The 115,343-nt window shown below is 55.1% G+C and carries 102 protein-coding genes and 2 pseudogenes (2 of these 104 running past the window's edge); 60 read left to right on the forward strand and 44 right to left on the reverse strand.

Annotation, left to right across the window (positions count from 1 at the left end; all coding sequences use genetic code 11):
* A protein-coding gene (locus tag HII27_RS01390) for a hypothetical protein (protein WP_185666181.1) crosses the window boundary here: on the forward strand, positions 1-199 show its final stretch. The gene continues 251 nt to the left of window position 1, outside the view; the window shows 199 of its 450 coding nt (coding positions 252-450); its start codon lies beyond the left edge, outside the window; the stop codon is at positions 197-199.
* 18 nt (positions 200-217) lie between these two features.
* Here the strand turns inward: HII27_RS01390 and HII27_RS01395 are convergent, their stop codons facing one another.
* Positions 218-1,591: an aminotransferase-like domain-containing protein gene (locus HII27_RS01395; protein WP_185666182.1), complete on the reverse strand. Its 1,374-nt coding sequence runs from the start codon at positions 1,589-1,591 to the stop codon at positions 218-220.
* Positions 1,592-1,692: 101 nt separating this feature from the next.
* Here HII27_RS01395 and HII27_RS01400 point away from each other — a divergent pair, with 101 nt between their 5' ends.
* The gene (locus HII27_RS01400) at positions 1,693-2,445 is read left to right on the forward strand and encodes an AzlC family ABC transporter permease (protein ID WP_185666183.1); all 753 of its coding nucleotides are present in this window, start codon (positions 1,693-1,695) and stop codon (positions 2,443-2,445) included.
* Positions 2,445-2,747 carry an AzlD family protein gene (locus HII27_RS01405; protein ID WP_185666184.1) on the forward strand — a complete coding sequence of 101 codons (303 nt, stop codon included), beginning with the start codon at positions 2,445-2,447 and terminating at the stop codon, positions 2,745-2,747. Before HII27_RS01400 ends, HII27_RS01405 begins: the two co-directional genes overlap by 1 nt.
* 167 nt (positions 2,748-2,914) lie before the next feature.
* Here the strand turns inward: HII27_RS01405 and HII27_RS01410 are convergent, their stop codons facing one another.
* On the reverse strand, positions 2,915-3,385 hold the full coding sequence (locus tag HII27_RS01410) for a nuclear transport factor 2 family protein (protein WP_185666185.1): 471 nt from the start codon (positions 3,383-3,385) through the stop codon (positions 2,915-2,917).
* 89 nt (positions 3,386-3,474) lie between these two features.
* Here HII27_RS01410 and HII27_RS01415 point away from each other — a divergent pair, with 89 nt between their 5' ends.
* On the forward strand, positions 3,475-4,053 hold the full coding sequence (locus HII27_RS01415) for a TetR/AcrR family transcriptional regulator (RefSeq protein WP_185666186.1): 579 nt from the start codon (positions 3,475-3,477) through the stop codon (positions 4,051-4,053).
* On the opposite strand, the gene HII27_RS01420 is transcribed toward HII27_RS01415, so the two are convergent.
* The 6 genes from HII27_RS01420 to malX all read right to left on the reverse strand — a co-directional run bounded on the left by HII27_RS01420 (position 4,037) and on the right by malX (position 11,538).
* Positions 4,037-4,987, reverse strand: a complete 951-nt coding sequence (locus HII27_RS01420) for a spore coat protein U domain-containing protein (protein WP_185666187.1) — start codon at positions 4,985-4,987, stop codon at positions 4,037-4,039. The two genes, HII27_RS01415 and HII27_RS01420, sit on opposite strands and share 17 nt — an antisense overlap.
* A complete protein-coding gene (locus tag HII27_RS01425; protein WP_185666188.1) occupies positions 4,966-7,320 on the reverse strand; it encodes a fimbria/pilus outer membrane usher protein in 2,355 nt (784 codons plus the stop codon). Before HII27_RS01425 ends, HII27_RS01420 begins: the two co-directional genes overlap by 22 nt.
* Positions 7,286-8,002, reverse strand: a complete 717-nt coding sequence (locus HII27_RS01430) for a fimbrial biogenesis chaperone (protein ID WP_185666189.1) — start codon at positions 8,000-8,002, stop codon at positions 7,286-7,288. The genes HII27_RS01425 and HII27_RS01430 overlap by 35 nt, the downstream gene beginning before the upstream one ends.
* Before the next feature lie 22 nt (positions 8,003-8,024).
* Positions 8,025-8,516, reverse strand: a complete 492-nt coding sequence (locus HII27_RS01435; RefSeq protein WP_185666190.1) for a Csu type fimbrial protein — start codon at positions 8,514-8,516, stop codon at positions 8,025-8,027.
* Between the two features lie 191 nt (positions 8,517-8,707).
* A complete protein-coding gene (locus HII27_RS01440) occupies positions 8,708-9,880 on the reverse strand; it encodes a MalY/PatB family protein (RefSeq protein ID WP_185666191.1) in 1,173 nt (390 codons plus the stop codon).
* 65 nt (positions 9,881-9,945) lie between these two features.
* Positions 9,946-11,538, reverse strand: a complete 1,593-nt coding sequence (gene malX, locus HII27_RS01445) for a maltose/glucose-specific PTS transporter subunit IIBC (protein WP_185666192.1) — start codon at positions 11,536-11,538, stop codon at positions 9,946-9,948.
* Positions 11,539-11,715: 177 nt separating this feature from the next.
* Here malX and HII27_RS01450 point away from each other — a divergent pair, with 177 nt between their 5' ends.
* Positions 11,716-12,744, forward strand: a complete 1,029-nt coding sequence (locus tag HII27_RS01450) for a Mal regulon transcriptional regulator MalI (protein WP_185666193.1) — start codon at positions 11,716-11,718, stop codon at positions 12,742-12,744.
* An 87-nt stretch (positions 12,745-12,831) separates the two neighbouring features.
* On the opposite strand, the gene HII27_RS01455 is transcribed toward HII27_RS01450, so the two are convergent.
* The 3 genes from HII27_RS01455 to manA form a co-directional block, all read right to left on the reverse strand.
* Positions 12,832-14,343 carry a YdgA family protein gene (locus tag HII27_RS01455; protein ID WP_185666194.1) on the reverse strand — a complete coding sequence of 504 codons (1,512 nt, stop codon included), beginning with the start codon at positions 14,341-14,343 and terminating at the stop codon, positions 12,832-12,834.
* Positions 14,344-14,528: 185 nt separating this feature from the next.
* Positions 14,529-15,950 carry a YdgA family protein gene (locus HII27_RS01460; protein ID WP_185666195.1) on the reverse strand — a complete coding sequence of 474 codons (1,422 nt, stop codon included), beginning with the start codon at positions 15,948-15,950 and terminating at the stop codon, positions 14,529-14,531.
* Positions 15,951-16,043: 93 nt separating this feature from the next.
* Positions 16,044-17,222 carry a mannose-6-phosphate isomerase gene (manA, locus tag HII27_RS01465; RefSeq protein ID WP_185666196.1) on the reverse strand — a complete coding sequence of 393 codons (1,179 nt, stop codon included), beginning with the start codon at positions 17,220-17,222 and terminating at the stop codon, positions 16,044-16,046.
* 199 nt (positions 17,223-17,421) lie between these two features.
* Here manA and fumA point away from each other — a divergent pair, with 199 nt between their 5' ends.
* Complete coding sequence (fumA, locus tag HII27_RS01470; protein WP_185666197.1) at positions 17,422-19,068, forward strand: class I fumarate hydratase FumA; 1,647 nt, start codon at positions 17,422-17,424, stop codon at positions 19,066-19,068.
* Positions 19,069-19,173: 105 nt separating this feature from the next.
* Complete coding sequence (gene fumC, locus HII27_RS01475) at positions 19,174-20,577, forward strand: class II fumarate hydratase (protein ID WP_185666198.1); 1,404 nt, start codon at positions 19,174-19,176, stop codon at positions 20,575-20,577.
* Here fumC and tus read toward each other — a convergent pair.
* A complete protein-coding gene (tus, locus tag HII27_RS01480) occupies positions 20,574-21,506 on the reverse strand; it encodes a DNA replication terminus site-binding protein (protein WP_185666199.1) in 933 nt (310 codons plus the stop codon). The genes fumC and tus overlap by 4 nt on opposite strands.
* A gap of 86 nt (positions 21,507-21,592) precedes the next feature.
* A complete protein-coding gene (gene rstB / locus HII27_RS01485; protein WP_185666200.1) occupies positions 21,593-22,894 on the reverse strand; it encodes a two-component system sensor histidine kinase RstB in 1,302 nt (433 codons plus the stop codon).
* 269 nt (positions 22,895-23,163) lie between these two features.
* Between rstB and HII27_RS01490 the strand changes: the two genes are divergently transcribed.
* The 3 genes from HII27_RS01490 to HII27_RS01500 all read left to right on the forward strand — a co-directional run bounded on the left by HII27_RS01490 (position 23,164) and on the right by HII27_RS01500 (position 25,657).
* Complete coding sequence (locus HII27_RS01490) at positions 23,164-24,027, forward strand: arginase family protein (RefSeq protein ID WP_185666201.1); 864 nt, start codon at positions 23,164-23,166, stop codon at positions 24,025-24,027.
* A 93-nt stretch (positions 24,028-24,120) separates the two neighbouring features.
* A complete protein-coding gene (locus HII27_RS01495) occupies positions 24,121-24,693 on the forward strand; it encodes a TetR/AcrR family transcriptional regulator (protein WP_185666202.1) in 573 nt (190 codons plus the stop codon).
* 172 nt (positions 24,694-24,865) lie between these two features.
* Complete coding sequence (locus HII27_RS01500) at positions 24,866-25,657, forward strand: PhzF family phenazine biosynthesis protein (protein WP_185666203.1); 792 nt, start codon at positions 24,866-24,868, stop codon at positions 25,655-25,657.
* 63 nt (positions 25,658-25,720) lie between these two features.
* Here HII27_RS01500 and HII27_RS01505 read toward each other — a convergent pair whose 3' ends face one another.
* Positions 25,721-27,064: a cation:dicarboxylate symporter family transporter gene (locus HII27_RS01505; protein ID WP_185666204.1), complete on the reverse strand. Its 1,344-nt coding sequence runs from the start codon at positions 27,062-27,064 to the stop codon at positions 25,721-25,723.
* Between the two features lie 244 nt (positions 27,065-27,308).
* Between HII27_RS01505 and HII27_RS01510 the strand changes: the two genes are divergently transcribed.
* Positions 27,309-27,839: an isochorismatase family protein gene (locus HII27_RS01510; protein WP_185666205.1), complete on the forward strand. Its 531-nt coding sequence runs from the start codon at positions 27,309-27,311 to the stop codon at positions 27,837-27,839.
* A 142-nt stretch (positions 27,840-27,981) separates the two neighbouring features.
* Here HII27_RS01510 and rstA read toward each other — a convergent pair whose 3' ends face one another.
* The gene (gene rstA, locus HII27_RS01515) at positions 27,982-28,701 is read right to left on the reverse strand and encodes a two-component system response regulator RstA (RefSeq protein WP_185666206.1); all 720 of its coding nucleotides are present in this window, start codon (positions 28,699-28,701) and stop codon (positions 27,982-27,984) included.
* A 154-nt stretch (positions 28,702-28,855) separates the two neighbouring features.
* Here rstA and HII27_RS01520 point away from each other — a divergent pair, with 154 nt between their 5' ends.
* A complete protein-coding gene (locus tag HII27_RS01520; protein WP_185666207.1) occupies positions 28,856-29,191 on the forward strand; it encodes a GlpM family protein in 336 nt (111 codons plus the stop codon).
* A gap of 3 nt (positions 29,192-29,194) precedes the next feature.
* Here HII27_RS01520 and folM read toward each other — a convergent pair whose 3' ends face one another.
* The 3 genes from folM to ydgH form a co-directional block, all read right to left on the reverse strand.
* Entirely contained in the window at positions 29,195-29,917 is a 723-nt protein-coding gene (folM, locus tag HII27_RS01525) for a dihydromonapterin reductase (protein ID WP_185666208.1), read from the reverse strand.
* Positions 29,918-29,955: 38 nt separating this feature from the next.
* Positions 29,956-31,338: an amino acid permease gene (locus tag HII27_RS01530; RefSeq protein WP_185666209.1), complete on the reverse strand. Its 1,383-nt coding sequence runs from the start codon at positions 31,336-31,338 to the stop codon at positions 29,956-29,958.
* Positions 31,339-31,601: 263 nt separating this feature from the next.
* Complete coding sequence (ydgH, locus tag HII27_RS01535; protein WP_185666210.1) at positions 31,602-32,552, reverse strand: DUF1471 family protein YdgH; 951 nt, start codon at positions 32,550-32,552, stop codon at positions 31,602-31,604.
* A gap of 525 nt (positions 32,553-33,077) precedes the next feature.
* Between ydgH and pntA the strand changes: the two genes are divergently transcribed.
* The 3 genes from pntA (at position 33,078) to HII27_RS01550 (ending at position 36,331) form a co-directional block, all read left to right on the forward strand.
* Positions 33,078-34,607 (forward strand): Re/Si-specific NAD(P)(+) transhydrogenase subunit alpha, encoded by a 1,530-nt coding sequence (gene pntA, locus HII27_RS01540; protein ID WP_185666211.1) that lies wholly within the window; start codon positions 33,078-33,080, stop codon positions 34,605-34,607.
* A gap of 11 nt (positions 34,608-34,618) precedes the next feature.
* Entirely contained in the window at positions 34,619-36,007 is a 1,389-nt protein-coding gene (pntB, locus tag HII27_RS01545; protein ID WP_035895466.1) for a Re/Si-specific NAD(P)(+) transhydrogenase subunit beta, read from the forward strand.
* A gap of 135 nt (positions 36,008-36,142) precedes the next feature.
* Positions 36,143-36,331 (forward strand): YdiH family protein, encoded by a 189-nt coding sequence (locus HII27_RS01550; RefSeq protein WP_035895467.1) that lies wholly within the window; start codon positions 36,143-36,145, stop codon positions 36,329-36,331.
* A gap of 107 nt (positions 36,332-36,438) precedes the next feature.
* On the opposite strand, the gene uspE is transcribed toward HII27_RS01550, so the two are convergent.
* The 3 genes from uspE to ogt form a co-directional block, all read right to left on the reverse strand.
* Positions 36,439-37,389 (reverse strand): universal stress protein UspE, encoded by a 951-nt coding sequence (uspE, locus tag HII27_RS01555; RefSeq protein ID WP_185666212.1) that lies wholly within the window; start codon positions 37,387-37,389, stop codon positions 36,439-36,441.
* Between the two features lie 230 nt (positions 37,390-37,619).
* A complete protein-coding gene (fnr, locus tag HII27_RS01560; RefSeq protein WP_015964308.1) occupies positions 37,620-38,372 on the reverse strand; it encodes a fumarate/nitrate reduction transcriptional regulator Fnr in 753 nt (250 codons plus the stop codon).
* A gap of 196 nt (positions 38,373-38,568) precedes the next feature.
* A complete protein-coding gene (gene ogt / locus HII27_RS01565) occupies positions 38,569-39,084 on the reverse strand; it encodes a methylated-DNA--[protein]-cysteine S-methyltransferase (RefSeq protein ID WP_185666213.1) in 516 nt (171 codons plus the stop codon).
* Between the two features lie 591 nt (positions 39,085-39,675).
* On the opposite strand from ogt, the gene smrA reads away from it, so the two are divergent.
* A complete protein-coding gene (gene smrA, locus HII27_RS01570; protein ID WP_185666214.1) occupies positions 39,676-40,239 on the forward strand; it encodes a DNA endonuclease SmrA in 564 nt (187 codons plus the stop codon).
* Here smrA and HII27_RS01575 read toward each other — a convergent pair.
* Positions 40,236-41,042 (reverse strand): IclR family transcriptional regulator domain-containing protein, encoded by an 807-nt coding sequence (locus HII27_RS01575; RefSeq protein WP_185666215.1) that lies wholly within the window; start codon positions 41,040-41,042, stop codon positions 40,236-40,238. The two genes, smrA and HII27_RS01575, sit on opposite strands and share 4 nt — an antisense overlap.
* A gap of 168 nt (positions 41,043-41,210) precedes the next feature.
* Between HII27_RS01575 and HII27_RS01580 the strand changes: the two genes are divergently transcribed.
* The 7 genes from HII27_RS01580 (at position 41,211) to HII27_RS01610 (ending at position 47,600) form a co-directional block, all read left to right on the forward strand.
* The gene (locus HII27_RS01580) at positions 41,211-41,900 is read left to right on the forward strand and encodes a 3-oxoacid CoA-transferase subunit A (RefSeq protein ID WP_185666216.1); all 690 of its coding nucleotides are present in this window, start codon (positions 41,211-41,213) and stop codon (positions 41,898-41,900) included.
* Between the two features lie 10 nt (positions 41,901-41,910).
* Complete coding sequence (locus HII27_RS01585; RefSeq protein WP_185666368.1) at positions 41,911-42,567, forward strand: 3-oxoacid CoA-transferase subunit B; 657 nt, start codon at positions 41,911-41,913, stop codon at positions 42,565-42,567.
* Between the two features lie 9 nt (positions 42,568-42,576).
* Positions 42,577-43,779 (forward strand): 3-oxoadipyl-CoA thiolase, encoded by a 1,203-nt coding sequence (gene pcaF, locus HII27_RS01590; protein ID WP_185666369.1) that lies wholly within the window; start codon positions 42,577-42,579, stop codon positions 43,777-43,779.
* 9 nt (positions 43,780-43,788) lie between these two features.
* Positions 43,789-45,135, forward strand: a complete 1,347-nt coding sequence (locus tag HII27_RS01595) for a 3-carboxy-cis,cis-muconate cycloisomerase (protein WP_185666217.1) — start codon at positions 43,789-43,791, stop codon at positions 45,133-45,135.
* A complete protein-coding gene (gene pcaD, locus HII27_RS01600) occupies positions 45,132-45,896 on the forward strand; it encodes a 3-oxoadipate enol-lactonase (RefSeq protein WP_185666218.1) in 765 nt (254 codons plus the stop codon). Before HII27_RS01595 ends, pcaD begins: the two co-directional genes overlap by 4 nt.
* Positions 45,886-46,275, forward strand: a complete 390-nt coding sequence (pcaC, locus tag HII27_RS01605; protein ID WP_185666219.1) for a 4-carboxymuconolactone decarboxylase — start codon at positions 45,886-45,888, stop codon at positions 46,273-46,275. The genes pcaD and pcaC overlap by 11 nt, the downstream gene beginning before the upstream one ends.
* Before the next feature lie 77 nt (positions 46,276-46,352).
* Positions 46,353-47,600 (forward strand): putative acyl-CoA thioester hydrolase, encoded by a 1,248-nt coding sequence (locus HII27_RS01610; protein WP_185666220.1) that lies wholly within the window; start codon positions 46,353-46,355, stop codon positions 47,598-47,600.
* A 94-nt stretch (positions 47,601-47,694) separates the two neighbouring features.
* Here HII27_RS01610 and HII27_RS01615 read toward each other — a convergent pair whose 3' ends face one another.
* From HII27_RS01615 to HII27_RS01630, 4 genes are all read right to left on the reverse strand, one after another.
* Positions 47,695-49,128, reverse strand: coding sequence for an aldehyde dehydrogenase (locus HII27_RS01615; RefSeq protein WP_185666221.1), 1,434 nt, complete (start codon positions 49,126-49,128; stop codon positions 47,695-47,697).
* Positions 49,129-49,259: 131 nt separating this feature from the next.
* Positions 49,260-51,383, reverse strand: coding sequence for a virulence factor SrfC family protein (locus HII27_RS01620; RefSeq protein WP_185666222.1), 2,124 nt, complete (start codon positions 51,381-51,383; stop codon positions 49,260-49,262).
* Complete coding sequence (locus HII27_RS01625; protein WP_185666223.1) at positions 51,380-54,361, reverse strand: virulence factor SrfB; 2,982 nt, start codon at positions 54,359-54,361, stop codon at positions 51,380-51,382. Before HII27_RS01625 ends, HII27_RS01620 begins: the two co-directional genes overlap by 4 nt.
* Before the next feature lie 3 nt (positions 54,362-54,364).
* Positions 54,365-55,702: an SrfA family protein gene (locus HII27_RS01630; RefSeq protein ID WP_185666224.1), complete on the reverse strand. Its 1,338-nt coding sequence runs from the start codon at positions 55,700-55,702 to the stop codon at positions 54,365-54,367.
* A 257-nt stretch (positions 55,703-55,959) separates the two neighbouring features.
* On the opposite strand from HII27_RS01630, the gene HII27_RS01635 reads away from it, so the two are divergent.
* Together HII27_RS01635 and HII27_RS01640 are read left to right on the forward strand one after the other, a co-directional pair.
* Complete coding sequence (locus tag HII27_RS01635) at positions 55,960-57,567, forward strand: ABC transporter substrate-binding protein (RefSeq protein WP_185666225.1); 1,608 nt, start codon at positions 55,960-55,962, stop codon at positions 57,565-57,567.
* 9 nt (positions 57,568-57,576) lie between these two features.
* The gene (locus HII27_RS01640) at positions 57,577-57,810 is read left to right on the forward strand and encodes a DUF2526 family protein (protein ID WP_185666226.1); all 234 of its coding nucleotides are present in this window, start codon (positions 57,577-57,579) and stop codon (positions 57,808-57,810) included.
* 101 nt (positions 57,811-57,911) lie between these two features.
* Here the strand turns inward: HII27_RS01640 and HII27_RS01645 are convergent, their stop codons facing one another.
* Together HII27_RS01645 and HII27_RS01650 are read right to left on the reverse strand one after the other, a co-directional pair.
* The gene (locus HII27_RS01645) at positions 57,912-58,361 is read right to left on the reverse strand and encodes a DMT family transporter (protein ID WP_185666227.1); all 450 of its coding nucleotides are present in this window, start codon (positions 58,359-58,361) and stop codon (positions 57,912-57,914) included.
* Positions 58,358-58,876, reverse strand: a complete 519-nt coding sequence (locus tag HII27_RS01650; protein WP_185666228.1) for a GNAT family N-acetyltransferase — start codon at positions 58,874-58,876, stop codon at positions 58,358-58,360. The genes HII27_RS01645 and HII27_RS01650 overlap by 4 nt, the downstream gene beginning before the upstream one ends.
* A gap of 40 nt (positions 58,877-58,916) precedes the next feature.
* Between HII27_RS01650 and HII27_RS01655 the strand changes: the two genes are divergently transcribed.
* Together HII27_RS01655 and HII27_RS01660 are read left to right on the forward strand one after the other, a co-directional pair.
* A complete protein-coding gene (locus HII27_RS01655; RefSeq protein ID WP_185666229.1) occupies positions 58,917-59,489 on the forward strand; it encodes a helix-turn-helix domain-containing protein in 573 nt (190 codons plus the stop codon).
* A gap of 171 nt (positions 59,490-59,660) precedes the next feature.
* Positions 59,661-60,320 carry a GntR family transcriptional regulator gene (locus HII27_RS01660; protein WP_185666230.1) on the forward strand — a complete coding sequence of 220 codons (660 nt, stop codon included), beginning with the start codon at positions 59,661-59,663 and terminating at the stop codon, positions 60,318-60,320.
* A gap of 50 nt (positions 60,321-60,370) precedes the next feature.
* On the opposite strand, the gene pqqU is transcribed toward HII27_RS01660, so the two are convergent.
* A complete protein-coding gene (pqqU, locus tag HII27_RS01665) occupies positions 60,371-62,482 on the reverse strand; it encodes a TonB-dependent receptor PqqU (protein ID WP_185666231.1) in 2,112 nt (703 codons plus the stop codon).
* A gap of 257 nt (positions 62,483-62,739) precedes the next feature.
* Here pqqU and yncE point away from each other — a divergent pair, with 257 nt between their 5' ends.
* On the forward strand, positions 62,740-63,804 hold the full coding sequence (yncE, locus tag HII27_RS01670; protein ID WP_185666232.1) for a 7-bladed beta-propeller protein YncE: 1,065 nt from the start codon (positions 62,740-62,742) through the stop codon (positions 63,802-63,804).
* Between the two features lie 144 nt (positions 63,805-63,948).
* A complete protein-coding gene (locus HII27_RS01675) occupies positions 63,949-64,170 on the forward strand; it encodes a YgdI/YgdR family lipoprotein (protein WP_185666233.1) in 222 nt (73 codons plus the stop codon).
* 12 nt (positions 64,171-64,182) lie between these two features.
* Here HII27_RS01675 and feaR read toward each other — a convergent pair whose 3' ends face one another.
* The gene (gene feaR, locus HII27_RS01680) at positions 64,183-65,091 is read right to left on the reverse strand and encodes a transcriptional regulator FeaR (protein ID WP_185666234.1); all 909 of its coding nucleotides are present in this window, start codon (positions 65,089-65,091) and stop codon (positions 64,183-64,185) included.
* Positions 65,092-65,324: 233 nt separating this feature from the next.
* On the opposite strand from feaR, the gene HII27_RS01685 reads away from it, so the two are divergent.
* Positions 65,325-66,824 (forward strand): aldehyde dehydrogenase family protein, encoded by a 1,500-nt coding sequence (locus HII27_RS01685; RefSeq protein ID WP_185666235.1) that lies wholly within the window; start codon positions 65,325-65,327, stop codon positions 66,822-66,824.
* A 243-nt stretch (positions 66,825-67,067) separates the two neighbouring features.
* Positions 67,068-67,478, forward strand: coding sequence for an ASCH domain-containing protein (locus tag HII27_RS01690; RefSeq protein ID WP_185666236.1), 411 nt, complete (start codon positions 67,068-67,070; stop codon positions 67,476-67,478).
* A 208-nt stretch (positions 67,479-67,686) separates the two neighbouring features.
* On the opposite strand, the gene HII27_RS01695 is transcribed toward HII27_RS01690, so the two are convergent.
* Entirely contained in the window at positions 67,687-68,004 is a 318-nt protein-coding gene (locus HII27_RS01695) for a YebG family protein (RefSeq protein ID WP_185666237.1), read from the reverse strand.
* 210 nt (positions 68,005-68,214) lie between these two features.
* Between HII27_RS01695 and HII27_RS01700 the strand changes: the two genes are divergently transcribed.
* From HII27_RS01700 to HII27_RS01730, 7 genes and pseudogenes are all read left to right on the forward strand, one after another.
* The gene (locus HII27_RS01700) at positions 68,215-69,108 is read left to right on the forward strand and encodes a dihydrodipicolinate synthase family protein (RefSeq protein WP_185666238.1); all 894 of its coding nucleotides are present in this window, start codon (positions 68,215-68,217) and stop codon (positions 69,106-69,108) included.
* A gap of 531 nt (positions 69,109-69,639) precedes the next feature.
* Positions 69,640-70,545, forward strand: coding sequence for an alpha/beta hydrolase (locus tag HII27_RS01705; RefSeq protein WP_396401247.1), 906 nt, complete (start codon positions 69,640-69,642; stop codon positions 70,543-70,545).
* 142 nt (positions 70,546-70,687) lie between these two features.
* Positions 70,688-71,251, forward strand: a complete 564-nt coding sequence (locus HII27_RS01710) for a TetR/AcrR family transcriptional regulator (protein ID WP_185666239.1) — start codon at positions 70,688-70,690, stop codon at positions 71,249-71,251.
* Between the two features lie 309 nt (positions 71,252-71,560).
* Positions 71,561-72,772, forward strand: coding sequence for an efflux RND transporter periplasmic adaptor subunit (locus tag HII27_RS01715; protein WP_185666240.1), 1,212 nt, complete (start codon positions 71,561-71,563; stop codon positions 72,770-72,772).
* A 41-nt stretch (positions 72,773-72,813) separates the two neighbouring features.
* Complete coding sequence (locus tag HII27_RS01720) at positions 72,814-75,951, forward strand: efflux RND transporter permease subunit (RefSeq protein WP_185666241.1); 3,138 nt, start codon at positions 72,814-72,816, stop codon at positions 75,949-75,951.
* Positions 75,951-77,402 carry an efflux transporter outer membrane subunit gene (locus HII27_RS01725; protein WP_185666242.1) on the forward strand — a complete coding sequence of 484 codons (1,452 nt, stop codon included), beginning with the start codon at positions 75,951-75,953 and terminating at the stop codon, positions 77,400-77,402. Before HII27_RS01720 ends, HII27_RS01725 begins: the two co-directional genes overlap by 1 nt.
* Positions 77,403-77,533: 131 nt before the next feature.
* Positions 77,534-77,686, forward strand: a pseudogene (locus HII27_RS01730) (class I SAM-dependent methyltransferase); the annotation flags it as partial.
* Between the two features lie 67 nt (positions 77,687-77,753).
* Here the strand turns inward: HII27_RS01730 and HII27_RS01735 are convergent.
* The 7 genes and pseudogenes from HII27_RS01735 to HII27_RS01765 form a co-directional block, all read right to left on the reverse strand.
* Positions 77,754-78,977, reverse strand: coding sequence for an aldo/keto reductase (locus HII27_RS01735; protein WP_185666243.1), 1,224 nt, complete (start codon positions 78,975-78,977; stop codon positions 77,754-77,756).
* A gap of 269 nt (positions 78,978-79,246) precedes the next feature.
* Positions 79,247-80,398 carry an MBL fold metallo-hydrolase gene (locus HII27_RS01740; RefSeq protein ID WP_185666244.1) on the reverse strand — a complete coding sequence of 384 codons (1,152 nt, stop codon included), beginning with the start codon at positions 80,396-80,398 and terminating at the stop codon, positions 79,247-79,249.
* A gap of 223 nt (positions 80,399-80,621) precedes the next feature.
* A pseudogene (locus HII27_RS01745) lies at positions 80,622-81,602 on the reverse strand (aldo/keto reductase).
* 495 nt (positions 81,603-82,097) lie between these two features.
* On the reverse strand, positions 82,098-82,829 hold the full coding sequence (locus tag HII27_RS01750; RefSeq protein WP_185666245.1) for a class II aldolase and adducin N-terminal domain-containing protein: 732 nt from the start codon (positions 82,827-82,829) through the stop codon (positions 82,098-82,100).
* A gap of 5 nt (positions 82,830-82,834) precedes the next feature.
* Positions 82,835-83,665, reverse strand: a complete 831-nt coding sequence (locus tag HII27_RS01755; protein WP_185666246.1) for an ABC transporter substrate-binding protein — start codon at positions 83,663-83,665, stop codon at positions 82,835-82,837.
* Between the two features lie 24 nt (positions 83,666-83,689).
* Complete coding sequence (locus HII27_RS01760; protein ID WP_185666247.1) at positions 83,690-84,562, reverse strand: phytanoyl-CoA dioxygenase family protein; 873 nt, start codon at positions 84,560-84,562, stop codon at positions 83,690-83,692.
* 26 nt (positions 84,563-84,588) lie between these two features.
* A complete protein-coding gene (locus tag HII27_RS01765; RefSeq protein ID WP_185666248.1) occupies positions 84,589-86,109 on the reverse strand; it encodes an amino acid ABC transporter permease/ATP-binding protein in 1,521 nt (506 codons plus the stop codon).
* 486 nt (positions 86,110-86,595) lie between these two features.
* Here HII27_RS01765 and HII27_RS01770 point away from each other — a divergent pair, with 486 nt between their 5' ends.
* The 6 genes from HII27_RS01770 (at position 86,596) to HII27_RS01795 (ending at position 92,068) form a co-directional block, all read left to right on the forward strand.
* On the forward strand, positions 86,596-87,510 hold the full coding sequence (locus tag HII27_RS01770; protein ID WP_185666249.1) for a LysR substrate-binding domain-containing protein: 915 nt from the start codon (positions 86,596-86,598) through the stop codon (positions 87,508-87,510).
* Positions 87,511-87,679: 169 nt separating this feature from the next.
* Positions 87,680-88,936, forward strand: a complete 1,257-nt coding sequence (locus HII27_RS01775; RefSeq protein ID WP_185666250.1) for a flavin-containing monooxygenase — start codon at positions 87,680-87,682, stop codon at positions 88,934-88,936.
* Positions 88,937-88,962: 26 nt separating this feature from the next.
* Positions 88,963-89,394 (forward strand): RidA family protein, encoded by a 432-nt coding sequence (locus tag HII27_RS01780; RefSeq protein ID WP_185666251.1) that lies wholly within the window; start codon positions 88,963-88,965, stop codon positions 89,392-89,394.
* The gene (locus tag HII27_RS01785) at positions 89,394-90,068 is read left to right on the forward strand and encodes a DUF1028 domain-containing protein (RefSeq protein ID WP_185666252.1); all 675 of its coding nucleotides are present in this window, start codon (positions 89,394-89,396) and stop codon (positions 90,066-90,068) included. The genes HII27_RS01780 and HII27_RS01785 overlap by 1 nt, the downstream gene beginning before the upstream one ends.
* The gene (gene argE / locus HII27_RS01790) at positions 90,061-91,206 is read left to right on the forward strand and encodes an acetylornithine deacetylase (protein ID WP_185666371.1); all 1,146 of its coding nucleotides are present in this window, start codon (positions 90,061-90,063) and stop codon (positions 91,204-91,206) included. The genes HII27_RS01785 and argE overlap by 8 nt, the downstream gene beginning before the upstream one ends.
* A gap of 43 nt (positions 91,207-91,249) precedes the next feature.
* Entirely contained in the window at positions 91,250-92,068 is an 819-nt protein-coding gene (locus HII27_RS01795; protein WP_185666253.1) for a phytanoyl-CoA dioxygenase family protein, read from the forward strand.
* Between the two features lie 195 nt (positions 92,069-92,263).
* Here HII27_RS01795 and HII27_RS27500 read toward each other — a convergent pair whose 3' ends face one another.
* A complete protein-coding gene (locus tag HII27_RS27500) occupies positions 92,264-92,710 on the reverse strand; it encodes a SymE family type I addiction module toxin (protein ID WP_185666254.1) in 447 nt (148 codons plus the stop codon).
* Between the two features lie 323 nt (positions 92,711-93,033).
* Here HII27_RS27500 and HII27_RS01805 point away from each other — a divergent pair, with 323 nt between their 5' ends.
* The 3 genes from HII27_RS01805 (at position 93,034) to HII27_RS01815 (ending at position 96,800) form a co-directional block, all read left to right on the forward strand.
* Positions 93,034-94,119: a PDDEXK family nuclease gene (locus HII27_RS01805; protein WP_185666255.1), complete on the forward strand. Its 1,086-nt coding sequence runs from the start codon at positions 93,034-93,036 to the stop codon at positions 94,117-94,119.
* A gap of 208 nt (positions 94,120-94,327) precedes the next feature.
* Positions 94,328-95,482 carry a hypothetical protein gene (locus HII27_RS01810; RefSeq protein WP_223883120.1) on the forward strand — a complete coding sequence of 385 codons (1,155 nt, stop codon included), beginning with the start codon at positions 94,328-94,330 and terminating at the stop codon, positions 95,480-95,482.
* Positions 95,483-95,652: 170 nt separating this feature from the next.
* A protein-coding gene (locus tag HII27_RS01815) for an IS3 family transposase (protein WP_185666256.1) occupies positions 95,653-96,800 on the forward strand; the annotation gives its coding sequence in 2 pieces (ribosomal slippage) (positions 95,653-95,890 and positions 95,890-96,800; 1,149 coding nt in all).
* 250 nt (positions 96,801-97,050) lie between these two features.
* Here HII27_RS01815 and HII27_RS01820 read toward each other — a convergent pair.
* The 4 genes from HII27_RS01820 to paaZ form a co-directional block, all read right to left on the reverse strand.
* Positions 97,051-97,974 carry a hypothetical protein gene (locus HII27_RS01820; RefSeq protein WP_185666257.1) on the reverse strand — a complete coding sequence of 308 codons (924 nt, stop codon included), beginning with the start codon at positions 97,972-97,974 and terminating at the stop codon, positions 97,051-97,053.
* A 388-nt stretch (positions 97,975-98,362) separates the two neighbouring features.
* The gene (locus HII27_RS01825) at positions 98,363-98,734 is read right to left on the reverse strand and encodes a glyoxalase superfamily protein (RefSeq protein WP_185666258.1); all 372 of its coding nucleotides are present in this window, start codon (positions 98,732-98,734) and stop codon (positions 98,363-98,365) included.
* Between the two features lie 251 nt (positions 98,735-98,985).
* Positions 98,986-101,253, reverse strand: a complete 2,268-nt coding sequence (gene tynA / locus HII27_RS01830; protein WP_185666259.1) for a primary-amine oxidase — start codon at positions 101,251-101,253, stop codon at positions 98,986-98,988.
* Between the two features lie 217 nt (positions 101,254-101,470).
* A complete protein-coding gene (paaZ, locus tag HII27_RS01835; protein ID WP_185666260.1) occupies positions 101,471-103,516 on the reverse strand; it encodes a phenylacetic acid degradation bifunctional protein PaaZ in 2,046 nt (681 codons plus the stop codon).
* Positions 103,517-103,801: 285 nt separating this feature from the next.
* On the opposite strand from paaZ, the gene paaA reads away from it, so the two are divergent.
* The 13 genes from paaA to paaY all read left to right on the forward strand — a co-directional run bounded on the left by paaA (position 103,802) and on the right by paaY (position 115,020).
* Positions 103,802-104,734, forward strand: coding sequence for a 1,2-phenylacetyl-CoA epoxidase subunit PaaA (gene paaA, locus HII27_RS01840; protein WP_185666261.1), 933 nt, complete (start codon positions 103,802-103,804; stop codon positions 104,732-104,734).
* Positions 104,735-104,745: 11 nt separating this feature from the next.
* The gene (gene paaB, locus HII27_RS01845; RefSeq protein WP_032943000.1) at positions 104,746-105,033 is read left to right on the forward strand and encodes a 1,2-phenylacetyl-CoA epoxidase subunit PaaB; all 288 of its coding nucleotides are present in this window, start codon (positions 104,746-104,748) and stop codon (positions 105,031-105,033) included.
* Between the two features lie 7 nt (positions 105,034-105,040).
* Positions 105,041-105,796, forward strand: coding sequence for a 1,2-phenylacetyl-CoA epoxidase subunit PaaC (paaC, locus tag HII27_RS01850; RefSeq protein WP_185666262.1), 756 nt, complete (start codon positions 105,041-105,043; stop codon positions 105,794-105,796).
* A gap of 12 nt (positions 105,797-105,808) precedes the next feature.
* On the forward strand, positions 105,809-106,309 hold the full coding sequence (gene paaD / locus HII27_RS01855; protein WP_185666263.1) for a 1,2-phenylacetyl-CoA epoxidase subunit PaaD: 501 nt from the start codon (positions 105,809-105,811) through the stop codon (positions 106,307-106,309).
* Positions 106,310-106,316: 7 nt separating this feature from the next.
* Complete coding sequence (paaE, locus tag HII27_RS01860; RefSeq protein WP_185666264.1) at positions 106,317-107,387, forward strand: 1,2-phenylacetyl-CoA epoxidase subunit PaaE; 1,071 nt, start codon at positions 106,317-106,319, stop codon at positions 107,385-107,387.
* On the forward strand, positions 107,384-108,151 hold the full coding sequence (gene paaF / locus HII27_RS01865) for a 2,3-dehydroadipyl-CoA hydratase PaaF (RefSeq protein ID WP_185666265.1): 768 nt from the start codon (positions 107,384-107,386) through the stop codon (positions 108,149-108,151). Before paaE ends, paaF begins: the two co-directional genes overlap by 4 nt.
* A gap of 2 nt (positions 108,152-108,153) precedes the next feature.
* The gene (paaG, locus tag HII27_RS01870) at positions 108,154-108,942 is read left to right on the forward strand and encodes a 2-(1,2-epoxy-1,2-dihydrophenyl)acetyl-CoA isomerase PaaG (RefSeq protein ID WP_185666266.1); all 789 of its coding nucleotides are present in this window, start codon (positions 108,154-108,156) and stop codon (positions 108,940-108,942) included.
* A gap of 3 nt (positions 108,943-108,945) precedes the next feature.
* Positions 108,946-110,364 (forward strand): 3-hydroxyacyl-CoA dehydrogenase, encoded by a 1,419-nt coding sequence (locus HII27_RS01875; protein ID WP_185666267.1) that lies wholly within the window; start codon positions 108,946-108,948, stop codon positions 110,362-110,364.
* Positions 110,357-110,779 carry a hydroxyphenylacetyl-CoA thioesterase PaaI gene (gene paaI, locus HII27_RS01880; RefSeq protein WP_185666268.1) on the forward strand — a complete coding sequence of 141 codons (423 nt, stop codon included), beginning with the start codon at positions 110,357-110,359 and terminating at the stop codon, positions 110,777-110,779. The genes HII27_RS01875 and paaI overlap by 8 nt, the downstream gene beginning before the upstream one ends.
* Entirely contained in the window at positions 110,779-111,984 is a 1,206-nt protein-coding gene (gene pcaF, locus HII27_RS01885; RefSeq protein WP_185666269.1) for a 3-oxoadipyl-CoA thiolase, read from the forward strand. Before paaI ends, pcaF (HII27_RS01885) begins: the two co-directional genes overlap by 1 nt.
* A 28-nt stretch (positions 111,985-112,012) precedes the next feature.
* On the forward strand, positions 112,013-113,329 hold the full coding sequence (gene paaK, locus HII27_RS01890) for a phenylacetate--CoA ligase PaaK (protein WP_185666270.1): 1,317 nt from the start codon (positions 112,013-112,015) through the stop codon (positions 113,327-113,329).
* Between the two features lie 156 nt (positions 113,330-113,485).
* The gene (gene paaX, locus HII27_RS01895; protein ID WP_185666271.1) at positions 113,486-114,412 is read left to right on the forward strand and encodes a phenylacetic acid degradation operon negative regulatory protein PaaX; all 927 of its coding nucleotides are present in this window, start codon (positions 113,486-113,488) and stop codon (positions 114,410-114,412) included.
* Positions 114,413-114,423: 11 nt separating this feature from the next.
* Positions 114,424-115,020: a phenylacetic acid degradation protein PaaY gene (paaY, locus tag HII27_RS01900; RefSeq protein WP_185666272.1), complete on the forward strand. Its 597-nt coding sequence runs from the start codon at positions 114,424-114,426 to the stop codon at positions 115,018-115,020.
* Positions 115,021-115,108: 88 nt separating this feature from the next.
* Here the strand turns inward: paaY and HII27_RS01905 are convergent, their stop codons facing one another.
* Positions 115,109-115,343: the 3' portion of a LysR family transcriptional regulator gene (locus tag HII27_RS01905; protein WP_185666273.1), read on the reverse strand. 653 nt of this gene lie beyond the right edge of the window; 235 of the gene's 888 nt are visible here — the last part of the coding sequence; its start codon lies off the right edge, out of view; the stop codon is at positions 115,109-115,111.

The raw sequence follows: 115,343 nt of genomic DNA on the forward strand, positions 1-115,343 counted from the left end.
CAAAGATATTCCAGCCAAATACAGCTGCGTGCCGGTAGGCAAGGACCGGATCGAACATTACGCCCTTAACGATTCACAGCAAATCAATGAGATGGTGAATCACCTCGAGTCTGATTTCACCTTGTTGTTGCAGAATAATATCAAGGTATGGGCAGCCAATATCAAATCGCCGAAGTATGGTATGGCGCCGAGGTTTTGATATTCGCCCTAAGCGTGCTCAGACCGGATAATTCAGCATCGCAGGTCGTTTAAGCTGGGTGATAATCCGCTTAATTATCAACAGCGCCTGAGTCAGCTTTTCCATATCCGGCCCGCCAATACACAATCGAATTCCCGCCTGATCGGCGAACGGTGTCACCTCCGTTGAGGCGGGCGACGTCACTTTAATACCGGCGGCAAGCGCTGCCTCGTAGAAAGGGTGTACGTTTTCCCGGGGTAGTGGCAGCCAGAGGTGGAAGCTGGGCAGCCCTGAGTGGTACAGGTTTTCGCCCAGAATATCGCGTGCCAGCGCGTATCGGCGTGTAGTCTCTTGCTCAATGGCGAGGGTGACGGTTTCGGCAGTGCCGTCCAGCAGCCACTGCTCCATAATGGCACAGCTCAGCGGTGAAACCATGATAGCCGTTGTTCTGAGCATCGATTCTCCCTGCGCGTAGAGCGCCTTGGGCAGCAGAAGCCCGCCAATTCGAAGCGCTGGATTAAGGATCTTCGACAGGCTATTTACATACAGGGTGATTTCCGGTGCCAAACGGGTGATTTGCGGTATGTCGATATTGCGGGTCAGCCGATAAACATCATCTTCAATGATAAACAGCTTCCGTTCCCGGCAAATGCGCACCAGTTCATGACGACGCGTCAGACTCATCACCCGCGTTGAAGGGCTTTGCAGCAGCGGGGTCACATACACCGCCGCGTTGTGTTCACCGCGGGCGTCGAGCGCTGCTTCTAACGCTTTCACATCCATACCGTCATCATCCATTGGGATGCCGACCAGCGTCAGATTGAGCAGTCGCGAAAGTTGAATCAGTCCGGAATAGGTCTGCGCCTCAACGTACAGCGTACTGAACGGCTTGCAGACGGTGGAGAGCGCCACCGACAGCGCATGCTGCGCGCCGCTGGTGATAATGAGCTGTTCAGCATTGGCCTCAACGCCAAGCTGGGTAAACCAGCGCGCCAGCAGTCGTCGGTGCTCATCATGACCAGCGGGAGGGGCATAAAAGTTAAACATATCCATATCCGGCCGACGTGCGATGGCGGTGAGCGTCGCGCCGAGTGAACGCGCCGTCAGGGCGGCAGGCGGCGTGTTCTGCGAAAGGTCGATAACTTCTGCGCTACGCGCGTTTGCTAGCGCGACAAACATTCCGCTGCCCTTAACGCTGCGGACCAGGCCACGTTTTTCGAGTATCCCGTAGGCTTTGGTCACCGTGCCAAGGCCAATACTCAGGGTATCCGCGAGATCCCGATGCGCCGGTAAGCGTGCGCCGTAGGGCAGTAGGCCGGAAAGAATATCTTCCGATAAAGCCAGTACCAGCCGTTCGGTGGGGGATGTTGTCTGTTCGGCAAGCCGTGGCTGCCAGGGGGAGCGTTCGCGCATCTGATCACTTAAGTGTAATGTGACACTATATATGTTTACTAATAGTGTCACGCATTCTATGCTAATGCCAGCTAAAGCAGCATCCGAAACAGGCATTCAATATGAGCATAAAAGATATTTCCGTTATTGCGGACGGACCAGACACGTCTGCGCAAAGTGATTCCGTGGGCGCTGAATTTCGTCGTGGGATTAAAGAAGGGCTGCCGGTATTACTTGGCGTTATTCCATTTGCGCTGGTGCTTGGCGCACAGGCGAGCCATAAAGGATTAAGTCATTTTGAAGTGCCGCTAATGACCGGGCTTAATTTTGCCGGTGGCTCTGAGTTTGCGGCAATACAAATCTGGACCAATCCGCCGCATATTTTATTAATTATGGCCGTGACCTTTCTGGTGAATAGCCGACATATTTTGATGGGGGCGACGTTGGTGCCACTGCTGGCGCGTTTCCCGAAACGTAAGGTGCTCCCGGCGTTGTTTTTGATGACTGACGAGAGTTGGGCATTGAGTTACAGCGATGCGCAAAAGCGAGCTGGTCGTGGAATGCTCAGTTTTAGTCTGCCTTATTATCTGGGGGCATCGCTGTCGTTTTATGCCATGTGGGTGGGTTTCACTGCCCTTGGCGCACTGGCGGGACCGGTGCTGGGCGATGTTCACCGTTATGGTTTTGATATGGCGTTCCCGGCGGTATTTCTGGTGCTGGTCCGGGGTATGTGGCGCGGAGTTCGCAAAGCGCTGCCGTGGCTGACCAGTTTGCTGGTGGCCGTGGCGGTGTATCACTTTATACCCGGCGTCTGGTACGTTATCGCCGGGCCGCTGGCCGGGTTAGCGGTGGCCTGGCGGTGGGGGGATAAATAATGCCGGATCAGCAAACGCTGTTTGCCATCGTGTTGATGGCGGCAACCACCTATTTAACCCGCATCTCTGCGTGGCTCATTTTACGAAATCGTACGCTGACGCCGGGTGCTATGGCGGTACTGCGTTCATCGCCGGGGTGCGTCATGCTGGCGTTTATTGCCCCGTATTTTGCTTCAGGTAACTTTATTGATTTAATTGGCCTGGGCGTGACGTTTATTGCGGCTATCCGTTTTTCTATGCCAGTAACCGTTATTATCGGCGTGCTCGCTACGGCGCTGTTACGCCACTATTTTTCTTTGTGAGGATATTCGCAATGACCCGAACTTTGCGCAACGCCCGTTTAGCGGTAATTATCATGAGTGTCGTGATGATTGCTATTTTTCTGCTGAGCGCGGCATCTGTACTGATGCAAAAATAATATTGCGGTGGGATAATCACTCCCCGCGCGACTGCGCGGAGAGTGCTGCTGTTACAGTCCTAATTCGCTAAGCCCCGGATGATCGTCCGGGCGTCGGCCCTGGGGCCAGTGGAACAGGCGTTCATCTTCGCGAATCGGCAGGTCGTTCAGGCAGGCAAAGCGGCGCTGCATCAGCCCATCCTCGTTAAATTCCCAGTTTTCATTGCCGTAGGAACGAAACCAGTTGCCGGAATCGTCATGCCATTCGTAGGCATAGCGCACGGCAATACGGTTGCCTTCAAAAGCCCATAGCTCTTTGATAAGGCGATATTCCTGCTCTTTTTTCCATTTTCTCTCGAGAAAGGCCTGCGCCTCGGCGCGTCCGTGGATAAACTCGGCGCGATTTCGCCACTGGGTATCGGTAGTGTAGGCCATCGCGACTTTCACCGGGTCGCGACTGTTCCAGCCATCTTCAGCAAGGCGAACTTTTTCAATCGCACTTTCGCGAGTGAAAGGCGGGAGTGGCGGGCGACTGATGCTCATAAAAACCTCCAGAGTGACAATGTAGACAGATCTGTCTACTTGGTGCTAACGTATTCCCGTCTCCAGAGTTTGTCAACGGTGAAAAAACGATGAATAACGCGGTAAAAAACGGTTCAAAGGCCATCAGCGCCAGGGAAAAAATTCTCACCACGGCGCATGCGCTATTTTACTTACACGGTATTCGTGCCACCGGTATTGATAAAATTATCGAGCAGGCCGGGGTGACCAAAGTCACGTTCTATCGTCACTTTCCCAGCAAGAATCAGCTGATTTTCGCCTATCTGGATTATCGCCACACGCTGTGGATGACGTGGTTTAGCGATACGCTACAGCAGCAAAGTGAAGCCGGGCAGGCGCCTGCTACGGCGCTGGTCGCCACGATGCGGCAGTGGTGGGAGCAGCCTGACTTTCGCGGCTGCGCTTTTCTGAATGCGACGGCGGAGATAGGCGATGCGCTGCCCGAGGTTGAGCAGTTGACTCGCGAACATAAAGCCGCCGTTGCCGCCGAACTGGCAGGGCGCTGGCCGGGCCATGAGACCGCAGCGGTAGTGGTGGCGCTGGACGGCGCGATTATGCACGCGCAGATGGGGCTGCCCGTTGAGGCAGTGGCGGCGCAACTGGCTCAACTTCTGAACGCGCTGCTGCCAGCGGTTAATAGGTCAGCGTAATCACCACCGTGTCGGAATAGTCCCCCGCCGACGGCCACTTCTGTGAGGGTACGTCGCCGTAGACCACCAGATTCTGCGGCTGACCGTCGCCGGAATACTGTTTCTCCGGGTTGTCAGGCGACCATTCGACGGCATGGGCAGCATCCTGATACAGACCATAGCTGACGCATTCGCCGTCGTGGCAAAGCTGTCGGGCGTTACCGTCCGCGTGCAGGCCGCGGCCGATGCCAACGGCATAGGTGGTGCCCGTCGGGCACTGAATGCTGATGCCGGCAGTTGAGCTTGCCTGCAACGTGTCAGCTTCGGCAGGTGATTTACTGCCAAATTCCATGCTATCGACGCTGACGATTTCGCAGCCATTTTTCACCGTGGCGGTAGCGCTGATTTGATCGGTGATAAGCGTGCCAGACTCTTCGCTGCATGATGGCAGCGATTGCATCGACGACGCTGAGGCATAGCGTATCTGAACGCCGGTGGCGTAATCGTAATAACTCCCGGCGCTGATGTTGCTCTGGCCGGGGTTGATTTTGCCGATGAGCGGAATGTCATGCTCAACGTTACCCTGACCGGACGCCAGCGACATATCAATCTGCGCGTAGACGTCACTGTTCTGACTCAGCGGGTGTCTCAGGTCGTACAGTGAGTACAGCGAAAAATAGAGCGGCGTGGTGGACGGCTCATTCTGGCTCATCGGAATCGGGTCGTTTGCCATTAGCTTCAGACAGGCGCGAACGTATTCCGGCTGCCCGTCGTAGTTGTTGCAGGTAAAGGTCAGCCTGGTGCTGGTCGCGCTGCTAACGCCCGGCGTAACGGTACCAAAACTCAGCCCCGGCGGGCTACCGTTCCAGCAGTTTGCCGCCTGCGCGGCGGGGTTAAAGGTGAACATCAGCAGTATAAACAGGCCGATAAATCCTATTGAGCGAGTGACTGGCATAGCGCGTTGATTGTCTCCACGGAATGGGTAGGGTGAAGCCGCTGGGGCAGTATTACCTGACAGGATGAAGCGGCCCATTTAACTTCTACATGGCCGCCGGTCGGGGGATCTTCCAGATATATCTTTCCTTCATAGCCCGCAATGGTGTGCTGTGTGCCGTGTGTGGGTGGTTCACCGGCTGCGGTCAGTACGTTAACCTGCGCCGAAAACGGTACCGCTTTTCCATCGACCGTTTTCACCGTCATCAGCAGCGCCTGGGTTTTGTAGATCGTGAACTTAGCCAGCGCGCCGCTGGCGGCTTTCGGGATCAGCACTTCGCCGGTGTAGGGCGCACGATAGGCTTCGTCGAGTTGCAGCACATCGATATCCAACCGGTTTTCCTGATACGCATTGAGGTTGTTGAGAAACAGCATACCGTTCTTATCGGTATGGCCAACGGGCCGATGTTCCAGATAAACCGGTACGTCAGGCACGTTTGAAGTATCGACAATGGCGAACGCGCTGCCCAACATGCGGGTGGCGTACAGATGGCCCATAAACAGCCCCAATGCCCCAGACATTGAACCGTAGTAATCGCTGTTATTGTCCTGGCGGTTAAGGCCCAGCCCCATATCGCTCCAGTGGCTACGGTGCTGAACGGTCGCGTGCAGAGCGGCGTTATCGCCGCTTTGAGCCGACATATTCCATCCCCAGCCGGGTTTGTTGGCATCAAGAGAGTGGGCCAGGCTGGCCTGCATTGCATTGCCGGCGTTATCGTGGCTGTCCTGCAGTGAAAGGTAATCTTTATTCTGATTCAACGGCATACTGAAGTTCAGATACACCGTCGTATTGCGCTCATCGCCAAGTTCCTGGGTGAGGCTGGTGGCTAAGGTTATCTGGTGGGTAAAGCTTCTTGACCAGGAGAGACCAACGTACTGCGATGAGGCGTCCGGGTAAGTTTGATTTACCCAGCTTATGCCGAAGGTACCGACCGCATCCACGGTGACGCTGGTAAATGCCGAATCCTCCCGTGTGGTCAGGGTATTGTCCGCCAGGGATGAAACATCCCGATAGCCCCGGCTCGCCTGCGAATGGTTCAACGCCACGTTAAAACGGCGATTGTTCCACTGCCAGCCTGACCCCCACTGCGTTCCGCTCTCTTGCCCATAGCGGCTGTTCGACGCGTTGGCGTGAAGCACCCCTAGCGTGGGCGATAGCAGGTAATCCCAGCCCGCACCCTGATTGTGCAGGCTGGCGCTTTGCTCGGTATGTAGCCCGAGGGTGGATTTGTTGCTGACCCCGTAGCGCCAGTCTCCCACGCCGACAAATTCACTGTCATAGCTAAACGATGCGTAGGTGTAATCCTTTCGCACCCAGCCTGCGCTAATGCCCCAGGTATTCAGCCCGGCTGACAGTAACTGCGTGGCGCCGTAGAGATCCAGATTTACCACCCGCTGTTGGCCGTTAATATCGGTAATCACCACCTGCGCACCTTCATTACCGGTGAAGATCGGCGCGGTATTGAGCGTAAATTGCCCCGGGTCCACCCGCTGTGAAGAGGTTTTCACCCCGCGAACGTAGAGGTCAACGGTGGATGGCAGGGTGACGCTATCGGTCAGAATATCCTGCGATGAGGTGCTGAAGTTTGGCTGTGTCGAATAGTTATGGGCGATATTGATACCGCCAAAACGCACGCTGTTGTTCCAGCTTTGGCTGCTGGTAAAGCTGTCGCCAAGCGTCATGGAGAACAGTTTATCGACGTTCTGGTAGACCCAACTGCTCATCAGACGATGGGTACCGCGCTCACTGTCAGCGGCGTTAGTGGAGTCCTGGCTATTAAACGAGGTGCTAAAAAAACCGGGCCCCAGGCCGAACGTGCGCAACTCGCTGAACAGTGAAGCCTCCTGCTCGCCGTTTTCGTGACTGGTGAACGCATTGTAGTTCAGCGCCAACCCGCGCACTTCCGGCGAAAGCTGAGAGGCGTGGATCAGATGGGAGCCGTTGCGATTGGACAGACGGCTATCGCGCCCTAACCACGCTTTGCTGGCGACGATGTTGATATTCTGACTCAGACTATCGAACGTTACGTCCAGACCGTCCTGTGCGCTTAAGTCGAAGAACCCTTGACGCTCTGGTAGCGAGGCGGTTTTGATGTCCAGTTTTTTGGCGTCATTGGCCGAGATATACAGCTTATTATCAATATTTTTGGCTTTCACAAAGCCTTTAATCGGCTGACCGTTAACGCTGACGGTCAGGTAGAGCGTTTCATCATTGGCGGCGTAGGCGCAGTGACAGAGCAGAAACCAAAGCGGTATGGCGTTACGGAGTAATATCGATGGTCTGTTTTTGCTCATTATCATTCAAATTAAGTGACAAAGATGACGCCGTATTGATTCCTTTTGGCAGGGGCCATTCCTTTTCACTGTTCGGTAGTACGTAGCCGAGTAACCCTTTACTCATCGGTACGCGATGGCTACCGGCTAACAGGGCAATGTTGCTCAACTTAATGTGCTGCGTGCCGTTGTTGCGGATTCTGAGCATCGCCGGGTGGGTGAGATGATCAATTGATGCGCTCACGGTTTTCAGGTCCATCGGCTGGTCGTGACAGTTCACAAACACCGGGATGGAGTAACGCAGCAGAAAGCGCACGCCATCTTTTTCCGCCATGTTACTGCTGCCGGGCAGTTCATCGACGACCAGACGGTAGGCGTGTTCGGTATCACCGCTGGGCGGCACGGGAAGAATGACGCGAATAAGTTGCTGGCGGGCTGCTGGAATAGTGGTCATTGGCGGGCTGACCAGTAAATCCTCCGTCTCACTTAGCGCGTCTGTATTGTTTTGCTGATGCCAGGCGTATACCCGGATTTGTGCGCCAATGGCGGCGCTACCGACGTTTTTAACGTAGATTGCCTGCGCCGTTTCACCCGCGCAAAAGCCAACGTTAACCGGGTAAACCTGGAGGGTTGCAGCATAGGAAGAAAGGGCAAATAACGAGCCCAATGTCGCGAGCAGGATGCCAGCCAGTGTGCGTTTCATATGCTACTCCCCGGGAGCTGAATCAGTAGGAGACGGTCAGGGTCACGGTATCGGCATACACACCAGCGGGCGCCTGTGAAAGTGCGTCCGCAGTGACTTTGCCGTAGATAGGAATAACCTGCGCCGTGCCGGTACCGGTTTGTGGAATGCCGGTGGTGGACAGTTCGTTGGTATCATCAGCATCGCTATAGAGGGCGTAGGCCACCTTATCGGTGCCGTTGTTATTCGACATGTTGTAGTCGTGGCTTTTTTCGCTGCTGAGGTTATAGCTTGTGCCGGTAGTACAGGTCACGGTTGCATTTGCGGAAGCAGTCGCATCGCCGGAGTCGCTCGCACGCGAGCCAAAGTTCATATCGTCCACGCTGATCTGACAGGATTTCTCAACGGTCAGATTGACATGCATGTCGGCGCCGCGAACCTGGTCTGTTCTTGCTGCGTTATCCGCAAAGGCGGCAGATGAAAATAAAATGCTAATCGCAGTCAGAGTTAATGCAGTGGCTTGACGGTTAATCATTTTAAAACTCACTAATTTTTCAATTGTTTTGGGGTGGGGTGTTAACGGGGGCGGAGAATAAAGATTAAGAAATGTCTTAGATTGAGCAATCGTGCTATGTCTAAGAGATGTGAATGGCAGGATCTGATATTAACAATCGATAGCTAAGGCTTAAAGCTTGCGCAATGCCTGGCAGCATTGCGCAATGGCGATTAACGCAGGGTGCGAATCGCCGCAATCAGACGTTCGACGCCTTGTTCCAGCTTCACGCGCGGGCATCCGGCGTTCAGACGAATAAAACCGTTACCTTCTTCGCCGTAGGTGTAGCCCGGCATAATGGCGACCTTCTGCTGTTTAATTAACACTTCCTGCAGTTTACGATCGTCAATATTCAGCGGGCGCAAATCAACCCATGCCAGATAGGTTGCCTGTGGCATCGACCATTGCAGTTCCGGGAAGGCGGCGTTCAGCGTTTTCTCGATATAACGCATATTATCCTGCAAATATTCGCGTAGCGCATCCAGCCAGGATTCACCCTGTTCGTAAGCGGCAATATGGGCGACCAGCGCGGGAACGGAAGGGGAAGAGAGACCGTCGCGGTTTTTCAGCGCGGTGAGATAGGCTTCGCGCGCGGCATCATCAACAATCATGCCGTATGCGCCGGTAAATGCCGGGATATTGAAGCTTTTCGACCCTGAAGTGAACAGTGCCCACTCGCCGCGAGCCACTTCGCTCCACGGAATATGCTTATGCCCTTGCCAGGTCATATCCATATGAATCTCATCGCTTATCACCCGCACGTTATGTTTTTCGCACAGGGCCGCCATGGTTTCGAGCTCTTCACGTGTCCAGACTTTACCCGTCGGGTTTTGCGGGCTACACAGCAACAGCACGCTGTTGTGTGGTTCAGCGAGCACGGTTTCGAGTTTGTCCATATCGCAGAACCACTGCCCATCGTGCTTATCCATCGGCACGCCAACCACGTGGCGTTGATTTCCTTCGATGGTTTTAAAGAACGCGTCGTAGGCAGGGGTATGTACTACGATGCCGTCGCCAGGCTTCGACCACTGGCGGATCATCTCAGCCACCATATAGATGACAGAAGGGCCGTAGACGAGCGTGTTGGTATCAATCACCGCATGAAAACGGTGCGCGTACCAGTGGGCGATAGCGGGAAGAAACTCATCGTTTTTCCAGCGGCTATAGCCGAATACACCGTGAGAAAGACGTTTGCTCAGTGCGTCCAGAATGCAGGGCGCGGTGGCAAAATCCATATCAGAAATGGTAAACGGCAGCAGGTCAGCGTCGCCAAAGCGGTCGGCAACATAGTCCCATTGGGTGCACCAGGTGCCGTGTCGGTCAATCACCGTTGAAAAATCAAACATGTGGAGATCCTAACGAAGGGAAGATTGGGCTATTTTGCCCCTGTTAGGCACAGGGGCAAAGGGCTTTACGCTTGAACGGAGTTCATCAGTATCGACATTTCGTCTTTCACCGACTGTACCTGCGGGCCAATGACCACCTGCAGGTTGTGCTGGTTCAGTTTCACCACGCCAATGGCACGGTTGGCTTTCAGCGTATCAACGTCGACCTTGTCCATGTCGTTTACCGACAGACGCAGACGGGTGATGCAGTTGTCGAGCGAGATGATATTTTCAGCTCCGCCCAGCGCCTGAAGGATAACCGGCACGTTGTAGCCGGATTTCCCGGTTACGCCGCTGGAGGTGTGCTCTGCTGCAGGAGTGGTATCCACATCGCGACCCGGCGTTTTGATGTTAAAGCGCACGATAGCGAAGCGGAAAATTGCATAGTAAACCGCGAACCAGATAGCTGCGACGACCGGCACCAGGTACCATTTGGTCGACAGACCGTGCAGGATACCGAACACCACGAAGTCGATGATATTGCCGTCGGTGTTACCGATGGTCACGCCCAGTACCGCCATGATGGTGAAGCCCAGACCGGTCAGCAGTGCGTGGATAACGTACAGCACCGGTGCAACGAACAGGAACAGGAATTCCAGTGGTTCAGTGGTGCCGCCCACGACGCAGGCGATGACGCCGGAAATCAGCAGGCCTTTAATTTTATGACGGTTTTCCGGGCGTGCGCAGTGGTACATCGCCAGTGCAGCACCTGGCAGGCCGCCGAGGAACGCAGGCATTTTACCCTGAGACAGGAAGCGGGTAGCGCTTTCGGAGAAGCCGTGAGTGGTCGGGCAGCTCAGCTGTGCCTGGAAGATGGTCAGTGCGCCGCTGACGTCGTGGCCGCAGACGTCCATAGTACCGCCCGCTTCGGTAAAGCGAATCAGCGCCACCAGAATGTGGTGCAGGCCGAACGGCAGCAGCAGGCGTTCACCGGTACCGAAGATCATCGGGCCAAAATCACCGGCGCTATTGATCACATGACCCAGCGCGTTGATGCCCATCGCAAATACCGGCCATACCAGCGGGATCACCAGGCCAACCAGACCCAGCACGATGGTGGTGATAATCGGCACAAAACGGGTGCCGCCGAAGAAGGCCAGCGCATCCGGCAGACGGATGGTGTGGAAGCGCTCATGCAGCATCCAGACGATAATCCCGCAGATAACCGCGCCGAGAATGCCGGTGTCGATGGATTGAATACCGATAATGTTCTGAATGTTATTCGCTTTCAGAATTGCAGCATCGGTGGTTGGCAGAATACCTTTGGCGGTCAGCCAGAAGTTTACCGCCAGGTTCATCACCGCGTAGCCGACGAAACCCGCGAAAGCGGCGACGCCTTTGTTATCACGCGCCAGCCCCAGCGGAATGGCGATACAGAACATCACCGGCAGGAAGCTAAAGGCGAAAGAGCCAACTTTACTCATCCAGATAAAGACGGCCTGCAGGAACGGCGTATCAAGCCACGGCAGCAGCGTGGTGACGTCATGGCTGCTAAGCGAGCTGCCGATCCCAAGCATGATCCCGCAGAAGGAAAGCAGGGCAACCGGCAGCATAAAGGTTTTGCCAAGCTGCTGGAAAAACTCCCAGAGGGTAACTTTTGGTGCGGTATTCGCCGTCATGAAACGACTCCTTAATCCTGAAAAAAGGGTTTCTAACAATCACGGGACAGGAAGATAAAACGTTTTACCATTTTTTAGTGAGAAACAAATCACAAAAGCAAGTGATAATAAGGTTTATAAAGTGAGTCTGTTGATAAAACGTTTTATCTCTTGAGCAAAAGGAGCCTCGCTGGAACCATGGCGATTGCAAAGAAAGTCACCATTAACGATGTTGCACTGGCGGCCGGTGTGTCCGTCAGTACCGTTTCGCTGGTTCTCAGCGGTAAAGGGCGAATATCTTCCGCGACGGGTGAGCGCGTCTACCAGGCGATTGACCAGTTAGGCTTTGTGCGTAACCGCCAGGCCGTCTCGCTGCGCGGGGGGCAAACGGGGGTGATTGGGCTGATTGTTGGCGATCTTTCGTCGCCGTTTTATGCTGAACTGACCGCGGGGATGACCGCGGCCTTCGAATCGCAGGGCAAAATGGTGTTTTTGACCCAGGGCGGGAAGCGGGGCGAGCAGATGCTGCAGCGTTTCGACGCGCTGGTGTCGCAGGGCGTTGACGGCGTGGTGATCGCCGGTTCGGTGGACCAGGCCTCGGAACTGCGGGCAAAAGCGGCAGAAACCGAAACGCCATTGGTGTTCGCTTCACGCGCCAGCTACCTCGATGAAGTCGACATTATTCGTCCGGACAATATGCAGGCGGCGCAACTGGTGACCGAACATCTGATCCGCCGGGGCCATCAGCGCATTGCCTGGCTCGGTGGGCAGAGCTCATCGTTGACTCGCGCTGAGCGGGTCGGCGGCTACTGCGCCACGCTGATTAAATACGGGCTGCCGTTCCACAGCGATTGGGTGCTGGAGTGTGAGACCAGCCAGAAGCAGGCGTCGGAAGCGATCACCAGACTGTTGCGCCATAACCCGACGATTAGCGCCGTGCTGTGCTACAACAGCGTGATTGCGATGGGCGCGTGGTTTGGTCTGATGCGGGCGGGTAAGCAGAGCGGTGAAGACAGTGTCGAAAGCTATTTTGAGCAGCGCGTGGCGCTGGCGGCATTTGCCGACGTGCCGGAAAAGGCGCTTGATGACGTGCCATTGACCTGGGTGACCACACCGGCACGCGAAATGGGGCAAAGCGTTGCCGAGCGAATTTTGCAGCGCATTGATACCGGGCAAGGGGCGGCGAGAAACGTGATTATGCCGCCGCGACTGGTGGCGAGAAAATAGGGCGCGGGAGAGGTTCCCGGCGTCGCGTTGCTCGGCCGGGCTACTGCGTTACGGTCATAAAAAAGCGCCTTTAAGGCGCTTTTTTAGTTATGGTGCTGGGATGGTGGCGGGTTCATCCGGCTGGGCCAGGCCCGGCATACCGAACATGCCAACAAAGTCTTCCAGCGGCATTTTCTGGCCGTTCAGCGTGACCTGACCTTCACCGTACTGCAGGCTGCTGCTAATCGCGTTATCCTGCGTGGTGGTCAGACGGAACATTTGCCCCATTGCTGCCAGACCCTGCACCTGCTGCCCAGCCAGCTTGGCAGCATCTTCCTGCTGATAGCCTTCCAGGCGTGCGACCTGCGTCATCAGCTCGGTTGCCATCTCCATTGGGATCACCAGCTTGGCATCCAGCGATTTCACGCCGCGATCGACCTGCTGCGCCAGCGTGGTGGCTTCACCGGTCGCCTGTGCGGGGTCTTTCAGCGCCAGGGAGAGGTTCAGCGAACTTTCGCCTTTGGCGTTTTTCCAGCTCAGTGGTGACAGTGTCACGACCGGGTCACCTTTCAACAAAATCGGCAGGGTGTTGAACAGCGCATCAACCGCTTTTTGCTGATACAGCTCTGGGTTCTGCGCCAGGTCCGGCTGTGCCATCAGTGCCTGAGTCTGCGCCTGATACTGCTGGCTGAACTGATGCATCGCCACGCCGTCAATGCCGTCCACTTTCAGCGTCAGCTGGCCGCTGCCGAAATCCTGATTCTGCAGCTTGAGACTATTCAGCGTGTAGTCGAGCTGGCTGTTAATTTTTTTGCCATCAGGCGTCAGGGACGACTTCCCGGCAATGGTCATACCGGTTAATTCGGCCAGATCTTTTCCTTCAACGGAGACCGCCAGGCGCTCCAGGGAGAGGGTCTGGTCACCGATGCGCTCCTCAAACGAGGTCAGCTTGCTGGAGCCGTCGGTTTTCAGGTTGTTGAAGGTGAACTGTACCTTCTGATCGTATTCGTTAACCGCGTTGACCTGGCCGCTTTTCGCTTCACCGGTCAGCGACACCAGGCTGCCCTGGCTATCCGCAGAGAGTACAAAATCGCCGCCGCTGAAGGTGACCTTCTCGGCATCTTTTTCGTAATCCAGCGGTTTGAGCGCGATGGCGGATTCGGTATCGCCGTTGTAGCTGATGCGGGTGTTGATATCGAACGGCGAGGTACCTTTGGCGATGTCGAACAGCGGTTTGGTCACCTCATTGTTGACCAGCACGGTATTTACGCTTGCCATCGCAGGGGCAAGATTGAAGGACTTCAGCGACGCCAGTGGGATTGGACCGTGGCTGACGGACTCATCCAGAATCACGCTCTGACCCGGTTTTAACCATGAGTTTTCCGCGCCAGCCAGCGGTTTCACCACCATTTTTAGCTGGCTGCTGAAGACACCGCGCTGGTAGTCCTGATAGCTAATCTCAAGACCGGCTTCCGGCGCGCTCAGCTTCAACTGGGCGTTCGCCTGAGAGACCATTTCCGCAATATGTGATTCCAGTTGTTTGCCTGTATACCAGGCTCCGCCTGTCCAGACCACCCCTAAAGCGACGATAATACCTGCGGCTACCAGCGTTTTTTTCATAGTATTTGTCCATAAAAATGAAACCAGGCGGGAAAGCCGCCTGGTTGAGTCATAAGGCTATGCAAAAGAGTAGCAAGCTTGTACTGAAACTTCAGTATTAACTTCAACTTATTACAAATACGCGTTAAACGAAGTGGTAAGAACCCGGCATCAATGACGTTTTGCCGAGGGAAAAGAGGATAAATCTATAACCGTGTCCGGCTGAGAAATTTTTCCAGCGACATTTTCTGCTCGTTCAGCGTGACCTGGCCATCAGCATAGTGAAGGTCGCTGCTGATGGTGTTGTTCTGCATTGTCGTCAGTTTGAACATTTTGCTGAGCATTATCATTTGCTGAACCTGCTGATTCGCTTGTTTAGCCGCGTCCTCAGGAGAAAAGTGCATGGTCTGCGCAATCTGCGTCATCAATTCGGTCGCCATGTCGATTGGGATCGCCAGTTTCATACTCAACGATTTCACTTTGCTATCGAAAACCTGCGCTGTCGAGCCCGCTGCGCCTGTAACCTCCGCAGGATCCCGTACGCTCACGGAGAGATCCAGCGAACTCTCACCCTTAACATTTTTCCAGCGAAGCGGTGACAACGTGACCGTTGGGCCGCCTTTCAGCAGGGTAGGTAAGGTGGCGAGGATATTTTCCTGCGCGCTCTTATCCTGCGCATGCAGCGTGCGCAAACGCGCCATAAACTGGTGCATAGCCTCCCCGTCAACGCCTTCCGTTTTCAGCGTTAACTGGCCGCTCCCGATGGGGCGATTCACGACTTTCAGGTTTTCCAGCGCGAAATCTAACTGAGAGTTGATCTTTTTGCCGCCTTCGGCCAGCGCCGTTTTGCCGCCGATGCGGATATTATTCAACTCCGCCAGGTGGATGCCGTCGCGGGTGATAGCCGCCTGTTCCAGGGTTATCAATTGTTCGCCCAGTCGTCCAAAATTGCTGACCCAACTGCTGCTGTCGGTTTTCAACTGACGAAGGGTGAACTCTATTTTTTTATTATCCCGGTCAGTAGTAGCGATTTGGGCGCTTTCTATTTGGCCGTTCAGCGACATCACATCGTGCTGGGCGTCGAGCGAATAGATAGCGTTGCCGCCGCTAAAAGCAAGCTTTGAGCGATCGGTTTCGGAGTGTAATGGCCTAAGCGAAATAGCTGACACGGTAGCGCCGTCGTAGCTGAAGCGGGTTTCCACTTCAAAAGGCGAAATCCCCTTAGAAAGCAGGAAAACATCTTTTGTGGCGGCATTATTTTCGAGCGTGGTGTGGACGGACGCCAGTGCGGGAATGAGGTTAAAGGATTTAAGCGATGCTGCCGGGAAAGGGCCATGGTCGATGGTCTGATTGAGAATCACGCTTTGACCGGGCTCTAACCATGATGCTTTGGCATCCGGGGTGGCGGTTAACACCATTTTAAGCTGTGTGCTAAAAATGCCTCGCTGATAATCCTGATAGCTGATTTTAACCCCTGGGCTGGTGGGATTTTGCTGTAGCCACCCATTCGCCTCTGCCACCTTGCTGGCCATCCGTGATTCCAATTGCTGGCCGGTATACCACGCGCTGCCAACCCAGACAGCGCCTAAAGCCACAATAACCCCTATTGCCACGCGCGTTTTTTTCATCTTTTCATCCTTAAAAAAAACCAGGTGGACAGGCCACCTGGTTTACGTTTTACGGGTTGCCTATCAGGCAAGCCGCTCCATTAACTTCGGCGTTTACTGCAGTTTGTTATACACCCGTGCTAAACGGCCGCTGCCGCTGACCTGAACCGGGGATTCATTCGCCGCGACGAACGCGGATTCGCCCGGCTTCAGTACCAGACGCTGGTCGTTCTTGCTCAGTACGGATTCACCGTCCACACAGAACAGAATGGCGGCGCCATCCTGAGTCAGCGTGGCTTCACTCGCGCTGAGGGCGTGAAGAGAGAAGGCGAAATCCTCAACTGGAATCGGGAACTCCAGCGCCTCGCCGTGCTGTGCTGGCTGAGTCAGCAGTTCGTTCGCCGGTTTGGCGGTGAATTTGACGTTCGCTACCAGTTCCGGGATATCAATATACTTCGGTGTGAGTCCAGCACGAAGTACGTTATCGGAGTTTGCCATCACCTCAAGCCCGGTGCCGCGCAGGTAGGCGTGCGGGGTTTCAGCGTAGAGGAACATTGCTTCGCCCGGGTTAAGCTGAACGATGTTCAGCAGCAACGGGGAGAAGAGGCCGCTGTCGTCCGGGTAGAACTCTGCAATCAGGCGAATTGCATCCCAGGCTGGACCTTGCTGATTTTCCAACGCCGCGCGCAGCACATTCAGCGCGTGGGCTTTCTCATCACCCTGCATATTGAGCAGGCCAGCGAACAGGGCACTCAGGCGCTCGCTGGTCGGCTGGGCGATAAACTCACCGATAGCCGGGTTGGCGTCGGCAACCGGCTGCAGCAGTGAGGCGATTTCTGCAAACTCACGGAAGGCATTCATCGCCAGGAATGGCGTCAGCGCAAAGACCAGCTCCGGCTTGTGGTTTGGATCTTTGTAGTTACGCTCGGCGGCGTCCAGTGGGATCCCGGCGGCGTTTTCTTTGGCAAAACCAACTTCCGCTGCTTTTTTGCTCGGATGGACCTGAATAGAGAGCGGTTGTGCGGCGCAAAGTACTTTAAACAGGTAAGGTAACTCGCCAAAGCGAGTGGCAACGTTGGCTCCCAGCAGCGTGGTTTTATCGGCATCAATCACGTCGCGCAGCGACTGCACGACGCCGTGGCTGTCGGTAATCTTTGAGCTGCTCTTTGGGTGCGCGCCCATCCACAGTTCTGCCATCGGCAGACCTTCAGGATTTGCCATACCGTAGAGTTCCGTTAACGCAGTTTTGCTGCCCCAGGCATAGTTTTGCACTGAGTTGATGAGTTTTTGCATTATCAAGCCCTGTTTCAATGTGGATTCTTTGGGCTGTATTAAAGCAAAAAAATGCGCTGTCGTATGCCGCAGAAATAAAAAGTCGTACTTGTCTCAGTTTTTGTTAAAAAATTGTGTACGATAGGGTAACTCGCTTTTAACCTGGGCAAATGGAAAGCCTGCCCTTCATAACATCATCAAAGCAGTAAGTGAGAGCACAATGTCGAATAAACCTTTCTACTATCAGGATCCTTTTCCGTTAGAAAAGGATGAGACCGAATACTACCTGTTAAGCAACGACTACGTTTCCGTCGCAGAATTTGAAGGGCAGGAAGTCCTCAAAGTTGCCCCGCAAGCGTTGACGCTTCTTGCCAAACACGCCTTCCACGATGCTTCCTTTATGCTTCGCCCCGCGCACCAGCAGCAGGTGGCCGATATCCTGAATGACCCGGAAGCCAGCGAAAACGATAAGTACGTGGCGCTGCAGTTCCTGCGTAACTCGGATATCGCGGCAAAAGGTATCCTGCCGACCTGTCAGGACACCGGCACGGCAATCATCATGGGTAAAAAAGGCCAGCGCGTCTGGACCGGCGGCGGCGATGAAGCGGCGCTGGCTCGCGGCGTGTACGACACCTTTATCGAAGACAACCTGCGCTATTCGCAAAATGCGCCGCTGGATATGTACAAAGAGGTCAACACTGGCACTAACCTGCCAGCGCAGATTGATCTCTACAGCGTGGACGGTGACGAATATAAGTTCCTGTGCATCGCCAAAGGCGGCGGTTCGGCGAACAAAACCTACCTCTACCAGGAAACCAAAGCGCTGATCACCCCAGCGAAGCTGAAAACTTACCTGGTTGAGAAGATGCGTACCCTCGGCACTGCGGCTTGCCCGCCGTACCATATCGCCTTTGTGATTGGCGGTACGTCTGCCGAAGCCACGCTGAAAACCGTGAAGCTGGCGTCGACCAAGTATTACGACGGTCTGCCAACCGAAGGTAACGAGCACGGCCAGGCGTTCCGCGACGTTGAGCTTGAAAAAGAGCTGCTGGTTGAAGCGCAGAATCTGGGCTTCGGGGCGCAGTTCGGCGGTAAATACTTCGCGCACGATATCCGCGTGGTGCGTCTGCCGCGCCACGGCGCGTCCTGCCCGGTCGGGATGGGCGTTTCCTGCTCCGCTGACCGTAACATCAAAGCCAAAATCAACCGCCACGGCATCTGGATTGAGAAACTGGAAAATAACCCAGGTAAGTACATCCCAGAATCGCTGCGTAAAGCGGGCGAGGGTGAAGCGGTGAAGGTCGACCTGAACCGTCCGATGAGCGATATCCTCAAGCAGCTGTCCCAGTACCCGGTCTCTACGCGCCTGTCGCTGAGCGGCACTATCATCGTGGGGCGCGACATTGCGCACGCCAAGCTGAAAGAGCGTATGGATAAAGGCGAAGGGCTGCCGCAGTACATTAAGGATCACCCGATCTACTACGCGGGCCCGGCGAAAACCCCTGAAGGTTATGCCTCTGGCTCGCTGGGGCCAACCACCGCGGGGCGTATGGACTCCTACGTTGACCAGTTGCAGGCGGAAGGCGGCAGTATGATCATGCTGGCAAAAGGCAACCGTAGCCAGCAGGTGACCGACGCCTGCCATAAGCACGGCGGCTTCTACCTCGGCAGCATCGGCGGCCCGGCAGCGGTGCTGGCGCAAAGCAGCATCAAGAGTCTGGAATGCGTGGAGTACCCGGAGCTGGGTATGGAAGCTATCTGGAAAATTGAAGTGGAAGACTTCCCGGCGTTTATCCTGGTGGATGACAAAGGCAACGACTTCTTCCAGCAGATTCAGGCGTCGCAGTGCGCCCGCTGCGTGAAATAATCTCTTTTACCGCCCTTCGGGGCGGTTTTTGTTTCTCCGTTCATACTTATCTTTTTCGCAAGAGCAATGTCACTTCACAATCACTTTGAATTCAAGGAGAAGGTAATGACAACGTCACGCCGCGAAAGCGATTCTATGGGGCCAATTGAGGTTCCTGCCGACAAACTGTGGGGCGCGCAAACCCAGCGCTCACTGGAGCATTTCCGGATCTCCACCGAGAAAATGCCGCTTTCGCTGATTTATGCCCTGGCGCTGACCAAGCGCGCTGCGGCGAAGGTTAATCTGGATTTAGGCTTATTAGCGGCAGAGAAAGCCGAAGCCATTATGGCGGCCGCCGATGAAGTCCTGAAGGATCAGCATCCCGATGAGTTCCCGCTGGCTATCTGGCAGACCGGCTCCGGCACCCAAAGCAATATGAACATGAACGAGGTGCTGGCTAACCGCGCCAGCGAACTGCTGGGCGGCGAGCGCGGCATGACGCGCAAAGTGCATCCGAATGATGACGTGAACAAAAGCCAAAGCTCGAACGACGTTTTCCCAACGGCGATGCATGTGGCGGCGGTGATTGCGCTGCGCCAACATCTGCTGCCGCAGTTGGCGGTATTGCAGGAGACGCTGCGCCAGAAATCGGAAAGCTTCCGCGATATCGTCAAGATTGGCCGTACGCATCTGCAGGACGCTACGCCGTTGACGCTCGGCCAGGAGTTCTCCGGCTGGGTGGCGATGCTGGAGCACAATCGTCGCCATCTGGAACAGAGTCTGCCGCACCTGAGCGAACTGGCTCTGGGCGGCACCGCCGTCGGCACCGGGTTGAACACCCATCCAGAATACGCCGTCCGTGTAGCAAAAGAGTTGGCATCGTTGACCGGGCAGCCATTTATCACGGCGCCGAATAAATTCGAAGCGTTAGCGACCTGCGATGCGCTGGTTCATGCCCACGGGGCGCTAAAAGGGCTGGCGGCATCGTTGATGAAAATCGCCAACGACGTTCGATGGCTGGCCTCCGGCCCGCGCTGCGGCATTGGCGAACTTGCTATTCCGGAAAACGAACCGGGTTCCTCCATCATGCCGGGTAAAGTCAACCCGACCCAATGCGAAGCGATGACCATGCTGTGCTGCCAGGTGATGGGCAACGATGTGGCGGTCAATATGGGCGGCGCATCCGGTAATTTCGAGCTTAACGTTTATCGCCCGATGATCATCCACAACGTGCTGCAATCCGTGCGTCTGCTGGCCGACGGGATGGAGAGCTTTAACGAGCACTGTGCGGTAGGGATTGAGCCTAACCGCGAGCGTATTAATCAGTTGCTTAACGAGTCGTTAATGCTGGTGACGGCGCTGAATACCCACATCGGCTATGACAAAGCGGCGGAGATTGCCAAGAAAGCGCACAAAGAGGGGCTGACGTTGAAGAACGCGGCGCTGGCGTTAGGCTATCTCAGCGCCGAGGAGTTTGACCGCTGGGTGCGGCCTGAAGAGATGGTCGGCAGCCAAATCAGCGGCGCTTAATCCGGCGCTAACCACAGGTGCAGCCGCTCAATCATCAGCTTAAGCGGCTGCGCTTCCGGCTTGTGTCGATGCTGGACGTTATCGGCATCGTAGTTCAGCAGTTCACCAAGGTCAGGCACGCTGACGCCGTTACGCCCGGAAATCACCGCAATTAGTGGGCCAGGGCAGGCGTACTGCACCTGCTTCTGCTCGCCGGCGTACCACACGCGGGCTATCGGCTGTACCTTTACCGGGCGTTTGATTTTCAACTTCGCCTGCTGTGGCAGCGCCGCAATATCCTGATATTCCCGCTCCAGTCTTGATTGCCATTGTTCACGGGTCCACGGTGGCACCGCTCGCGGTGACTTCAGGCTTTTTTCAAGCTGCGCCAGTACTTCATCGCGGGTCAGATTCTTGATGATATGTTTATTCGCCCAGCCGAAGCGGATGGTGCTTGGGTCGGAGAGGAGGGTGAGCGAGCGGTAGGCGTTGAGGGTGATCAAACCGGGAATATAGCGGTGAACCCATTCAAAACGCGCCACCGACGGCAGGCCCGAATCGACGGTGATTATCTGCTCCAGCGCGGCCTTTAACGCGTTAATGTGCTGCACACGTGCGGCGAGCGCTTCATGCTGCTCGCTGGTTGCCTGCAGGCAGATAGCACCGGGAAGACGTACCGCCGCCTTGCTGCTGAGATTCTCCGACTGCTGCTGAATAAACAGATGGTTAAAGTGTTTCAGTGCCATCTCAAAGGCGGTTTGCCCCAGATGCTGGACAACCTGAATCTGGGATAGCGGCGCGTGCTCTGACGTTTTCGTCACTTCCGGCAGCTCAAAAATACGCGCGGTAAGCAGGCGACAGGCGGAGAGTTCATCGCGCAGGTCCAGCAGATTACGCTCTATCTGGCGAAACGTGTCGGTTAACCGTTCTACGAGGTCGTAGCTGGCCATGATGAGCTCTCCGTTATGTGGTTAGTTACAACATACTGACTGCACCGTTTACTATAAGCCAGAATCTGGCACCGTGCAAACCGCGGTCAGCTAGCCGCGGGCAGGGAGATATGGTGGTAGATAGGCCAGGTCAGGCTGAACCGTGCGCCGCCCAGCGGGCTGACGTCACAGTGCGCCTGTCCGCCCATCGCCACGGCGATAGAGTGGACAATAGCCAGCCCTAAACCGCAGCCACCGGTGGCCCGGTCACGACTTGGATCGAGGCGGACAAACGGCTCAAACACGCGCTCACGTTCGCCTTCTGCAATACCGGGGCCGTCGTCATCGACCTGCAGGCAGGCCATGCTGCCATGCAGCATCAGGCTAACCTGAATGCGCGACTGGCTGTAGCGCATGGCGTTGTTGATTAGGTTGTCGAGCACGCGCTCCATCAGGCGCATATCCAGCGCGCCGTAATCGCCCGGCGTAATCTGGTCAATGGTCACTTCGCGCTGTGGATTGACTGCCTGCACATCTTCAACATGTGTGGCGATCCACTGTGGCAGGTCTGGCGTGGTCAGAGAAAGTTCGGTCTGCGGGCGGTCGAGGCGAGCGTAGGTCAGCAGCTCTTCAATCAGCGCTTCCAGTTGCCCAATATCGCGATTGAGCGCCAATGATTCGGCTTCGGTCAGGTTTTCACTCATCTCCAGCCGATAGCGCAGGCGCACTAGCGGCGTGCGCAGTTCATGGGCAATACCGTCAATCAACTGTTTCTTACTGGCAATCAGCGCATTGATGTTATCGGCCATCTGGTTAAAGGCGACGCCAAGACGCTCGAAGCTCGACATGCTGTCAAAGTGAATACGTTCGGTCAGATGCCCCTCGCCGAAGCGCTGTGCGGCGCTCTCGAGGCGGAGCATGTCCTGCCAGTGCGGTCGCATCCAGATAAACACCGGGAAGGCGAGCGAGATGGCGATAAACGCCATTAGCGCAATATCCAGCAGTCGCATCTCATGCATAAAGTAGAGATAGGGAATCGGCCCGACGGCCAGTACGTAGTGGCTGCGTGGAATGCGCTGAATAAAGGTGTACTGATCATCAAGTGCGACGATATCGCCTTCGCGCAGGTGCTGCATCGATCTTTCGCCCAGCTGGAATTTGCTCAGCGGCTCAATTCGCAGGTCAAACGACAGGTTAAGATCGAGCTCGTTGAGCGTCTTACTCCAGTTGCGTGGTGGAATTTCACGTAGCTCGCTACGCATAAGATACAGAGAGCTTTTCATCAGGTCGTCAAGCGACTGACGACCAGCCCGTTCGGCGGTGAACTTATAGACCAGCCCGACCAGCATGGTCATGACCAGAAAGCAGACGAACAGCAGAAGGTAAAACTGCACAAACAGCTTTTTCATGAAAAATCACCGAACATTCAATGTGTTAGCTAATACGTTTTCCCCAGATATTTTCAGGGGTGGTCAGCGCTTTGCCGATTCGCAGGGGATGAGAGGGTCATCAAGCCTGCTTATCCTGGCAGAGTACACTGTATAACGCGGTTCTGCATGCCATGACGTTGATGAGCGACGATAAATGTGGGGTTCTACCATCCTTGCTTGCATCATTTTTATCTCAGATAGATAATGAATGAACGTTCATTCATTATTGTATTTACGGTAGAGACATCATGAGTAAAAAGACGCTTCGACTCGATTTCCCTCAATGGCAGGGCGGCAATAACCCGCCTTATTACCTTGGTTCGCGGCTGCTCTCCTTTCTCGCTCCTGCAGCGAAGGGGCCGGTGGAAGAGGTTCCGGTCGCGTTACCTGACGCGGACACTCTCACTCAGGTCGATGGCATCACCGGCAAACCGCAAATTATTCAACAGCTGCGTGACGCGGCAGCGCTTATCGAGAAACACGACCCTGATGCGATGGTCGTTTTGGGTGGAGACTGTCTGGTGTCGCTGGCACCGTTTGCCCATCTGCTGAATAAATACGGCGATAAGCTGGGCGTGTTATGGATTGATTCCCATCCTGACGTCCAGACCGCCGCGCAGTATCCAAATGCACATGCTCACGTCCTCGGGGCGCTAATGGGGACGGGCGATAAAGATCTGGTGGCGAGTGTTGCCACTCCGCTTTCGCCGGCCAAAGTCATGATTGCTGGCATCCACAAACCGCTGGCTTATGAACAGGAATACCTCGAGGCGCATCGCATCGCCACGTCGAGCCCTGAGGAGATCAAAAATGGTGCGAATGAGGTGCTGGCCTGGATTGCCCGAGAGGATATCGCTTATCTGGCCATTCATATCGATCTCGACGTTCTGGACCCCACGTTTTTCCGTGCGGTGCTGTTCGCGCAACCGGGCAGAGGGGAGCATGATTTCGGTGATGTCGCGGAAGGTAAGCTGACGATGGCGGAAGTGCTCAGATTGGTTCATCAGGCCACCTCACAGGCTGAGGCCGTCGGGATCACCCTCGCAGAACATTTACCGTGGGATATGCTGAACCTCAAGAATATGCTGAGCGAGTTACCGCTGCTGAAATAAGAATCAAGCCGGTAGTCACAGGGGGCATCATATCTGGCTACCGGCGTAAAAGGACGGTAAAGTTTGGGGGTAGAGACAAAGCAAAGGGCGAATATGTCAAAGGATACTGAAACTTACCATAAGCTGATTACCGCAGCCGCAGCCTGTTTCGCGGAAAAAGGCTTCAGCGCGACGAGCGTGCGCGAGATCGCTACGCGTGCCGGAATTAGTCAGGGGGCGATGTACACCTATTTTAAGGGTAAGGATGAGCTTATTCGGGCGATTGTACTGGAAGAGCAAAACTCAGCATTGAACTCGCATGAACAACTTTCCGGCGACACTTATTTTGAACGCCTTTGCCATCAGGTCATCTCTTGCATCAGCGATGTCGGCTATCCCGTTACGCACCGCTTGTGGGTTGAAATTATGGCGGAATCCTCGCGTAATCCTGAGCTACAGGAAACCTTTATTTCCAGCGACCGCATTATGCGAAAAAGCATTGCTGGAATCATTGAACAAGGGATAACGGCGGGGGAATTTCGCCAGGATATTAACCCGGAAGAAATGACCATTATTCTGTTCGCGTTTATTGATGGGTTGATTGCGCGCAAGGCGATAAACCCAGCTTTTTCGCTGAGTAAAGATGTGCCGATGTTTAACCAGATGATGATAACGCTACTGAAATAATACGTTCTCTCTATTTCTTCACTCTCCACTGCCATAGTGTCCCCGACGCAAGAAAATCTGTCGCGGCGGGGATAAGACCTGTTATGGTGTAAGTGCATAAAAAAAATCTAAATTGTGTCATTCCGCTATGGAAAAGATGCGGATTCTCCTGCGCTTGATGAGAGGTTAGGCTATGCAACAGATCGATTTTTATATGGTAGATGCTTTCACCACCACCACGTTTGGTGGCAATGCCGCTGCCGTTTGCCCGCTCACCGAATGGCTGCCAGATGCGACATTACTGAAAATGGCGAAACAGCATAACCAGTCGGAAACGGCGTTTTTTGTCACCACGGATAACGGCTTTGAACTCCGCTGGTTCACCACCCAGGGGGAAATCAACCTCTGCGGGCACGCGACGCTGGCGGCCGCACACGTCATCTTTGAATACCTGAATTTCCCTGATGCAACGATCCACTTCGATACCCGTTTTGTCGGGCCACTTACCGTGACCCGCAATGGGGAGTGGTTAACGCTTGATTTCCCGGCCTGGAAGACCGAACCGGCTGCGCCGCCCGCTTTGCTGCTGGAAGCGCTGGGCATCACCGAATACAAAGACGTGCGCGTAGCGCGCGATTACCTTGTGGTGCTGGAAAATCAGCAGCAGGTTGAGGCACTGCGGCCGAATATTAACGCCATGGTGCCGCTGGGGAAAATGGTCTGCGTCACCGCACCAGGGACGGGCGAGTACGATTTTGTCAGCCGCTTCTTCTGCCCAGGTGAAGCCGTGGCTGAGGATCCGGTAACCGGTTCGGCGCATAGCATGCTCATCCCTTACTGGGCTGAAAAGCTGAGCAAAACGGAGATGATGGCGCATCAGGGCGCGGATCGCGGTGGGGAACTGCGCTGCCGCCATCTGGGTGACCGCGTTCATATTGGCGGGCAAGCGACGACCTATCTGATAGGCAAAATTGTGCTGCGTTAATATTTTCTCAGTGATACCGCTATTTAACGCGCCTCGGCGTTCAGGGCACCGAGGCGCGTGCTATCAGTTAAGCGACGCTTCTGTTTCTTGCGTCGTCTCGTCCTTAGTCAATATCCGGCTGGCAATCACGCCGGACATCATCGAGCCATTCACGTTCAGCGCGGTACGCGCCATATCCACAATGGGCTCAATCGCAATAAAGATCCCGACCAGCGCCACCGGAAAATTCAAGGTGGAGAGCACAATCAGCGCGGCAAAGGTACCGCCGCCGCCTACACCCGCCACGCCGATGGAGCCCAGCGCGATGGCAGGCAACAGCGTCACCAGGAAATGCACGGAGAACGGGTCGATGCCCATCGTTGGCGCAATCATCGCCACCATAATGGCCGGATAAATCCCGGCGCAGCCGTTTTGTCCCATGCTGGAGCCAAACGAGGCAGCGATATTGGCAATGGTGCTCGGTACACCAAATTTCTCCTGCGCGGTAATCGCCAGCGGAATAGCCGCCGCGCTGCTGCGGGAAACAAAGGCAAAGGTCAGGACAGGCCACACGGTTTTGTAATAGCGCAGCGGGTTATGTCCGCTCAGTACCAGCAAAATGGCGTGCACGACAAACATCATCGCCACCGCCAGGTAGCAGGCGACAATAAAGCCGAGCAGGCTGGTAAATTGCGCGAGCTGATAGGTGGAAAAGACTTTCGCCATTAATGCCAGTACCCCATAGGGGGTGAGGGTAATAACGATGCGTACCATCTTCATGACCCAAATTTGAATGGCGTTAATGCCAGCGCTTAATTTCGCGCCTTCTTCCGGCGCCTCTTTTTTCACTTTCAGCAGCGCGATACCTGCCAGCAGCGTAAATATCACAATCCCGATCACCGAAACGCTTCTGGCACCGGTCAGGTCGAGGAACAGATTGGTGGGAATCAACGAGGTGATGAGCTGCGGCAGTGAAACGGCGGCGGTTTTGGACACATCGTCAGCGGTTAGCGTGGACTGCATCTGACCAAAGGTGCTGGCGCTCAGCCCCAGGGTATGCGCCATCGTCAGGCCAACAAACCCGGCGATCATCACCAGAATCAGCATACAGGCGACGATGGTCAGCGACATTTTGCCGATCCCCGCATTATTTTCGAGCTTATTAATCGCTGAGAGAATGGAAATAAAGATTAGCGGAATGGCGACCAGTTTTAATAAATTAACGTAGCCGTTACCAATGACGCTGTACCAATCAATAACGGTGGTTCTGCTATCGCTGGCGATAAAGTGGAGAGAAAGCCCGATGAGCGCGCCGATAAAAATAGCCGCGAAGACAGAGCGGGAAAGCGATGAACTGCGCTTATCTATTTCGAAAATGCCCCATGAGCAGATCAAAAAAAGCGCAATATACGCGAGTGTAATGAACATCTTTAAGCCTCTTGCCCCATTCAGCACCTGAAATGCCGGAAAGAGTTGTTTTCAATTAATTAACCTATTATCCCGGATGGATAATAGTGCCGTAGCGCATTATAGAGAGAAAGATTCTGATATGGCATGCAAAAAGTGTGACTTTATGCGTTTGGCCGATGGGGAGCGCTGAACAATATTTAGCGGCTTGTTTTCGCACCATGATTCTCGTAATTTGTCTTTTTACTGAACTGTCGGGGGCGTTATGCAGGCTTTACTGGTTATTGATATGCAACGGTTTGTCAGCGATAGAATCGCGCGTGGCATGGAGTATTTTCCCGCCGCGAGCATCGAGAATATGAAAACGATTCTGGCTTCTTTCAGGGCTGCCGGGAAAACCGTGCTTCATGTACGCCATGAAACAATCGAACCCGGTTCCGACTTGCAAAAAAATTCCCCGCATTTTCCACCGGTCGAAGGATTTGAGGAGCAGGGCGAAGAAGAGGTCTTTATCAAACGAACCTCGTCGGCGTTTAGTTCGACCGATCTCTACCAGTGGCTACAGCGCGAGAATATTAACGAATTAACGGTGATTGGCGCAGTGGCCGGTTTCTGCGTTAACTCAACGATTCGATCCGGGGCCGATCTGGGACTGAACATGACGATCGTTCGCGATGCGGTACTGAGTTTTCCGCTGGGCGAGGGGTTGAGCGCTGAAGCGATCTTCAACGTGACGTTGGGGTTGCTTGAAGCGGGCTTTGCACGAGGCGTGACGACGGCCGAGTTGACGCAATAGCGAACAGAATTATAGATAATATTGCCAGCAGCGTGTTTAGTGCGCAACTGGCAGCATAAACACGCTGTTTTTGAGAGGGATGGTGCGCCGCCTCTCGAGGGTTATAGTTTTATAGTCAGCATATTATGCTGTTGGGGTGGTATTATTCCCAGGCGTGCGGCGCAAACAGATAGCCTTTATTACGCACGGTTTTAATGCGGTAAGGCTCGGTGGCGCTATCGAGCAGTTTTTTACGCAGGCGCGAAATCGCCACGTCTACACTGCGGTCCATACCGTCGTAGGTTACGCCGCGCAGGTTTTTCAGCAGAGCATCGCGATCCATAATTTGCCCGGCGTGCGTCGCCAGTTCCCACAGCAGATCGAAATCCGCCGTCGACAGCGCGATATTCTCGCCGCTCAGCAGCACCTGACGGTTGACCGGGTCGATGGAAAGGGTACCGAAGCGAATCGCTTTGTGCGGTGTTAGCGTTGGCTGGGCTGGCGCGATACTGTTACTGGCGGCTGGGCGCTGGCGTAAATGCAGGCGCAGACGCGCAAGCAGCACGGCGGGTGGGGTGGTTTTGAGAATATAATCGTTGGCACCCATTTCCAGGGACAGGATATGGTTCATATCGCTATCGAGCGAGGTCAGTAGCACAATCGGCCCGGTCCATTGGCCACGCAGGTCACGACACAGCGTCATGCCATCTTTACCCGGCAGCATAATGTCCAGCAGCACCAGGTCCGGGTTCTCGCGGGCGATCGTCGCTTCGGCGTTATCGCCACGCGGCTCGACCACCACATCCATATCATGCTTTCCGAGATAAGCGGCGATCAGCGCCCCAACATCCGGATCATCCTCAACATAAACGATCTTATTCATTACTCTACGCACTGACGGAAAAAACGCTACGATACACTGAGCGCCCATCGCCTGCCACCTCTGCTTTCTCAATTCCCGTGCTGTATTAACCTTTTATCTATGAGCAGACTTCCGTTATGCTCAGGCAACATGTTGTTTATCGGTAAATAATGCAATGGGATTGTTAATTAAGGCGCTGCTTGGGGCGCTGGTGGTTGTCCTGATCGGGATTTTAGCGAAAACTAAAAACTATGCGATTGCGGGGCTGATCCCGCTGTTTCCCACTTTTGCGCTGATCGCACATTATATTGTTGCCAGCGAGCGAGGCACTGAAGCACTGCGAACGACCATCGTGTTCGGTATGTGGTCGATTATCCCGTACTTTCTCTACCTGTTGTCGCTATGGTATCTCACCGGCATGATGCGCCTGCCGCTGGCGCTAGCAGGCGCGGTGGCCTGCTGGGGCGTCAGCGCCTGGTTGCTCATCTTTCTGTGGGGACGTTTTCACTAAGCGCTAGACCAGCGGGCGACCGCCGTCGACGGCAAAGGTACGCCCGGTGACGTAGCAACTGCCGAGGATATACTCGACGAGATCGATAATCTCTTTCTCCCCGGCGGCAATCTTCATCAGCGATTTGTTAAGCGCTTTCTGGCGATACTCTGCGTCATCGTCTTCATTAAATAAGACCAGTGCAGGTGCAATCGCGTTCACCTTAACTTCCGGTGCTAGCTTGCGGGCGAAAGAACGGGTCATGTTATCCAGCGCCGCTTTACTGGCGGCATAGGCGATGTGCTTATCGCTGCCGCGCTCCACCACATAATCAGTAAAGTGAATAATATCGCCTTCGGCATGACCGTGGCCGCGCAGCATATCTTCCAGCGCATGGTTAAGCAGATAGGGCGCGTGGACGTGAATTTGCATCATCGCGTTCAATACATTGCTGAGGGATGCGCCAGGGCTCTCCGCCAGCCAGCCGCTGGCATTATGGATAACCGCGCGCAGGCTGGAGCAGTGGGTTCTCACCGCATCCGCGAAGGTATAAATTCCCTCGTCGGCGGAGAAATCCGCCTGAATGCAGACCGCGCCAGCCCGCTGCATTACGTTGATAGCCGGGTAGTGAGTACGGTAGCTTAGGATAACCGGCTGCTGCTGGGTGAGAAAATGGTGGGCAAGGGCGAGGCCAATGCGGCGGCCTCCACCGGTAATCAGAATCGGGCGTGACAGCATGTTTCCCATCGTACTCTCCTTATATTAAAGACGATGGGGCAAGTGCGTCACCCCACCAACATCCACGTTGCCGGTACGGCGGCAACCAGAAGCAAACCAATTAAAGCCAACTCGCGACGCTTCAGCATGACGTTATCGACATGGGTGCGGCGCGCATAAATAAAGACCAGTAGCCCTGGCGCATAGAGTACGACCGACAGCAGCAGGTGCATGGGGCCAGAAGCATACAATAACCATAAGCCATAAACACAGGCGCCGACACCAATAAGCTTATGTAACGGACGATTCGCAATTTTAAGCAGGAACGCGCCGACCAGGAAGTAAGGCACGAGGATCATTTCGGATGCGATGGTCAGCAGCGTATTGTAGTCTGAGCCGGTCAGCCAGATCAGCACCAGGCTTGCCTGCACGCTGAGGTTGGTCAGCCAAAGCGAAGCGGACGGCGCATTATTGGCGTTCTGACGAGCAAAAATACGCGGAAACGCCTTGTGCGTAGCGGCCAGCAGCGGCACTTCCGCTGCCATAATCGTCCAGCTCAGGTAAGCCCCGCAGACTGAAACAATCAGCCCAGAAGCAATCACCACTTCGCCCCACGAGCCCATCATGCGCACCATCAGGCCCGCCATCGACGGGTTACGCATTTCAGCAAGCTCAGGGCGTGCAACGACGCCCATCGACAGCAGCGTCACCAGCAGATAAACGCCCAGCGCAGAGATAACGGCCAGTAACGTAGCGCGCCCGACGTCCTTTTTATTACGCGCACGAGCAGAAACCACCACTGCGCCTTCCACGCCGATAAACACCCACAGGGTAATCAGCATGGTATTTTTCACCTGTTCCCAGACCGGCACGCCTAAATCGATGCCGTGGAAATCAAGAGTAAACAGGTCGCTGTTGAAGGCAAGAGCGGCCAGCACGATAAACAGCCCGAGCGGCACCAGCTTTGCCAGCGTTGCCACCAGGTTGATGCTGGCGGCTGTCTGCACACCGCGCAGGACCAGAAAATGGACGATCCACAGCAGTACCGACGCGCCGACGACCGAGTGCCAGGTATTGCCGTCGCCAAACAGGCGCATCTCGGGCGTATCGGTAAAGAAACTCAGCGCCGAGAAGACGATAACCAGATAGGAGACGTTGGCGATGACCGCGCACAGCCAGTAGCCCCAGGCGGAGCAGAAGCCAACCAGCTCGCCGAAACCTTCGCGGGCGTAGGTAAAGATACCGCCGTCGAGGTCCGGACGAATGCGGGTCAACACCAGCATCGCTACGGCAAGAAACAGGATGCCGACACCGGTGATCGCCCAACCGATCAACAGCGCAGCGGGGCTGGCGACTTCCGCCATATTTTGCGGCAGACTAAAAACGCCCGCTCCAAGCATTGAGCTCAGTACCAGCGCTGTCAGGGCACTAAGCCCTAATTTCTTTTCCATGTGAATCCTGTCGTGGAAGAAGAAGAACAAGAATATTTATTTGGCGAAATCGCATAAAAATGGAGGATTGCGCTGAGGCGGCGATTTTACGGAGTGCGGTGCATACATGCAACAATGTATGTCCTAAAAAGTCAGAGCATCGGGCGCAGAAAGATAAAAACGTATGGCGTGATGGGCCGGTGGGTTTAAAAAAGGGGGGAATACGAGAAGAAAGGATCGTGATGAGAAAAAAGCCGGTGATAAATTCACCGGCTTTTATGAGATTACTTGTACAGGTCGGCGCTGATGGTGACGTTGCCGCCACGCTCTTGCCACTGACGTGTAATGTGATAGTACTTCGCGCCTTTCTTCGCGGCGCGCTTCGCAACCTGGTAGGAAACCTCGGTCATGTTGCCGTAGTTACCGGTGAACTTAACGCTGTCGAACGGAACCATCTGCGCGGCAGCCACTTTGTTCAGCTCTTCAACTTTAGTGCCGTCCGGCAGCGTGACACTGTAACGCCCGCCTTTAGAGGACTGCGTTTCGAAGAAGCGGCCTACGCCGGTGCCTGCGCCCACGGCTGCAGTAGTTGCAACGCCTGGGATTTCAACCTGTTTGGCAGCCTCGCCACCTTCCGCCAGCGCCTTACGGCCAGCGTCGGAATCGGCTGGAATCGCATCAGGGCTCTGCAGAACGCGTTTTTCCGCATCGGCTTTATAGATGTACGCGGTGACGCGCTGGTTACCGCCGTCGTTGGCATCAACCTGACGCACGATGAAGAATGATACCGCACCTTTAGCCTTCGCCGCTTTGGTGATGGCGTCGTTGACTTCAGGCTGGCTGCGGTAGAAGCCTTGTACGGTCACCGTGTCGTAAGGCACCAGTGCAACGGCCTGATCTTTAGGCAGTTCAACGATACCGTTGATCACGCGGTTTTTTGGGGTTTCTGATTTTGCTGCATCGGCTTTGTAGAAATCAGCCGTTACGCGCCAGTTCCCGCTGTTGCCGAAATCAGAGGTATCGACAACGTAAAAGGAGGCTGCGCCATCTTTGTCCGCTTTACGGGAGACTGCCTGAACGGCATCGCCAATGGCGTTAAAACGGCCGGTAATCACGACACGATCATAGGGCTTCAGTGCGGACGCTTGCTCCGGGGTCAGCTCGGTAGCTGCCTGAGCGGACATGGCCGCGGCAGTCAGCATGGCGGACACGAGGAGGGTGTTCTTAAGCTTCATAAAAATAATCCTTCGCCTTGCGCAAACCAAATTCGGGAAATGTTGTAAACGGGAAACGCCTGATTATGGCATTGAAATGACTCCACTGTCTGCGTCATTTTTAACTTCAGATGCGAACCCGATGACGGTTTTGGATAACTTTTCCTGATATGTTGAAAAAACGGGCTCTTGACCAGAAAAACCGGTCAACCTTATGACTTTTTTAAGTTAATGGAATGTTAATTGGCATATCCTGCCCGCAAATAATCATGTTTTCACTCGCTGATGAAGCAATTTATGAGGCTCGCTAATCAAATCGGGGGTAAATATCGCTGTTTGTAACCGTCACCACTCGGTATTTGGCATTTAATGCAAAAATAGTGTTTTTCGGAGCTAGATCACAATCGGGATTTTCAGTAGGTTATAGACAGTTTGTTACTGTTTTATTTATTCAGGTTGCTCGCCTGTTTGTTCGCTGACGGGTCATCCGCAACATACTGACAAAATGGCAAACCATCAAATTAGAACCGATGTAAGGGAATAGTTATGCGTATTGGTGTACCAAAAGAGAGGTGGGCCCAGGAAACGCGAGTCGCAGCAACGCCGAAGACGGTGGAGCAGCTGCTTAAGCTCGGTTTCAGCGTGGCAATTGAAAGTGGTGCAGGAAAACTGGCAAGTTTTGATGATGACGCGTTTGTTCAGGCTGGAGCCGAAATAGTCTCTGGCGATGCGGTCTGGCAGTCCGACGTTATCCTCAAGGTTAACGCGCCGCTGGACGAAGAGATTGCGCTGCTGAATCCAGGCACCACGTTGATTAGCTTTATCTGGCCCGCGCAAAACGCCGAGCTGATGGCGAAACTGGCCGCCCGCAATATCAACGTGATGGCGATGGACTCCGTGCCGCGCATCTCCCGCGCGCAGTCGCTTGATGCCTTAAGTTCGATGGCCAACATCGCCGGTTACCGTGCGATTGTTGAAGCGGCTCACGAGTTTGGTCGCTTCTTTACTGGCCAAATCACTGCGGCAGGGAAAGTGCCTCCGGCAAAAGTGATGGTGATTGGTGCCGGCGTCGCAGGTCTTGCGGCGATCGGTGCAGCCAACAGCCTTGGCGCAATTGTGCGTGCCTTCGATACGCGTCCAGAAGTGAAAGAACAGGTGCAGAGTATGGGCGCCGAGTTCCTTGAACTGGACTTTAAAGAAGAAGCCGGCAGTGGTGATGGCTACGCGAAAGTGATGTCCGAAGCGTTTATCGCAGCGGAAATGGCGCTGTTTGCCGCGCAGGCAAAAGAGGTCGACATCATTGTGACTACGGCGCTCATTCCAGGTAAACCGGCGCCGAAGCTGATCACCCGCGAAATGGTTGATTCCATGACCCCAGGCAGCGTGATTGTTGACCTGGCGGCGCAAAACGGTGGTAACTGCGAATACACCGTGGCAAACCAAATCGTCACCACGCCAAACGGTGTGAAGGTGATTGGCTACACCGACCTTGCGGGTCGTCTGCCGACCCAATCCTCTCAGCTGTACGGCACTAACCTCGTTAACCTGCTGAAGCTGCTGTGCAAAGAGAAAGACGGCAACGTCACTATCGACTTTGACGACGTCGTGATTCGCGGTGTGACCGTGATCCGCGAAGGCGAAGTCACCTGGCCGGCGCCGCCGATTCAGGTTTCTGCTCAGCCTCAGGCGGCGAAGAAAACGGTTGAAGAGCCGAAAGAAGCGCCGAAACCGGCTTCGCCGTGGCGCAAGTATGCGCTGATGGCGCTGGTGATTATTCTGTTCGGTTGGCTGGCGAACGTCGCGCCGAAAGAGTTCCTCGGTCACTTTACGGTGTTTGCGCTGTCATGCGTAGTGGGTTACTACGTCGTGTGGAACGTCTCTCATGCCTTGCACACGCCGCTGATGTCGGTCACGAATGCCATTTCCGGCATCATCGTGGTGGGCGCGCTCCTGCAGATTGGCCATGGTGGCTGGGTCAGCTTCCTGAGTTTTATCGCGGTATTGATCGCCAGCATTAATATTTTTGGTGGTTTCACCGTCACTCAGCGCATGCTGAAAATGTTCCGCAAAGGATAAGGGGTTAACAAATGTCTGGAGGATTAGTTACAGCTGCATACATTGTTGCCGCGATCCTGTTTATTTTTAGCCTGGCAGGGCTGTCAAAACACGAAACGTCCCAGCAGGGCAACTACTACGGTATTGCCGGGATGGCTATCGCCCTGATTGCGACCATCTTCGGGCCGGATACCAGCAACGTAGCGTGGATCCTGTTGGCGATGATTATCGGCGGCGCGATTGGTATTCGCCTGGCGAAGAAAGTTGAAATGACCGAAATGCCGGAGCTGGTGGCGGTTCTGCACAGCTTCGTTGGTCTGGCGGCGGTGCTGGTTGGCTTTAACAGCTATCTGCAGCACGAAACCGGCATGGAGCAGATTCTGGTCAATATTCACCTGACCGAAGTGTTCCTCGGCATCTTCATCGGTGCAGTAACCTTTACCGGTTCTATCGTGGCGTTCGGCAAGCTGTGCGGCAAAATGTCTTCTAAGCCGCTGATGCTGCCAAACCGTCATAAGCTGAACCTGGCGGCGCTGGTGGTATCCTTCCTGCTGCTGGTGGCCTTCGTGCGTACCGATAGCGTCGGCACCCAGGTGCTGTGCCTGCTGGTGATGACCGTTATCGCGCTGGCCTTCGGCTGGCATCTGGTGGCATCCATCGGCGGTGCGGATATGCCGGTAGTGGTCTCTATGCTGAACTCCTACTCCGGTTGGGCGGCGGCGGCGGCGGGCTTTATGCTCAGCAACGACCTGCTGATCGTCACCGGCGCGCTGGTGGGTTCTTCTGGTGCCATCCTGTCGTACATCATGTGTAAAGCGATGAACCGTTCGTTCTTCAGCGTTATCGCCGGTGGTTTTGGTACCGATGGTTCCTCTACCGGTAGCGACGAAGAAGTGGGCGAGCACCGCGAAATCACCGCGGAAGAGACGGCTGAAATGCTGAAAAACTCCCATACGGTGATCATCACCCCAGGCTACGGCATGGCGGTGGCGCAGGCGCAGTACCCGGTGGCTGAAATTACCGATAAGCTGCGCGCGCGCGGCATTAAGGTGCGTTTCGGTATTCACCCGGTTGCCGGGCGTCTGCCGGGTCACATGAATGTGCTGCTGGCGGAAGCGAAGGTGCCTTACGACATCGTGCTGGAAATGGACGAGATTAACGACGACTTCTCCGATACCGATACCGTGCTGGTTATCGGCGCGAACGATACCGTTAACCCGGCTGCGCAGGACGATCCGAAGAGCCCAATCGCTGGGATGCCGGTTCTGGAAGTGTGGAAGGCGCAGAACGTTATCGTCTTCAAACGCTCAATGAACACCGGCTACGCAGGCGTGCAGAACCCGCTGTTCTTTAAAGAGAATACCTCTATGCTGTTTGGCGATGCCAAAGCCAGCGTGGACGCGATTCTGAAAGCGCTCTGATAGATAATGTGAATGATAAGCCGCCGCGTCAGCCTGACCGGCGGTTTTTTATTTGTGGCTTGATTGCTTTTGGTCAAAAATTGCGCGCTCATCGGTGTTATACTACTCAACGTCGTCCACACCTATGAGGAAATTATGGATACCTTGTTATCGCCTGCACAACTGGCCATCGAATATCTCCGCCGTGAAACCACGCCGTTAACCCCCGCACAATATCTGAAACGCGTTAAGCAGCTTGAGCTGGAATTTGCCGACCTGATGTCGCTTTCCGCGATTGAGCTTAAAGAAGAGATCGATTTTGCCTGGCGACTAGGGCTCCACTGATAGGTGTGTCGTTTGTAGCCTGGCCGAGCAACGTGACGCCGGGGAATCTACTCCAGACAGAAAAAAACCGGCTTGCGCCGGTTTTTTTATTACCATCATCAGGAGCGTTAATCGTCCTCTTCGTCATCCATCTCGACCGGCGTCTGGTAATCGTTCGGCTTAATCGCCAGCAGATCGCAGCGTAGATGGTCAATGACCTGTTCCGCGGTATTACCGAGGAATGCCGCCGAAATACCGGTACGGCCAACCGTGCCCAGCACCACGATACCGGCATCCAGATGCGCGGCTAAGTCTGGGATAACCTCTTCAGGCAACCCTTTCTCTACGTGGGTGAACTTCTCATCAATGCCGAATTTCTGACGCAGTGATTTCATCGCCAGCAGGTGCTGCCCGCGAATGGCATCGTTATATACGCTTGGGTCAAAATCAGGCAGTTCGATGGCAATATTGATAGGGGTAACAGGGTAGGCGCCAATCAGGTGAACTTCGGTATGGTTGACCTGCTCTGCCAGTTCTATTGTCTCTTTTACCAGTTTCTCGTTCAGCGCGTTGTGATACTCCTCTTCGCTGGCGAGGTTGACGGCCACCAGCGCTTTACCGCCTTCCGGCCAGGGCTGATCTTTCACCATCCAGACCGGGCAAGGGCATTTACGCAGCAGGTGCCAGTCGGTAGGGGTAAAAATAACCGACTCAAGCTTGTCGTGCTGGTGCGCCATTTTCAGCAGCAGGTCGTGACCGCCGCTGATGACCTCCTGGATAATCGCCTCAAATGGACGATTGTGCCACACCACTTTAATCTCCAGCGGAACGCCTGCTTCCAGGTAGAATTTCGCCTGCTCGCGGATCCATGCGGTTCGCTGGCTAATTACGCCCTGGCGCATTGCGGTGCGCTCGTCAGGAGACAAAAGGGTGGTCATTTCATAAGAGAAATCATAGATAGGCAAAAAGGCTTTGATGCGACCGCCAATCCGTTGATGCAGATAAACGGCACGGCGCAGCGCAGGCTGATCGTCCTGGTTAGGATCGATAGCAACGAGCATATTTTGATACTTGGCCATACAGGTCTCCTTACAGCTGTAACCACAGTTTGTCAGTAAAAGATAACTCATATATGGAGAATGAAACAGGGGATAACCTTTGCCAGATCAATAAACAGGATAAATTTGATATGCAGAAAGGCTAGCGCTAAGCGTGACCAGGCGGAGGGAAAACGGGTCAGTTTTGTCTATGAGATAAAATAAAAAACCCCGAAGATTCGGGGTTTTCAGGCAGGGAAGTGCAGAACCTATCAGGCAACGTTACGAGTATGACCCGCCAGCACCGCCAGCGCGTCGCTGTTTTCGATGGTGATGTATTTGCCTTTTACCGCCAGCATGCCGCTTTTCTGGAAACGACCCAGCAAACGGCTGATGGTTTCTACCGTCAGACCGAGGTAGTTACCGATATCGCCTCGGGTCATGGTCAGGCGGAACTCACGAGGAGAGAAACCGCGCTGCGCGAAACGGCGTGACAGGTTGTAGATAAAGGCAGCCAGACGCTCTTCCGCGTTTTTCTTCGACAGCAGCAGGATCATGTCCTGATCGCCTTTGATCTCACCGCTCATCAGACGCATCATCTGCTGGCGCAGGTTCGGCATCTTACCGGACAAATCATCCAGCGTTTCGAACGGGATCTCACAAACCATTGAGGTTTCCAGCGCCTGAGCAAAGCTAGGGTGATGACCTGTCCCGATGGCATCAAAGCCTACTAAATCACCGGCCAGATGGAAGCCCGTAATCTGCTCATCACCCTGTTCGGTGATGGTATAGCTCTTGATAGTACCGGAGCGAATGGCGTACAGAGACTTCAGTTCATCACCGGCCTTGAAGAGGGTTTGCCCTTTCTGGATGGGCTTTTTGCGCTCGATAATATTATCCAGCTGATCAAGCTCATGCTCATTAAGAGTGAACGGGATGCAAAGCTGGCTGATGCTGCAATCCTGACAATGGATAGCGCAACCGCCAGACTGAATGCGTCGTATAATTCTCTTTTCCGGGATCATAGGTCTGCTCAAGCCGTAATTGATATTAGTCAATTTTAACATCTTTTTATGGAGCAGGTAAGTCTCGGCGTAGGGATTCACCCAATATTAAAAAGGGATAGTTCCTGTAGTGGTTTATATTATTGATATACATCAATAATTTTTCGGTGCGATTGTGAAAGGGGAGGCAAACATCCCGGCTATAAGGCACAGAAAATCAAAGTAGCAGGTAACCTTCATGGCGCAGAAGCCACTCTTTGCGCTGTACGCCGCCCGCATAGCCGGTCATGGTGCCGTTGCGGCCAATCACCCGATGGCAGGGCACGACAATGCTGACGGGGTTAGAACCATTGGCGGCGCCCACCGCCCGTGCTGCACCGGGGCGACCGAGCTGTTCGGCAAGCTGACCGTAGTGCATGACCTGCCCGCAGGGGATGGTGCGTAAGGTCTGCCACACTTCACGCTGGAAATCCGTGCCACCAGTGGCCGTTGGTAATGTGTCAATAATGGCAAGATTACCCTCAAAATAGTCTGCAAGTTTCTGGCTGAGCCCGCCTGGGTTACGTGAAGCCACTCTGGTATAGCCCTGTTGACGGTAGTGAATGTCCAGCAACTGCTCCATGCGATCGCTATGTTCTTCCCACTCAATCGCCCGCAGGTGAAAATTTTCGTCACAAAGGATCCACAACGGCCCAACCGGTGTAGCAATTTTATCTTCGAGCAAAGTCAGCATCAGTACGCTCTCATTGAAGTGAATTATTCCTATACTCCACCATACCATGTGAATGCGAACCTTCTCTATACCTCAGATGTGTAACCCCATAAATTAAGAGGATTGTTTATTTTCTAGCGGGAGAGCGTGGATAAATAGAGAGATAAATAAAAATGGGAGTGCGCGATAATATAACATTATGACCGAGGGTTATAAGTAATACATTGATAATCATAGCTAATGGTGGTTTTTATACGTGTCGCAGAATAAAAATCGGGGCCTGTCGACATCGCCAGACCCCGCAGCAACCACACAATTGTATCCGTACTGTCGCCCACTTTTGCTCCGAACAGCGGGTATTACTATTTATAACGGGTTCGCGTTAATTTTCCAGATAATTCTTGGTGATTTATTTCACGTATTGGCAATGCGCCGCAAAAATTAATTTTCAATATACAATGTTTAAGCACGCATTAATTTATTCAAATAAATAATGGGTTGCGAATGAAAATATTTGAGTGATGAGAAAGCAGGCAATGTGCCGACAACGCATTGAGCCTGCCCGACGACACCGCTATAGTATGCGCCAGACGTAATGAAGGGGGACGACTCATGAATCTTGACGACAAATCGCTGTTTCTTGACGCCATGGAGGATGTCCAGCCGCTGAAGCAGTGCCATGATGTTCACTGGCAGCCGGCCCGTAATACGCGCGCTCGACAGCAGATAGACACGCTGCAGCTGGATAATTTTCTCACTACCGGTTTTCTGGATATCGTCCCGCTTGCCACGCCGCTGGAGTTTAAACGCGAAGGGCTGCAAACCGGCGTACTGGATAAGCTTCGGCTAGGCAAATATAGCCAACAGGCCAGTCTGAATCTGCTGCATCAGCCGGTCGAAAAATGTCGGCAGAGCCTGTTTGCCTTTATCCACCAGGCGCAAAAAGAGAATCTGCGCAACGTGCTGATTATTCATGGCAAAGGCAAAGAAGATAACTCCCACGCCAATATCATTCGCAGCTACCTGGCCCGTTGGTTGACCGAATTCGACGAGGTACAGGCGTTTTGCAGCGCGCTACCGCATCATGGCGGCAGCGGGGCGTGCTACGTTGCACTGCGAAAGTCGGAAGCGGCAAAACAGGAAAACTGGGAGCGCCACGCCAAACGCAGCCGCTAGCGCAGCAGCAAACTCAGCTCAGAAGCCGCTTTTTGCAACTCCGGCAACACCCGCTCTAACAGCTCAGCGGCGGAAACCTGCCCGGCATGTACGCCGACGTTCAGCGCCGCTTCCACGTGCCCTTGCGGATTAAACAGCGGCACCGCCAGCGAACGCAGGCCCATTTCTAACTCCTGGTCGTTTAACGCATATCCTTGCTGACGAACGGCTTTCAGCTCGCTACGCAGTTTGGCAACGGATGAAATGGTCTGCGGGGTATAGCGAATCATGGTGATGCGCGCCAGCATATCGTTAAGTTTCTCTTCCGGCTGGTAGCTCAGCAGCATGCGCCCCATCGAGGTTGACCACGCGGGCAGGCGGCTACCGATGTCGAGATCGATAGTCATAATGCGTGAGCTGGAGGCACGCGCGATATACAGAATATCATCGCCGTCAAGGGTCGCTATCGAACAGGACTCATTGAGCATTTCACTTAAATGCCGCAGCACCGGCTGTGCCGAACGCGCCAGCGGCGTTGAGGCTAACCACGCGTGGCCGAGGGACAAAATCCGCGGGCGCAGCTGAAAGTTTTTGCCGTCTTCCGCATAGACAAACCCGAGCTTGCCCAGCGTATACAGGCAGCGGCGTACCGCTGCACGCGGAATACCCGTCTTCTGGCTAATTTGTGAAATCGACAGCACCCGACGCTGTGGCGTGAAGGCCTGAATCACCTCCAGCCCGCGCGCCAGCGAAGCCATAAAGTTCGGGTCACCTTTAAACGGGTCGCTGTCGCCCGTCAAAATATCGTCTGGATGTTTCTCCACTTTTTCTCTCCGTATATGCCGCCGATCACATTCTTCAGCTAAACATACACGATGTTCGATAATCGCACCATATTTCGATTATCGCCCTTGACCGGCATCGTTAAGCGGGTCACATTTTGTGCGAACAGCGAATATAAGTGCGATAACCGCACATCAAGGAGCAACCTGATGATCGATAAAAGTGTGTCGACGCTGACTGATGCCGTTGCGGGTATCCACGACGGGGCGACGATAATGATTGGCGGCTTTGGGCCTGCCGGGCAGCCGACGCAGTTGATTGATGCGCTGATTGAACAGGGCGCACGTGACCTGACCATCATCAACAATAACGCCGGTAACGGCGAAATTGGCCTCGCGGCGCTGCTGAAAGCCGGGCGCGTTCGCAAGATGATCTGTTCATTCCCACGCCAGGTCGATTCACAGATTTTTGATGACCTCTATCGTCGCGGCAAAGTGGAGCTTGAGCTGGTGCCGCAGGGCAACCTGGCGGCGCGCATTCAGGCCGCTGGGGCCGGACTTGGGGCAATTTTCACCCCGACGGGATACGGCACACCGCTAGCGGAAGGCAAAGAGACGCGGGAAATCGACGGTCGCCACTATGTGTTGGAGTACCCGATTAAAGCGGATTTTGCGCTGATTAAAGCCCATCAGGGCGACCGCTGGGGCAACCTGGTGTATCGCAAAGCGGCGCGTAACTTTGGGCCGATCATGGCGACTGCGGCAAAAACAACGATTGCCGAAGTGACTAATTTAGTGGCGCTGGGAGAACTGGACCCGGAAAACGTCGTCACGCCAGGTATTTTTGTGCAGCGCGTTTTCTCGCTGGAAAATCTCAACGTCCAGGCACTGCGCGCCTAAGGAGCCCATGATGCAAAAACTCTCTCGTGACGATATGGCTAAACGTGTGGCGCAGGATATCCCGGAAGGGGCCTACGTCAATTTAGGTATCGGTCTGCCGACGCGCATCGCCAACTACCTGCCGACGGATAAAGAAGTCTTCCTGCACAGCGAAAACGGCCTGCTGGGCATGGGGCCGAAGCCCGCACCGGGGGAAGAAGACCCGGAATTGATTAACGCGGGTAAAGAGTTCGTCACCTTACTGCAGGGCGGCTGCTACTTCCATCACGGCGACTCGTTCGCCATGATGCGCGGCGGCCACCTCGATATCTGCGTACTGGGGGCCTATCAGGTTTCCGCCTCCGGCGACCTCGCCAACTGGAGCACCGGCGCGCCGGACTCGATTCCTGCAGTCGGCGGCGCGATGGACTTAGCCGTTGGCGCGCGTCAGGTCTTCGTGATGATGGACCACCTCACGCGCGACGGCGAGTGCAAGTTGGTTGAACACTGCACCTATCCGCTGACCGGCGTAGGCTGCGTTAGCCGTATCTATACCGACCTGGCAGTGATCGACATTACCGCCAGCGGTCCGGTGGTGCGTGAAATCTTTAACGGTCTCTCTTTTGAAGAACTGCAGCGAATGACCCCGGTAACGCTTTCCTATAATGCCGTAGCGGAAATCGCTTAAGGAACAATGATGAATCAAGCATTTATCTGCGACGCGGTCCGCACTCCGTTCGGTCGTTTTGGTGGTACTCTGGCAAGCGTCCGCGCAGACGACCTGGCGGCGCTGCCGTTGAAGGCCCTCATCGAACGAAACCCGGGGCTTGATCCGGCTCGTATCGACGACGTGATTTATGGCTGCGCCAACCAGGCGGGTGAGGATAATCGTAATGTCGCGCGTATGGCGCTGCTGTTGGCCGGGCTGCCGGAAACGGTGCCGGGCACCACCATTAACCGTCTTTGCGGCTCCAGCCTGGACGCCATCGGCGTGGCGGCGCGGGCGATTAAAAGCGGCGAAACGCAGTTGATGATCGCAGGCGGCGTAGAGAGCATGTCGCGCGCGCCGTTTGTGATGGGTAAAGCGGAAAGTGCCTACAGCCGCAGCATGAAAATGGAAGATACCACCATCGGCTGGCGCTTTATTAATAGCCAGATGAAAGCGCGCTACGGCGTGGACTCAATGCCGGAAACGGCGGAGAACGTGGCGACCGATTTTGCCATTGCGCGCACGGATCAGGACGCGTTTGCCCTGCGCAGCCAGCAGCGTACCGCGCTGGCACAGGCCAACGGCGTGTTTAACGATGAATTAATCCCGGTGCACATCCCGCAGCGCAAAGGCGAGCCGCTAATTTTCACTCAGGATGAGCACCCGCGCAGCACCTCGCTTGAGGCGCTGGCAAAATTGAGAGGCGTGGTGCGCCCGGATGCCACCGTTACGGCGGGCAATGCCTCCGGCGTTAACGACGGTGCCTGCGCACTGCTGCTGGCCAGTGAACTGGCGATGACGCAGAACGATCTTCAACCGCTGGCGCGTGTGGTGGGTATCGCCACCGCCGGGGTGGCACCGCGCATCATGGGCTTTGGCCCGGCACCGGCGGTGCGTAAAGTCCTGGCGCAAACCGGGTTAACGCTGGCGCAAATGGATGTTATCGAGTTGAATGAAGCCTTCGCGGCGCAGGCGCTGGCGGTGCTGCGTGATTTAGGGCTGCCGGACGATGCCGCGCACGTCAACCCGCACGGTGGGGCGATTGCGCTGGGCCATCCGCTGGGGGCGTCGGGCGGGCGACTGGCGATGACAGCCGCCTACCAGCTGCGTCGTACCGGCGGGCGCTATGCGCTCTGCACCATGTGTATCGGCGTAGGCCAGGGGATCGCGCTGATTATTGAACGCGTATAAGGAGCTGGAATGAGTGTGTTGACCCCGCTATTGCGCACTGAAGCATTAACGGACATGTTCGGCGATGAACGCCTCGTTCAGGGGATGCTGGATTTTGAAGCCGCGCTGGCGACGGCGCAGGCGCGCTGCGGCGTGATCCCGAATGCGGCGGTGGAGCCAATTTCCGCCGCCTGCCGGGCATCGATCATCGACCTGACCACGCTGGCAACAGCGGCGGCAAGCGCGGGCAATCTGGCGATCCCGCTGGTTAAACAGCTTACCCAGCGGGTGAAAAATACCGATCCGGAGGCCGCGCGCTACGTCCATTGGGGCGCGACCAGCCAGGATGCCATTGATACGGGGTTGATGCTCCAGCTCCAGCAGGCGCTTGGCGAAACGGAAACGCGGCTTGCGCGGCTTATTAGCGTGCTGGCTGAACAGGTAATGCGTCATCAGCATACGCTACTGCCGGGTCGCACCTGGATGCAGCATGCGCTGCCCATCACCTACGGGTTGAAACTGGCGGGCACGCTCGATGCGCTGCTGCGCTGGCAGGAACGGCTGGCGCAAATGCGGCCGCGCGTGCTGGCGCTGCAGTTTGGTGGCGCGGCGGGCACGCTGGCATCGCTAAAAGAGAAGGGGCCGGAAGTCGCACAGGCGCTGGCCGCTGAGCTGAACCTGACGCTTCCCGATACGCCGTGGCATAGCCAACGCGACAGGCTGATTGAACTGGCAAGCTGGTACGCCGGACTGTGCGGGACGCTGGGCAAATTTGCCAACGACTTTGCTTTAATGATGCAAACGGAAGTGGCGGAAGTGAGCGAACCGATAGCCGAAGGGCGCGGTGGTTCTTCCGCGATGCCGCATAAACGTAACCCGGTGAGCTGCGCCGCGATTCTGGCGGCGGTGACCAGAGTGCCGGGGCTGATGGCAACGCTGTATGCTAGCCAGATTCAACAGCACGAACGCGCGCTGGGCGGCTGGCAGGCGGAGTGGGAAACGCTGCCGCAGCTGGTGATGCTGGCGGGCGGGGTGCTGGAAAACAGCGAATACCTGGTAAAAGGGATGCAGGTGAATACGCATAAAATGCGCGATAACCTGGATATTACCCACGGTCTGGTGATGGCGGAATCGGTCACCCAGGCGCTGGCGGCGCATCTCGGTAAAGCCGATGCTCACCATCTGATTGAAACGATTTGCCACCGGGCGATTGCGCTTGATTGCCCGCTACGACCGCTGCTGGAAAACGATCCGCTGGTGAGCCAGCATCTTTCTCCAGAGCAACTGACGCAGCTACTGGACCCGGCAAACGCTGTCGGTAGCGCGGACCACTTTGTGCGCCAGGTATTGGCGCGCTTTCAGGAGTTAGGGACATGAATATCCATTATCGCCTCGACGGACCGGAAAAGGCACCGGTACTGGTGTTATCAAACTCACTGGGCACCACGCTCTCCATGTGGGACGCGCAAATGCCCGCGCTGACCGAATACTTCCGCGTACTGCGCTACGATACGCACGGTCACGGGCAAACAACCAAACGCGGAAAAGTGACGCTGTCACAGCTTGGGGAAGACGTTATTTCGCTGCTCGATCACCTGAATATCGACCGCGCCAGCTTCTGCGGCATTTCGATGGGCGGCCTGACCGGGCTTTGGCTGGCGCGCTTCGCGCCGGAGCGTTTTGACGCTGTTGCGGTGGCGAACACCGCCGCGAAGATTGGTGAACAAGCAGGCTGGCTCTCCCGTGCGCGCACCGTGCGCAGTGAAGGCATGGGCGTAGTGGCTGCCGGTTCCGCCGACCGCTGGTTTACCCCGGCGTTTCGTCAGCATCAACCGGCAATAGTTGAACAGCTTTGCCATCAACTGGCGGAGTCCGAAGCCGAAGGTTATGCCGAGTGCTGCGATGCGCTGGCGGCGGCGGATCTGCGGGCAGAAGTGGCGGCAATTACCGTGCCGATGCTGATCATCGCCGGTGAGTATGACCCGGTCACCACCGTGGACGATGCCGACTATCTGCATCAGCAAATAGACGGCGCGTTCCAGGTTGAACTCCCGGCTTCGCATCTCTCAAATATTGAAGCCAGCGACGAATTTAACGCCGCGCTGGTATCGTTTTTACGGAGGAATCATGGCGGATAACGAACGTTATCAGCAGGGAATGGTGGTACGACGCAAAGTGCTGGGCGATGCCCACGTTGACCGCACCGTGGCGAAACTCTCACCGCTGAACGAAGAGTTTCAGGACTTTATCACGCGCTACGCCTGGGGTGAAACCTGGACCCGTCCGGGGCTGGATCACCACACGCGCAGTATGATAACCATCGCCATGTTGATTGCGCTGAACCGCGAAGCCGAACTGAAAATGCATCTGCGCGCGTCGTTTAATAACGGCGTCACCCGCGATGAGCTGAAAGAGTTGATTATGCACTCGGCGCTTTACTGCGGTCTGCCAGCAGCAAATGCCACCATGCACCTGGCTCAGCAGGTGTTTGATGAGGTCGACGCGGAGAAAGCGTGATCGCGCAGTGAAAAATAAAACGTAGTTCCATTATTATCGGTAATCCTTTTCTGTTTAACATTGTTAATGGAGAACCGATGACAAGACTACGTTACCCAGGAATGGCGACGCTGCTCTGTATGCCGCTGGTGCTACAGGGCTGCGTCGCTTCCTCGTCAACCGGCACGGCCAGTCGGCCGCAGTTGACGGCGCGAGAAGCCTCCGGCTATACCGCCGAAAACTACTTTGCTCGTGGCGGAATGCTCAACCATCTTCAGGGCGCCTGGCAGCCCAAGCCCATCGTTCCCGATAACGATACTCCGTGGCGGGTAGCAAAGTCCGGTGCGCCGTTTAGCGATATTCAGCAGGCGATTAACGCCGCTATTACCCAACACAAAGGCCACGACCGTCTCTATATCAGAATCGATCCTGGTGTTTATAGCGGCACGGTTTATATTCCTGACGATGCGCCGCCCATCACCCTTTTTGGTACCGGTAAACAGGCAGAAGCGGTGCGCATTGAGTTCGCGCTGGACTCGCAGTTTAGCCCGGCAAAATACCGCGAAGCCGTCAACGCCAACCGCTATCCGCCGGGCTCCCCGGCCTATTATCAGTATGCCCTGTGCGCTGGCAGAACCAGCGCGCTGATAGGCACCAACTGCGCCGCCGTATTCTGGGCGCAAAGCCATGATTTGCAGCTCTATAACCTGACTATCGCTAACAGTTTGCTGGATACGGTTGACGGCGGCACCCATCAGGGTGTGGCGCTGCGTACCGATGGCGATCGCATTCAGCTCCAGCGCGTCCGTCTGCTGGGGCGTCAGGATACGCTGTATCTCAATATCAGCGACCGTAAAAATGATGCGCTGACCGATCGTCTTTATCGCGTCCTGGTACAGGACAGCTACGTTGAAGGGGATGTGGATTACGTATTTGGCCGCGCTAATGTGGCGTTCGACCGGGTGCATTTCCACACGGTATCCAGCCGCCGCTCGCCGGAAGCCTATGTGCTGGCCCCCAACACGCTGCCGGATAACCCGTACGGATTCCTGGTGAAGAACAGCCGTTTTACCACCGACGACGGATATAAAGGTGCGTTTAAGGCCAAGCTTGGCCGTGCGTGGGATCAAGGGGCAGGGAAAACGGGTTACCTGCCGGGCAAAACGGCGAACGGGCAGGCGTTGATTGTCGATAGCACCGTTGATAGCGGCTACGACGCGCTGTCGCCGTGGGGCGCAGCGGCCACCACGGCGAGGCCGTATAAGGCGAATGCAGAGAGTTCACGGCAGCTTAACGACGTGCATTTCAACCGCCTGTGGGAGCGGAATACGCATTGGGAGAAGTAGAGCCGGTGCCTCCCTGGAGTCGGCTGCGCCTCGTCCGGGCTACATCGCGAATATGTAGCCCGGCCAAGCGAAGCGCCGCCGGGATCGCTGCGGCTCAGAACGGCAATTGTCTTGGCTGCGTCTGCATCGTAATCCAGCGCAGCTCGGTAAACTCATGGATCCCCGCCCGTCCGCCAAAGCGACCGTAGCCGGAATCTTTGGTGCCGCCGAAAGGCATCTGCGCTTCATCGTGTACCGTCGGGCCGTTAATGTGGCAGATCCCCGTTTGCAGGTTCTGCGCCACGTTCCACGCCCGCGCGGTATCGCGACTGTAGACCGCCGACGACAAGCCATAGGCACTGTCGTTGGCAATCCGTACCGCGTCCAGCTCATCGGCCGCGCGGATCACCGCTTTGACCGGGCCGAATGACTCTTCATGCCAAAGGCGCATGGCGGGCGTGACGCCGTCCAGCAGCGTTGCCGACATCAACGTTGAATCCGCTTTTCCACCGGTTAGCAGCGTTGCGCCGTGCGCCAGCGCGTCGTCAATCAGCGCATTGCAGCGATCCACGGTTTTCTTATCGACCACCGACCCTAACAGCCCGTCCGGCAAGCCGTTCACCCGCTTAACCAGTGCGTCAATAAACGGCTCGGCAATGGCCTGTTCAACGATAATGCGTTCGGTCGACATGCAGATCTGTCCGGCGTTCGCGAACGCGCCGAAGGTTGCCCCGGCGGCGGCCTGGTCGATATCGGCGTCATCCAGCACCAGCAGCGGCGCTTTACCACCCAGTTCCAGGACAACGGGTTTGAGGTATTTAGCGCAGGTCTGCGCAATAAGGCGGCCAACCGGCGTCGAACCGGTGAAGTTAATCCGCCGCACGCCGGGGTGGGCAATTAAGCTTTCGACCAGCGTGGGTGCATCCTGCGGAGCGCAGGTCAGATAGTTCACCACCCCCGCCGGGAACCCCGCCGCCGCCAGTGAATCGATAATCAGCCCTTGGGTGGCAGGCGATAGCTCAGAACCTTTTAGGATCACCGTATTGCCGCAGGCAAGCGGCGTGGCGATCGCGCGTACCGCCAAAATAATCGGCGCGTTCCACGGCGCCATACCGAGCACCACCCCAGCGCCCTGACGGGTAGCCATCGCCAGGTTGCCGGGAATATTTGAGGGGATCACCTGACCGTCGATCTGCGTCGTTAACGCTGCGGCCTCGCGCAGAATTTCGGCCCCGAGATGTACGTTAAACCCGGCCCACTGCGGCGTGGCACCCGTTTCTGCGTTCATGGCGGTGATAAACTGTTCGCTGCGTTTTTCCAGCTCATCGGCGGCAGCCAGCAGCAATCGACGGCGTTCACCGGGAGGGGTATCGCGCCACTGTGGGAATGCGGCAGCGGCGGTATCGGCGGTGCGGGTGGCATCGGTCAGCGTGGCGGCGGGGGCGACGCTAGCGACGGTTTGCGTCACCGGATTCAGACGGGTAAAAGTGGCGGCGTTTTGCGCAGTGCACGCTTCGCCGTGAATAAACAGGGTACAGGTGATGGTCATGGCAGCCTCTTATCGACTCGGGTTATCCATCGAGTGTAAAGAGGCGTGGGCAGGTTGAATATCCATCAGGCAGATTTCGCACGCTTTTTTTCAGCTTTTGAAAGCGGTTCACATCCTTGTGCCGCCGAGGGTTATCTGAGAAGGGCGTGCAGCCGTTGCTGCGCGTCGTCGCGCAATGCCAGTAGATTGACCGCGTCACCCGGTTCAATGCTGCGGGCGTAAAGCGCGACCAGCCAGTCATAGACGTAGCGAGTGGCGGCGTGCACCGGCTGTTCACCAAGCTGGGTTAAACGCGTGCGGGATGCTGCTGTCGGTTGAACAAAAATAGCGCTGCCTTTCGCAATACGGCTGGCCGGGCGCTGTGCCACCGGCTGCTCGGCATAACCCAGCCAGTTAATAAAGTTGCCGATAATCGCGCGAAGCTGGGCTGCACCAGCCTGTTGCTCGGCGCTGGCGCGTCGTAGCTGTTGCGCCAGCGACAGATGCTGGCTGGCACTTAGCAGAGACAGCGCCAACTGCTGCTGAGTGTCGCTGCTGAGCAGCGCATGCGGCTGGCGGCTCCACTGGCGCAGGTGTTTGCACCACAGCGCATAGGCCTGCGAACCATTATCCTGATGCGTCAGCGGGTTTGACGCGATGGCCTCCGGCGCGGCAAACAGGTCTACCGCATCGTTAAACAGGCCGCTCACTTTTTCTTCGCGCTGCTGCTGTACCTGGCAAAGCGCATCGAACGCCGCCAGTTCAGGTAACAGACTCTCCAGCAGTTCGCCGTGGCGGGCCGCGTGGGTTTGCAGTTCGCGGATCATGGTCTCGACGCGCGCTTTATCCGGCTGCGCAGGCGCCAGCAGCGGCTGGCATAGCGTCCGCAGCTGTTGCTGACGGACGCTACTGATAGCCGCAAAGCGACGCTGGCGTAATTCCGGCTGCGAAGCCTGCGACAACCACTCAATCAGGCGCTGCAGACTGCTGTGGTCCAGCGCCTGCAGCGTACCCCAGTGCTGGCCCGGTTTACCGACCAGTTGCTGAATGGCTTCATCAAAATGGCGTTTGTGGATGAAGCGATCGTCCTCTGGCGTAATCGCCCATACCAGCCCCGGCAGCTTGTTTTCCTGCACCGGCTGGGTTTCATTCACCCAGCGCAGCAGGGTTTTGGCAGATGACGGGATCGCGCTGCGCTGCGCTGTGGCGTTGCAGGTCAGCAGGATATCCGGCTGCTGCTGCTGGCGATAGTAGTCGAGCAGCCAGCGACATTTGCTGGCCCACAGCGGTGTCTCATCGGTCAGTGGCGGTACGGGAATGTCGATGATATCTACGTTATCCAGTACGCCGTGTTCGGTACTGAGCACCAGTTCCAGGGTCAACTGCGCCAACGTGGTTACCGGGACGCTTACCGCATTCTGGTAACCATCGCGGGTCAACGGGTGCACCAGCACCGCGTCGTCGCTTTCGCCACCTGGCGTTAAGAAAGCGTCCATTGGCAGAGTAAAGGCATCGACCAGTAGGCTCAGCGGTGCCATCACTTCGCGGCGATTGCCGAGTTGATGCAGCGTGTGCGCCAGCGTCAACCATTGCTGGGTTAACTCCTGCTGTTCGCCCCAAAGCAGTGACCAGGCGCGGGCGCGGGCGCTGAGGTCCAGCGACGGCAGCAGATGGGCAAACTGATACCACAGCGCATCGTCAATCTGCTGATAGTTGCCCGGTAAGGTATCGCGCCAGAAGCGGCTGATGGCGGCGATGTCGGTGGCGGTTAGCCCCGGCACCGGCTGTGGTTGACGCAGGCTCTGCCATCCGCGCAGGCGTTCGGCAATCACGCTGCTGTCCGGCGGGCGAATATCGCCGCGCTGCCAGGCATGGGCGATAAACAGCTGCACCAGCTCCGCTTCGCGCATCAATTTCAGGCGTAGCGGGAAGGCATCGTCCGGCGTGGACTGGTCGCGGCTAAAGCGCAGCGCCATTTGGGTCAGGCTATGGCCGGGATTGATATGGCTAAAATAGTCGAGCGTTTTGCTACCGCTCTGCACCGTTAAGCGGCCTTCGCCGCTGCCGCACAGCGTGCGCAGCAGGTGTGCTTTTGAGGGCTGGGAATGGCCGAACAGCGCAATGCTGGCGCGGCAGTTCAGCGCCTGCTGGTGGGTCTGCTGTTGCGCGTCGAGGGCGAGCAGGCGGATAAGCAGGGCATCGGCGTCATCATCCAGCGCCGGGTGCGCGAGTCGCTCAGTGGCAAGCCAGTCCATTACAGCGTTTACAGTGGTCATTTCAGGAATACGCTCCCGCTATCAATCCAGTAATGGCTGCCGCTATGACGGCGGTCGGCCAACGTATTTAGCTTCAGGATCAGGGCATCCGGCGAAACCGGCGTACCGTCCTGCAACCACGCATCGCTCAGCACGAACGCCTGTGGCGCTTCGTTTTTGCTGCCGCCCTGAAGCTTGAGGCGAACCTGCAGTACGCCATCTCCGGCAATGGCGCGAGCCAGATCCGGTGAGTTGATGCTCAGGGTATACAGCGGCGTGGCGGGCCAGCGGGTATTTGCGAGCTGGCGGAAACCGAGGGTGACGTTACCGCGCAGCGGGAAATGCAGGCGGGCGTCAAGCTTTGCGCCCGGCTTGTCGAGATCAAGGTCGTGGTACCAGATGTTCTCGTCACGCAGGGTATTCACGGTTTTATCCAGCACGCCGAGATAGCGCACGGTGGAGTAGGCACCGATATCCGCAGCCTTAAAGTTGAAGTGCGGCAGACGCAGATCCAACGCCAGGCTGCACAGCATCGCGCCGACGGCGGCAGTGGATTTCGGGTTGCCAATACGGCCCTGCTGGCTGAACGGATACCACTCGTGAACGTGATATTTATCCAGCCACACCATGCGGTTCACCGGCACCGGCTGGAGATAACGAATCAGCGCCTGAACGCCCGGCAGGCAGCCCGGTCGCCCGGTGACCAGCAGCACGTCGCAGCTGTAGTGGGAAATGGCTTCACACAGCGCGTGCAGCGGGCCGGCAAGAGTAAATTCGCCCGCCAGCATTGCCGACTGAAGGCTGCTGAAGGTGACTTCCAGCGGCACGGCGAGAAGATCAAACGGTGCACTCCCGGCGGGCAGCGCATGCTCGATGGCCTGGCCGACGTAGTTCATCACGTTGCGGGTTGGCGTTTGTGATAACAGCTCGCCAAAGGTGGCGTGCAGCCCGGCCAGCGGATCCTGCACGTCGCTTTGCTCCCATGCGGCGAGAATGGCATGGCCAATCGGCATAAACAGCTGCAGCGTGGTCTGCTGACGCAGTACCGCCTGAGTGTCCAGACGCCCGGAATCGCCAAACAGCGTGGCCATCAGCGCCTGCGCATCGGCGACGCCGGATTTTTGTAGCTGGGTTTGCAGCGCAGGGAGAACACAGCGCTGAATAATATCCAGCAGCACGTCATCCCCGGCGATTTTAAAGCCTTCGCGGAACAGCAACTGTGGGGTGATTTTGACGTTGCCGCCAATCCCGTCGTCCAGTTGATACTCGGCAATCGCCATATCGGTGGTGCCGCCGCCGAGATCCAGCGAGGCGATGCGCAGCGTGCGGCCAGCAGTTTCGCCCGCTTCCGGCTGACGATCCGGGCGCGCCATTGCAGTAAAGAGCGCTTCGGTTTGCCCGGCAAAGTGGGAAATCGCTTCGTTGTACAGCCACACCAGTTGGCCGCAGCTGGCTTCATCCCACTCCATATGAATTTTCGGGATTGGCACGACGCTTTTTTCCTGCAGACGGACGTTGGCAAAATCGTCGTCCTGCGGGTGCCAGCCCATGGCTTTCCACACCAGCGCGATAGCTTCAAACATCCGACGACGGAAAATCTCGCGTTCCTGCTTCGGCATTGCTGATGGCAGGGTGAGGATCAGCGTACGCAGCTGGCGCGGCGAGGCCGGGAAGCCCAGGCGCAGACGGGTGGCTACGCTGTTGATCTGTCCCAGCGCCTGTGCCAGCAGTTCGCAGAGCATATGGGTCATCAGGGTGCTGCGGCTGTACTGCGGCGAGAAGACCGGCATGCGTTCGTCCGGTGGCAGGGTAAACAGCGGCTGGCCTTCGTCGTTCATCAGGTTCATCAGCGGGAAGGCGGTTGCCAGCGGTTCACGCTGAGTTTTGCTGTTCATCTGGCTAAAGCGCCAGTCCTGGACCGTCGGCGTTTCGTCCCACAGGTAGCGACGCGGGCTGGAGATCCCGCTGTAGCCTTCGGTGCCAGCGCGCTGCATCGCCAGCTTGCGGGCTTCATCACCCACGCGTACCAGAGAAGGCCAGATAAAGGCGTCTTCGCGTCCGCTTTCTACCGAGAAATGTTGCTTACCGAAGCGGGATTCCGAGAACTCGACCCGGCTGGTAAACAGCGGTTCGTTCAGGTACTGCGGCTCGCTGAGCGACCGCACCTGCAGCTCGGCGGTCTGGCGCAGGCCATCGTTAGCATCGCCGTGGTCTTCAATGATCACGCCGCAGGTGTGGGTGTTGCCGACATCGAGAATTAAATCGACTGGAATGGCGGGCGTGCTGAGGGTGGCGGTGACCATCTTAATTTCCGGCACCGTCAGCTGTTCGCCGAGCAGCGCCAGAATGTTCATCCAGTGGCCCTGATATTCAAAGCTGCGCAGCGCCTGAGCAATGTCGCGCTCGCTGCGGGTTTCATGGGCGGAGGTGGTTTGCTGAAACACTTCGCGTAGCCAGCCGTCAATCCAGGTCTGGTCGAGGAAATCGGCAATTTCATTATCGCGCCAGGCCAGCGCAAAGCGGGTGCCGTTCAGCAGATCGCCCGCCACCGGGGAGAGCGATGTGGCGTCATCCGGGCTAATCTGGCTGTCGAACGCCAGCGTCACGCGGTGGGTATTACCCGCGCTGTCCGGCTCCGCCAGCTTTCTTATCTGCACACGCGCCCAGTTATCCGGCCCTTCTACAAAGGTGCGCGGTGGGTTAAAGCGCAGGAACGGCAGCGGCAGCCAGACGCCGTCGAGTAGCGTCAGCGAGTGGTGCAGGGAGAGCGTTGACTCGGGCTTGACCACTTCCGGCGCGCGGCCGGGTTCACCTGGCAGGGTGTAGCGCTGGTTGACCACATCATAATCGAGGCGCAGCAGCGGGCCGTTGGCGGTTTTGCGCACGAAGCGCCCGTGCTGGAGCGACTCCTGCGGGCTGAGACCGAAATCGAGGAACTGCACGCCGCTATTGGCAATCAGCGTAACGCTCTGTTTGTAATCGCAAAGGGTGACCAGCATGGCTTAGGCTCCCGTCTTTTTAAAGGTCAACGGCACAACAGTCTTAGCATCAAACCGTGCGGTACAGACGGCAACGTTGCTGTTGCCAGGCTTGCAGCTGATTTCCGGCAGCGGGTAGCGCGCGCCGTCGCTGCACTGCGCGTTACCGCGACTTTTGATCATCAGCTCGCCGTTCTGGTGCAGGCCGGAGAACACTGTCGCTTTGCAGACGATACTGCCTTCACGCACCACGCGGGCGGTGCCTTTGTTGTTCTGAATCTGATAACGCAGGCTCGGCGCTTTGCCGCTATGGGCATCGCTGACGTCCATTTGCACGCGCCAGGTGCCGTTGAGGAAGCGGGTCGTTCCGGCACGCAGCTGGTCGGCGTCCATCACCATTGCGTCTTTTGGAATCACGGCGATCACCACCGGTTTTTCTTCTGGCTCCACAACGGGCTCAACCTTCACGCTCGCCTGGTGCAGCGGCAGGTTGCTAATCAGTACCGGCATTGCTGGGCCTTTGAGGACAACGGGTGCAGGTGCAGGTGCGGGTGCGGCCTGTGTAACGGGTTCGGATTCGGCCTGAGTGCTCGGGATCATTAACGGTACGGCAATGGCCACGGCGGCTACTGCGGCAGCCAGCGGCAGTCCCCAGACCCAGCGTGGACGACGCGCTTTTGGCGCGACGGCAGCCGTAACAGGCGCAGGTGCCTGCGGTTGCTCTTCCGGTTCTTCCACCGGCAAGGTATAGGCGTTAATCAGCGGTTCGTTGGCGGAGATAAGTGGAGCATCGGCTTCGCTAAAGGTGACGATGGCCGGCTCCGGCTCTTCCACTTCAGGCACTTCGTCAATGACCGGCTCTTCTTCTATTATCTCCGGTTCAACGTAACGCAGGCAGTCGAGGGCATCTTCCCGCGCACCTTCGTTGAGGTTTACAAAACCCCAGAAGCTGATAACCGGCTTGCCATCGACCAGAAACAGGTGATTTTCGCCGGGGAACTGCAGGGATTTTTCCAGCAGCGCGCCGAACAGTTGCTGCGCGGTTTTCTCCGACTGCAGGCATTTTTTGCTGAGCGCGCGGGCGCTCTCCTGCAGGCCTTCTAAATAATGCAGCGCGCGGGTGCGCTGGGTTTCGTCGGCCGCTTTCCAGCCGATAATCTCGCCATCGACCGGGGAGTACCAGTCAACGCGATCGCCTTCATCATTCAGCTGCGGTATCGCCAGACAATCGGCCAGCGCCAGCTGTTTGCGTAAACGCAGGGTTTCGCGCACTTGAAGCGCAGAATGAAATACGGTTTGCCCGCCGCCGCCTACGGCCTGGAAATCATCAAGACTTCCACTGCGTAAAAGAGTTTTTGCCACGTTCCTGTCCCATAGACTTCTTCACGTCATTACTTTACGCAAAGCAAAATGCAACAAACGGCGAAAGAGAGGGGTAAATTGGGTAATTCTCGCGGCATTGAATGACTGGACTTAAGTGAAATCACCAGGCAGGCGATGAAGAAACCAGCAATAAACGGTTATTCAGCATAACCTGAGACAAATTGGTTATTTGCCAGTTATCTGCCCCTGTGCTGTTATTAAGCGGTCCATATAATAAAATCGAAAGGCTTATAACCATGATCACAGGGAACACCACAGGGAAAACGCTCCTCGCGCTGGCTTTCAGCGCGCTGCTACCGGCCGGCGCGATGGCGGCAAATACCGACACGCTGGTTTACTGCTCCGAAGCATCGCCGGAATCCTTTAACCCGCAGATTGCCAGCTCCGGCCCATCGTTTGTGGCCAGCTCGCAGGTGCTCTATAACCGCCTGATCAACTTTGATCCGGTGAAAAATATCCCGGTTCCTTCCCTGGCAACGGCCTGGACCATCTCTCCGGACGGCCTGACTTATACCTTTACGCTGCGCCAGGGCGTGAAGTTCAACAGCAACAAATTCTTCAAACCGACGCTCGATTTCAATGCCGATGACGTGATTTTCTCGGTGATGCGCCAGAAAGACGTCAATCACCCGTACCATAAGGTGTCGCAGGGCAACTATGAGTACTTCAGCGATGTGGGCCTCGATAAGCTGATTAAAGAGGTGAAGAAGATTGATGATAACCACGTACAGTTTGTGCTGAGCGAACCGAACGCCGCGTTCCTCGCCGATTGGGGAATGGATTTTGCCTCGATTCTCTCGGCGGAATATGCCGATCAGATGATGAAAAAAGGCACCCCGGAAAACGTCGACAACTGGCCAATTGGTACCGGTCCTTACGTGCTGCAGCAATACAAAGTCGATTCGCAGATTCGCTACCTGGCGAACCCGAACTACTGGGATGGCGAGGTGCCGACCAAACACCTGATCTTCGCTATCACCCCGAACGTGGAAACGCGTCTGGCGAAGCTGCAAACCAACGAATGCCAGATTATTCCGGCACCGTCACCGGTTCAGTTTGATGTTATTAAAGGCAACAAAGATCTGACGCTGCATGCCGTTGAGGCGCTGAACGTCGGCTATCTGGCGTTTAATACCGAGAAAAAACCGTTTGATAACGTGCTGGTGCGTCAGGCGCTGAACTACGCTACCGACAAACAGGCTATCGTTAACGCGGTGTTTATGGGCTCTGGCACCGTGGCGAAATCACCGATTCCGCCGAACATGATGGGCTATAACAAAGATCTTAAAGACTACAGCTACGATCCAGAAAAAGCGAAAGCGCTGCTGAAGCAGGCTGGGCTGGAGAAGGGCGCGGAAGTGACCCTGTGGTCAATGCCAGTGCAGCGTCCGTATAACCCGAACTCGCGCCGTATTGCTGAAATGATCCAGAACGACTGGGCCAAAGTGGGCATTAAAGCGAAGATTGTCAGCTATGAGTGGGGGGAATATCTCACCGGTATTCGTAAAGGCGAACACGACAGTGCGCTGTATGGCTGGATGTCAGACAACGGCGATCCGGATAACTTTGCCAACACGCTGCTCGGCTGCGACAGCATTAAAACCGGCTCTAACGCCGCGCGCTGGTGCAATAAAGAGTATGATGGGCTGGTGAAAAAAGCCCTGGTGGTGAGCGACCCGACGAAGCGTGCCGCGCTCTACGGTCAGGCGCAGGAGATTTTCTATCAACAGGCGCCGTGGATTGCCCTGGCGAACGGCAAAACCTTCTACGCCACGCGTAGCAACATCACCGGCTATAGCGTTAGCCTGATGGGCAGCGATTTCTCGAAAGTGAAAATTAATTAAGGAGTGAATATGTCACATCTGGATGAGGTCATCGCGCGCGTGGACGCCGCGGTGCAAGAGAACGTGATTACGCATATGAATGAATTGCTGGTGGTGTTAAGCGATGACGCCGAGCTGAGTCGTGAAGATCGTTTCACCCAGCAGCAGCGCCTGCGTGTGGCAATTTCTCATCATGGCCAGCATCTGCGTGAGCAGGAAGAGGCGCGTAAAGAGCAGCTCACTTCCGGTGGGACGATTCTTTAAGTCAGGCATGGTTCCCGGCGGCGCTTCGCTTGGCCGGGCTACGTTTGTTCACGACATCCGGTAGCCCGGCCGAGCAACGCGACGCCGGGAACGGCTCCGCATCAAAACTGACGTTTCGCCACCAGCCACGCACCGATAATCAACATCACCGCACCGCAAACCGGCCCAACCAGCGCCCGCCAGGGCACGCCGTGACTTCTCACCACGTCCATCACCAGCCCACCGATAAGCTGACTGGCGACCAGCACCGCAATGGTCGTCGCTGCCCCCACGTACTGATAGCCGCTGATGCTGGCAAACACAAAGAACGACCCGAGCAGGCCGGGGATCAGCGTCCACCATTTGATGGTCGCCACCAGCTCGCTCACGCCCGCAAGCCCGTGTTTAATCAGCAAAATGCTGACAAACAACACGATCCCCACCAGCGAGTTCAGCAGCATCGCCACCAGAATGGTGGAGGCTGACTGGGTTATGCGCACCATCAGCGTGTTCTGAATAACCAGACCGATGCCGGCGGCTATCAGGAACGTCAGCGTGAGGGATTGATTCATGCCTGTCCGTCCGGATTGCGACGGTTATCAAGCTGTAGCTGCATAAAGGTGAGATCCAGCCAGCGTCCAAACTTGGTGCCAACCTGCGGCATCTGCCCGGTAGTGACAAAACCGTGCTTCTCGTGCAGATGCAGCGACGCGTGGTTCTGTGCTTCAATACCGGCCACCATTACGTGCTTACCACGACGACGGGCCTCTTCAATCAGCGCACCGAGAAGGATATTGCCGAGCCCTTTGCCCTGATGTTCCGGATGGACGTAGACCGAGTGCTCGACGGTGTGGCGGAAACCATCAAAGTTGCGCCAGTCACCGTAGGAGGCGTAGCCGGTCACGGTACCGTTTTCTTCGCTCACCAGCACCGGAAAATGCCCCAACTGGCGCGCTTCAAACCACGCGATACGGTTGTCGGTATCGACAGTTTTGTCATTCCAGATAGCGGCGGTGTGGACCACAGCATGGTTGTAGATTGCCGCAATGGCGGCGCAGTCTTCTTTTGTCGCAAAACGAATAGGCATGGAGTTGCACCCTGAGTGTTGTTCACTATATTATTACGATATGAATACTATTGAAGACAACTTAAATCAACGGATCGGTGCAAGAATTCGCATTGAGCGTGAGTCGCGCGGCTGGTCGCTGAGCGATCTGGCCGAACGTGCGGGCGTCTCCCGGGCGATGATCCACAAAATTGAACGTGGCGAAAGCAGCCCGACGGCGGCACTGCTGGCGCGGCTTTCTGGTGCCTTTGGTATCAGCATGTCGACGCTGATCGCCCGTGCGGAGATGCAGGAAGGTAAACTGCTGCGCTTTGCTGACCAGCCGGTCTGGCACGACCCGCAGACTCACTACCTGCGTCGGCACGTTTCGCCGCGGGGTGAACTGCCGGTCGATCTGGTACAAATTGAACTGCCAACAGGCAGCGACATTCCGATGCCAGCCTCGGCCTATGCGATGGCGCGCCAACTGCTATGGGTACAGGACGGTGAACTGCTGTTTATGGAAGGTGACACCGCGCACCGTATGCAAACCGGCGACTGTCTCGAACTCGGGCCACCGAACGATTGCCGCTTTATTAACGACAGCGGCAAATCCTGTACTTATCTGGTGGTCAGGCTCAACGTGCCGCTCTAATCCAGGCCGGGAGCGGCCTGAGCGGGGTGTTTGGCGATGATTCATCTTCTATTAATTATGCTGAAAACTACTTCGAAAAAAATATATATCGTATTTCCTGCGCAAAAAATAAAACGCCAGCTATTAATTATAAATAGTCTGGGTAAATAAAAGCGCGGAGTTATAATAAATATGCTGGATTTTGCTAAAGCACAACGTATCAGTTTGACGCAGCAAATTGAGAATAATATCAAGAATGCGCTGGTTGTCGGCGCGTTAAAACCTGGCGCACGGCTCGTCACGCGTGAAATTGCCGTGAACCAGGGGATCAGTATTACGCCGGTGCGAGAAGCGCTGCTGCGACTGGTCTCCTCAGGCGCGCTGCAGGCGGCGCCTGCACAGGCCTTTATGGTGCCGGTGCTGACTAATTCAGGCTATCTTGAAATTAATCAGATTCGTAAAAACCTCGAAGGAATGGCGACTGCCGCTGCGGCAATCAATATAACCACAGAAAGAATGGGTGAATTAAACCGCCTCTCTGACGCTTTCCATGAGGCTAAAGCAGCAGGGGATGTTACCCTCATGCTGCAAACCAATTATCAATTTCGCTTTAAGATTTACGACTATGCGGAAATGCCAACATTGGTGACGATGATTGAACAATTATGGGTGCGAGCGGGGCCGAGTCTTCATTATTTATATTTAAATTCAGTAGAACCGTTTCAGCATCAAAATGTGTATGCATCATTACTGAATGCGCTGGAAAAAAGAGACTCCTCGGCGAGTTATTCGGCGATATCACAAATTATTGATGAATCAACCTCCTTCTTAAAACAGCAGTATCGCCATTAACGTCCTTTCTGAAAATACGTTTCCGGGGTGTCCCGGAAACGTTTCGCTTATTACTCAAAACGCCATGCGACATTCACCCCGACGCCGTAATTACGGCCCGGAGCCGGTTCGTAGTAGCGTTTGTTGGTTTCATTAACGATAACCGAGCCAACATACTCGCGATCGAACAGGTTATCCACGCGCCCGAAAACGTCCAGCGTCCAGTTATTGAGATTGAACTTGTAGCCGGTATTCAAGCCAACGACGGTCCATGACGGCGCGCGGGCAGTGTTGGCATCGTTCGCCATAATATCGCCCATGTAATGCACGTCGGCCCCCGCGTACCAACCGCTTTCTGGCTCATAGCCCAGCGAGGCGAAGCCCATATTGCGTGCGATGCCCGGAATACGGTTGCCGTTACAACTGCCGTCGCCACAGACGTCGGTGCGGTAGGTGGCGTTAAGCCAGGTCCACGCGGCTTTGGCGCGCCAGTTTTCGGCGAACTGCTGATCGATAGCCAGTTCGGCACCCTGACGACGGGTTTTACCGGCATTTTTATAGCTGGCACGGCTGTCGATGTTGCTATCGGTCACGATCTCATTGGTGGTATTGGTCTGGAACAGCGCGGCGCTAAGCAGGCCGTTGCCAATCCGCGTTTTGCTGCCGATCTCATAGGTCTCGTTGGTGGAGGGTTTGAGATCCAGATTCAGTCCGTTGGTCATGGTGGAACGGTAGGAGAGTTCGCTGATGGTGGGGGTTTCAAAGCCGCGACCCACGCTGGCATACACGTTCCATGCATCGGTAATCGCGTACTTTAACGATCCCGCAGGCAGCCATTCGTGGTAGCTGGTATCACCGCTGCTGTCGCCGTTTTTGGCGGTGACGTAGTGGTCGTTGGAGTCAAACCACACGGAGCTATAGCGTACGCCTGCATCCAGCGTCAGCTTCTCGGTGAGCTGCCACTGGGTTTGCAGGTACGGGTCGACGTTCCACATCAGGTTGCGCTCGTTACGGCGTAAATTACCTTTTTCGCCATACTCTGTTGTGGTGCCGTTCATGATGTAGTTTTCGTAGCCCCGGCGCTTCTCATTCATGTTTTCGTAGTTCAAACCGGTGGTGAAGGTCACCGGGATAAACAGCTCGCCACGATGTGTCCAGCGGGTATCGATGCCCTGATAGTGGCGGTCGAGGTCGATTACGCCGCCGGAATGAGCCGGGTCCAGCTGTGCCACTGCGGGAATTGACTGATATTGCGTGGTCTGACGCTCTCCGGCGTACATCATCACGCTCAGGTCATCCTGCTCGCTGAGCTGGCGTTCATAACGCAGGCCCGCCTGAGTCTGCTTCACGGTTTTACGCGTGTTGTACTGATCGCCGCGCGGCGACTGCTGGCGGTCGGCTTCCATTTCGCTCTTGGTCAACCCGCCGGGATCGTTAGCGTTAATATCGACGGTATTAAACAGCAGCGTCAGCTTGCTGACATCGTTAATTCGCACGCCGAGCTTAGCGTTGGCGAGATTCTTGCGCGCCGCGCTATGGTCGCGGTAGCCGTGAGTGGTGAATCGATTTGTTGACACCGTATAGTCAACGTCACCCGCGTGGGTGCCGTCGCCCACCGCACCGCTGGCCTTCATACCGTAGTGCCAGGTGCCGTAGCTGCCGTAATAGCTGTTGGCTTCAACCGTGGTGGGTTGCTTCCCGGTCTGGGTGGTGACGTTAACCACGCCGCCGGAGGCGTTGCCGTAGAGGGCGGAGAAGGGGCCACGCAGCACATCAACGTGATCCACACTACCGATATCAATATTCGAGGTTTGCCCCTGGCCGTCGGGCATGGTGGCCGGAATACCGTCAACATACAGACGAATACCGCGCACGCCAAAGGTCGAGCGGGAGCCAAAACCGCGAATAGAGAGCTGGAGATCCTGCGCGTAGTTCTGGCGGTTTTGCACCTGTAAGCCCGGCACGGCGCCCAGCGATTCAGAAAGGTTAACCTGCGGCGCGGCGTGACGTATATCTTCGCCATCGACCACGCTCACGGCGGCGGGGGTATCCAGTTCGGAGACCGCCTGCGGTGCGGCGGTAACGATTAACGTTTGTTCATCATTGGCCCAGGAAAAAGGAGAAAAAACAAGCGGCAACAGCAGCGCTGGCAGCGTTACTGAGCGTACGGTGATGATTTTCATGAAAAACTCGCAAAATGTACCAAATGGAACAGACCCGAATAGGTTAATACTTTTGTAAATATATTGAAAACTTTAGCAGCATAAATCGTTAATTTCAGGTGATGAAATAGCAACTATTTGGTTGCTGAGCGTAATAAAAGCTCCACATTACATAAATTAATGATTACTATTCGCATCTACAAAACGTAGCGCTACGACGCTACGGAGCCAGAAGCGATGTGCAGCAGAAATAACTACGTTCATCAAAGGGAGTCGTCATGCCATTACGTCAATTGTCCGCGCCGCGTCTGCGCCGTTCTCTGTTACTGAGTGCTTTCCTGCTGGCGGGGAGCTTTAGCGCGCATGCTGCAGATGAAATGCTGCGTAAAGCGGTCGGGAAAGGGGCATATGAAATGGCCTACAGCCAGCAGGAAAATGCGCTGTGGCTGGCCACCTCACAAAGCCGCAAAACCGATAAGGGCGGTATTGTTTATCGTCTCGACCCGGTTACTCTGGAAGTGACGCAGGTTATCCATAACGATCTCAAACCGTTTGGTGCGACGCTGAATAACCAGACTCAGACCCTGTGGTTTGGTAATACCATCAACGGTGCCGTGACCGCAATTGACGCTAAAACAGGCGACGTGAAAGGCCGCCTGGTGCTGGATGGCCGTGAGCGCAGCGAAACGGTTAAGCCACTGCAGCCGCGTGAACTGGCGGTGGATGAGAAAACCAATACCGTCTATATCACCGGCATTGGCAAAGACGGAAGCTCCGTTTGGGTTGTCGACGGCGACAAGCTGACGCTGAAAACCACCATCACCGGTACTGGCACGTTCGGCACAGGCCTGGCGGTCGATGCTGATAAACAGCGCCTGTACGTGACCAACGGTGACGGCGAACTGGTCACCATCGATACCGCGAGCAACAAAATTCTGACCCGTCAGAAACTGCAGGACGATGGCAAAGAGCACTTCTATATCAACATCAGCCTGGATAAAGCCGGTCAGCGTGCCTTTATCACCGACTCCAAACAGCCGGAACTGCTGGTGGTAAACCTGAAAGATGGCAAAGTGCTGTCGAAGGTCGATACCCAGGAAGGGCTGGCAGTGCTGTTTAACCCGGTTCGTAACGAAGTCTACGTGACCCAGCGTAAAGCGGGCACCGTGACGGTGATTGATGCGAAAGATTATAAAGTCACCAAAACCATCAAAACCCCAACCTTCCCAAATAGCCTGATGCTCTCCGCTGATGGTAAAACGCTGTACGTTAGCGTGAAGCAGGAATCTACCCGTCAGAAAGAGGCCACCGCGCCTGATGATGTGATTCGTATCGCGCTGTAAGCGACACGCCGGGAGGTCAGCCGACCTCCCGGAAATCATCACGTTATCTTCTGTTACATCCCGTCGATACCCCGTTTCTCTGTATCAGGCATACAATACGCCGACTTAACCCTGCCGCTGGCGGGGACAATGAACGGAGAGAAGATGAAAAAGCCTTTATATTTCCTGTGCGCAGGGGCAATGCTGCTGGCGCTGACGGGCTGTACCACTAATTACGTGATGACCACCAAAAGCGGCCAGACGATTGTCACGCAGGGAAAACCGCAGCTCGATAAAGAGACCGGCATGACCAGCTACACCGATCAGGACGGCAACGCACGTGAAATTAACAGCAGCGATGTGTCACAGTTGGTGGAAGATAATTGATCTGATTTTCGTTTAGCGACCACGCTTGCGGTATTCGCCCGGCGAAACACCGAACCGCTGCTTGAAGGCGGTGGAGAAGTGGCTGTGGTCGCTGAACCCCCAGCGATAGCCGATTCCGGCCAGCTTTTCGTCGTCTGGCGCGCTCTGTAGCGCCTTCGCGCAGAGATCCAGACGGCGGTTTTTGATGTACTGCGCCACCACCAGGCCCTTATCGGCAAACAGCCGGTACAGGCTTCTTACCGACATGCCGGTTTCATCGGCAAGCCACTCCGGGCGCAGATGCTCTTCCTGAATGGCATCGTCAATCAGCGCCATAATCTTCTGAAACTGCTTTTCGCGCCGGGACGGGGCAACCTCCTGCTGATACAGCATCGGGCGCAGCAGGCACACCATGGCATCCAGCGCCGCTTCGCTCTCGCTTGCGGAAAGCTGGGGGCTGCTCATGCTCTCATGCAGCAGACGCTGGCTAAGCTGGACCATCGGCAGAGATTTATCAAGACGGGTGGCGACGCTTATTCCGCTGCCGCGGAGCTGGCTTTCCAACAGCTGGCGGGGCAGTAACAGCGAGACCTGACGAGAGGTTTGCTGCCAGAGAATCGAGCAGGGGCGTGAGGCATCGATCAGCGTCATATCGCCGGTTTCCAGCCGTACCTGACGATCGTCCTGCTCAATATTGGCCTGACCGGCAAGCTGAAACACGGTGTAGAACCAGGCATCGTTACCGCTGCGGATCTCCTGGCGGGTGCGGAACAGATTGACGTTGCGAGTGGTCACGGTGCTGAGCTTGAGGCTGCCCGCATAGCTGGTGTCTATCTCACCATGAAAGTCGCCATCCAACGGCCGCGCGGCGAAATGGCCGCACACCTGATTGATTTTCGCCAGCCACGCCTGATATGTCTCACCGCCATTTACCGCTGCCATACGCCATCTCTGCAATGAAAATGTTTTTGCATTGTTGCATTTATGTTGCCTTTAACAAGGGTTGGCAGGGGAATATATGAAAGAACTATTACCTGTTGCACATTTCTGCCAGAGCAATCTGTTTAATTGCGGTCTCTGTCACAGCCGCACAAGCGAATGTCACAGAGACAAAAGCGCGATCTCCAGACCCGCCGTAGACTGAAATGACTAACCGCGAAGAATAAGGAGACGATATGTCCTCATCACAGGTAGCACTGCTCCCGAGCGTGCAGCAGTTTTTAGACCGTCAGCATGGCCTGTTTATTGATGGCGCGCAGCAGGCGGCGCAGAGTGAAAAACGTCTCACCGTCTGGGACCCGGCGACGGGCAAGGCGATTGCCTCTACCGCGGACGCCAACGCGGCTGACGTCGACCGTGCGGTGATGTCCGCATGGCGCGCGTTTGTCTCCCGCAGCTGGGCCGGGCGTACGCCTGCCGAGCGCGAACGTATTCTGCTGCGCTTTGCTGACCTCGTTGAGCAGAACGGCGAAGAACTGGCTCAGCTGGAAACGCTGGAGCAGGGTAAATCAATCAACATTTCCCGTGCCTTCGAAGTGGGCTGCACCCTGAACTGGATGCGCTATACCGCCGGGCTGACCACTAAAATCAGTGGCCGCACGCTGGATGTCTCCATTCCGTTCCCGCAGGGCGCGCGCTATCAGGCATGGACCAAAAAAGAGCCGGTCGGCGTTGTCGCGGGTATCGTACCGTGGAACTTCCCGCTGATGATCGGTATGTGGAAGGTGATGCCAGCGCTGGCGTCGGGCTGTTCTATCGTCATCAAACCGTCGGAAACCACGCCGCTGACGCTGCTGCGCGTGGCTGAATTAGCCATCGAAGCGGGCGTACCGGAAGGCGTATTCAACGTGGTGACCGGCAGCGGCGCCGAGTGCGGCGCGGCATTAACCTCACACCCACACGTGGCAAAAGTGAGCTTCACCGGCTCCACCGCGACCGGTAAACAGATCGCCCGCGTGGCCGCCGACAGACTTACCCGCGTGACGCTGGAGCTGGGCGGTAAAAACCCGGCTATCGTGCTGAAAGACGCCGACCCGGCCTGGGTTATCGAAGGGCTGATGACCGGCAGCTTCCTCAACCAGGGGCAAGTGTGCGCGGCCAGTTCACGTATCTATATTGAAGCGCCGCTGTTCGACACGCTGGTCAGCGGCTTCGAGCAGGCGGTGAAATCGCTGCAGGTAGGACCAGGGATGCTGGAGACCACCCAGATCAACCCGGTGGTTTCCCAGGCGCACTGCGCCAAAGTAGCCGCTTATCTGGATGACGCCCGTAAGCAGAACGCTGAGCTGATTACCGGCAACGTTGGCCCAGATGCGCAGGGCTTCTACATTCCGCCAACGCTGGTTATCAACCCGGACGCTAACCTGCGCTTAACCCGTGAAGAGGTGTTTGGCCCGGTGGTGAACCTGGTGCGCGTCGCCGACGGCGAAGAGGCGCTGCGCCTCGCCAACGACAGCGACTTCGGCCTGACCGCCAGTGTCTGGACTCGTGACCTGACGCAAGCGCTGAACTACACCGACCGCCTGCAGGCCGGTACGGTATGGGTCAACAGCCATACGCTGATTGATGCCAACCTGCCGTTCGGCGGCATGAAGCAGTCGGGCACCGGGCGTGATTTCGGGCCGGACTGGTTGAATGACTGGTGTGAAACGAAGTCAGTCTGCGTACGCTATTAATCTGCCCAACCGTTCCCTCTCCCCCGTGGGGAGAGGGATAGGGTGAGGGGGCAAGCACATAGACAAAAAACTGCACCGCCAATCAAAAACTATCTACCACAGCGCCAACCCCGGCGTCGCTACGCTCGGCCAGGCTACAAATACAGACGTTATCTTTCTTAAATCAGTAGCTATTATCCACACATGTTCGATAAATTGCTGCTGAGCAGTTTCTTAACCATTAACGACTGAGCAGGGCTTGTAATGGGCGCGATTGATCAATTGATGATGAGGTATCCGGGTGCCAACGCCTGGCAAATGGGAGATAGCCCGGAACTGGCCAACGAGCTTGCCGCGCTTATTAAACAAGGGCTGAAAACGGCCTCATGCGGCTCTTTATCTTCTTACCAGCAGGAAGTCTCAGCTCCCTTGATAGGGAGCTACAACATCATTCTTGATGGTCAGAATGTACCGGTATGCGTGACCCGGCTTATTTCAATGCGGCTAGTGCGCTTTTGCGATGTAACGGCCGAGTTTGCGCGAAAAGAAGGTGAAGGCGATCTGAGCCTTGAATACTGGCAAAGGGAACATCAGCGATTTTTTACCCGCGAAGGTTATTTTTCGCATGATATGGAGCTTATCGCTGAGGAGTTTGAGGTTGTTGAAGTTCTGTAACTGGTCGATATTTCCGAAATCGTAACCGGAGCATGATTCCAGTTAGAGCGTCTGCTATAGGCTGACAACGACGGAATTCCGCGCCGTTCAGGCATAAGCGAAGATCCCGTAGGCCTGATAAGCGAAGCGCCATCAGGCAATGTTTTTTCCATCGCGCCAACCCCGGCGTCGCTTCGCTCGGCCGGGCTACAATGCGGCATGCGGGTATTTAAGCGGCTTTAACCGCTTTGATTTTTTTACTGCCGGCGGTATCTGACTCGGGTTCATCTGTTTCAACAGGGGCACCGAGCTCAGGCAGTTTGCTGGTGCGCAAAATATGCTGCACCGCCACTTTCTGCTCGGCGAGATACATCCCAAGATCCTCCGCCTGTGTTTCATCCATTGACGTTCCGCTTTGCAGCAGCAAGTCAGTGAACGCTTCTGCCATGTCGAGAAGTTTGTCGTAAGCGTCAGCCTCTTTCTTACTGGCAAATGTCATTTTCTCTTCACCTTTTCTTACGACAACAAATTTTATTTCAACGGCCATTATTTGCCCCTTGCACTGTGATTATATCCAGTGTATCAGTTCTGTGTTTGTGTTGCAGGGAAAATGTGCATCTCATACCCTTAAATATCCTCGTACCGACAAAAATGAAGGCGGTAAGAGGCGAAAAACCATTAAAACTATTCATTTGTTAATCCCGGTATCGCACTCTAGTCTGAGCAGACACTCATTTTTTCCGCCGAGAAAACCAACATGTTCAAGGGGCTGTGCGCATTTCCTCTGACACCTCTCACCGAGGGTGAGATTGAAGAAAAATCCTTTATTTCATTAATTGAAAATCTGGTTGCTGCTGGTGTGGACGCTATTGGTGCTCTGGGTTCTACCGGAAGCTATGCCTACCTTACCCGTGAGCAACGATATCAGGCCACTAAACTAGCCGTCAGCACTGCCGCAAATATTCCGGTGATCACGAGCATTGGGCATGTCCGTTTTGAAGAGGTTGTACGCTTAGCGGAAGACGCGCAGAAAGCAGGGGTCAGCGGTGTATTACTCGCGCCGTTGTCTTATCAACCGCTCAGCACCGATGAAGTCTTTCGCTTTTATGAACGGATTTCCGCTGAGTTATCGGTTCCCCTCTGTATCTATGACAACCCGGCGACGACCAAATTTGAATTTACTGATGAGCTGCTAATAGCCCTGTCAGCACTGAACCAGGTTGGATCAATAAAACTCAGCGAGATCCCTGATAACCGGGAACTGGCGTTACAACGTATCGACAATCTAAAGACACGAGTAGCTAAAGGCGTCACGATTGGCATCAGTGGCGACGCCCAATCCGCTAATGGGCTAATGTGGGGTTGTGATGTCTGGTATTCCGTCATAGGGGGCATGTTCCCACATTATTCGCTGGCTCTGACGCAGGCCGCGTTATCCCAGGATGAGCGCAAAACGCACAAGCTCAACAGTGACCTTAATCCTCTGTGGGCATTTTATCACCGCCACGGAAGTTTATGCGTTATTGCCACCGTTGCTGAAATCATGGGAGTGGTTGCATCTCCCTGCCTGCCATTTCCGCTTCAAACGCTAACCGGTGAGGAAAGGGCATCGTTGGTGCAGACGCTGAAACAATTAGACTTCCTGTTATAAACCGTTCTTTACAGGGGACGGTTGTTGGTTTTTTCTATGGCAACGTCTCCTCCTTATGCTACCAAAAGCGCGATAGTTGGATACTGAACTAGTCTGTAGGTCTGCTATGAGCGAGGAGCGGACGTCCGCAGTTGATCTCGTAGCCAAATAGCCGCATTACTAACATTGCGGCATGTTAATCAATGGGGAGCATGTCATCCCGCGTGTATCGCCTGAGGAAAAGTTAGGTGAGATCCCATGTTTACGTTCAATCTAAAATTTGCAATTACTATTCAATAAGATAAGTAAATCTGCATCTTTTCACTTGTTTAATTACATTCCCCACACCTATAATGAGTAAGTACTTACGCATTATAGGGTTTGTGATTGTACAGTGTTGGCATCAAGATGCCTTCCCTGCGGTCTGGCCCTGACGAACCAGAGGCAGGAGAAGGCATGAGAATTAAACGTAGTTTCAGTGCATTGTGTGCAGCCGCAATGATGACCATGATGTCAATGGGGACGGCCAACAGCGCCGCATCAGAGGTAGCTGTGCAAAATGTGAGTTTTACGAACCATCTGGGCATACGTCTGGCCGGTAATATCCGCTATCCGGACGGGTTTGATAAGACCCACAAATATCCGGCAATTATAACCGTTCCGCCTGCAGGTGGGGCTAAAGAACAAACCGCTGGCCTCTATGCGCAAAAAATGGCGGAAGCGGGTTATATCACCGTTACGATGGATGCGTCCTACCAGGGTGAAAGTGGTGGGGAACCACGCTACCAGGAAAATCCGATTGCGCGAGTTGAGGATGTCCGTGCTGCCGTTGATTACCTGGTAAGCCTGCCTTATGTCGATACGGATAACATCGGCGTACTGGGCATTTGTGCTGGCGGTGGGTACGCAGTAAGTGCAGCAATGTCTGAGCGTCGTATTAAAGCTGTTGGGGTGGTTGTGCCAGTGAACGCGGGTCGTGAAATGCGTGCCGGCGGCGCGGAAGCCACTATCGCGTCTTTGCAGGAGGTAGCGAAACAACGTACAGCTGAAGCACAGGGTGAAGAACCCATGATCATTCCATTCATTCCTGATGAGTACAAAACCTCCGATGATATCGATCTACGTGAAGCATGGCAGTACTACCGTACCGAACGGGGCTCGGTTCCTAACTGGCAAAACAAAATGCGATTCACAGGGATGGATGCGGTCATTGTCTTTGATGCCTTTTACTTATCAGACACGTTACTGACGCAACCCCTGCAGATCGTCACTGGCAGCAAGCTGGGCGCGTTCGGTTCTAAAAAAGACGGACATGACCTGTACCAGCGCGCAGCGTCAAAACATAAAGACCTGTTGGTACTGGACGGAGCATCCCACTTTGACCTGTACGATAAGCCTGAATATGTAAACCAGGCAGTCAGTAAGCTGACGACGTTCTATAAGACATACCTTAAATAAAACCGGTTAACGGGTGCCTGTAAAGAACAGGCACTTGCTGCCAGGAAAGAGGTTGCAACAAACGGGCGCTGCTTTATAATGAGTGATTACTTTTTTATTTTATCCGAATCCACTGGGTTCCTTATTTACAGGTTTACGTGAGATGGCAAGACCTCGTAGTGAAGAAAAAGCACAGGCAATTCTTGAAGCAGCAAGCATATGTTTTGCTGAACGCGGAATGAGTGCATCGACCGCAATGATTGCAAAACATGCGGGATTGTCTGAAGGGACTTTGTTTCGTTATTTTCCAAGCAAAGATGAATTAATAAACGAACTCTACATGTATCTGAAAAAAGACTTGTGTGCATATCTTTCTGACGGCTTTTCGCCGACAGCCTCACTGGAGGCGCGGGCCCGCTTTTTATGGTTCAGCTATATTTCATGGGGAATCAAAAATCCAGCGGCAAATATTACCCTCAGTCACCTTGATATTGGTGACCTCATTAATCCCGAACTAAAGCAGAAAGCCGCTCAGTATTTCCCGGATATGGGCGTGGATGAGGCCTTCGTGCAGAGCCCGGTATTTTCCGGTATCAGCCGGGACTTCGCCGACTCGGTTTTTCAGTCACTCGCTGACTCGACCGTTAAGTTTGCCACAAAAGATCCCGGGAACGCCGAATCCTACAAAGAGGCTGGTTTTGCTGTGTTCTGGAAAATGATTAAATAACAATGCATTGCCCCGCACAGTGTTTAATTACGCGGGGCATTTTCAGTGCCGATATTTACGGCCTTTATCTGATTATTTGAACTCGACATAACAGTTGATTGCAGCGTATTTTTATTCTTGCTAATTACCTGGCAGGGTGAGTGCTGGGTGTTCGGCAGGTGAAAAATGCCTTAATAAAAATACCAATGAGCGAGTTGGTTAGCCATTTTAATTTTTTATATCTACATCTGATATCAGACGTGGTGTGTATTTGTGCGCGTATATATCTCATGGTTTTTTATTCATCAGGACTTTACAGGACCAGGTACAATGAACATTTTCAGCACAAAATTTACTGAGTTAAAATTAGTAACTTTCACTTTTCCCCGAAAGAAAATAGCCCTCGTGCTGTTCCCGTTGTTAATTGCCGGTTGTGATGGCGCGACACCGGAGACCCAGGAAGCACCACCGGTCAGTGTTGAATCAGTCACCGTTAAAGAACAACCCTTTAAGCTTCAGACCACGTTACCTGGTCGCATAGAGCCCTTGCGAGTGGCTGAAGTCAGGGCGAGGGTAGCCGGCATTGTGCTGAGTCGCGATTTCCAGGAAGGGACGATGGTGAAAGCCGGACAAATTCTCTATCAAATCGATCCCGCATCATTCCAGATGGCATTATCACGGGCACAGGGTGATCTGGCGAGGGCTGATGCTGCCGTCAGTGATGCCGAAGCGGTGCTGCGTCGCTACAAACCTCTGGTGAAAATAGATGCGGTGAGCCGTCAGGATTTTGATAACGCCCAGACCACCCTTAAATCTGCTCAGGCTACAAGGCAGTCTGCACTTGCAGATGTTCAGACCGCAAAGTTGAACCTTGATTACGCCACTGTACGCGCGCCGATTTCCGGTCGCATTGGCCGTGCACTGGTGACTGAAGGCGCACTGGTCGGTCAGAATGAAGCCACGCCACTGGCGACAATCCAGCAAATTGACTCAGTTTATGCCGATTTCCAGCAGCCTGTTGCCGAAGCACTGCGTCTGCGTTCTGAGTACGAAAAATTAGAGCCTGCTCATCCTTCCGGCAACGGCCAGAAAATTTCCCTTATCACCGATGGCTCAGATGAGACACATGAAGGCCGTTTGCTTTTTAGCGAAATCACGGTGAGTCGTGAAACCGGGCAGTTCCTGATGCGTGGCGAATTTCCAAACAAAAACGGCGCGTTATTACCAGGCATGTATGTGCGGATTCATCTGACCCAGGCTGTAGACCCAGACGCCATTCTGATACCCCAGCGTGCAGTTCATCGCAACAGTGAGGGCATCGCTCAGGTGTTTATCATTGGCGACGATAATGTTGTACAGGAGCGGGAAATCAGAACAGGGGTGATGCAGGACTCCCGCTGGCAGATTATTCATGGATTAAAGGAAGGCGACCGCGTTGTCACCGGAGGAACGGTGAGTCCTGGTCTTAAGGTCACGGAATCAAAGAGTAACGGGGTTTCCGGGAATGAAGAAAGTATACCTCTGAACACAGCCCTGAACTGATGGTTGTTTACCTGAATTCATTCCTGTAAGGAAAACGTATCATGCCGAAGTTTTTTATCGACCGTCCCAACTTTGCCTGGGTGATCGCCATCTTTATCACACTGGCTGGGTTACTGGCCATCCGCTTGTTGCCTGTATCTCAGTTCCCTGTGGTGGCACCACCACAAATAATGATCTCCGCAACCTATCCTGGTGCCTCAGCGACGATGGTCGTGGATTCCGTCACCAGTGTTATCGAAGAGGAATTAAATGGCGCTAGAGGGCTTCTGTACTTTGATTCCAGCGCGAGTTCAGCCGGCACTGCCGAAATTACGGTGACGTTTGAGCCGGGTACCGATCCGGACCTGGCCCAGGTTGACGTACAAAACAGACTGCAGAATGCGCAGTCACGCCTCCCTTCATCTGTCGTCCAGCAGGGTATACACGTCGAACAGGCCAACTCAGGGTTCCTGTTACTCTACACGCTTGGCTATAAAGAGGGGGGCGATCAGAATATGGTCGCGCTGGCTGATTATGCCGTGCGAAACGTCAACAATGAGATCAGCCGTATTCCCGGAGTGGGCCGTGTTCAGTTCTTTGGTGCAGAAGCGGCCATGCGTATCTGGGTTGATCCGCAAAAACTGGTGGGCTACGGGCTCTCTGTTGCTGACGTGAACAGTGCTATTGCCGCACAGAACGTTCAGGTCCCTGCCGGCAGTTTTGGCAGTCGTCCGGGAACTGCAGAGCAGGAGTTGACCGCTACTATTGCGGTAAAAGGCATGCTGGAAACACCGGAGGAATTTGGCCGTATTGTCCTCAGATCCAATGAAAATGGGGCAAAAGTGACACTGGCTGATGTCGCCCGGATAGAAATTGGAAGACAGGATTACAATTTTGACACAGTAATTGATGGCAAAACCGCTGTCGGGGCTGCAGTACAGCTTGCACCCGGCGCGAATGCAATCCAGACCGCAAGAGCGGTAAAAGCACGTCTTCAGGAGCTCTCTCCAGGCTTCCCGTCAGGTGTCGATTTTGCAGTGCCGTATGACACGTCAACGTTTGTTGGGGTGGCCATTGAAAAGGTTATTCATACGCTGATCGAAGCGATTGTACTGGTCTTCGTGGTCATGTTCCTTTTTCTGCAGAACATCCGTTATACGCTTATACCCACCATTGTTGTGCCTGTCTGTCTTGCGGGTACCCTGACACTGATGTACGCGCTTGGCTTCTCCGTCAACATGATGACCATGTTCGGGATGGTGCTGGCGATAGGCATCCTGGTCGATGACGCAATCGTCGTGGTGGAAAACGTTGAGCGCATCATGGCGGAGGAAGGGCTGCCTCCGAGACTGGCCACCATTAAGGCCATGCAACAGGTATCTGGTGCGATTGTTGGTATTACCATCGCGCTGGCATCGGTGTTTTTGCCGCTCGCTTTCATGAGTGGTTCTGTTGGCGTGATTTACCAGCAGTTTTCACTGACACTGGTCGTTTCCATTCTTTTCTCTGGCTTCCTGGCACTGACGCTGACGCCGGCACTTTGCGCCACCATTCTGAAAGCCATACCGCAGGGACATCATGAAGAAAAGAAAGGTTTCTTTGGCTGGTTTAACCGTAAATTCGCCACACTAACCGACCGATTTACCTGGCTCAATGGTTATCTGGTTCGCCGAAGTGGGCGCTTTATGCTCATTTATGCGGCGATTGTTGCCGCGCTGGCCATTAGCTACACAAGGTTGCCGGAATCATTCGTTCCCGTTGAAGACCAGGGCTTTTATCTCGTAAACCTGCAACTCCCTGCCGGGGCAACTTATGCGCGAACCGAAAAAGCCACGGAAGAACTGAACAAGTACGTTCTGGAAAGAGAGGCGACGGCGAATACTGCGTTCCTGCTCGGCTACAGCTTCTTCGGGAACGGCGAGAATGCTGCGATGGGATTCGTGACGCTGAATGACTGGTCAACACGTTCGACTACCGCATCAGAAGAGGCAGCGGCCTTCAATGCCCGATTCGCTCAGTTGAGTGACGGACAAAGCATGGCAATTGATCCCCCTCCAGTTGAAGGGCTGGGTAATGCGGGTGGATTTGCACTTCGCTTACAGGATCGTGGCGGGATTGGGCATAAGGCACTGCTTGCGGCCAGAGATAAGCTGCTGGCCGCAGCAAACCAGTCACCTGTGATTGCCTATGCCATGATGGAAGGCCTTGAAGACGCACCTGAACTGAATCTGCATATCGACCGTGAGAAAGCGGAAGCGCTGGGCGTGAGTTTCTCATCCATTAATGCTGCAATATCCAGCGCGTTTGGTTCAGCGTCTGTTGCTGATTTTTCGAATGCCGGAAGACAGCAGCGCGTTGTGGTGCAGGCTGACAAGCAGGATCGCATGACGCCGGACACGCTTCTCAAACTGTATGCCCCCAACAGAAACGGTGAACAGGTGCCACTAAGTTCCTTTGTCTCGATGGCCTGGGAAAATGCTCCGGTCCAGCTCGCCAGATACAACGGCTATCCATCGATCCGTATTTCCGGTGATGCCGCCCCCGGACACAGCAGCGGTGAGGCAATGGCTGAAATGGAACGCATTGTGAAAACTTTACCTGTGGGTGTGGGCTACGAATGGACCGGCCTGTCACTTCAGGAGAAGCTTGCCGGTGCACAGGCTCCAATGTTGATCGCGTTATCCTTCACTGTGGTCTTCCTGTTGCTGGTCGCGTTATACGAGAGCTGGGCAATTCCTGCTGCGGTTATGCTGATTGTTCCTATCGGCGCGCTGGGGGCGGTTCTGGCTGTCACCGCGCTGGGCATGCCAAATGATGTGTATTTCAAGGTTGGTCTGATTACCATCATTGGCCTGTCCGCCAAAAATGCCATTCTGATTGTTGAATTTGCCAAAAGTCTTCATGAGAAGGGGGCAAGTGTGCGGGGTGCCGCAATGGAAGCCGTCAGGCTGCGTTTCCGTCCCATTATCATGACGTCACTGGCATTTATTCTCGGCGTGGTTCCTCTTGCAGTGGCAACTGGGGCAGGCGCAGCCAGCCAGCACGCCATCGGTATTGGTGTTATTGGGGGAATGATATCGGCCACCTTGCTGGGAGTCATTTTCGTCCCCGTATTTTTTGTCTGGGTACTGAGCCATTTCTCCCGTAAAAAACAGAATGTCCCTGTGACGCCTCAGGCCTGCCACGGAGATAGCCACTGATGAATAGTAACGTAATGCTGAACAAACTGACGGCCGCGATGATCACCGCCCTGCTTGCAGGGTGTTCTCTGGCCCCAGAATATAAGCGGCCCGATGCGCCTGTAGCAAAAAGCTGGTCTCAGGGAGTGGAAACACATTCATTAGCGGATTTACCCGCCTCCACAATGAACTGGCAAACGCTGGTTCAGGACCCGGGACTTCATTCATTGATCGTCCTGTCACTGCAGGAGAACCGTAACTTAAGGCAAACGCTTCTGAATGCCGACGCCGTGCGTGCTCAGTATCAGATACAGCGTGCCGACCGGTTTCCTGACCTTCAAATCCAGGGCAGTGAAACACGCCAGCGCCCCCCTGCGGATCTGAATACCTCAGGTCAGTCAGGTATCCAGAGCACATTCCAGGCTGGCGTGGGACTCACCAGCTTTGAACTGGACCTGTTTGGACGTGTTCACAATCTTTCCACTTCAGCGTTTGAAGAGTACCTAGCCACCGAATATGGCGCCAGAAATGCGGAAGTCACTCTGGTGTCCCAGATTATTCAGGCGTACCTGATCCGGGATGGGGCAATCAAACGACGGCAACTAGCAGAGCAGACACTAAAAAACAGGGAACTAAGCCTGTCGCTGATATCGGCCAGACTGCGTGCCGGAACCGTGTCTGAGCAGGATTATCAGGATGCACTGGGTCTGGCTGAGCAGGCTAAGGCGGTCCTGGCGGGAGCCGAACGTGAGTCTGTTCAGGCAACAAATGCACTGGTGTTACTGTCCGGAACCTCTGATATAGACAGATTCCTTAACGGCAACGCCAGCGATCGTCCGGTGATTGTACAGAATATTGCGCCGGGAATGCCTTCTGATCTGTTAACGGGCCGGCCGGATATCATTGCAGCAGAACACCGGCTTATCGCCAGGAATGCCGATATCGGTGCAGCCAGAGCGGCCTTTTTCCCAAGAATTTCGCTGACGGGAACGGCAGGGGTCTCCAGCACAGAACTCAACAACTTGTTTGGCGCAGGACAAGGAATGTGGACATTTATCCCTCAGATCAGCCTGCCACTGTTCAGTGGCGGTCGTAACAAGGCGAATCTTGATTTGGCCACGGTGCGCAAGGATGCAGCTGTTGCTGCCTACGAACAGACAATCCAGACGGCATTCAGGGAAGTCTCTGACGCACTGACGGCGAAGGATACCCTGTACAAGGAAGAAGTCGCGCGCAGGGCGCTGGTCGAGAGTGATAATAAAGCACTGACCATCGCCCGGGCACGTTACACTGCTGGCGTGGATGATTATCTGCGCTATTTACAGTCAGAACGGAATACGTTCGCAAATGAACTGGAACTAATCAGTACAGCGACAGAACGACAGCGCGCCATTGTTGATCTGTTTACAGCAGTTGGCGGTGGTTGGCAGGAGACACCATCACGCACGGATGCCGTTACGACCAACCGATAACGGGATGCGCTGAGTTTCAGTCAAAGGAAAGGGAGTTTGACCCGATGCCAGTCACTTAAAGTGGCTGGCATTATTTTTATACGCGACTCTCTGCCATTGCCAGCGGTAATTGTGTGGTTTCCGTGCTGGATAAATTGTTGACCATGCGGCGCTAACTGGAATCCAATCCTGACGACGATTTCCCAGCAGAAGTGAGAACTGAGCTGAAGATTTCGCCGAAACGGCATGTGACATATGCACGGAAATACTTTGGCAGGAGCGTGTTCGCACTCATCGCCAGATAACACTACGTCCCCGCTGTCTCCTTTCGGAGAGCGGGGACGCAGCATTTTCCATTTTGGTTGCGTTGTCTTAGCCCCGGGGAGGTGTATCAGCACCAACGCTTTGCTCTTCTTCTTTCGGGAGACGGCCTCCTGCAATCCTGATACTGGCGACATCGCGATTGATTTCACGCAATTCGTCTGGCGTAAACGTGATTGATGACGCCTGAATATTCTGTTTCATGTGTGCAACCTTTGTTGTGCCAGGGATGGGGACAATCCAGGGTTTCTGTGCCAGCAGCCAGGCAAGTGCAATCTGCGAGGGCAGAACCTCTTTGCGGTGTGCCCATTTTGTGACGACCGCGTACAATGCCATGTTAGTTTTGAGATTTTCAGGTGCAAAGCGGGGAACGAGAGCACGGAAGTCAAACTGTTCATCACTGGCTTGCAGATCAAACGTGGCTCCACTGCCAAATTTAGAATCGGCGCTGATTTTACCGGATAAAAAACCCATCCCGAGAGGGCTCCAGCACACGAAGCTAATCCCTAGCTCTTCGCATAGCGGCAGCACCTCAGCCTCGGGTCCGCGCCACAGCATCGAATATTCGTTTTGAATTGCAGCAAGCGGCAACGCGGCATGCGCTCTACGGATGGTCTGAATCCCCGGTTCGGACAGTCCCCAGTTGAGAACCTTGCCTTCGTCCATCAGGTCCTTAACGACGCCGGCGACGTCTTCGATCGGAACCGTAGGATCAACGCGGTGCTGGTAGAGCAGGTCTATGCGATCCGTTCGTAAGCGCTTCAGGGAACCTTCTACGGCGCGGCGTACATGTTCTGGCCGGCTGTTCATTCCGCGAGCCCCCATTTTTCCGGTATCAGGGTCGATGTCGCCGCCGAATTTCGTCTCAATGGCTATCTTGTTTCTAACACCCTGAAGCGCTTCCCCAACGATCTCTTCGGAAACAAACGGACCATACATTTCGGCTGTATCGAAAAGTGTCACGCCATTATCCACCGCGCTGCGAATGAGGTTAATGGCTTCAGTTCGGGTAATCCTGCTTGCATAAAAATCGGTTACAACACCTTGCTTCGAGGTCGGGAGCCACTGGCATCCGAGTCCCACCGGTGAAACTTCCAGGTTCCCAAGCTTTCGCCGTAAAGTGGAGGACGCGGAAGATTGCACATTGCTTGTTAGTGTAGCGGCTGCCGAAAAGGCGGGCAGAAGACTCATTCCGCCCAGCACAGCTCCTGCTTTGAGAAGGTCACGACGGCTAATTTTTGAACCGCCTGGTTGATGGTTATTATTTTCTTTCATGAGAGCTCCGGTTGAGTTTTCCGAGACATTCATAACGCATTGTCGTGTACGTCCCCCAACAATGAGAATGCACTTACTCATTGCAGGGGCCGTTTTCATTCAACACAACTTAATTGGTCGCTATGTTGATCCCTGTTCTGCTGGAAAGTATGGCGTCGATAGTGAAGGTATTAACCTTTCCACGAGTGATAATGGAAAGGTCAGGCATTAAAAAATCAGAGAGTGGCTTAACTGACTGGCACTAGCCTTTTGCCTGTTATTTATCTCGTTTACTTGCCTTGTGAATTCATTTTCCACCATTGCTTTTCAACAGATGGCTTAAGAAACTCAACGCCTTCACCTATTTCCGGTGTAGATAGCGAAATACCCTGTTGGTGTGCGAGCGTCACAATGTTGTTAAACGGGGCATCCCAGGTATGGAAAGCCAGGTCAAAGGTGGCATTGTGGATCGGGAATAGCCATTTTCCCTTCAAATCCTGGAAAGCCTTAATCGTATCTTCCGGGAGCATATGAATGTCTCGCCAGCCCTCATCGTAAGCGCCGGTTTCAAGGAATGTCATATCGAAAGGTCCGTAAGCCTCACCGATTTTACTGAAACCATCGAAGTAGCCTGAATCCCCGCCGAAAAAGAGCCGGAAATTGTCAGAGACGATGGTCCAGGAAGTCCATAACCGTTTGTTGCTGTCAAACAGTCCACGTCCGGAGAAATGCTGGGCCGGCGTTGATACGAATTGAATCCCGTCGAGGGTGTAGCCCTGCCACCAGTCCAGCTGGATGATTTTCTCCGGTGGTATACCCCATGAACGCAACAGATCACCAACGCCAAGGGGAGCCAGGAAATACCGAGTCTTGTCTTTCAGTTGCATGATGGAGTTATAGTCGAGGTGATCATAATGGTCGTGAGAAATCAGTACCCCTTCAATCTCCGGTAATTGCTCAATAGTTATTGGTGTGTCCTGAAAGCGTTTTGGCCCGAGCCACTGTACCGGCGAGGCTCTTTTACTGAATACAGGGTCGGTCAGCCAGTACTTATCTTTCATTTTCAGGATCAAAGATGAATGACCAAGTCTGAAGACCGAATTATCCGGACTCCGGAGCAGTTGTTCTGTTGAAAGTGTCATGACCGGAAGAGATTTTTCAGGCTCTGTATGAGGCGGCTTATTGAACGTGAAATTCCACAGTACCCTGATATCTTCGGCCGTACTTACGACCTGTCTGGGATTTACATTTTTAAAGCCACCGTCATGAAATTGTGGCGAACCTTCATAGTTCGGAGTTTTTTCAGCACAATAGTTACTTAATAACGCCACAGTTATTGCTCCTGCGATTGTTGCTAATTTCTTCTTTGTAAATCTGAACGAGAATTTTTTGGATGGAGTGACCGACTTATTCTCGATCGACTCAGTACTGTCATTTTTCATTGTGTTTCTGCCTGTCAGAAGACAAAGACGCCCTGCAAAGAGCCTGACGCCAGTGTAAAAATAACTGCGGTTTACTTTATAAAGGCGAAAAGAGACGGACTGTTTTATTTACTCTCTCAGTGTTTGTCCGCCATCGACCGCCCATACCTCCAGGCCGGTGACCCGTAATGTTCTGAACAGGATCATTTCAGGCAGGCTCGCTGGGGCCTATCACGGTTAGGAATCAGAAATAGGTGGGTAAACGCGGAGTATAAGCCGCTTCCAGTCTGCACATTTCTTCCTGGGTCAGTTGAACATCCACTGCCGCGACGGCGTCTTCCAGATGTCTGGATTTTGTTGCACCAATAATAGGTGCAGTAACGCCCGGTCTGTTTAGCAGCCATGCCATCGCGATGGTTGCCATTGAAACACCACGTTCTGATGCGATTGCTTCAACCGCATCGACAGTGTCCTTATCACTGTCCAGGAATAATGGGCGGCCATTCTGATCTGTTCTCGGGTTTTCCTGCGAACGGGTTGAGCTGCTCGCGCCCCATGGACGTGCGACGAGACCTGCAGCCAGAGGACTCCAGGGGAGGGATGCAATTCCCTGATCGTTCAGCAGTCCAAACATTTCGCGTTCTTCTTCACGCTGTACCAGGTTGTACTGATGTTGCATGGAAACAAATTTGGTTCAGTTATGACTTTCGGCAATATGCTGCATTTTGGCGAACTGCCACGCCCACATTGAGCTGGCGCCGAGATAACGTGCTTTACCGGCTTTCACCACATCATGCAGGGCTTCCATTGTTTCCTCGATGGGCGTCATTGGGTCGAAGCGGTGGATCTGATACAGGTCAATGTAGTCAGTACCCAGGCGTTTCAGTGAGGCATCGACCTGCTCCAGAATCGCTTTACGTGAAAGACCGCCGCCGCCAGGACCGGCATGCATCGGGAAATACACTTTGGTGGCCAGCACAATATCATCGCGGCGGGCATATTTTTTGATGGCACGGCCAATGATTTCTTCGGAAGAACCATACCCGTAGACGTTTGCGGTATCCCAGAAGTTAATCCCCAGGTCCAGGGCCTGCTTGATGAGTGGTACTGACTGTTCCTCTTCCAGGGTCCAGGTCCCCTGAAGTGCCGGAGTGCCAAAGCTCATGCAGCCCAGCGCAAGGCGGCTAACCTGAAGACCGGTATTTCCAAGTTTGATTTGTTTCATAATGACTCCAGTGGGTTATGCTGTTTCCTGTAGTTTTTGTAACTACTGCTCAACGCTGTTACATCACAAATTCAGGATTACAATAAAAGCGTAAGTACTCACTCATTATAAGGCTGAATCAACAAATGGCAATGGAATTTTAAGAAATCCGCAGGAAAAGAAATCCTAGAAATTTATCTGAATTTTTAAATCAGTTTAAATTCAACAGATAACTTGCTTTTTTATCGCCAGATCGCGTCCAGTTGAACGAGCCAACGGTTGACTCGACTGTGCGACAGCGATTGTAAAGGACTGCGATATCCTGCTTGATACTGCGTTTTCAACGCTTGCGACAATCAGCGGTTGCTTACTCCCTCTTTTAGAAGAACAGTTGCATCAAATGAATTTGACCAGAGTAAGCAACTTCCGCTTTTGGCACAAAGCAGCCTAACAAACTTACTCTAGATTTCTCTCTACAAAAAGAACTCGGCCCAGGCTCCCCCAGGCCGCACCCCCTCATTCCAGCACCGTCCGATCCCCCTCAATTACCATCTCCTTCAACTCCTCAAAATGCCGTCTCGAAAAGTCCGCAATCTTCTCCCAATCCTGCGCCGTTTTCTCAGCGACCTCGTCGGACAGCACCTTCAGCGGTTGCCCGGTTGACCACGCGGTGATCAGAATCTGGCAGGCGCGCTCCATCGTCCAGATATCATCAAACGCCTCGCCAATATTCGGTGCCGTGACCAGCACGCCGTGGTTGCCCATCAGCAGGCGGCGTTTATCCGCCAGCAGCCCCGCTAGTCGCGCGCCTTCTGCGGTGGTGTCCGCCATGCCGCCGTACAGCGTGTCGACGGCGACGCGGTTGAAATAGCGGGCAGTGTTCTGGTCAACGGGTAGGATCTGCGGCGTTGCCAGGCAGGCGAGGCTGGTGGTGTAGACCGGGTGCAGATGAAGCACCACTCGTACGTCCGGCAGGCGCTGGTGGATCTGCCCGTGGATCGCCCACGCGGTGGCGTCAACGTCCGGGCGCGCCGCACAGCTTTCATCATCGGCGTTCAGCAGCAGCAGGTCGCTGGCGCGAATGCGCGAGAAGTGTTTCCACTTTGGGTTCAGCAGAAACGTTTTTCCGTCGGGAGAGAGCGCCGCGCTGAAATGGTTAGCGACCGCCTCATGCATCCCAAGCCTGGCGATGATGCGAAAGGTCACTGCGAGATCGATACGGGTTTGCTCTTCGTGCGAGTAGCGCATGGACATTACTCCGCTTTTGGCATCAGGGTTTGCAGATCCTCGGCGCTCGGTGCCTGGAAATTGTATTTCTTCAGCAGCGCGGCGTATTCCGGCGTGGCGCTGAATTTCTTCAGGCCTTCCTCAAGCGCGGTTTTCACCTCGGTATTGCCTTTTTTCACGCCATAGCCGTTCAGCACCGGGTAGATAAGCGTCTCGGAGGAGATGACCACGCGATCGCCAAGCTTCTCAACCACCCCGCGGGCAACCGCCGCATCGGTTATCTGCGCTTCTACCGCACGGGAAAGCATCGCCTGAGTGGTTTGTGGGTCAGTGGTGTATTCGCTCAGTTGAATCGGCTTCAGACCTTTTTTCACGCAGTAATCGACGGAGAGCTTCTGCAACTGTGCCAGCCAGGAGGTTGCGCCCATCGAGCCAATTTTATGACCGCAGAACTCCTCCGGGGTTTTTGGCTGATAGTCGCTGCCTTTCAGCGACAGGATCGCTTCGCCGCTTTTCAGGTACGGCACCATGTCGATAACCTTCAGACGCTCGGCGGTGATGTACATCGATGAGTTGGTGATATCGAAGCGGCCGCCCTGCAAGCCAGGGATCAGATTCGGGAAGCGGGTATCGATGTTGACCGCTTCACGGCCCATGGTTTTTGCCAGGCCAGCGAGAAACTCGATGTCGAACCCGGCTGGTTTGTTGTTCTCCATATACTCATACGGGAAAAAGGTCATGTCTGAGCCGGCGGTGAGCTTGCCGTCGTGCTGGAAAGCCAGCGCGCTAAAGGATGTCAGCGCGCCAGCGGCGCAAAGGAGCAGGGCAACAGGGCGCAGTGCGGTAGAACGTGTCATAAAACCTCCAGGAAAATGAGCAAATTACATGCTGGCGCTGTCGGCACCGGCCTGTTGAACGAAGAAGGATGCGCCGCGCGGTTTCTGCGGCAGACGAAGCTGGTTTACGGTGCTGCGCACCAGGCCGCTCTCGGTTCCTGCGACCAGTTGCCCGGCGTGGGCGCTCGGCAGCGGGTTTTCACCAAACGGTAGCGCGTCTTCGGCGGCATAAACGCTGATGAACAACGTACGCGGAAGCGCGGTCTCGTTAGGGCTAGAGGCGTGCAGCAGGCGCGTGTGCATAAAGCAAACGGAGCCTGAAGGGCCAAAACAGGCCTGCGGTTGCTGGCAGTGAGTGTCGACCACGTCGCTATCCACCGAACCGGTAAAGCGCTCATCCTGCCAGTGCGACCACAGCGGCCCTTTATGGCTAGCGGGCACTACGTTCAGCGGACCGTTCTCTGGCGTCACGTCGCTCACCATCAGCAGCGCAGTAATGATGTCGTCGTTGCTGTGCGGGGTGAACAGAAAATCCTGATGCCATTTCACCTGGGTGGCGGTGTGCGGCAGCTTGGAGTTGATTTTGCTGTGATGAAAACGGGCGCCGCTGCCGCCGATAAGCTGGGCGGCGATGGTCGCCATCCGCGAGTTCAGCGCCGCGTGGTGATAAGCGGCGGAGATCTCGGTCGGCGAGGTCACGCGGCGCAGCGAAGGGTGCTCCGGTGAATGATCCTGTTCGAGGTCAAAGCGCGGGCGACCGTCCTGCGTCTCGCCCCACACCGCATCGTGGGTGCGGCTCTCTTCAACCCAGCCGTCAAAATCGGTCTGCAAGGCGGCGATTTCATCGCTGGAAAGCACCCCTTCGACAACCAGATAACCCTGCTGATGAAACTGCTCGATTTGCCATTGCGCGATCATAGTGGTTCCTCTTCAAGTACGAATGATTAAGCCAAAGAGACATCTTTCAGGAAGGCGTCGACGCGCGGATGCTGCCCGCTGCGCATGGCCTGCGGCGTGTCGTCGCAGACCACCCGGCCTTTTTCCATAAACACAATTCGGTCAGAGACTTTGAAGGCGAAGTTCATCTCGTGGGTGACGATGACCATGGTGATGCCTTCATGAGCCAGGGATTCAATTACCTGCAGCACTTCGTTGACTTTTTCCGGGTCGAGCGCCGAGGTCGGTTCATCAAATAGCATGATCTGCGGGCGCATCATCAGCGCACGGGCAATCGCCACGCGCTGCTGCTGGCCGCCGGAAAGCTGATGCGGATACTTCCACGCGTGCTCCAGCATGCCGACCTTATGCAGCAGTTCGCAGGCGTGCTGGCGCAGTTCGCCGTCACTCGCCAGGCGGTGGTAGCGCGGGGCCAGCAGCAGGTTGCCGAGCACGGTGAGATGCGGGAACAGGTTGAAGCTCTGGAATACCATGCCGATATTCAGGCGATGCTTAGCGTCTTCCATAAAGCGCGGCTTCTGCTGGCCCTGACGCTCAAGGTGAATAAACGGCTGGCCGTTGATGCTGATTTCGCCGTTATCAATCTGCTCCAGGCCGTTCAGCAGGCGGATAAGCGTGGTTTTCCCCGAGCCGGATGGACCAATGACCGAGACCACTTCACCTGGCTGGATCTTGAGGCTCACCGCGCCAAGCACTTCGACATTGTTATAGGCTTTGTGCAGCTTCGAGGCCTGTAGCGCAGGTTCTTCAGCGGTCGCAACGCTTCGCGCCATTGCCGGGCGGTGCGCTGTGGCCAGCTTCTGCATTTCAGCGTCAACCTGGCGGGTGGTTTTGCGTTGGGTGACATCGAGATATTTCTCCAGCCACTTGAGCAGGAAATCAAACACGGTGACGATCAGGATGTAGTAGAAGGCAACCGCCGCCATCGTCTCCATCACGAGGAAGTTCTGCGAATAGAGGCGCTGACCGACCATCAGAATTTCAGTAAGCGAGATAACCGACACCAGCGAACTCAGCTTCACAATGGCGATGTATTCGTTGGCAAGCGCAGGCAGGGCAACGCGCAGGGCCTGGGGAATAATGACGCGCCACTGAATACCGGCGTAACGTAAGCCCAGCGCCCGCGCGGCTTCGCTTTGCCCACGGGGAATGGAGAGCAGCCCACCGCGGTGAATTTCCGCAATATAGGCGGCCTCGCTTAATACCATCGCGATTAGCCCGGCCCAGAACGGATCGTTAAGCAGTGGCGCGACCGACGGCAGCGCCTGCGGCATGTTGTAGACAAAAATCAGCAGCACCAGCAGCGGCATACTGCGAAAGAGCCAGATATAAAGCCGGGCAGGTGCGCTTAGCCAGGCTCGCGGCGATTGTTTAGCCAGCGCCAGAATAAACCCCAGCACAATACTGCAGCCCCAGGTCAGCAGACTTAATTTAATGACGGTCCAGGTGGCCTGCCAAAAATCGACATCGCTAAGCAGGCTTAACATGTAGTTCCAGTTAAACGTCATAGGCTATTTACTCGCCATAATTAACAGAAATGGAAGCGACGTAATGGTGCATTAATCCGGCGTCGCCGATATTCATCGTGCAATAACACTATGCTGGCAGGAGGTTGAACGAGGCAATTAGTAAATTTTTGGTCTTTAAGTTTAAAAAAACTATGCAGCGATATTAACGCTATGGAATGTAAAGTGATTATCCCGATACTGAACTGAAACAATTAAAAAACAATTATTGAAAATGAATAACGCTATTTAAGGCGGGGAAGGTTATTTGCACGTTATCGGGGCAGGCATTGCGTGATAATAGTGCAGCATGGTTCGCTGTGGTGCAATAAGTCATTTGTGATGTTAAAAAAATAACCACAGATAAATATCAGAACTCCGTATCAGGGATAAATACCCCTTTTTGGTTAAGTGGCATGCCGATTGCAAAGTCATAGCAGGAAACTATTCCCGACAGACGATGAACAATATTTTATCAATGGTGACGCGATGAACCGATTTACACTCAAACAACTGAAGTATTTTGTGACGGTGGTGGAGACGGAAAGTATCGCCGAAGCCTCTCGTCAACTGCATATTGCACAGCCGTCAATTTCGATTGCGATAAAAAACCTGGAAAGCACCTTCGACCAACAGTTGTTTATTCGCCACCATGCGCAAGGGGTGTCGCTCACCTCCAGCGGCCGCCGTATCTACGATAAAGCCAAAGACCTGCTGCGCCTGTCGTGGGAGTTTGAGCAGAATTCCCGGGCCGATAAAGAGCTGGTTTCCGGCATGATATCAGTGGGTTGTTTTGAGTCTGTAGCCCCGCTATATATGCCAAAACTGGTGGCTGGATTCAAAAAACTGTACCCGGAAATAACCCTGCATTTATACGACGGCGAGCAGCATGAATTAATGCACGGCCTGCATCGTGGGCGTTTTGATTTAGCGCTGGTTTACGATCTCGAATTGGGGCATTCGATTAACAAAGAGCGCCTGAACGCGCCGCATAAACCCTATGCGCTATTGCCGGCCTCGCATCCGTTAGCGCAAAAATCGGCGGTGACGTTACAGGAATTAAGTCGTGAGCCAATGATCCTGCTGGATGCTGTCCCGAGTAAAAACTATTTTATCTCGATATTTAAAGAAAAAGGCTATCACCCGGAAGTGGCCTACAGTTCGCCGTCTATTGAAATGGTGCGCTGTATGGTAGGGCAAGGATTAGGCTTTTCGGTATTGGTGACGCGCCCGTATTGCGATATGACCTACGACGGTGAAAGGGTAGTGCAGCGAGATATTGTCGATGAGATGCCCGCCTCAACATTAATTATGGCGCATCTGGCGAATAATGAACCTACGCGACCCACGCAGCTGTTTATGGATTACTGCCGCAGCATTGAATTAACTCCTTCTCGTGCTTGAAATAATGCCTGCATAACCTGCAGGCTTATTTTTTAGTTTTTTCCTTAGCCTCATAAAATTCTATTCAGACGATCGTTTTATAATATTTTACGATTTCCTCACAGTTACATAACCTGAGTTCTGTCAATTCCGGCGACATCGTCGGCAACCGTGCTTGAAGGACAGAAAAATGACAGAACACATTACCGAAATCGATACCCTGGTGGTTGGCGCGGGGCAGGCGGGCGTCGCTATGAGCGAACATCTGACGGCGTTTGATATTCCCCATCTGGTGCTGGAAAAACAGGGCATCGCCCAGGCGTGGCGTACCGGGCGCTGGGACTCGCTGGTTGCCAACGGTCCGGCCTGGCACGACCGCTTTCCCGGCATGATGTTCCCGGACTGCGACGCCGACGGCTTTGTCGGCAAAGAGCAGATTGCGGACTATTTCGCGGCCTACGCCCGCAGCTTTAACGCGCCGATCCGCACCGGCGTTGAGGTCTACAGCGCCGAACGCCTGAAGGGGCGACCGGGTTTCCGCGTAGAAACATCGCAGGGGGTGATTGAAGCCCAGCGCATCGTTGCCGCCACCGGGCCGTTCCAGCGCCCGACGATCCCGGCGATTGCCCCGGTGACTGATGCCATCGATCAAATCCACTCCGCGCAGTATTACAACCCGCAGCAGCTTGCCGAGGGCGGCGTGCTGGTGGTTGGCGCAGGCTCTTCCGGCGTACAAATTGCCGATGAATTACAGCGCGCAGGTCGTAACGTGTGGCTCTCCGTCGGCGCGCACGACCGCCCACCGCGCCGCTATCGTGAGCGTGATTTCTGCTGGTGGCTTGGGGTGCTAGGGTTGTGGGATGCGGCGGCAAACCTGCCGGGCAAAGAGCACGTCACCATTGCGGTGAGCGGCGCGCGCGGCGGCCATACAGTGGATTTCCGCCTGCTTGCCCATCAGGGGGTCACGCTGGTCGGGCAAACCCAATCGTTTGACGGCGCAACCGCCACTTTCCACAACGATCTGGCCGACAACATTCAGCGCGGCGACGACTCTTATCTGGCGCTGCTTGACGCGGCGGACGCCTACGTTGCCCGCAACGGTCTCGATCTTCCACAAGAACCCGCGGCCCGCGAGTTTCTGCTCGACCCGGCGTGTATGACCGAACCGCTGTTAAGTCTTGATCTGATGCAGGCCGGGATCGCCACCATTATCTGGGCCACCGGCTACACCACCGATTACCGCTGGCTGAAGGTCAACGCCTTTAACGACGCGCAGCGCCCGCAGCATCATCGCGGCGTCTCTACCGAGCCGGGCGTCTATTTTCTGGGGCTGCCGTGGCTCTCGCGCCGCGGCTCGACCTTTATCTGGGGCGTATGGCACGACGCGAAATACATCGCCGACCAGATTGCCATCCAGCGCCAATACCAGCACTACCAGCCATCCTGATAACCCGTGAATTGAGGAACGTAACGATGCCAACCCATACCCGTATCCGCATGTTTAACACCAAAGAGACCTACCCAAACCAGTCGCTGAACAACGATTTATGTCAGGCGGTGCGCGCGGGTAACACCGTGTACGTGCGCGGGCAGGTCGGTACCGATTTTGACGGCAATCTGATTGGCCTTGGCGACCCGCGCGCGCAGGCCGAGCAGGCGATGAAGAACGTGGCACAGTTGCTCAAAGAAGCGGGCAGTGACCTGACGCATATCGTGAAAACCACCACCTACCTTATCGACCCGCGCTACCGCGAGCCGGTATATCAGGAAGTGGGCAAGTGGCTGAAAGGTGTTTTCCCTATCTCGACCGGCGTGGTGGTCTCGGCGCTGGCGCAGCCGCAGTGGCTGATGGAGATTGACGTGACGGCGGTGATCCCCGACGACTGGAACAGCGAGGTGGCGTAATGACAATTTCAATTGCTGCACTGTGCCCGGAGTCCGGGCAGTTAGGTATTGCGATTAGCTCCTCAAGCATTGCCGTGGGCGCGCGCTGCCCGTGGCTGCTGGCCGGGGTGGGCGCGGTCTCCAGCCAGAACATCACGCTGCCGTCGCTGGGGCCGCATATTCTCGGTGGACTGGAGGCGGGCAAGACGGTGGAGCAGGCGCTCAACCGCGCGCTGGCGGAGGATCGCTTCAGTGAATACCGTCAGGTCACGGTCATTGATGCCAGCGGCGACGTTGCCACTTTTAGCGGCGAACACACGCTGGGCATTGGCGAAACGCTGGCGGGGGAAAACTGCGTGGCGGCGGGGAATATGCTGGCGGACCGGGGGGTGATTGCCGCGATGGTCGAGGCCTTTGAAAACGCCACCGGAGAACTGGCGAGCCGACTGATAGCCGGGTTACGCGCCGGCATTACCGCCGGTGGCGAAGCCGGGCCGGTGCATTCAGCGGCGGTAAAAGTGGTGGAGGACTACGCGTGGCCGGTGGTCGACCTGCGTGTCGACTGGGCTGATGACGATCCGATTGCCGAGCTGGAGCAGCTGTGGCTCGCCTATGAACCGCAGATGGAAGCCTATATCACCCGCGCGCTGGACCCGCGCGATGCCCCATCTTACGGCGTACCGGGCGATGAATAACACCGCGCGCGATATTCTCGCCGTACTGTTGGCCTTTGATACCACCAGCCGCGAGTCCAATCTGGCGTTGATTGACTGGATTGCCGATTTTCTGGCCGCGCGCGGCATTCCCTCTCAACGTTTTTACAACGAAGACGGGGGCAAGGCCAACCTCTACGCCCGCCTGGGGCCATCCGGGCCGGGTGGGGTGATGCTTTCCGGTCATACCGATGTGGTGCCAGTAGACGGGCAGAACTGGAACGTGCCGCCGTTTACCTTAACCGAACGAGATGGGCGCTACTACGGGCGCGGCAGCGCCGATATGAAAGGCTTTATCGCCTGCGTGCTGGCCTCGGTCGAGGCGTTTCTGGAAGCCCCGCTGCGGATGCCACTGCATCTGGCGTTCTCTTACGACGAAGAGGTGGGCTGCCTCGGCGTGCGCAGCCTGGTGGCGCATCTTGAGGCCTCGCCGGAAAAACCGGCGCTGTGCCTGATTGGCGAACCGACGGAGATGCAGCCGGTCTACGGCCACAAAGGCAAACTGGCGATGCGCTGCTGTGTGGAAGGACAGGCCTGCCATTCCGCCTATGCGCCGCAGGGCGTGAATGCCATCAACTATGCCGCGAAGCTGATTAACCGACTGGATGTGCTGGGTGAGACGCTGGCACACCATGAAGACCCGCGCTTTTCACCCGCGTTCAGCACGCTACAGGTGGGGACAATTCACGGCGGCGCGGCGCTGAACATTGTGCCGCAGTCCTGCTGGTTTGATTTTGAGATTCGCTATCTGCCCGGTGTGGATCCCGAAACGGTCACCGCGTCGCTGGCGGAATATGCACAGCAGTTGCTGCCGCAGATGCGCCGGGTAGCGGAACGCAGCGATATTCAGTTTCAGCCGTTAAGTCATTATCCGGGCCTGCTCAGCGACCCGCAGTCAGACTTTGCCCGCGGGCTGGCCCAGTGGTGCGGCAGCGATAATTTCTCGACCGTGGCGTTTGGCACCGAAGGCGGATTATTTGATGAGGTGGGCGTCGCCACGCTGATTTGCGGGCCGGGCAGTATGGCGCAAGGTCATAAGCCTGATGAGTACATCAGCATTGCGCAGATCGAACGCTGCATGCAGATGCTGGAGAACCTGTGCGCCTGGATGCGCGACTAACCGTAGTTTCCTCAACCGAACGCTCAACACAGGATCCTAAGCGATGCAAAATGAACGCGCTGCACGTATTGATCAACACACTATCGACCGCTGGCAGGCCGATGGCGTGGTGTTATTGAAAGGCGTATTCACGTCGTGGATTGAACGACTCTCCAGCGGCGTGGCGGCGCTGATGGCTAACCCCAGCGAATATGGCCATGCGCGCACGGTGATCCCGAAAGACGGGTCTGCACCATTTTTCCAGGACTACTGTAACTGGTCGCGAATCCCGGAGTTTGAGGATTTTGTTTTTGAGTCGGCGGCAGCAGAGATTGCCGCTACGCTGATGCAGTCGCAGACGGCGAAGTTTTTTCACGAACACACGCTGGTGAAGCAGCCGGGTGGCAGCACGGTGACGCCATGGCATCACGATCAGCCTTATTACTGCGTTTCTGGACGGCAGAACGTCAGTTTCTGGATCCCGCTGGATCCGGTCGCACAGGAGACGTCGCTGCGTTGCATTCGCGGCTCACACCTATGGGAGGCTGAATTCAGCCCAACCCGCTTCAACGGTACTAAACTTTACGACCACGCGCGTTTTCGTTCGCTGCCGGATATCGACGCGCACGAAGCGGATTACGATATTGTCAGTTGGGATCTGGAGCCGGGAGATGCCGTGGCGTTTCATTTTCGCACCGTGCATGGCGCGCGAGGAAATCATACCCCACGTTCACGACGCGTTTTTTCCGCCCGTTGGGTAGGTGATGACGCCACCTTTGCTGACCGCGGTGGCGTGACCTCGCCACCGTTTCCTGAACTGACGCTTCGCGACGGTGAACCGCTCGACTCTCCGCTGTTTCCGCTGGTTTGGCCGAGAGGCTAGCCGTTGATGCCGGGGGCGACCAGTCCTGAACGTCTGTGCGTTGCTGTAATCCCGGCGTCGCGTTGCTCGGCCGGGCTACGCCTATATGTGATAGCGGCAAACATTTTCCCGACTTCGCCCGGGCTACCGATCCCGTAGCCCGGCCAAGCGCAGCGCCGCCGGGAACAGCTCCGAGCTCGACCAGGCTACTCGTTGTCAGAATTTCCCGCCCGTTTTACTCCGCTTAATCGCTGGAATATCCCCGCTATCGTTCAACGCGCCAGGAAAGGTTTTCAGCCATGCTTTCACTTTGCGCTGGTTGATATTCGCGACGCTCAAACCTTCAATGCAGCCCCATAGCTCTCGAGTATTCTGCGGGGTAATCACAATACAATCTTTCATCACGCGGACTTTAACGGGCATGCCGTCGATAAATCCGGCCTGAGAGAGCCAATCTCCGCCAAGGTGAACGGCGCGGCCTTCTACAAAGGAGTAAAACTCGCAGTGGGTGAAATCGGGTACGGTAGTTGGGGTGAGGGGTGTTGCCATGGGGCAGCCTCCGATGAGTGATTTTTCTCTCTCATTGGCGGCTAAATCAGATGGGGTTAGAACGACCGACTCATCGATACCGGGGCATCTTTCGACGCCTCGCTGGCCCACCATTGAGATGGTAACTGTGCGAACGACATACGCACGTTTTTCCGATGAAGTTAGGTCAGGAGGCTAATCCCGGTACCTGATTTTGCAGCTACCGGTATAGGGTAAAGCGGTTAGTGGGGTTGGGCAAGAGTGGGGGCTGGAAGGGGGATCGCAGAAATGAAAGTATATAATGGTGGTTTAGGGGGGAAGAGTGACTGTGTTCCAATGGTGATATCAATGAATGAAAAGTTGACGATCTAGACCATAATTTACGATCTTGGCTGTGTAGGTACTTCATTAAATATGGCATATTTGTATGTAGGAAATATTTGAAAGGAGATAACTGAATGTTTCGTGTCGATATAGAAAATAAGACGTTAATCAAACTAAAACCAACAAATTTCTCAGAGCTTGGGCTAAAAGAACGTTTCGATATTCAGGAGTGGATCGAAAAAAGTCCATCTATTTTAGGGGGGGACCTGCTTGTGATTGGCAAAGAAGTCATCCTTGCCTCTGGCAAGCGCCTTGATTTGCTTTGCGTAAATAAGTCGGCAGCACTAGTTGTTGTTGAATTGAAACGGGATGATTCTGGCTCGTCCGTTGAATGGCAGGCCATCAAGTATGCCTCGTATTGCTCAAGTCTATTGTCGGATGAGATTTTTAAAATATATGCGGACTATTTAAAAAAAACTGAATCTGTTGCAGTTAAAAACATTGAAGAGTTTATTGATTTTGATATTAAGTTTCTTAATATGAAGCAGCATATTATTTTGGCTTCAAAGGAGTTCAATTCTGAAGTTATCTCTGCAGTATTATGGTTGCGAGAACATGGCATAGACATTCAATGCACTCGTCTTGCACCATTTATTGATTCTAATGGTGAGTTGTTTATCAAGCCAGAAATAATTATCCCGTTACCGGAGGCAAAGGATTATATTGAGCGTAAAGAAGTTAAACAAAAAGCTATCACTACAAATCAAGATGAATGGACTGGTAGTTGGTTCGTGAATGTAGGCGAATGTGAATATAGAAATTGGGACGACAATAGACAGTTTGGTTTTATTGGAGCGGGTCAAGGTAAGGTGTATTCATCTGCGCTTAACCGTCTTGCAGTTGGCGATAAAATTTATGCTTACATGAAGGGATGTGGTTACGTCGGTTTTGGCGAAGTGACTAAACCAGCGGTTATGATTCGCGATTTTATAACCGATTTAAATGAACCACTGCTCTCTGCGGGATTGAAAGCGGAACGCCCAAACGCAAACTCTGACAATGAAGAGTTTTCTGAATGGGTTGTTGGTGTTCGTTGGATCAAGTCTCTACCGAGAGAGAAGGCAAAAACGTTCTCTGGAGTCTTCGCGAACCAGAATGTCGTCTGTAAATTGCGGCATGAGCAGACACTGAAATTTGTTCAAGCTGAATTCGGCCAGTAAGGACTTTTTTGAGTTAAACTCGCTATTGGCAAAAAGAAGATGTGTTTTCTGAAAAGAATGTCTGCTATGAGCGAGAAGCGGACATATGATGTTTAGAAACCGCGCGATTTGCAGTTAAGCAATCTAAGTTACTGAGGTACCATAGTTGAAACTGCTGGTAGGTTTGTGTGAAACACAGTCATTATCACTATAAGGAAATGAAGTTGAAATGAATACTAAACTTTTAGCCTATTTAAACAATGAGTTACATGGAGTGTGGATAGATAGTGAAAATCGCAATATCCACATAATACTTAAATCAAGCATTCCTATGATTAAATCCGTCTGGTCAGGAGCACCTATCCATCTTTTGGTAGGTTTATCTACTAAAAAAAATATACTAGTGATCGGGATGTTGATTGAAGATAATGTCGATAATCCATTTTTACTGGCCTATCCACCAAGAGAGGAAGATGAAATTAAAGGGCTTGGTTTGTTATTGTCAGGTGATTATGATGGTGTTCAATTAACATTTTTTGACTCGCATACAATGCGTGTTATGGATCTGAAAATAAAAGTTTCAGAAAATTTATCGGATAAATGTTTAAAAATTTTTTGTGCTGATTCCTATTCTCTCAATTCAGGATTTAGAGAAGGCAATGAAGCAATGGATGAATTCTGCAACAATGCTTTGACTGGTAACGAGAAAATATTCAGTCTGCCACTAAGTGTAATCGATAAAAAATCTTACCTTGCAAGTGTTCATGAACCAAACGATACCGAATTAACATATGAATTTAGCGCCAGCAAAAACGGCTCTGAGGGATATGAGCAGGAAGCTCTTATAAATCATGCTTTGCGGCAAATTTTTTCACCTGAAGAAGTATTTTTTTCTCCCGATGTTATTGAGGGTAATAAAAAAAGAGAGCTAGTTGATATTCTTGTTGTAGAAAATGACCACGTATTATCTATACAGTCTAAAGCATCATCATTGATTGAAATGGGATTAAAATCTCATGAGAAACTTTGTAGCATGTATAAGAAAAAAGCATTACAAGGTATCGATCAGGTTAAAGGCGTTATCCCAATTCTAAATAATGATGTGGTTATTAGTCATGATGGGATGGAACATTTAATAAAGAGAAAAAGGGATGTTTATCATTTGGTGATAATCTCAGATCTTGTTTTAGAGAAAGAAGGTGCTGAAAAGATTTATGATGAAATTAGAAACCTTAAAGAATCAAAAGGGGCGAGAGTTTTAGTTATGAGTCTTGATGGTCTTGTAAATTTTATAAAACTATCAAGATTAAATAAAAGAATGTTTTGGGAAATGCTGGAGACTAAATACAAGTTCAGCAAAAAAAAACCGTACAATTTTAATTAGAGACATCGACTCTAGCCAAGAGATTAATCTACCATTACTTGCCACTGATCAATACCTATCACTTCTTCGAGGTAAGGGAAAATTAAAATAAATTTTTTCAATGATACTGAATCGCCACGGGTTTAACAGACACCTCAGAGTCATTTAAGATGGCTTAAAGAGAGGTGCCCATGAGCAGTAAGCGTTATCCCGAAGAGTTTAAAATTGAAGCAGTCAAACAGGTTGTTGATCGCGGTTATTCTGTTGCCAGCGTTGCAACACGTCTCGATATCACCACCCACAGCCTTTACGCCTGGATAAAGAAGTACGGTCCGGATTCTTCCACTAATAAAGAACAGTCAGATGTTCAGGCCGAGATCCGCCGTCTCCAGAAAGAGCTGAAACGGGTTACCGACGAACGGGACATATTAAAAAAAGCCGCGGCGTACTTCGCAAAGCTGTCCGACTGAGGTACGCCTTTATCCGTGACAACACCTGTTGCTGGCCTGTTCGCCTGCTCTGTCGGGTGCTGGATGTTCATCCCAGTGGTTTTTACGCCTGGCTTCAGCAGCCGCATTCACAACGCCATCAGGCAGACCTGAGACTGACAGGACAGATTAAACAGTTCTGGCTGGAATCGGGATGCGTCTATGGTTATCGTAAAATCCATCTGGATCTGCGGGACAGCGGGCAACAGTGCGGAGTGAACAGAGTCTGGCGACTGATGAAACGTGTCGGGATAAAGGCTCAGGTCGGATACCGGAGCCCGCGGGCACGTAAAGGCGAGGCCAGTATCGTGTCGCCCAACAGGCTCCAGCGACAGTTCAATCCGGATGCTCCGGATGAGCGTTGGGTAACGGATATAACCTACATCAGAACCCACGAAGGCTGGCTGTATCTTGCCGTGGTTGTTGATCTGTTCTCACGCAAAATTATCGGCTGGTCCATGCAATCCCGGATGGCAAAGGACATTGTCCTGAACGCACTGCTGATGGCTGTATGGCGGCGTAATCCCCAAAAACAGGTGCTGGTTCATTCGGATCAGGGCAGTCAGTACACAAGCCATGAGTGGCAGTCGTTCCTGAAATCACACGGCCTGGAGGGCAGCATGAGCCGTCGCGGTAACTGCCATGATAATGCGGTTGCAGAAAGCTTTTTCCAATTGTTGAAACGCGAACGGATAAAGAAAAAGATCTACGGAACGCGGGAAGAAGCCCGCAGCGATATTTTTGATTACATCGAAATGTTTTATAACAGTAAGCGTCGGCATGGTTCTAGCGATCAGATTTCACCGACAGAATATGAAAACCAGTATTATCAACGGCTCGGAAGTGTCTAGATTATCCGTGGCGATTCAAACGTCCAAAGAGCGCGCAGTTTCATGTCAAAAAATAAACAGCTTGTCTGCTTCTGGCACAGGGCTGCTGTTGCAGCCCTGACAATTTTAAACTTAAACTATTTCAGCGTTATCTAACGAATCGTCGGCTTAAACACCTAAGTAATAAACTGTCCTTTCCAGTTTTTTATAATTTAGAAGCAGTTGGATCGTTAGTGGATTTTTGTTTTTCTTGTATATCATCAGGCAAAGACTAGGCACCAGAAACCATTTGGTAATATGAAAAGTAGATATTGCCTGTTTGAGCTGCATGACGTTTTTTTCTTAGCAGCAAGCTGACGAAATCAATGCGTTCCTCAAACACGGCCATGAGGTCACCGCCATCCATGAGGAGAATAGATGCCCCACCTGCTTGGTGGGCCGCTACACCATCTTGAGAGAATCCATTGATTGAAAGAAAGATTCCTAGGGTGTTTTCTAATTTTGTACGTACTTTATCAGTGAACGAGGCCAGAGATGCTTTGTTAACAAGTTCTTTATGCCATTTCGCTTCAAACAAATATTCTGTGCCGTCGAGGGTAAACGCACCGTCTAACTGTTCTCCAAGGTTCTTGAAGGAAGCCTTCGGGTCTAAGTCGAAAAGCTCAAAAAGTTCATACATAATCCGTTCAAGTTCAAATCCTCTACCTTGTGGGTCACTCGAGCTGATTAGCGCCATATATTTGTTTTTGATTGCTTCAAGTTTCTGACGAACAGCTGCATTTTTACGCAGTTTTTGTGCTGCTATTTCTTGTCGCTTCTTGATTTCATCTTGTTCACGCTTGCTCTCTTGATGTGTCCCTACAAGTTGCTTCAACTGATTGACTGCGTTACGCGCTTTCTCAACCTTAGCGGAACCATCATCAAGAGGTTTAAGATGAGAGAAATCTGTCAATTTGCATAGTTCGTAGCAGATTTTGGTGAGATCACCTAAGTGATTTGTAGGATTGGCTACAAGGAAATCGACAACATCAGATGCGATCTGTCGTTTGTAATTTTCCCAGTTAAAGGAATTCAGGACAGCAGGATTTGAAAGGCAAAGGCTCAGAAAACCGCGTAAATCAGATTTGTACCAGTACACTGAGCACAGGGCTTCTTTAAGAGCCATTACGCCAGCGGGTGAAAGTTGTTTTGCCATGGATACTCCCAAACTTATTGAAGGACCAGCTTAAATAACAAAAGCCTTACCATAGGGTACCAGCTTAATGGGATGACCCATTGGCTTACTTAGATATTATGCAAACATACTAAATAACGGTTTCAAATAGTAGAAATCTTTGACTGAACTCTACCCATATTGGTGACTTACTCTCCGTTGATTGACATCCCCTCAATGTTGTCAACATCCGCTTCTGGCACAAAGCGGCCCTACAAAACTCGTTCCAAATCTACTTCACAAAAAAGAATCCGGCCCAGTTCCCTTGAACCACTCCCCATCAATCGCCATCTCTTTCATCTCCTCAAAATGCCGCCGTGCAACGTGTCGACGGCAGAGTAGTTGAACTCGCGGGGGCTAGCTGTATGAGTTATCTTCCAATAATCTGCCCAACATCAATCCGATTCCCATCCGGGTCGGCGAACACAAAAGCGCGAATACCGTAATCCTTATCCTGAATTCCTTTGACGATCCTGGCCCCTAACGCCTGACAGCGTGAGTACAGGGCGCTAGCGTCATCAACAAGCAGGTGCGCGATAGGAAAAGCCGCCGCTTTATGCTGTGGCTGGAGCGTCAAATGCAGCTCCGCTTCTTCGCGCTTCAATATCACAAACCCCACCGGATCGCCGTTTTCAAAAACGACTTCAAAATTGAGTCCATCAACGTAGAACGCTTTGGCAAGCTGGATATCTTTAACGGGGAGCACGGCCGCGATACGGCCAAATCTGACATGCTGCTGCATGACTAACCTCGTGGGTATAAGCAATGAGTCCATAGCGCAGGGCGGTGCCGTTGCTATGCGGCTGGGCGGTGCCAGATTGAGGATGACGATAGCGTATTTTAGAACGGCGGGAAAACAAAAGTTTAACGGGTTGACATTGGGGGCGATCCCGGCGGCGCTGCGCTTGGCCGGGCTACGAGTTGAGCGTAACCCGGACCCCGCTTCGAGCATAAAAAAACGGCCCCATCGCTGAGGCCGTCTTACATCATAACTTACTTCTTCTTCTCGCCCAGCGTCGGCGTCTCGTCAAAGAAGTTCCACGGTTTCAGCAGCGCGTGGGCCCACTCGGTTGGCATAATCGGCCACTCTTCGGCGCGCGCCACGTGGGTGGTGCCGGTGGTGATCCACACCACGTCATCGTGGTTGGTCAGCGACTCGTTATCCTTCGCATACTGGCCGAGGCCGGTATCGTGCACGGAACGGTTAGGGTATTTCCCTTCCGGATAGCGCTCTTCCTGATGGTAACGGGTCACCCACAGCTGTTTATCCATAAAGCTCAGGCGATGGTAAATCCACTCGTCCGGGGCAAACTTCGCGCCGGTTGCTGCCGGGTGTGTGCCGCCTGCGTAAGGGATAATCTGGTAGGAGACCGGGTTACCCATACGGTTTTCTTTGGTGGTGTTGCTCAGCAGACGAATCGTACCCGGGTCAAATTTCTGCGCCGCTTTCTGCTCGCTGTCGATGGTGTACTGGTTCACCTGCATGGTACTGGTACGCGGGCCGCCCGCGGTGTTCGGCTTCACTTCCGGGTCCATTGCCACCAGGCTGTTATTTTCGCCGTCCACGTCGAGGTCGAGGCGGAAGTTGTAAATATGCTGGTGGGTGGTGCCGACGATATTATGGTCGATCAGCGTGCCGTAACGGGTATCGTCTTTGGCGCTTGGGTCGTGCATGGTCTTCGCCTTCACGCCCTTAACCGCTTCAATACCGGTCGCCCCGGCATCGATGCCGATGGTGCCGTTTTCGTGGAATACCCAGTCGAAGATGTAGTCGTAGTTACCCACGGTACTGATCCAACGAACCACCAGTTCACGACGCTCGGTGCTGACGTTCGGCTGGCCCATCTCCTGGTGCTTGTATTCCGGCCCGGCGTAGCGTTCGAATACCGCCACGGCGCGAGGAATAGTGGTTGGCGTGCCGGTGTAGTCGGCAATGGTCTCATCCAGCAGCACGGCGTTGTTCGGCGCATCTTTGCCGCGTGCGATTGGCGAGGTCAGGGTGCCCATGCCGTAGTCGCCGGAGTCCAGATACGCTTTGAAGTACCAGCCTACGTCCGGGTCGCCGTAAGGCACGATCATCCCACCCAGCGATCCTTCGTACATCACCTGGCGCTTGGTACCGTTATCGTTATAGGTCACGGTGGAGAGAATTGGCCCCACGCGGGAGTTCAGGCGCAGGTGGAAGTCCCAGTTCTGCCAGTGGATCATATCGCCGGTGATGGTGTAGTTCTTGCCTTCCGGCTCGATGATATCCAGCGGTTTCACCGATTTAGCCACGCGATCGCGGCCATCAAACGGACGGGATTCCATCGGCACCGGGATCACCGGGCCTTCTTCAATCTTGATGATTTTCTTCTGCTCAAGGTCAACCACCGCCACCAGATTTTCGATCGGGTGCGCCCAGTAGTTGCCGTCGCCGGTATCCAGATAGCTCACCACTTTCAGCAGACGCGCGTCCTGCTTCAGGCCGTCTTTGCCGTCGAAGTAGCCGACGGTCAGCGGGGTGGTGATCACTTTAGTGGTGTCTTTGATGCCGTGTTTTTTCAGCACGTCAGCAAATTCGGTGCTGGCGTTGATGATGTTCTGCACGCTGACGAAATCGTCAATCAGCACCATGCCGTGTGCGTCTTTAATTGGTTTCCAGGAGAGGACTTTTTTATTCTGCAGGTCAACCACGGCTTCAATCACGTGTTTGCCATCCAGCATCACCACGTCGGCGGTGCGCGGGGCGTTAACCGGGGTGCCTTTTAAGGCGAATGCCCACACCGCCTGTTTGTCCGGCTCGTGCAGGGAAATTTCGGTAAAGCGAGTGTTTGGCTGGAACTCTGGTGCGGCCTTCACAATGGTGACCGCTTCGCTGATTTCAGCGGAAGAGAGCGAGTTCAGCGGGTGCGGCACTTTCTCAACCTGGAAGGTTTGGTCGAGACCAGACTGGAAAACGTCGTTGATAAAGGTATCGGACACCCACGCTTTACCGTCCTTCATCACCACCGGCACCTGCAGGTTCAGGGTTTTGCCGTTGACGATGGCGGTTTTCGCGCCCGGTTTGACCTTCACAAATGCCCCGTCTTTAATCAGCGTGTACATCTGCGCGTAGTCATCCCACTGAACGTCAGCGCCGAAATCCTGCAAAGTTTTGTCCATTGGAACCATATGCGCTTCGCCGCCGTGGGCGAAGGCCGGAGCTTGCCAGGCGCAGAACAGGGCGACGGCCAGCGCCAGCGCTGTTTTACGGTTTGAACGAATCGAGCCTTTTGACATTGTGACCTCATTTTATCGTTATGTTGTGCCTTGCCGCTGCTACTTCGGCTTCAGTCTCTTAAGCTAACAGCGGAACGTCACGAAGCGTTTGCTTGCGCTTGCCAGGTTGTTTGTCAGTTTTGCCAGTTACAAAAAATGCCTCCGCAGAGGCATTGGGTTTTCATGTGGGGCATTCCCGGCGTCGGCTGCGCCTCGGCCGGGCTACAACATCGAGACCTTACGCTGGGAAATCCCCGTGCTGACGCGCAACCAGCGTCAGAATGGAGTACAGCGCCACCGCCTGCTGATGCTGATTGAAAATCTCCACCGACCATTCCACCACGCCAGTGGCTTTCTCTTCGGCGTTACGCTGGCGCTTGACCGTTTTACGCTTACAGATCAGGCGCACCTGGATGGTATCGCCCGGCTTAACCGGCTCGATAAAGCGCAGGTTTTCCATACCGTAGTTGGCGATAACCGGGCCGACGCCCGCGTCAACAAACAGACCGGCTGCCGCCGAAATCAGGAAGTAACCGTGCACCACGCGCTCGCCGAAAATGGAATCGGCTGCGGCAATCTTGTCCATATGGGCATAGAAGTGGTCGCCGCTGAGGCAGGCGAAGTTGACGATATCCGCTTCGGTCAGGGTACGGCGAGGGGTCAGCAGGCTATCGCCCGGCTGGATCTCCTCGAAGTACTTACGGAACGGGTGAATACGGTCTTCCACCACCTGTGCGCCGCGCACCCATTGCTGGCTAACCGCGGCGAGCATGGTTGGGCTGCCCTGAATGGCGGTGCGCTGCATGTAATGTTTCACCGCCCGCAGGCCGCCCAGCTCTTCGCCGCCGCCCGCACGTCCTGGGCCGCCGTGTACCAGCTGCGGCAGCGGGGAACCGTGACCGGTGGATTCCGCCGAGGATTCTTCGTTCAGCACCTGAATGCGTCCGTGAGCGCGAGCTGCACCGAGGATAAACTCGCGCGCCAGCTCGCCGCTCGCCGTCACCAGCGTGCCTGCCAGGCTGCCTTCGCCCGCGCGGGCCAGCGTCATGGCGTGTTCGGTATTCTGATACGGCATCAGGGTGGCAACCGGGCCAAAGGCTTCAATGGCATGCACCGCTGAAACCTCATCCGGCTGCGCGCAGAACAGCAGCGTTGGCGGGAAAAAGGCCCCGGCCGCGCTGAGATCCGCTTTGCCGCCCAGCAGCACTTCACATCCCGCGTCCACCAGACGGTTAACGTTGTCCTGCACGTCCTGACGCTGATCGCTGTTGACCAGCGAACCCATCTTCACGCCTTCCTGCGCCGGGTCGCCGACCACCACTTTTTGCAGACGGGCTATTAATGCGTCGCTCACCGCTTTTACCTGTGCCTGCGGCACGATAATGCGGCGGATGGCGGTACATTTTTGCCCGGCCTTGGTGGTCATCTCACGCACCACTTCACGGATGAACAGCGCAAATTCCGGCTGCTCTGGCGTGACATCGTCGCCCAGCACGCAGCAGTTCAGCGAGTCCGCTTCCATGGTGAAGGGGACAGACTTCGCCACCAGATTCGGATGCACGCGCAGCTGTTGCCCGGTGTGTGCCGAACCGGTAAAGGTCACCACGTCCTGGCTGTCGAGGTGGTCGAGCAGGTCGCCCGCGCCGCCGCAGATAAGGCTAATCGCGCCGTTCGGCACCAGGCCGCTGTCGATAATCGCTTTCACCATCGCCTGGGTCAGCTGGGCGGTGGCGGTGGCTGGTTTGATGATCGCAGGCATCCCGGCAAGCCAGGTCGGTGCCAGCTTCTCTAACATGCCCCAGCAAGGGAAGTTAAAGGCGTTGATGTGCACCGCGACGCCGGACTTTGATGTCAGCACGTGACGAGCGGCAAAGCCACCCTGTTTGGACAGTGGGATCAGCTCATCTTCCGGCCACAGCACGTCGTCCGGCAGCTCGCGGCCGCCCAGGCTCGCATAGGTGAAGAGGGTGCCGATACCGCCTTCGATATCCACCCAGCTATCGCCGCGCGTCGCGCCGGTCTCAGCGGAGATGGCGTAGAAATCGGCCTTCAGCTCCATCAGATGTTTAGCGACCGCTTTCAGCATCGCGCTGCGTTCAATAAAGGTCATCGCCTGAAGCGCTTTGCCGCCGTGCTCAATAGCGAAGCGACGCGCCTGCGCCATATCCAACCCTTCGCTTGTCACGTCCCACAGCGGTTCGCCGCTGATGGCGTGGTGAATGGTGCGGGCACGGCCCCGGCCGGTTTGCCAGGTGCCGGACAAATAGCTGGCTAACTGCTGCATGGTGTTTCTCCATATATGTTACGTAAACCTGCCTTTAATAGTTCTTTTCTGAATCATGAAAAGCAAGCCTGATTTTAATAATTTATTAACAATGCGATCGCAGACACTTTACGTGTATTGATTATGATTCGGTTTCACTGCGATAAATCAACGGGGATTGCGGTGCGCATCACAAAATTCACAAACAAAATTTGTGGTTTTATTTAACTAAGATGTAACTTTTATAAAACAACATGATTCACAAAAATTGAATTGTTGAATTTATCGGAATCATAAGGTGATGACGTGACAACAGAAGAACAACGCTTTGACCAGCGCATCGCGCAGGATACCGCCATCGAACCGCAGGACTGGATGCCGGACGCGTACCGCAAGACGCTGATCCGCCAGATTGGCCAGCACGCGCATTCGGAAATCGTCGGCATGCTGCCGGAAGGCAACTGGATCACCCGCGCCCCAACGCTTCGCCGCAAAGCGATTCTGCTGGCGAAGGTGCAGGACGAAGCCGGGCATGGCCTCTACCTCTATAGCGCGGCGGAAACCCTCGGCTGCGCCCGTGAAGATATCTACCAGAAGATGCTCGACGGGCAGATGAAGTACTCCTCCATCTTTAACTACCCGACGCTCACCTGGGCGGATATTGGCGTGATCGGCTGGCTGGTCGATGGCGCAGCGATCGTTAACCAGGTGGCGCTGTGCCGTACCTCCTACGGCCCGTATGCCCGGGCGATGGTCAAAATCTGCAAAGAAGAGAGCTTCCACCAGCGTCAGGGCTTTGAAGCCTGCATGGCGCTGGCGGCGGGGAGTGAAGAGCAGCGTCAGATGTTGCAGGACGCCATCAACCGCTTCTGGTGGCCAGCGTTAATGATGTTCGGGCCGAGCGATGACAACTCACCAAACAGCGCCCGCAGCATGGCGTGGAAAATCAAACTGCATTCCAACGATGAACTGCGTCAGCGCTTTGTCGACAACACCGTTCCACAGGTTGACATCCTCGGCATGAAGGTGCCGGACGCTGACCTGCTGCTGGACGAGGCCACTGGTCACTATCGCTACGGCGAAATCGACTGGCAGGAACTCAATGAAGTCATTAACGGGCGTGGCATCTGTAATCACGAACGTCTGGGCGCCAAGCGCAAAGCCTGGGAAGAGGGTGCATGGGTGCGCGAAGCCGCGCTGGCTCATGCTGAAAAACAACGCGCTCGCGATGCCGCCTGAGGAGAAAAAGAATGAGCAAAACATACTGGCCGTTATACGAAGTGTTTGTCCGTAGCAAACAGGGTCTATCGCACCGTCATGTCGGCAGTTTGCACGCCGCCGACGATCAGATGGCGCTGGAAAACGCCCGTGATGCCTACACCCGCCGCAGCGAAGGCTGCTCTATCTGGGTGGTGAAGGCGAGCGAAATCGTTGCTTCACAGCCGGAAGAACGCGGTGAGTTTTTCGACCCAGCTGAGAGCAAGGTCTACCGTCATCCGACCTTCTACACCGTGCCAGACGGCATGGAACATATGTGAGGCAACGATGAACACGCAAAACCCCGTTGCAACCTATGCACTGCGTCTTGGCGATAACGGCCTGGTGCTGGCCCAGCGTTTAGGCGCCTGGTGCGGCCACGCGCCAGAGCTGGAAATTGACCTCGCGCTGGCCAATATCGGCCTCGACCTGCTGGGTCAGGCGCGCAACTTCCTGAGCTACGCCGCCGAACTGAACGGCAGCGGCGACGAAGACACGCTGGCCTTTGGCCGCGACGAGCGTCAGTTCAGCAACGTGCTGCTGGTTGAACAGCCGAACGGCAACTTCGCCGACACCATCGCCCGCCAGTTCTTTATCGATGCCTGGCACGTGGCGCTGTTCAGCCGACTGGTCAACAGCCGCGACGCGCAGATTGCTGCCATCGCCGCCAAAGGGCTGAAAGAGGTGCGTTATCACCTGCGCTTTAGCCGTGGCTGGCTGGAACGTCTGGGTAACGGTACCGACTATTCCACGCAGTTAATGCAGCAAGCGGTCAACAACCTGTGGCGCTTCACCGGCGAACTGTTTATGGCCGATGAACTGGATATCAGCCTGAGCGAGCAGGGCATTGCCGTTGACCCGCGTGAATTAGCGGCCGAATGGCAGACCACGGTGCACACCGCGCTGCTCGACGCCGGTCTGCAGATCCCCGAAGAAGCGGCGTTCCGTCGCGGCGGCAAGCAGGGGCTGCACAGCGAACATCTCGGGCCGATGCTGGCAGAGATGCAGTATTTACAGCGGTCGTATCCCGGCCAGCAGTGGTAGCAGGAGGTGGCTATGCAACGTCTCGCCGCAATCGCCCCCCCGGAGGTTCGTACCGTCTGGGGATTGTTAAGCGCCATTCCAGACCCGGAAGTCCCGGTGCTGACCATTACCGACCTCGGCATGGTGCGCCGCGTTGAGCGTCACGGCGACGGCTGGGTGATTGGCTTTACGCCGACCTACTCGGGTTGCCCGGCCACCGAACACCTGCTGGGTGAAATTCGGACGGTGATGGCGGAGCACGGCTATACGCCGGTGCATATCGTGCTGCAGCTCGACCCGCCGTGGACCACCGACTGGATGAGCCCGGATGCCCGCGAGCGTCTGCGCCAGTACGGTATCAGCCCGCCGCAGGCCCACGCCTGCCATGCCGACGAGATGCCGAAGGATGTGGTGTGCCCGCGCTGCGGCAGCACCCATACCTCGCTGATTAGTGAATTCGGTTCCACGGCCTGTAAAGCGCTGTATCGCTGCGACAGCTGCCGTGAACCCTTTGATTACTTTAAATGTATTTGAGGCTGCGATGACAACATTTCATTCGCTTACCGTGGCAAAGGTCGAACCGGAAACCCGTGATTCGGTCACCATCACCTTTGCCATTCCCGACGCGCTGCGTAGCGTTTACGCCTTCCGTCCGGGCCAGCATCTGACGCTGAAAACCCGCCTCGGCGGGGAAGAATTACGCCGCTGCTACTCCATCTGCCGCAGCCGTTCACCGTCTGAAATCAGCGTAGCGGTCAAGGCCATCGACGGCGGCCGTTTCTCCCGCTATGCCCAGAGCGATATCCAGCAGGGTATGGCGCTTGAAGTGATGGTGCCGCAAGGCCACTTCGGCTACCAGCCGCAAGCCGAGCGTGAAGCCGAATATCTGGCGATTGCTGCCGGTTCCGGCATTACGCCGATGATGGCGATTATCGAAGCCACGCTTGCCACCGAACCGGCCAGCCAGTTCACCCTGATCTACGGCAACCGCAGCAGCCACAGCATGATGTTCCGTCAGGCGCTGGCTGACCTGAAAGACCGCTACCCGCAGCGTTTGCAGGTGGTGCATCTGTTCAGCCAGGAGTCGATGGACAGCGACCTGTTACAAGGGCGCATCGACGGCGAAAAACTGCATGCGCTCGGCAAAACCCTGATTGATTTCAGCCGCTTTGACGATGCCTTTATCTGCGGCCCGTCGGTGATGATGGACGACGCCGAGGTGGCGCTGCGCGAACTGGGCGTGCCGGAAAAATCCATTCACCTTGAGCGCTTCAATACGCCGGGCACCAGCGTGAAACGCGCTACCGGTGTGCAGGCGGAAGGCCGCACGGTCACCATTCGTCAGGACGGTCGCGATCGCCTGATTTCGCTGAACGCCGAAGATGACAGCATTCTCGACGCCGCGCTGCGTCAGGGCGCTGACCTGCCGTTCGCCTGTAAAGGCGGCGTCTGCGCCACCTGCAAATGTAAGGTGGTGAGCGGTGAAGTGGCGATGGCCGCCAACTACAGCCTCGAAGCCGATGAAGTGGCAGCGGGCTATGTGCTGAGCTGCCAGGCGCTGCCAACCAGCGGCGACGTGGTGGTCGACTTTGACGCGCGGGGGATGGCATGAGCGAACTGCTGATTACCCGTCACGGCCGCGTACTACAACTGACGCTGAACCGCCCGCAGGCGCGTAATGCGTTAAACAACGCGCTGTTGACACTGATTGCCGAGGCGCTGGAAAGTGCAGCGGCAGACGCCAGCATCAGCGTGTGTGTGATTAGCGGCAACCCGCGCTACTTCGCTGCCGGTGCCGACCTCAACGAAATGGCGGAAAAAGACTTGCCCGCCACCTTCGACGATAGTCGTCCGCGTCTGTGGGCGCGCATCGATGCCTTCAATAAGCCGCTGCTGGCGGTGGTGAACGGCTACGCGCTGGGCGCGGGCTGTGAGCTGGCGCTGCTGTGCGACCTGGTGATTGCTGGCGATAACGCCCGCTTTGGCCTGCCGGAAATTACCCTCGGCACCATGCCGGGCGCAGGTGGTACGCAGCGTCTTATTCGCAGCGTCGGCAAAGCGCTGGCCAGCCGTATGGTGCTGAGCGGCGAAAGCATTGATGCCGAACGCGCACAGCAGGCTGGGCTGGTGAGCGATATTCACCCGGCGAACCTCTCCGATGAATACGCGCTGAAGCTGGCGGCGACTATCGCCAGCCGCTCACCGCTGGCGCTGCGGGCGGCAAAACAGTCGCTGCGTCTGGCGCACGAGGTGAGCTTGCAGGCCGGTCTGATGCAGGAACGTCAGCTGTTTACGCTGCTGAGCGGTACCGAAGATCGTCGTGAAGGCATCAACGCCTTTTTAGAAAAACGCACGCCGGAATTTAAAGGACGCTAATCGTGGATGCATTCATTCTCAGCGAAGTGGAACAGGGCGTGATGACCATCACCCTGAACCGCCCGGACCGACTCAACAGCTTTAACGACGTCATGCACCAGCAATTGGCCGACTGCCTGAAACAGGCCGAACGCGACGACACTATTCGTTGCCTGCTGATCACCGGTGCTGGACGCGGTTTTTGCGCCGGACAGGATCTGAACGACCGTAACGTTGACCCGAGCGGCCCCGCGCCGGATCTGGGTATGTCGGTAGAACGCTTTTACAACCCGCTGGTGCGCCGCTTAGCCGCGCTGCCAAAGCCGGTTATCTGCGCCGTGAACGGCGTTGCTGCCGGTGCCGGTGCCACGCTGGCGATGGGCTGCGATATCGTGATTGCCGCGCGTTCAGCGAAGTTTGTCATGGCTTTCAGCAAGCTCGGCCTGGTGCCGGACTGCGGCGGAAGCTGGGTGCTGCCGCGCGTTGCCGGTCGCGCCCGCGCCGTTGGCCTGCTGATGCTCGGCGATAACCTCAGCGCTGAACAGGCTGCGCAGTGGGGGATGATCTGGCAGGTGGTTGACGATGCCGAACTGAAAGATACCGCGCTGACCATGGCCCGCCATTTCGCCACCCAGCCGACCTATGGTCTGGGGCTGATTAAGAAAGCGTTACAGCTTTCTGAAACCAATTCGCTGGATGAGCAGCTTGAGCTTGAGCGCGACTACCAGCGCATGGCCGGTCGCAGCGACGACTATCGCGAAGGCGTCAGCGCCTTCCTCGCCAAACGTCCACCACAGTTCAGCGGGAAATAAGCCATGAGTCAGACTCTTCACACCGTCGCCGTGATTGGCGGTGGCACCATGGGTGCCGGGATTGTCGAAGTGGCGGCCAGCGCTGGACATGCGGTGCTGCTGTATGACATTTCCGCCGAGGCGATTACTCGCGCCATCGACGGCATTGCCCAACGCCTGAACGCCCGCGTTAGCCGCGGCAAAATCAGCGCCGAACAGGCACAGGCGCTGCTGGCGCGTATTACGCCAGCAACGGAATTAACGCAGCTTGCCGACGCCCAGCTGGTGATTGAAGCCGCGTCCGAGCGGCTGGAGATTAAAAAGGCATTGTTTAGCGAGCTGGCGGAGATTTGCTCACCTTCAACGCTGCTGACCAGCAATACCTCGTCCATCTCGATTACCGCGATTGCGGCGGGCATTAAACATCCGGAACGCGTGGCGGGGCTGCATTTCTTTAACCCGGCACCGGTCATGAAACTGGTGGAAGTGGTGAGCGGCCTTGCCACCTCCACGGAAGTGGTCGAGCAGCTTTGCCAGTGCGTGACCGCCTGGGGAAAGCAGCCGGTGCGCTGCCGCTCCACGCCGGGCTTTATCGTTAACCGCGTGGCGCGTCCGTATTACACCGAAGCCTGGCGCGCGCTGGAAGAGCAGGTGGCATCAGCGGAAGTGATTGATGCCGCGCTGCGTGACGGCGGCGGTTTCCCGATGGGGCCGCTGGCGCTGACTGACCTTATCGGCCAGGACGTGAACTTCGCGGTGACCTGTTCGGTGTTTAACGCTTTCTGGCAGGACCGCCGTTTTCTGCCATCGCTGCTGCAACAGGAGCTGGCGCTGGCGGGGCGTCTGGGCAAGAAGAGCGGTCACGGCGTCTATCGCTGGCCGGTAGAAAATCAGCCAGAACTGGCGCTGGCTGTCGTTTCTGCTGACCGCGCGGCGAAGATTGTCAAAAGTGACGTTGTCACTGAGTTGGACGATGTGCTGCTGCTGGAAACAACCGGTGAAACCGCGCTGGCCTTAAGCGTGCAGCATCAGCGCCCGGTGGTGGTGTATGACCATGCGGCGGGCGATACCGTCGTGCTGGCAGGCGCGCCGACTAACCCGGATTCAGCCACCGACAAAGCGGTGCATTACTTCCAGCAGCAGGGCAAAAAAGTACTGCGTATTGCCGACTACCCAGGGCTGCTGGTGTGGCGCACGGTAGCGATGCTGGCGAACGAAGCGCTGGATGCGGTGCAAAAAGGCGTTGCTAACGCAGACGATATTGATACCGCGATGCGCTTAGGGGTGAACTACCCGCGTGGGCCGCTGGCCTGGGGCGAATCGCTTGGCTGGGGGCGCGTGCTGCGTCTGTTGGAAAACCTACAACAGCACTATGGCGAAGAACGCTATCGCCCCAGTGCGCTGCTGCGCCAGAAAGCGCTGATGGAGATGCGTCATGAGTAATGAAGCCTGGCGCAACGCCCGCGCCATGTACGAGAAAGACACCTGCGCGCAGGCGCTGGGGATTGAAATTATTGAGATGGACGACGGCTACGCGCAGATGACGATGACCGTGTCGCCCTCGCAGCTAAACGGCCATCAGACCTGCCACGGCGGACAGTTATTCACGCTGGCGGATACCGCTTTTGCCTACGCCTGCAACAGCCAGGGGCTGGCGGCGGTGGCGTCGGCTGCCAGCATCGATTTTCTGCGCCCGGCCTTTGCGGGAGAGAAATTAACCGCCACCGCCCGGGTCAAGCAGCAGGGCAAACTGACCGGCGTGTATGACATTGAAATCGTCAACCCGCAGCAAAAAACCGTAGCGCTGTTTCGCGGCAAATCGCACCGCATCGGCGGCACTATTACAGGAGAAGTCTAATGCGTGATGCGTTTATTTGTGACGGTATTCGTACCCCGATTGGCCGATACGCGGGTGGTCTGGCCGGGGTTCGCGCCGACGATCTGGCGGCAATTCCGCTGCGCGAGCTGCTGAGCCGTAACCCGAAGTTAGATCCAACCTGTATCGACGACGTGATTTTCGGCTGTGCCAACCAGGCCGGGGAAGATAACCGTAACGTCGCGCATATGGCAACGCTGCTGGCGGGCTATCCGTACGGCGTGTCCGGCACCACCATTAACCGCCTGTGTGGCTCCGGCCTTGATGCGATTGGCTTCGCCGCGCGGGCCATTAAAGCGGGCGATGCGGACCTGATGATTGCCGGTGGCGTAGAGTCGATGTCCCGCGCACCGTTCGTGATGGGCAAGGCGACCACGCCATATCAGCGTCAGGCCGAGATGTTTGATACCACTATCGGTTGGCGTTTTGTGAACCCGCTCATGCAGCAACAATTTGGTACTGACAGCATGCCGGAAACGGCGGAGAATGTAGCGGAATTGTTAAACATTAGCCGAGCCGATCAGGACGCCTTTGCTTACCGCAGCCAGCAGCGTACCGCCAAAGCGCAACGCGACGGCATTCTGGCGCAGGAAATTGTGCCGGTGCAAATCATCGGTAAGAAGGGCGCGGTCAGCGCGGTGCGTGAAGATGAGCATCCGCGTGCGGAAACCACCCTGGAGCAACTGGCCTCGCTGAAAACCCCGTTCCGTAAGGGCGGCGTGGTGACAGCAGGTAACGCCTCCGGCGTCAACGACGGGGCGGCGGCGCTGATTATCGCCAGCCAGCAGCAGGCCGCCGTGCAGGGTTTAACGCCGCGCGCCCGTATTGTCGCCATGGCGACCGCGGGCGTTGAACCGAAGTACATGGGGCTTGGGCCGGTTCCGGCGGTGCGTAAAGTGCTGGAACGCGCCGGGCTGAATATTAACGATATGGACGTGATTGAGCTGAACGAAGCCTTTGCCGCCCAGGCGCTGGGCGTGCTCAGACAGCTGGGGCTGCCGGACGACGCGGCGCACGTGAACCCGAACGGTGGCGCCATCGCCTTAGGCCATCCGTTAGGCATGAGCGGCGCGCGACTGGCGCTGGCAGCGACGCTGGAGCTGGAACGACGCAATGGACGCTATGCGCTGTGTACGATGTGTATTGGCGTGGGTCAGGGCATTGCCATGATCCTCGAGCGAGTGTGAGCTAATTGACCTGCGAGTACCCTACAAAATGACAACTACAACAAAATTAGATCCGATTGAAACCGCATCGCGTGACGAGTTACAGGCCCTGCAAACCGAGCGCCTGAAGTGGACGCTGAAACACGCCTACGAAAATGTGCCGATGTACCGCCGTAAGTTTGATGCGGCGGGCGTACACCCTGACGATTTTCATGAGCTGAGCGATCTCGCCAAGTTTCCCTGCACCACCAAGCAGGATCTGCGCGACAACTATCCGTTCGATACCTTTGCGGTACCGATGGAGCAGGTGGTGCGTATCCACGCGTCGTCTGGGACCACCGGCAAGCCAACCGTCGTTGGCTATACGCAAAATGATATCGATACCTGGGCGAATATCGTCGCCCGTTCGCTTCGCGCTGCTGGCGGCTCAGCGAAGGATAAAATTCACGTGGCCTACGGCTACGGCCTGTTCACCGGCGGCCTGGGCGCGCACTACGGTGCCGAACGCTTAGGGGCGACGGTGATCCCGATGTCCGGCGGCCAGACTGAGAAACAGGCGCAGCTGATCCGTGATTTCAAACCTGACATGATCATGGTAACGCCATCTTACTGTTTGAACCTGATTGAAGAGCTGGAACGCCAGATGGGCGGCGACGCGCGGGGTTGCTCACTGCGTACCGGCGTCTTTGGCGCTGAACCGTGGACCACCGGCATGAAGGCGGAGATTGAACGTCGCCTGGGCATTACCGCGCTGGATATCTACGGCCTGTCCGAAGTGATGGGGCCGGGCGTGGCGATGGAGTGTATTGAAACCGCCGACGGCCCAACCATCTGGGAAGACCACTTCTTCCCGGAAGTGGTCAACCCGGAAGACGGTACGCCGCTGGCCGACGGCGAGCACGGCGAACTGCTGTTCACCACGCTCACCAAAGAAGCGCTGCCGGTAATTCGTTACCGCACCCGCGACCTGACGCGCCTGCTGCCGGGCACCGCCCGCACCATGCGCCGTATGGATCGCATTAGCGGGCGCAGCGACGACATGCTGATTATTCGCGGCGTGAACGTCTTCCCGTCGCAGGTGGAAGAAGAGATCCTCAAGATTGAGCATCTGGCGCCACACTATCAGCTGGAAGTCGATCGTCGTGGGCATCTTGATTCACTGTCGATTCGCGTTGAGCTGAAAGAGAGTAGCCTGGTGCTGAGCCACGAGCAGCGCTGTCAGATTTGCCACCACCTGCGTCATCGCATTAAGTCGATGGTCGGCATTTCAACGGATGTTAGCATCGTCAACTGCGGCAGCATTCCACGCTCTGAAGGCAAGGCCTGCCGCGTGTTTGACCTGCGTAAAGCCGCTGCCAACGGCTAAGCCCCGTAGCCCGGCCGAGCAACGCGACGCCGGGTTTTAGCACCGTGCCATTCCCGGCGTCACTTCGTTCGGCCGGGCTACAAATTCCTGGCGTATCGCTGCTTTATTCCTGTGCTATGATTCAAAAAGGACAAAAACAACAACACTATGAATCATATGGAAAAACTCGATAGCTTTATCCAGCAGGCGGTCACCGCGATGCCGATCAGCGGCACCTCGCTGATTGCCTCACTGTACGGTGACTGTTTATCTCAGCGCGGTGGAGAAGTCTGGCTTGGCAGCGTGGCGGCGCTGCTGGAAGGGTTGGGCTTTGGTGAACGTTTCGTGCGTACCGCGCTGTTTCGCCTCAACAAAGAAGAGTGGCTGGACGTTGTGCGTATCGGCCGCCGCAGCTTCTATCGTCTGAGCGACAAAGGGCTACGCCTGACGCGCCGCGCCGAAAGCAAAATTTATCGCGCCAACGCCCCAGAATGGGACGGCACCTGGCTGCTGCTGCTTTCTGAAGGGCTGGAAAAAAACACCCTCGCCGAAGTCAAAAAACAGTTGATCTGGCAGGGGTTTGGCGTGCTTGCGCCGAGCCTTTTGGCCTCGCCGTCGCAAAAGCTGGCGGACGTACAATCGCTGCTGCATGAAGCGGGCGTGGCGGAGAACGTTATCTTCTTCGAAGCCCATTCGCCGCTGGCGCTCTCCCGCGCCGCGCTGCGCGAGCGGGTAGAGGAGTGCTGGCATCTGACCGAACAGAACGCCATGTACGAAGCGTTTATCACGCTGTTCCGCCCGCTGCTTCCGCTGCTGCGTGATGCCGAAGCCGATGAGCTAACGCCGGAGCGCTGCTTCCAGATTCGCCTGCTGCTGATCCACTTCTATCGCCGCGTGGTGCTGAAGGATCCGCTGCTGCCGGAAGAGCTGCTGCCTGCCCACTGGCTGGGCCAGACCGCGCGCCAGCTCTGTATCAACATCTATCAACGCGTGGCCCCAGGGGCGCAGGCTTTCGTCAGTGAAAAGGGCGAAAGTTCGGTGGGCGAACTGCCTGCGCCGGGGCCGCTCTATTATCAGCGTTTTGGGGGATTGCCCGAAGCGTAATAGGAGAAGCCATGCCGATTTATCAGATGGACGGAATGACCCCGGTGGTTCCGACGGAAAGCTACGTTCACCCGACCGCCGTACTGATTGGCGATGTGATCCTTGGCAAAGGGGTTTATGTTGGGCCAAACGCGAGCCTGCGCGGTGATTTTGGACGTATCGTGGTCAAAGATGGCGCTAACATCCAGGATAACTGCGTGATGCACGGTTTTCCCGGCCAGGACACGGTGGTGGAAGAGGACGGGCATATCGGCCACGGCGCGATTCTGCACGGCTGTGTGATTGGCCGTAATGCGCTGGTTGGCATGAGCGCGGTGATTATCGACGGCGCGACTATCGGCGAGAACAGCATCGTTGGCGCGTGCGCATTCGTGAAAGCGCGGGCGGAAATGCCCGCCAACCATCTGATTATCGGTAGCCCGGCGAAGGCGATTCGTAGCTTAACCGAGCAGGAGCTTGAGTGGAAAAAGCAGGGGACTCGCGAGTATCAGGTGCTGGTCGACCGCTGCCAGAGAACGCTGGTTGCCGTTGAGCCGCTAACCGAAGAAGAGCCGGGCCGTAAGCGTCTGGAGTTTGACGAAAACCTGCAGCCTAAATCTGCTATTTAATCCGTATTTCCCCGGCGTCACTTCGTTCGGCCGGGCTACCGCGCATGTAGCCCGGCCGAGCAACGCGACGCCGGGACGGCTCTGAGGCCTAATAGCGCAATGTCTCCACCAGCAGCGCAAACGCGGTGGTGTGCTGGCGACGGCTAGGATAATAAAGGTAATAACCCGCAAACGGCACGCACCAGTCGGCCAGCACGTGCTGCAAGCGCCCGGCGGCAACGCCCTCCGCGATCGTATCTTCCGGTACATAGGCCAGCCCTAATCCCGCCTCGGCAGCCTCGATACGCTGGGGCAGGCAGTTGAGCGTCAGTTGCCCCTCAACC

Origin of the sequence: Kluyvera sichuanensis, from assembly GCF_014218705.1 — a bacterium.
Classification (GTDB): Bacteria; Pseudomonadota; Gammaproteobacteria; order Enterobacterales; family Enterobacteriaceae; genus Kluyvera; species Kluyvera sichuanensis.

What these genes read in the sequence shown, in the direction of transcription:
- HII27_RS01395 (WP_185666182.1), bottom strand. Translation starts at nt 1,591, where the DNA reads ATGCGCGAACGCTCCCCCTGGCAGCCACGGCTTGCCGAACAGACAACA.
- HII27_RS01400 (WP_185666183.1), top strand. Translation starts at nt 1,693, where the DNA reads ATGAGCATAAAAGATATTTCCGTTATTGCGGACGGACCAGACACGTCT.
- HII27_RS01405 (WP_185666184.1), top strand. Translation starts at nt 2,445, where the DNA reads ATGCCGGATCAGCAAACGCTGTTTGCCATCGTGTTGATGGCGGCAACC.
- HII27_RS01410 (WP_185666185.1), bottom strand. Translation starts at nt 3,385, where the DNA reads ATGAGCATCAGTCGCCCGCCACTCCCGCCTTTCACTCGCGAAAGTGCG.
- HII27_RS01415 (WP_185666186.1), top strand. Translation starts at nt 3,475, where the DNA reads ATGAATAACGCGGTAAAAAACGGTTCAAAGGCCATCAGCGCCAGGGAA.
- HII27_RS01420 (WP_185666187.1), bottom strand. Translation starts at nt 4,987, where the DNA reads ATGCCAGTCACTCGCTCAATAGGATTTATCGGCCTGTTTATACTGCTG.
- HII27_RS01425 (WP_185666188.1), bottom strand. Translation starts at nt 7,320, where the DNA reads ATGAGCAAAAACAGACCATCGATATTACTCCGTAACGCCATACCGCTT.
- HII27_RS01430 (WP_185666189.1), bottom strand. Translation starts at nt 8,002, where the DNA reads ATGAAACGCACACTGGCTGGCATCCTGCTCGCGACATTGGGCTCGTTA.
- HII27_RS01435 (WP_185666190.1), bottom strand. Translation starts at nt 8,516, where the DNA reads ATGATTAACCGTCAAGCCACTGCATTAACTCTGACTGCGATTAGCATT.
- HII27_RS01440 (WP_185666191.1), bottom strand. Translation starts at nt 9,880, where the DNA reads ATGTTTGATTTTTCAACGGTGATTGACCGACACGGCACCTGGTGCACC.
- malX (WP_185666192.1), bottom strand. Translation starts at nt 11,538, where the DNA reads ATGACGGCGAATACCGCACCAAAAGTTACCCTCTGGGAGTTTTTCCAG.
- HII27_RS01450 (WP_185666193.1), top strand. Translation starts at nt 11,716, where the DNA reads ATGGCGATTGCAAAGAAAGTCACCATTAACGATGTTGCACTGGCGGCC.
- HII27_RS01455 (WP_185666194.1), bottom strand. Translation starts at nt 14,343, where the DNA reads ATGAAAAAAACGCTGGTAGCCGCAGGTATTATCGTCGCTTTAGGGGTG.
- HII27_RS01460 (WP_185666195.1), bottom strand. Translation starts at nt 15,950, where the DNA reads ATGAAAAAAACGCGCGTGGCAATAGGGGTTATTGTGGCTTTAGGCGCT.
- manA (WP_185666196.1), bottom strand. Translation starts at nt 17,222, where the DNA reads ATGCAAAAACTCATCAACTCAGTGCAAAACTATGCCTGGGGCAGCAAA.
- fumA (WP_185666197.1), top strand. Translation starts at nt 17,422, where the DNA reads ATGTCGAATAAACCTTTCTACTATCAGGATCCTTTTCCGTTAGAAAAG.
- fumC (WP_185666198.1), top strand. Translation starts at nt 19,174, where the DNA reads ATGACAACGTCACGCCGCGAAAGCGATTCTATGGGGCCAATTGAGGTT.
- tus (WP_185666199.1), bottom strand. Translation starts at nt 21,506, where the DNA reads ATGGCCAGCTACGACCTCGTAGAACGGTTAACCGACACGTTTCGCCAG.
- rstB (WP_185666200.1), bottom strand. Translation starts at nt 22,894, where the DNA reads ATGAAAAAGCTGTTTGTGCAGTTTTACCTTCTGCTGTTCGTCTGCTTT.
- HII27_RS01490 (WP_185666201.1), top strand. Translation starts at nt 23,164, where the DNA reads ATGAGTAAAAAGACGCTTCGACTCGATTTCCCTCAATGGCAGGGCGGC.
- HII27_RS01495 (WP_185666202.1), top strand. Translation starts at nt 24,121, where the DNA reads ATGTCAAAGGATACTGAAACTTACCATAAGCTGATTACCGCAGCCGCA.
- HII27_RS01500 (WP_185666203.1), top strand. Translation starts at nt 24,866, where the DNA reads ATGCAACAGATCGATTTTTATATGGTAGATGCTTTCACCACCACCACG.
- HII27_RS01505 (WP_185666204.1), bottom strand. Translation starts at nt 27,064, where the DNA reads ATGTTCATTACACTCGCGTATATTGCGCTTTTTTTGATCTGCTCATGG.
- HII27_RS01510 (WP_185666205.1), top strand. Translation starts at nt 27,309, where the DNA reads ATGCAGGCTTTACTGGTTATTGATATGCAACGGTTTGTCAGCGATAGA.
- rstA (WP_185666206.1), bottom strand. Translation starts at nt 28,701, where the DNA reads ATGAATAAGATCGTTTATGTTGAGGATGATCCGGATGTTGGGGCGCTG.
- HII27_RS01520 (WP_185666207.1), top strand. Translation starts at nt 28,856, where the DNA reads ATGGGATTGTTAATTAAGGCGCTGCTTGGGGCGCTGGTGGTTGTCCTG.
- folM (WP_185666208.1), bottom strand. Translation starts at nt 29,917, where the DNA reads ATGGGAAACATGCTGTCACGCCCGATTCTGATTACCGGTGGAGGCCGC.
- HII27_RS01530 (WP_185666209.1), bottom strand. Translation starts at nt 31,338, where the DNA reads ATGGAAAAGAAATTAGGGCTTAGTGCCCTGACAGCGCTGGTACTGAGC.
- ydgH (WP_185666210.1), bottom strand. Translation starts at nt 32,552, where the DNA reads ATGAAGCTTAAGAACACCCTCCTCGTGTCCGCCATGCTGACTGCCGCG.
- pntA (WP_185666211.1), top strand. Translation starts at nt 33,078, where the DNA reads ATGCGTATTGGTGTACCAAAAGAGAGGTGGGCCCAGGAAACGCGAGTC.
- pntB (WP_035895466.1), top strand. Translation starts at nt 34,619, where the DNA reads ATGTCTGGAGGATTAGTTACAGCTGCATACATTGTTGCCGCGATCCTG.
- HII27_RS01550 (WP_035895467.1), top strand. Translation starts at nt 36,143, where the DNA reads ATGGATACCTTGTTATCGCCTGCACAACTGGCCATCGAATATCTCCGC.
- uspE (WP_185666212.1), bottom strand. Translation starts at nt 37,389, where the DNA reads ATGGCCAAGTATCAAAATATGCTCGTTGCTATCGATCCTAACCAGGAC.
- fnr (WP_015964308.1), bottom strand. Translation starts at nt 38,372, where the DNA reads ATGATCCCGGAAAAGAGAATTATACGACGCATTCAGTCTGGCGGTTGC.
- ogt (WP_185666213.1), bottom strand. Translation starts at nt 39,084, where the DNA reads ATGCTGACTTTGCTCGAAGATAAAATTGCTACACCGGTTGGGCCGTTG.
- smrA (WP_185666214.1), top strand. Translation starts at nt 39,676, where the DNA reads ATGAATCTTGACGACAAATCGCTGTTTCTTGACGCCATGGAGGATGTC.
- HII27_RS01580 (WP_185666216.1), top strand. Translation starts at nt 41,211, where the DNA reads ATGATCGATAAAAGTGTGTCGACGCTGACTGATGCCGTTGCGGGTATC.
- HII27_RS01585 (WP_185666368.1), top strand. Translation starts at nt 41,911, where the DNA reads ATGCAAAAACTCTCTCGTGACGATATGGCTAAACGTGTGGCGCAGGAT.
- pcaF (WP_185666369.1), top strand. Translation starts at nt 42,577, where the DNA reads ATGAATCAAGCATTTATCTGCGACGCGGTCCGCACTCCGTTCGGTCGT.
- HII27_RS01595 (WP_185666217.1), top strand. Translation starts at nt 43,789, where the DNA reads ATGAGTGTGTTGACCCCGCTATTGCGCACTGAAGCATTAACGGACATG.
- pcaD (WP_185666218.1), top strand. Translation starts at nt 45,132, where the DNA reads ATGAATATCCATTATCGCCTCGACGGACCGGAAAAGGCACCGGTACTG.
- pcaC (WP_185666219.1), top strand. Translation starts at nt 45,886, where the DNA reads ATGGCGGATAACGAACGTTATCAGCAGGGAATGGTGGTACGACGCAAA.
- HII27_RS01610 (WP_185666220.1), top strand. Translation starts at nt 46,353, where the DNA reads ATGACAAGACTACGTTACCCAGGAATGGCGACGCTGCTCTGTATGCCG.
- HII27_RS01615 (WP_185666221.1), bottom strand. Translation starts at nt 49,128, where the DNA reads ATGACCATCACCTGTACCCTGTTTATTCACGGCGAAGCGTGCACTGCG.
- HII27_RS01620 (WP_185666222.1), bottom strand. Translation starts at nt 51,383, where the DNA reads ATGACCACTGTAAACGCTGTAATGGACTGGCTTGCCACTGAGCGACTC.
- HII27_RS01625 (WP_185666223.1), bottom strand. Translation starts at nt 54,361, where the DNA reads ATGCTGGTCACCCTTTGCGATTACAAACAGAGCGTTACGCTGATTGCC.
- HII27_RS01635 (WP_185666225.1), top strand. Translation starts at nt 55,960, where the DNA reads ATGATCACAGGGAACACCACAGGGAAAACGCTCCTCGCGCTGGCTTTC.
- HII27_RS01640 (WP_185666226.1), top strand. Translation starts at nt 57,577, where the DNA reads ATGTCACATCTGGATGAGGTCATCGCGCGCGTGGACGCCGCGGTGCAA.
- HII27_RS01645 (WP_185666227.1), bottom strand. Translation starts at nt 58,361, where the DNA reads ATGAATCAATCCCTCACGCTGACGTTCCTGATAGCCGCCGGCATCGGT.
- HII27_RS01650 (WP_185666228.1), bottom strand. Translation starts at nt 58,876, where the DNA reads ATGCCTATTCGTTTTGCGACAAAAGAAGACTGCGCCGCCATTGCGGCA.
- HII27_RS01655 (WP_185666229.1), top strand. Translation starts at nt 58,917, where the DNA reads ATGAATACTATTGAAGACAACTTAAATCAACGGATCGGTGCAAGAATT.
- HII27_RS01660 (WP_185666230.1), top strand. Translation starts at nt 59,661, where the DNA reads ATGCTGGATTTTGCTAAAGCACAACGTATCAGTTTGACGCAGCAAATT.
- pqqU (WP_185666231.1), bottom strand. Translation starts at nt 62,482, where the DNA reads ATGAAAATCATCACCGTACGCTCAGTAACGCTGCCAGCGCTGCTGTTG.
- yncE (WP_185666232.1), top strand. Translation starts at nt 62,740, where the DNA reads ATGCCATTACGTCAATTGTCCGCGCCGCGTCTGCGCCGTTCTCTGTTA.
- HII27_RS01675 (WP_185666233.1), top strand. Translation starts at nt 63,949, where the DNA reads ATGAAAAAGCCTTTATATTTCCTGTGCGCAGGGGCAATGCTGCTGGCG.
- feaR (WP_185666234.1), bottom strand. Translation starts at nt 65,091, where the DNA reads ATGGCAGCGGTAAATGGCGGTGAGACATATCAGGCGTGGCTGGCGAAA.
- HII27_RS01685 (WP_185666235.1), top strand. Translation starts at nt 65,325, where the DNA reads ATGTCCTCATCACAGGTAGCACTGCTCCCGAGCGTGCAGCAGTTTTTA.
- HII27_RS01690 (WP_185666236.1), top strand. Translation starts at nt 67,068, where the DNA reads ATGGGCGCGATTGATCAATTGATGATGAGGTATCCGGGTGCCAACGCC.
- HII27_RS01695 (WP_185666237.1), bottom strand. Translation starts at nt 68,004, where the DNA reads ATGGCCGTTGAAATAAAATTTGTTGTCGTAAGAAAAGGTGAAGAGAAA.
- HII27_RS01700 (WP_185666238.1), top strand. Translation starts at nt 68,215, where the DNA reads ATGTTCAAGGGGCTGTGCGCATTTCCTCTGACACCTCTCACCGAGGGT.
- HII27_RS01710 (WP_185666239.1), top strand. Translation starts at nt 70,688, where the DNA reads ATGGCAAGACCTCGTAGTGAAGAAAAAGCACAGGCAATTCTTGAAGCA.
- HII27_RS01715 (WP_185666240.1), top strand. Translation starts at nt 71,561, where the DNA reads ATGAACATTTTCAGCACAAAATTTACTGAGTTAAAATTAGTAACTTTC.
- HII27_RS01720 (WP_185666241.1), top strand. Translation starts at nt 72,814, where the DNA reads ATGCCGAAGTTTTTTATCGACCGTCCCAACTTTGCCTGGGTGATCGCC.
- HII27_RS01725 (WP_185666242.1), top strand. Translation starts at nt 75,951, where the DNA reads ATGAATAGTAACGTAATGCTGAACAAACTGACGGCCGCGATGATCACC.
- HII27_RS01735 (WP_185666243.1), bottom strand. Translation starts at nt 78,977, where the DNA reads ATGAAAGAAAATAATAACCATCAACCAGGCGGTTCAAAAATTAGCCGT.
- HII27_RS01740 (WP_185666244.1), bottom strand. Translation starts at nt 80,398, where the DNA reads ATGAAAAATGACAGTACTGAGTCGATCGAGAATAAGTCGGTCACTCCA.
- HII27_RS01750 (WP_185666245.1), bottom strand. Translation starts at nt 82,829, where the DNA reads ATGCGCTACTCGCACGAAGAGCAAACCCGTATCGATCTCGCAGTGACC.
- HII27_RS01755 (WP_185666246.1), bottom strand. Translation starts at nt 83,665, where the DNA reads ATGACACGTTCTACCGCACTGCGCCCTGTTGCCCTGCTCCTTTGCGCC.
- HII27_RS01760 (WP_185666247.1), bottom strand. Translation starts at nt 84,562, where the DNA reads ATGATCGCGCAATGGCAAATCGAGCAGTTTCATCAGCAGGGTTATCTG.
- HII27_RS01765 (WP_185666248.1), bottom strand. Translation starts at nt 86,109, where the DNA reads ATGACGTTTAACTGGAACTACATGTTAAGCCTGCTTAGCGATGTCGAT.
- HII27_RS01770 (WP_185666249.1), top strand. Translation starts at nt 86,596, where the DNA reads ATGAACCGATTTACACTCAAACAACTGAAGTATTTTGTGACGGTGGTG.
- HII27_RS01775 (WP_185666250.1), top strand. Translation starts at nt 87,680, where the DNA reads ATGACAGAACACATTACCGAAATCGATACCCTGGTGGTTGGCGCGGGG.
- HII27_RS01780 (WP_185666251.1), top strand. Translation starts at nt 88,963, where the DNA reads ATGCCAACCCATACCCGTATCCGCATGTTTAACACCAAAGAGACCTAC.
- HII27_RS01785 (WP_185666252.1), top strand. Translation starts at nt 89,394, where the DNA reads ATGACAATTTCAATTGCTGCACTGTGCCCGGAGTCCGGGCAGTTAGGT.
- argE (WP_185666371.1), top strand. Translation starts at nt 90,061, where the DNA reads ATGAATAACACCGCGCGCGATATTCTCGCCGTACTGTTGGCCTTTGAT.
- HII27_RS01795 (WP_185666253.1), top strand. Translation starts at nt 91,250, where the DNA reads ATGCAAAATGAACGCGCTGCACGTATTGATCAACACACTATCGACCGC.
- HII27_RS27500 (WP_185666254.1), bottom strand. Translation starts at nt 92,710, where the DNA reads ATGGTGGGCCAGCGAGGCGTCGAAAGATGCCCCGGTATCGATGAGTCG.
- HII27_RS01805 (WP_185666255.1), top strand. Translation starts at nt 93,034, where the DNA reads ATGTTTCGTGTCGATATAGAAAATAAGACGTTAATCAAACTAAAACCA.
- HII27_RS01810 (WP_223883120.1), top strand. Translation starts at nt 94,328, where the DNA reads ATGAATACTAAACTTTTAGCCTATTTAAACAATGAGTTACATGGAGTG.
- HII27_RS01820 (WP_185666257.1), bottom strand. Translation starts at nt 97,974, where the DNA reads ATGGCAAAACAACTTTCACCCGCTGGCGTAATGGCTCTTAAAGAAGCC.
- HII27_RS01825 (WP_185666258.1), bottom strand. Translation starts at nt 98,734, where the DNA reads ATGCAGCAGCATGTCAGATTTGGCCGTATCGCGGCCGTGCTCCCCGTT.
- tynA (WP_185666259.1), bottom strand. Translation starts at nt 101,253, where the DNA reads ATGTCAAAAGGCTCGATTCGTTCAAACCGTAAAACAGCGCTGGCGCTG.
- paaZ (WP_185666260.1), bottom strand. Translation starts at nt 103,516, where the DNA reads ATGCAGCAGTTAGCCAGCTATTTGTCCGGCACCTGGCAAACCGGCCGG.
- paaB (WP_032943000.1), top strand. Translation starts at nt 104,746, where the DNA reads ATGAGCAAAACATACTGGCCGTTATACGAAGTGTTTGTCCGTAGCAAA.
- paaC (WP_185666262.1), top strand. Translation starts at nt 105,041, where the DNA reads ATGAACACGCAAAACCCCGTTGCAACCTATGCACTGCGTCTTGGCGAT.
- paaD (WP_185666263.1), top strand. Translation starts at nt 105,809, where the DNA reads ATGCAACGTCTCGCCGCAATCGCCCCCCCGGAGGTTCGTACCGTCTGG.
- paaE (WP_185666264.1), top strand. Translation starts at nt 106,317, where the DNA reads ATGACAACATTTCATTCGCTTACCGTGGCAAAGGTCGAACCGGAAACC.
- paaF (WP_185666265.1), top strand. Translation starts at nt 107,384, where the DNA reads ATGAGCGAACTGCTGATTACCCGTCACGGCCGCGTACTACAACTGACG.
- HII27_RS01875 (WP_185666267.1), top strand. Translation starts at nt 108,946, where the DNA reads ATGAGTCAGACTCTTCACACCGTCGCCGTGATTGGCGGTGGCACCATG.
- paaI (WP_185666268.1), top strand. Translation starts at nt 110,357, where the DNA reads ATGAGTAATGAAGCCTGGCGCAACGCCCGCGCCATGTACGAGAAAGAC.
- pcaF (WP_185666269.1), top strand. Translation starts at nt 110,779, where the DNA reads ATGCGTGATGCGTTTATTTGTGACGGTATTCGTACCCCGATTGGCCGA.
- paaK (WP_185666270.1), top strand. Translation starts at nt 112,013, where the DNA reads ATGACAACTACAACAAAATTAGATCCGATTGAAACCGCATCGCGTGAC.
- paaX (WP_185666271.1), top strand. Translation starts at nt 113,486, where the DNA reads ATGGAAAAACTCGATAGCTTTATCCAGCAGGCGGTCACCGCGATGCCG.
- paaY (WP_185666272.1), top strand. Translation starts at nt 114,424, where the DNA reads ATGCCGATTTATCAGATGGACGGAATGACCCCGGTGGTTCCGACGGAA.